The following is a 115,343-nucleotide window of genomic DNA, read 5'->3' as shown; positions in this document are numbered from 1 at the left end:
CGTAATATGCTCAACCGCATGCGTGAGAACGAATGGCTGGTCTGGCAGGCTAAGCGCGGGCGTGGAAACAGTTCATCATTACGATTGCTGGTCACGCCAGACTCGCTTTTTAATCAGAGCGTTAATGAATTACTGGCCCGTCAGGACGTGGGCAAAGTGCTGAAGTTTATCGGCACTGAAAAACATCTGCTGGAAAGGATCATTCAGTACAAATTTGGGGCGTCCGGGGATGGGAGCGAAACCAAGGTTCGCATTCCCTATTATCGTAATCTTGATGAACTGAATCCGTTAAAGCCGCTGCGCCGCACAGAGCGGCACCTGCTGCGTCAGTGTCTTAGCGGATTAGCCCGTTACGATCCAGTACGGATGGAAATTGTTCCTGACCTCGCCCATTACTGGAGCCATAACGCGGATTACACACAATGGGAGTTTTTTTTAAAGCCTACGTCGATGTTTTCCGATGGGACGGCGGTGAAATCCCATGATGTCAAAAAATGCCTGGAGCTGGCGCGAGCTGCACCCTGGTTTATATCGCTATTTCAGCTGATTAACACAATCGAGGTGGAGGGTGATTATCGAATTATGATAAAAAACCATGCGCCAGTTAAACACATGGATTTTTTACTGGCGACGCAGCCTGCTCTGATTTTTGACCGACAGAATGACATAATGAAATGTACCGGACCTTTCTTCGTGGCAAGTAATGAGGAAGGTTTTTTAACGCTGCGGCGCAACCCCCATTATCATCAGGCAAGACCAATGCTCAGTGAAATTGCTATATTTACCTGGGCTCCGAAAAGTATCAGCATGAGCTTTATTCCTGTCCTTCACGATGAAGAAAAGAGTAATGCCGACACCTTCAAAGAGCGCAAGCTTGAACATGGTTGTTGCTTTTTATTGGTTGATAGTCAGGGCGCGTTTGCTTCAGCAGAATCACGCAAATTCATTAACAAAGCGCTACAACCTATTGAAATATTAGACAATAGCGATTTACCGGAAGAATACGGCAATATATTGTCACTGGCACAGGGCATGTTGCCGGAGTGGAATCATAAATGTGTCGATTTTGGCACGATTGCCTCGCCCTATGTCGTTAACCGCAAAATCGTGATCGCCACTTACCAGCAGCCTGAACTGGTAAAATTATCAAATGCCATCGCCATGATCCTTAAGCGGCATAATTACCATGTCGACGTGTTGGCACCGCCCTTTTCCGAATTTTCAACTATGAAAAATATCAGCGCTGATTTATGGCTCACTAATTTTATGGTCGATAATATTTCTTCCCACGCTTTTCTTGACTGGCTTTCTCCGGACCCGGTGTTTAAAAAACTACCGGAGCACTACGCCAGTGCTTATCAACAGCTGCAGGCGGACTTGATGAACGCCGATATTACAGACAATAAAAACGGGATCGAAACGTTTTTTAGCACGTTAACCCACCAGCGATGGCTGATTCCCTTGTTCCACCACTGGCTGGAGCTGAAAAGCGAAAAATCCTTCAGCTGGCGCGATCTCAATACGCTCGGCTGGCCTGATTTCAGTCAGCTATGGTCGGATTAAAACAACAGATCGTCTACGCTTTCGCTATTACATTGCGGGCAGCGAGAATAATTTACTCAATANTAGCCGCACCATCCGCACCGTATTGAGTAATATGTATCGGCGGAATTTGGTAGCCATAAAGTATATTGTCTTTCAGCATCACCTGAACCTGAGATTCAATTAAGGGATACAAACTGCTTAAGGGCCCACCGAGGATGATTTCTTCAGGGTCGAATAAATAGATCAAGTTAAGTAAACCGGCAGATAATGCCTCAGCCCATTTATCGAGAATTTGCGGGAACTGGGGAATCTCCTTGATATTACCGGGGTCAGCCATCCATGCCATCTGCTCCTCGATAGTGGCTTTACCAGGCAACCAGGGGCTAAAGCGCTGATAGCCCGCCAGCATTTCAAATGCCGCTTCTGATGCCTCTGAAACCTTGTCAGACATGATCATATGACCGAATTCACCCGCAAATCCGTGGGCGCCTTTAACGATTTGTCCCTGTTGTATGACGGCACCGCCAAGCCCTTCGGCGAGCAGAATAAGAAGCATATTTTTGACATCGGTTTTATTTAAGCGAGATTGTTCAGCATTGGCAAAAGCGACGGCATCGTTACAGACAATAACCGGCCATACCAGCTCCTGGCGGGCAGAAAGCAGTGTCTGAAGTGGGACATCACGCCAGTGCAGGAAAGGCGCAATAACAACCCGACCTGTTTTATCGATAAGACCCGGCACCGATACGCAGACCCCCTGAAGCTGTTGAGACGATACGCCAGATAACGAGAGCAAACGCGCTGGAAGTTGTGCAATAAGGTCGATCATTTGCAGGAGATCGCTTCTTAATGATTCTATGGGCACTGTTATCCTTTCAATCACCTGCATCCCAAGGCCAATCAAAATACCCGTCAATGCACTGCTGGAAATATCAATACCGATGGCATAAGCTCCCTGAGGATTAATTCGAATACCGGCCCCTGGCCTCCCGGGGCGCCCTTTCTCCATGTGTAAATCCGTTTCCAGTACCAGCCCGGCGGCGATCAGTTCATTGATCGCCCGGCCTACTGTCGCGCGCGTTAAACCCAGTATTCGGGACAGATCGGCACGGGAGAAAATCCCTCCCCGCCTGAGTTGATGGAGGCTACGAACCGTATTGATATTACGAAATGAGTCAGTAGAATCTGGTGTCTGATATAGCAGGGATGATATGCCAGAACTGCGGGTCGCCATGCTATCCGGGTCATTATTTTGCAAAGCTTCTTTTCCCTCCACGGCACCCTGACGTGCCGCTTTGCGCGCCCGATACAAATAACTTTTGAGGGTAGCCAGCGTAATGGGTAATCCATTGTCGCTTAATGCCCGGGCGATATCGGCAATGCTCGTCCCCGCCGCAATGCGTTTTTCAATGTCCGGTAAAAGCGCCCGCAACTGTGCCGATTTTTTTCTGGTTTCGAGTTTCTCAACCGCCGCCTGCAGTTTCTGTTGTTTAGTCATCAGGTTATACCTTTTATTGCATCTTAAATGCATTCCACATGCATTCCTTATGCATATATCAAACTGATTTTAAAGGTTTTTTATGGTTTACTTTTAAGTTGTGTTAGCGTAAAAACAAAATGGCAATGTGATTATACGTATAAGGTTCAAGCGATATACAGCGATTTTTACCGTAACAGCAGCCGATTATTTTCTCCGGGGGGTGCTATGACTCGACCATCAATAACATCACACAAATCAGTAGGTCACCATATATTAGTGATTGATATTGGTGGTACACATGTCAAATTTGGCTACCTGAAACAGGGCCTTCCTTTATCATTCTCACATATCATCGCAACTCTCCAGTTACGTACCAGAGATTCCATATCCTGCCTGGTCAATGAAATAAAACGCGTTATAAGCGAAACAGGAATAACACCTGATGTGATTGTCGTCACCGTACCCGGTTTTCTGGCTAAAGATAGCGATCTTGTTCTGCATCTGCCCAATATCCCTGAAATGTCGGGAATACGGCTAAAGACAGAGCTTGTCAGGCGGCTTAATATTCCCGTCACACTGGAAAGAGATTCTGTTCTGGCGCTAATGGGTGAATGCAGTCATGAGCCGACATTACAGGAACGCCCCGTGCTGGGTATTTTTTTTGGCACAGGGATCGGTGCAGCAATGCTGATTAATGGGCAACCGTTCCGTGGCGATGGCTGGGCTCTGGAAATAGGCCATATGCCGGTTTTTAACGATTCATCTTATGGTGATTCTGGCCGTCAGCTGAATGTCGAAGATTACGCGTCGGGTCGGGCACTGGTCGCCATTGCCGCAAAATACAAACAGCCTGTTGATGACATATTCGCTATCCGTCATAGCGATACCCACTTATCCTCCGAACTTGATGCTTTTATCCATCACCAGGCACAAGTAATAGAAAGCGCCATCGCACTATTGTCCCCGGCGGTGGTGATTCTGGGTGGCGGTGTTGTCTCGATGAAAAATTACCCTACAGAACGGCTGGAATCATTGCTTACCCTGGGTAACCCTTTCGCTGCGGGACATATTTCGCAAGAAATACGGTGGGCGAAACATGGCTGGAAAAGCGTATTGTATGGCGCAGCGATATTCAACAGATAACAGGAGGTATTATGCTTAAAAATATCAATCCTTTATTAGGACCGGAATTACTCTACGTATTGTGTGCAATGGGTCATGGGGAAGATATCGCCATTGTTGACAGAAATTATGCGGCAGCGACAGCCGGTCCTGAAGTGATTCGTTACGAAGGGGTAAATGCACCTGCGTTACTGGATGCTATCCTGACGGTATTTCCGGTTGATAAAAAAGGGGAAGCAGTTGTCAGGATGCAAAAAACCGATCACCCTGATGAAATACTTCCTGTTATGCAAGATTTTATCACTGTATTTGCAAAGCATTATCATGATATTCAGGTTGATTCCCTCACCACTTCGAACTTCAAGTTACGCGCCGCACGATCCGCCGTTATTGTGGTGACCGGGGAAGCGCGCGTATATGGTAATATACTGGTTCGCAAGGGTGTTTTATAAATACCGTCGCAAAAAGCAGGATCCGACATGAACAAAACTGAGATCAACTTACGCTTCCTGGCCGCTTGTGCTACGGCAAGAGAAGCGGGCATGCTTGTCCGGACGCGTTTTCTGGAACGCGATAATGTCCTGAAATTAAAATTCAAAGGCCCGCAGGATTATTTAACGGAAACCGATGGTGAAGTAGAACAACTCATTGCAAGACGTCTGGCAGACGTATTCCCTGATGATGCGTTCTTAGGTGAAGAATATGGCGGTGACATAGATGACAAACTTTGGGTCGTTGATCCTATTGATGGAACCGCAGATTTCGCCAGAGGCGTTCCGTATTTTTGTGTCTCCATTGCCTTTGTCCTGCGTGGGAATACCGAGATTGGGATCGTTTATGACCCCATGGCGGATGAGCTTTTCACCGCCATACGTGGAGGCGGCGCAAGGCTTAATAATCGCCCCATTAAAGTAAGCGAGATCGCTAAAATCGAAGAGTCCGTCATTGAATTAGGCTGGTCTTCGCGGGTGCCTTTTGACGGTTATGCACGAGTCCATGCCAGATTCAACGAACTGGGTGCAAGCGTAAAACGGTGCGGTTCGGGGGCGCTTGGGCTGGTCTACGTCGCCATGGGAAGGCAGGATGCTTACTGTGAATTGCATATCAACGCATGGGATGCAGCAGCGGCTGCCTTGATCGTACAGGAAAGCGGCGGCTGGACTAACCCTTTCCTGACGCCGGAATGTTTACAGCGAGGTAATGAAATCATCGCCTGTACACCGCAGCTACGAAATATCATCGAAGAAAGTATGATGCTGGGGCATTAACGCATAACCGGCGGGATCCTGTATAAGGGCGTTATCTTATGTCAGAAATACACAGCCACGCTTTTTCACTGGCAGGTCGTACTGCCCTGGTCACCGGGGCAAATCGTGGGATCGGCAAAGCATGTGCAATTGCGCTCGGAAAAGCCGGCGCGTCTGTTGCCCTGGCATGCCGGAACCTCTCCGAGGGCAATACGCTGGCCGCAGAGATGCAGCAACAGGGTATCCGAACCTTTGCCGTTGAAATGGACATGTTGTCACTGACTTCTGTTACTGAAGCGATTAGCCAGGTTGCTGCGTTATCCGGTGGGAAGATAGACATACTGGTGAATAATGCCGGACTCAGTCATCCTGCGGCTGCGCTGGAAGTGACCGCTGACGATTTTGATGAAATGTTTTCCCTGAACGTTAAGGGCGCATTTTTTGCCTCTCAAGCCGTTGCCCATATTATGAAGGCACAGGGCGGTGGAACCATTATAAACATTGCTTCCCAGGCAGGTATCGTCGCGTTGCCGGGTGAGCCAGTTTATTGCATGACGAAAGCGGCCATGATCCATATGACCAAATGCCTGGCCGCGGAATGGGCGCAATACCATATCCGGGTAAATGCGGTCGCGCCGACGTTCACGCGCACTGACAGTACGCAGCATTGGCTCAACGATCCGGCAGTATTAGCCTCGTTGATTGGACGCATTCCTCTCGGAAGAGTTGCCGAGACTGAAGATATTGCGGCCCCGGTAGTCTTTCTTTCCTCTCCCGCGTCGGCCATGATCACGGGCGCAGTATTGGCGATAGATGGCGGATGGACTCTTGTCTGAACCTCGAGGAGCGTTCAGGAGCAACAACAAAAAGCCCGCTTAAGTTTCCTTAAGCGGGCTTCTCTGAATCTGGCTCCTCTGACTGGGATCGCCTTAGCCATTAACTGGCTGATCAGTAAGCTAAAGTAAAATTTCTTGGTTGTCAAGACCACCAGAATGACCACCTTTTTACTACTGACTTTTCCTTCCGTCGAGCAAGCCAAGTACAATGAACCAGCATATCATCTATACCATATTTGCCCGCATATCCAGACGTATCTCAGCGGTGAGCTATGAACCAATTCGAAGCAAATCAATCAGCAGCAGACATGAATTTTTAACCATATAAAAATATGAGATTAAGTTTCTGACGTTTGCATAATGTCAGGTAAAATACGCACTTAACTACCATAACGGTTGCGATTGGGCGTAGCATAATAAGTGCCCGTACACTTTTCGAATACAAGCCGTCTCAGCGAGTATTTCACATAGCCCTCTAACGCTGTGTTTGGTGCGTTAATACGTCCATACCCGATTTTCAAAATGCAGTTGTGCCAGAAGGAATTGAAGACATGCAATCCGAACAAAATCACAACATTCGACATCTTCCATTACCACAAAGTGTCAGAGAAGCCATTACCGCAGCAAGAAAACAAGCCGGTACGTTTTACGCTTTTACCGAAGCAGATACACCACTACTGATTCAATCCCAGGATGGTACGGCGAGCGGTAAAAGCTATAACGTTTTCGCTCAATACATCGAAAGCGTAAATCCAGCAATCAACTCTGGCAATAATCATCGTAATCTGGTGTTTATCACACCCTTGAAATCACAAATTGACATCCCGGAACAACTCATCGCTCGCGCCCGAGATAAGAAGATTGAATTGTTACCTTATCTTTCGCAAGGGGATATCGCAGATCTTGGTTTTACGTCATGGGTCAAATCTCCTGAAGGGAAAACACCTACAAACCGGGAACGTTATCGTCGCTGGATCAAGCAAGCCAACGAATTGATGTCGGGTGAAATTCAGCTTATTTTTCAACGCCTGAAAGCGGAAGTTGATGCGCGTAATAGTTTGGAAGTACGTCTGGAAACAGAGATTAAAGTAGGGGCAACGTTTGAACAAAAACGTCTGGAGGATGAGTTACGTCTCAATAGTTTTCATTTAGCAGGTCGCTTACAGGAAGCGACGGTGGCGATGCTTAATGCCTTGAATCAGGATCTGGCGGTTTTACTTGATGGGGAAGCAACTAATCCTCGATATGCACTGGCTACGGAAATGGTTAAACATCTTTTCCCATTTCAGATTGCACTGTATTGCCGATGTATCCTGCTGGCTACAACGAAAAAGTTCGATGGCAGTGTGCTGTTACTGAAACGCGATAAAGAAGGCGACTATCACCGGAGTTCACAACAACTGGACCACGTTCTGGGCCAGAAAAAAAGCCTCAAAGTAAATCCATTAGGCGAGATTGCTAACCAGACTAATCCAAAGCGAATTGATAGCTTAAAAGAGCAATATTGGATAACCGACGAAGACTCACCTTTTGCACAACGTGATATCCGTTTCACATTAGTTCTGGACGAAGAGCACGAAGCCTACCGTATCTTCCAGCAGAATGTTTGCCAGACATTAATGAACGACGATCAGCAGCTTCCTTCGTTACTGGCAATTTTACATCGTGTACTGGAATATGTGGATGAATGTTCTTCAGATGAAAGAGCACCAGGGTATACCCCTCTGAAAAATTATGTCGATGAGATCAACAAAGCCTTATTACAATGTGATTTACGACCTGATTTCGATCTTAAGAAGCTGACCAGACTCTTTAGAAATAGTTTGCTTGATATCGTCGTCGATAGTCGTAATGCTGAGCAGGTTATCGCGTTAATTGGTAATATTTTCAGTTATCAGATTCAGCGATTTTACCGTGAGTCAGATCTTCGTCGTATTCATTTACGTAGTCACGGGCGTCATTCATACACTGAAGTCTATATTTCTGAAGATGACAAAAAAGTTCCAGATGAATTTAACTTATATGAACTGTATCAGACACTGACTGCTCTATTATTAGCCTCTGCCCGGTTGGAAACACCCAAACATGTCTGCGATTTGCTGGCACAGCAGGAGATGGCAAATCAGAATAACCCATTATCAGTTTTCATTCGTAAAGCCCAAAGTATTAAAGGAGATATAGATCATTTATCTTCCAGTGAGCCTCAGAAAGAACAGTTGATAGATGACTTTTTTACCTATTTTCAACCCAAGACATTGTTTTCCCTTTCGCCACGTGAACAGGTAAGAATTGAGGCTGAACAACTGAGGGGTTGGGTATTACTCAAATTTCGGATGGAGTTAATTAAGGAGTTACCCGAAATAGCATTATTACGTGTGCTTTATAATACACGTAATACTATTATTTTACTGTCTGCTACAGCAGGATTTCCTGCAACGTATAATGGGCAATACAGCCGCCCGTTTCTGGATAAATACGCCCGTGACTTGAACTATCGCATTAGGCAGCGGGATGTTGATTCTGCCTCGCCCCTGTCGGCGATCCGTGACAACAGAAACCTTCATCGTCCTGTAGCACTGGAGATATTTGACGATCAGGAACTAGAGTTTTTACCACAAAACGAGGAGCCTGAGTTCAGGAATGCATATCGTTTCTGGCTCAAAATGCTTGAACCATACTCTACAGCAGTTCAGTTTAATCGCTATCATAAACGAGAATTTCATCGCCAGTTACAGTGTATGTTACTTGCAGCTTATGCTGGTCGGCACATTTTATGTATCGGGATCAGTAGCCGTTTTTTTGCGATTATAGGGAATTTTCTTCGTGCCAATAAGTTAAGTTCAAATCCCTATCGTGGGGTTGCCATTCTTGACAATGAAACACGTCGGGGGAATGATTTACCTCGTGTATTTGAAATCACCCCTTTTGCTGAGCGGCATAGATTGCGTGTCGTCATGTTTGATTCAAAACTCAACCGGGAAGATCCGGTAAGAGACTATCTGCAAATTGATCACCAAAATTTAGCAATATGCATGGTTTCCCATTTCCAGGGGGCCGGGACAGGGCTTAATTATTATGTCACTTATCCGGCACCGCCAGAACCCGCAGGAGCAGATTCAGAGCAAATTGACTTTGATGAACTAGCAATGGTCTGCGGTAGCTACTGGAGTCAGATTAATGCAACTCCATCTCGAAACACGCTGGAAAATTATATTACCTTACTCAAGCATTATGCTCATGGAAGTGTGCCTCGTCAGGTTGGTGATTTTGATACGGATCTAGTTGATTCTGATGCGGCCCAATTGCTGAATACTGAACATACCGTCGAGCTTCATAAAATAGCAATGCAAACTATTGGCCGTACAGAACGGCGCGATGCCCAAATGAATGGGATTATTCGTTTACCTTCTGGTGTTCATCATAATGCATTGTGTGTTTTTCGGGATTTGGATCGTCACCCAAATGCACAATCGTTACTTGCTTCCCTGAGTCTGCATAACTACCTATGGTTCAAACGCTCAAAAGAGGATTTATTAAAAGCCAGTTTTTCTTCCGATAGTCAACGTAGCGAATTTGAAAATAAAGTTGCTAAAGCAATAGATATGTATAGCGACTTTGAAGCTGAACTGAAAAATAAAATTCTGCCGCTGGCAAGACAAGGAGATCGAGATGCAATTGAGTTAAATGAAGCATTACGTCACTGGGACAGTTTTACCGATCCTCAGTCATATATAAAGCGTCTTAAACGCAACGCGATTATTAAGAAAAATGCTTACCTTAGCGACTGTGTAAGCCATTTTTATCTGGAGCGTACTGCTGATTGGAAAAATGTAATACTGGCTAAAACCTTAGATGGTTATGGATTAACAGACATTTCAGTTGGAGCAAATCCATACAAACCGGAATATTGTTTACCCCAATATCATGAAGCCATGGCTGAAGAGTCATCCGGAACTGAACAGCGTATTTTTGCGAAGATTCTGGGATTAGATGCCACGCCTTTACAACAATACATTCCCATTCCTTCATTGATGCCACTTCTAATTGGCAATATTGGTGAATGGCAATTACACCTTGTGCTCCAGGAAATGAATATTACGCCCATTCCACCACAAGAGCTATCACACTATCTGGATAGCCATTGTTATGAATTGTTTGATGTGTATTGCATTAACAAGAACCGTATTGTTGCGATCGATGTAAAAAACTGGCGAATGCAAGGAAATAACCGCCAATTAGCAAAAAAAATGCATAATAACTCCTTGGGGAAAGTCAGTGAGTTGCAGAAAATCGTTACAGCAAAAACACAGTTTGATGGTGTTGATGTTGTTTATCTTAATACCCGATATGCTTTAAACAGCCTCAACATTCGTGCCGAACATTCTAACCATAAGGGCGTCTGTTATTATAACCTTTTTAAAAATATTTCATCTTATGAAAAAGTTAATGGCAAAAATCCTTATGACGCAAAAATAAAATCAGAATTAAGAATAAATCAATACTTACTTAATCTTTTAGGAGTGAATTATGACTGATGTAACTGAAAGTCAACAGCATAATGAAACGGATGTTGTGATGGCTGCCGAATGGGGGCTTCAGCCTTCAGATTATGCACCTAAAGCACGAACACAGCTCTTTGATATCCATGATACTGCAGATGTAATGTTGGAAAAACTTCTGCAATTACCCTCGGCAAATGGTTGGGGAATTGATGCAATCTGTATCAACAAGGTAAAAGAATACACAATGAAATGGGATGATTTTTTTATTGAATTGCACAGAGAGATTCAAAATATATTATCCTTAAAACTAGACGTGAAGAATAACAGAGATTTCCAGTATCAAACGTTAAGAAAAGCAAACAGCTATCTTGTGATGTTTCTGTCACCTGATGCCCGTCCGTATCATCAATGGGTTAATGAACTAAAAATTAAGGGCTTTGATCAATATAAAATTGCTCAAACTGTGCTCGGGTTGCGCCTGAAACTACATTTTTTAGAGAATGCCGGGAAGTATTTTGAGGTGAGTCATGGGGCCTATAATAGCGAAGTTTTTCTGGGTGCCGTCGTACAAAAAGAAGAACCAGACAAGAGAGGAAACTATTACGTCGATGCATTGCAAAGTGACCTCTTTTACAGCCCGGATTATGGTGACCTCACCTTTACCCTGAAAGGGATCTGCTTCAGAGCAAAAGCGGAAGAGCTTGGTGTACTCAGCGATTATGGCCGGATTATGATTAAAGGTAAAAAATCATTGCAGTTGCTCGAAAAAGTAGATGGCAGAAAATACCGGAAAATGCCCTATATGCGTTTTGTCAGTAAAACTTATTCTGGCTGCAAAAATCATGCAGAAAATCTGGTTCAGAGCGTGCTCGGTGATATCCTGTCTCAGGCTGACATAACTTTTTCACCACGTGTTTTTTGTGCAACCCACTGTCAGTCAAACTTTTTAACGACCGATGCTAAAATACTTCAGCGTCCGTTAGTTATTATAGATAATATTAATAGTGGAGAAGATCCAGAGGCGCATCAGCGATTTATTCAATATCTGAAAAAAGAATTAGATGCAGTAGATATAATTTCACCTCGGGAACTTATTGATCTTGATAAAGATGTTAACTATCTGGTACTGAATCAGTCCAAAAAAATAAATGGGTCCAGCATTTCCCTTGGTGAAGATACCTTTTTAAACTCTACCTGGCAGGCACTGAATGAGGCAAAAGCAGGTAAAAAAGATCTGTTAGATTATTATTCAAGGCTAAAAGTGGATTTTATCCTTGATTTTGAGAAAAATCATCAGCGAGTCTTTCAGGGATGTAATATTGAAGCCATAGAGCAGAATAAAAAAGATCCTATTACCCAGGTGGTTAAAAAAGTTCTTAATCCTGTGTCGGTCGCTAAGTTGGAAATGATCCGCAGCGAACTCTGGCTAAAAGAAGCTGTGCTGGTGAGAAAGAGACTTACCGGTTTTAGCATTAACGATGGCGAGTATATTCTTGTCTCAATTCGGTGTTCCTCTTCCGGAAACAGAAGAGGGAATGATTTTTATGGCGTTGCTACGCCCGTAATATTCAGTCATGGCGTAATGAACATCGCAGAGCCGAAAATGTATACCGATGAGATCGATTTTCGTAATAATGTTCCAGGGATGAATATCAACTGTATTGATAAATTACGGGATGATAATTTCTATCTTGTTGATACAATAAATCAGGTTGTGATTAAGCGATACAATACTGTTCGTATTCCGAGATTATTAGGTTCTGCAGAGCGTTGTTCTCTTCAGGTAGCAGAAGAGAATCATGATAAAATTAATAAATTTGGTGCAGCGGATAAAACATGTTTGCCTTACTATTTAACGCCAAAACCTAAAAGTCATGCTGTCAGCCAGTATCAACAACTCTTTATTGAAAAACGAGGTAATGAAGCATTACTTTTTTGTACTAAAAGTAACCAGCCCAACCAGATTATGGACAGGGCAACCTTAGTTTATAATCTGGTGGCGACAACATTTGACGGTAAAGAGGCTGATGTGATGACGCAACCAGCAACTGAATTACTGTTGCGAACTTTAACTTACGATACCACCCGTTATAATGAAGTCAGTCAGACATCTCTTCTGGAAAAAATATCGCGTCTGATGCTGCATAACTAATTTTATCAGCGTTTAACGTGGGTTATTCTTGATCAGGCCATGTGCTATGGCCTGATCATTTTTAAGTCTGGTAGTATTGATTCTGTTTGTTCACTGAATCAATTCCGGCAACCTATAAAGCAAACGCCTGGCAGATGGCCAGCCTGCATCCATAAAAATATCCAGACTTTCTATCAAACAGGTGCGTCGATGTTCTTCTTCAAAAATGATTTTATAGTCGGCAAGAAACATCCCCATCATTTTTACCAGTTGTTCCATTCCCATATGTTCATTCTGGAAACCAAACCTTGTTCCGTGACGTAAGGCATGGGCCATCAGATCAAAACATTTTGCAGGATCGACAGGAACAAGCGTTTCAAGCAGTTCCAGAAGGTAGTAAATAGTGTGTGGCGTGCTGCAATCACCAATGCGCCGCATGTGCAGTTCAGTTTCGTTTAGAAATCTCTTAAGTTCTTCTTCTGCTAATGGTTTCTCAGGATTATGTTTCCCTTCACAAACAAAGCGAAGTTGCAGACATGCTCCGTCTATAATTGCAAAACAGCATCTTACGTCTTCCAGTTCGATCTCTGTCAGATCGGTGCGGGGTGAATACTCTTCCAGTTTTTTTCCGGCAGCATCAATAATGCTATAGGCTATATCTAACCCCCGTCGTCTGATTCCAATGTCCTTCGGTGTACTCTGTTCGGCAAAGCCAAGAACGAATCCATCCCTTAATGTAAATAAAATTTGTTTAAGTTCATGACTATAAATAGTGGGATCGACAATCCAGCATTGAAGAATATCATATGCTTCCCTAATTTCATGGACACCCCAGAGAATTGCCAGATCGATGCTAACTATCTTGCGAATACGGTGCTGACGTTCAGGATCGTTACTAAAACGTCTCAGCAGTTTCTGGATAAGACAGAAAGAACGCGTCGGGTCGGTATATAGCAGACGTCTGATTCCATCCCCAACCATATGCTCTATTATGCCGGTATTGATTTCCTGCTCCACGCGTTCATTCAGGTAATGCCATACGCTCTCCGGAGCAATGTCCCACAACCTTAACAGGCGTGTTGATGCCTGAAGACGAACTGCCGGGTGAGGGTCAATCAGCATCCTTTCGATATCAGGTTTCAGTCGGTCATACAGATCGGGACGTAAAGGAATTACATCCAGAAAAATTCGTGCAGCATCAATCCTCGGTGAAGGAGAGCCCCAGCTAACGCTGTTGGCAAAGTTATCCTCGGTATCTTCATTGACAGTTGGAGATATTGCGCGAGAAGTCATATGCAATAAGTCCAAAAAATGAGGGGTCAGTTCATCTACCTGGTTGTCATTGGCAGGTGGTAATAATTTCTGTTCAACAGCCGCAACGCAGGCCCGAACAATAACATCCTCCGCAGTTGTGCGCACATAGGTATGAATATTTACAGCATTGAGTTGTTCACGAAGCGGCTCGAGAATGCCAAAAACATCTTCCAGCGATAATTCAGAGGAGAGTGTATTATTTGTCGTTAACCCCAGTGCAGTTTTCGCTGTTTTAACAGCACTGATAACCATGGCATTGGCTGGCTCATTTTGATCCAGACCTTCTATAAAATCATAAGGTATACCCGTACTAACGTTGATCGGAGAAATATCGAAAAGCCTTTTATTACCTGATATTTCATCATCCCCCTGCGTATTTTTCAGAAAGTTTCGGGCGGCTTCAGTAGAAAGATTATCTGATCCAATCGCGTTGAAAAGGCGATATAACAGTCGTTTCTTTGCTTCTTCCGGGTAAATATAGCCAGAGAAATTATACTGGAATGCTGCATTTTCCAGCATTTGCCGTTCCTCCACTGGACGCCGGGCAATTCCTTTGCTGACCAAATCGATAGCATCTTTACGAGTATCTTCGTTCTGGATAAACGCTTCCTGCGCTGCAATGGGCCAGAGAAAATCAACCAGGCTATCATTACGTTCATTTGCCGCCAGAAAGAGCCTGGCCCAGAAGATTGCCAGTGAGGCTTTTTGACGAATAAGTTCTGCGAGAACTAACACGTCTGGTTCAGTCGCGCTTTTCAAATGCTGAAATAGTTTCTTAACCAGTACTTCTCCGTCATACGCGTGTTCGCCTGTAGGATTGTACGCCCAGATGTGGCTGCGATCGGCCCTAAGAGAGATATCATTCCCGTAAATGGATAAATGCATCACAGGGGAATCAATAGGATGGCGCCGGGCAACGTATCCATTTAAAGCGTTGACGGCAGCATCAACAGCCTGCTCGGGATGTTGTTCGAGAAAATGGGAGAAAAACTCACCGAGTGAATAACGAGCCGATTCATAGTCCTGTCGGGCATTTGATCTCAGCGGCAGAATTCGACTGTTCCCCAGCGTAGTTTCACGTTCTTCGGTGACATCGTAGCGATAGACAAACTCGAATACGCTGGCAACAAACTCAGGAGCACAATCTGCGATTTTCTTTATGTTGTAACAGAGTACGGGAATTTCTTCTGAACCAAAACGCTGGAGACGTTCGATGGAAATAATCTGATCCAGTAAACAACAAGACGCATCAACGTCAGTGTTGATTGTATCTGCAATGAGGGGGATAGCACTTCTGACAAAATAGCCCGGCTCACCCTGCTTAAGGCCATAAGAAAGCACGGCACGGCAGGCTGTACCCAGAATATTGCGTAGATCAGGTTCAGTTACCCGCCTGATAAGCGGATGCAGCAAAAATCGTAACGTCTCCGCGACTTTATTGATGTCAGGCGTTAAAGCCGATACCAGATGTACCCACGGAAGCAGGGCCACTTCTTTTTCATCTTCAAACCGTATTGCCAGCGCGCCGCAGAGATGACTGAGTGTGGAAATAACGTTCTGATCGTCCATTGCCACACGTTTAGCGAGCCAGAGCAGGTCGTTTTGTGCAACAGGATATTCAGCCGCAATCCGGCCTGTTGCACTACGGATAATCGGATCGCCATCGTTATCATTAACCAGATGACTTACCGCTTGCCAGAAACCGTGATGATCCTCGTCATAATGCCAGATTTCCTGAAGCACAAAATCCAGTGCGGGAGAAAGCATCAACCCCTGAGCCTGCTGTTTAGGGAAACGCAAGGTTCCCGCAATGAGCGCGTCAGGATCGAATGAAATTTTTGCCGCAGCATAGTCAAAGAGCAGATGATGACGAAACTGTACCCAGCGATCGTTAGCCTCTCTGACGGCAACGCCTTCACGAGAGAGTGTATCAATCATATCGGCATCTGCGCCCGTCAACAGGGATGGAGCCCTGAGTGAACGTGTGGCAATCATATGATCAACCAGAGCCTTAAGGCACTGTCGGGCGTTCAGCCCATGTTTCTCGACACGATACATCCAGTAGAGTTTTAATAATTCGCTCTGGGATGAAATACGACTCAGATTAATATCCGCATATTGCGAAACCAGGTCAGCCAGCAATCGTGTATTAAACGGTACTTTTGCTAAATCGTGAAGCCTGTCAGAAGCCTGCTCAAGTGCTGCTGTCAGCGCCGAAGATTGTTCCAGTAACTGGCTAAATTCGCTATCTGACCAGCGTGGAATAACAATATGGCGAACCAAAGAAAACTGCGTATCGGCACGTTCCGCTACTGGAGGGTGACCTCTAAACAGATCGCGAAGCTTCACCCCCATACGCAAATCGAAACTGCGAATAGAGGCAATAACATGCCATCGCCCCTTTTGATTCAGTACTTGTTCAATCAGGGGACGAAAAACGGCCTCACCTTTACCCCCACGGATCGCATCCAGGGCATCAATAATCAGCCAGCCGTGAGATGTACCATCCCATGCTTCAAGCACTTCAGTCAGGCAATGATCTAGCCGGAGTTCACGGCTCAGTCCTTCGAGTGACTCAACCGAATAGTGATCAACTGCCAGTTCAAGAACATCGTCCCCACGATTGCGCAGGCTACGGGCCAACGCATTTAGTACGCCGCTTTTACCGGCTCCGGGTTCACCAATAATTAATAGCGAGCCGGACTGCACAGCCTGCTCAACCGCATCTTGGCATTCCCTGCGCAAGGTAACCGGCTGGCCGGAGGGATTATCGATGGTTTCATACTGCTGTAAGACATTGGCAACATGTTGAGAGTGGCGGATAAGTTGATGAATATCCGCCTGATATTGTGGCGGTGCTGCCAGTTTAATCCCTTTTCCTACCAGCATGTTACGTAATAATAATGCATCACAGCCATCGCGTCGGGACATCATCTCCCCACAGGCGGTGACAAGAATACTCAGGGCTGCTGCTGAGTCGGTTTCTCTGGCAAGGCTGCGACTAAGTCGCATCTGAAGTGTTGATGCGATATTTTCAACATCAACAACGTGAACGGCAATCAGACGGGCAAGTTCGGCTAACAGATTTGATGGCCGGGGCTCCGTGGTAATCCGGCCCCACGCGGTGGACACACAATGTTCGAAAATATCAGACGCTGATTTCTGTTTCCTGTTCATAGCTCCGCGGCCCTGCTGGGAAAGATGGCGTAACGCGGCGGAAAGATCGGTCCGAACAGTCGCTGATGCTTTGATGCTTACGGCTAAAATCAGCCGATCTTTCTCCGGCGATAGAGGGCGGTTCCACCCCAGAGAACCATCACCATCCCGACAGGTTAGCCAGTGTCGGACGAACTGTTCAATCGTCCGGTAAAAAGGACTCTTTTCATTATCTGAAAGTGGGACGGTTGTTTTTGCCTGAATTGCGAGAAATCCACCCACAGACGTTGCCACAAGAACATCATCAACTGGCGCTTCAGTTTCGAAGCGAAGCCGGACAGGTGTTGCATCACCCAGTATCAATGAAGGATCCAACGGGTCATTACTCAGGATCTGAGCGGCAAAAAACGCGCCTAATTGTTGTTGAAAGACAATACCGCTGCTGGTTGCCGCGCCACCACCGTTTGAGGGACCGCTCAGATTCGTATCAGACAAGTTCCACCTTCATAGCATGAATTCCGTGTTGGCGCTTATTTTACGGACAGGCGATTGGTAAAACAAAGAGATAAAAATACAGTACCCGGGTAAAACTGTCATTACGGCAATGGCACTTCAAATACGGACTCTTGCCGCCCATCGCCAAACGCAGTATCCTTAATCCGCACCTGCAAATTCAGGTGCCGGGATTGGTCTCTTCGGTGGTGGTTCAATTAATCACTTACTGGAGGTTGCCATTATGGCTACGATCCCCACTCAGACACATCCGTTACTTGTAGTTCCCTTCAATGCCGCTACGGATTTCACCGTCCTTGCCGACCACTGTGAAAACTTCGCTGAAACCCTGATTGAAAGCAATGATCCCACGCTGAAAATGGCGCTCTGCGGCAGACTCAACGCTTGTCTGTCGCTGTTGCAGCCCACGTTGTTAGAACCCGTTCCGCCCCATCTTATTGAAAGCCTGACCGTTGACACCCTTCCTGCCAATTCCCCTCGTTTTGAGCCTGAATGCACAGAGCTTTGTCGCTACTGTCTCTCTCTGACACAGATGCTGGCAGGGCAAGGCTTTTACTCTGAAATGGAGAAACACCTTAGCGGCCTGCTGTATGAACTGATCAACTATTTCGCCGCGAAAATGAAAGCGCCGCGCTGGCTCCGCACTGCTGACGGCGTGAAGTTTATCGACGAGGTGGCCGCATGATGCAGCAGGACTGGCATTCCGCCGACATTATCGCCGGGCTGAAAAAACGTGGCACTTCGCTGTCAGCGCTTTCCCGTCAGGCGGGACTGGCGTCTTCCACGCTGACCAACGCCCTTAACCGCCGCTGGCCCAAAGGCGAAAGGTTGATAGCGGAAGCGTTAGGCATCGCGCCTGAGCAAATCTGGCCTTCGCGCTACCGCTGATATCCCCCCGGCGCAGCCCGGATACGGAAGCTGCGCCGCATTTTGTTTATCCGATCTGTCATAATCCTTTGAATCGCAAAAACAGTTTCCTATTATCAGCCTTTTTTGTTACCCACTAAGCTCCCGCCTGCACGAAATGCTTCATGACCTGAAAGAAGCGCCTGAGGTATCAGGATGGTTGCCCTTTTATCGGCAATGTCGCCTTTGAAAACTGCCGGATCTGTCCTCTGATGGCTTAAGGCTTTCTTCACGCTTTATTACGCTAAGGAAATCACAATGAATCTGATGAATAATTGTGCATCGCCTGAAATTATTCACTGTAAATAATTTTCGTTATTTGCCTATTAATTCGTAATATATTGATAGGTTTTCGCACAAAATTATTCGAGTAGAATAATTTTGTACGCTTTCCGATTAATAACCCAAAAATTGAAGGAAAATCCTTTCAATGCAAAAAGCAGATCCGGATTCAATCAGGATCTGCTTTTTCATTTTTAACAAATTATACTGCTATTGGCTCAGGCTGCCTTATGCTGCCGCGCGTAAATATACGGCGCAACGTATCCCTCGCGGCTCACGTCCAGATAGTCCGACCACCACTGCATCATGGCTTTACGGGCGTCAAGATGCTCGGCGCGATGAATATACGCCGCCCGAACGCTGTTACGCTCCTGATGGCTCATTTGCCGCTCCACCGCATCCCGCGACCAGAGTTCTGATTCAACCAGCGCGCTACAGGCCATTGCCCGGAAGCCGTGTCCGCAAACATCAGTTTTTGTGTCATACCCCATAAGACGCAGCGCCCGGTTGATGGTGTTTTCACTCATCGGTTTATACGGGTTATGGTCGCCGGGAAAGACCAGCTCCAGATGGCCGGAGATTTCTTTTATCTGCTTCAGAATGGCAATTGCCTGTCGGGACAATGGCACAATATGTGGAGTACGCATCTTAGCGCCACGACCTGAAAAACGAACTTTGTCTATCGCATCGCGGGTAGCGGGAATAGTCCAGATTTTATGTCTGAAATCAATCTCGCTCCAGCGGGCAAAGCGCAGTTCGCTGGAACGAATAAACAGGTGGAGTGTCAACACCACCGCCAGCCTTGTTAACTGCCGCCCTTGCTGATAGTCACCGATACGCTCCAGCAGTTCGGGCAACCGTTCCAGCGGCAGGGCAGGATAATGATTTTTAACCGGCGGCGCGGTGACGTCTTCCAGATGCAGCGCCGGATTGTTTTCGGTCAGTCCCTGCTGCACGGCGTAACGCATGATGTTGCAAAGCTGCTGCCGGGTTCGGGACGCGACTTCCAGAAAGCCTTTATCCTCGATAACTTTCAGTAGCGCCGTGAAATGCTGCGTTTTCAGCATCGTGACGGGCAAATGACCAATTGCCGGAAAGATATGATTTTTCATACTGGCAAGGATGCGTTCAGCGTAGTCAACTGACCATTTCTTGTTGGTTTTGTGCCATGCCAGCGCGACAGCTTCAAAGCATTTTTCCGGTGACGCGGCGGCTTTTTCAGTGATGCGTTGTTGTACGGGATTGATATTCTGCGCCAGCAATTTACGGATACCGTCCCGTTGCTGGCGGGCATCGGAAAGCGACACCTGAGGATAGGCACCCAAAGCAATACGGGATTCTTTTCGGTTGAAGCGATATTTGAGATACCAGAGGCGTGAACCGCCCGGATTGACAAGCAGATACAGACCATGAGAATCGGTCAGTTTAAAGGGTTTATCAGAAGGCTTGATACTGCGGATTTTCGCGTCGGACAGGGACATATGGTGGTCACTCCATTATCGAACTGAAATGACCCCAAATCAGACCACCAATTTCGCCGGATGCGGAGGGAAAACCAGATACGCATCGGGAAAGATTTTCACGCTAACTTATTGAAACCTAATCATATAGGAACTTATAAGTACGCCTGAAAACAGGAATCTGGCTCCTCTGACTGGACTCGAACCAGTGACATACGGATTAACAGTCCGCCGTTCTACCGACTGAACTACAGAGGAATCGCGTGAACGGGGCGCATATTAACGATGCGCCCCGGGCTTGTCAAAGTCTGTTTTGCACTAACTCATTCGTTTGCCGATTTATTCTCCACTCCCGGCGTCAGGACTNACGTCAACGAAGTGATCTCGAGGTTAATCCACAGTACAGCAACGGTGGCGGCGCCAATCAGCGGCAGGATCAGGTAGTGCAGCTTCTCCTGCCAGGTTTTATTGCGTCCTTCGCGACGCCAGAAGTGGTTGAACACCGACAGATTAACGAAGGTGAAGGCCACCAGCGCGCCGAAGTTAATCAACGCCGTGGCGGTGACGAGATCGAAGAACAATGCCGACAGCGCCACAATACCCACCATGATCACGTTCAACGCCGGCGTGCGCCACTTCGGATGCACATAGCCAAAGTACTTTTCAGGGAAGACATTATCGCGGCCCATCACGTACAGCAGACGCGACACGCTGGCGTGCGACGCCAGCCCCGACGCCAGCGTATTCACAAACGTAGTGCAGAGGAAAATCGACTGAAACAGCTTGCCACCAACGTACAGCGCAATTTCCGGCAGCGCAGCATCGGGATCTTTAAAGCGGCTGATATCCGGGAAAAACAGCTGCATAAAGAAAGAGGCGGCGATAAAGATCAGCCCGCCATATAACGCGGTGAGAAAAATCGCTTTCGGGATGGTTTTTGCCGCATCCGGCGTCTCTTCCGACAGCGTAGTAACCGCGTCAAAACCCAGGAACGAGAAACAGACGATGGTCGCGCCGGTAATGATCGGGATCAGATGCGCGTTCTCGCTGATAAACGGCTGCAGCGACCACACCGTCCCGACGCCCTCGCCTTTATGCAACCCATCCACCACCAGGTAAATAAAGACCACGATGATGGCAATCTGCACCAGCACAAACAGCGCGTTAAAGTTCGCCACCAGGTTGACGCTCTTCAGGTTGGCGGCAGTGAGAATTGCCACAAACGTCACCACCCACACCCACGGTGGCACGCCAGGGAACAGCGCGGTGAGGTAAATTTTTGCCAGCAACACGTTAATCATTGGCAGGAACAGGTAGTCGAGCAGTGACGACCAGCCAACCATAAAGCCGACGTGCGGGTTAATCGCTTTTTGCGCGTAGGTATAGGCGGACCCCGCCTGCGGGAACTGGCGCACCAGTTTGCCGTAGCTGATGGCGGTAAACAGCACCCCGGCCAGCGCCAGAAGATAAGAGGCCGGAACATGGCCGTCGCTAATGCCCGAAACGATACCGAAGGTATCAAACACAGTCATCGGCGTCAGATAGGCCAGGCCCATCACCACCACTTGCCAGAGCTTGAGGGATTTACGCAGCTGCGGTTTTCCCGCCTGCGGTGAGGCATTCAGAGAGGAATTAGTCGCCATGCCCGTTCCCCCCTTTGCCGACGGAGATTTGCGTTCGTTGTTTCCTTAGTGCAAATCTGCTTAGCAAGGGGGTCAATCGGGTGAGATCGGGGGCAAAAACGCGTTCACGGTGCGGGCGTGGCCCGTACTCACAGCGGCTCAGGCAACCGCCCTCGCCATGCGGGTATTTAAACATCTGCATCATCTCATTTCCTCGTCACAAAATCTGTCGTGTTTCTGAAGACCCGATGCCGCCCGCGCTCCATAACGCGACATACGGGAAATGGCAGGATTTCCTGCAATGTCTGGCTGCCCGGCTCCGCGCAGGCAGCATGATGCTACGGTCTTACACATTCTTTGCCCGGTAATCAGGCGTTTTTCAGCATCCACTCGATTTCGGTATCGGTGATGAGACGCTCAAACTGAATTAACTCATCGTTCTTACACGCATGGTAGACGTGACAAAAACGCTCCCCCAACAGGGCTCGCAGCGCGTCATTTTCTGCGAATTCACACAACGCATCGCTCTGGCGGATCGGGAACGGCAAACCGTCCTGCTCCAGTCCGTTGCCTTCCACCTCAGCCGGCAATGGCAGATCGTTATCCAGACCATGTAAAATGCCCGCAAGCAGGGTGGCCATTACCAGATACGGGTTGGCATCCGCACCGGCCACGCGGTATTCAACACGATGATTATCACGATCGCCGCAGGGGATCCGCAACGCCACCGTACGGTTGTTATGCCCCCATGACGCCTGCGTCGGCACGTACATGCCAGGCTGGAAACGACGGTAGGAATTTACGTTAGGCGCCAACAGTGCCATAGATGCAGGCATCAGGTCTATCATTCCTGCCAGCGCGCGCTTCAGAGTGCTCGAATCTTCGCCATCGGCGTTCGCCAGCACGTTTTCACCTTTATTATTCAGCACGCTGATGTGGATATGCATCCCGCTGCCCGCATGCTCTTCATAGGGTTTCGCCATAAAGGTGGCGTGCATTTTATGCTTCTCGGCCACCAGGCGAACCAGGCGCTTCAGCGCCAGCGCATCGTCGCAGGCATCCAGCACATTATCGGTATGATGAAGATTGATTTCGAACTGCCCCGGCGAAGCTTCAGCGACCGCGCCATCGGCAGGGATAAGCTGCATCCGCGCTAAATCATCAATATCGGTCAGCACATCGGCAAAGTGGTTCAGGTTATCGACGGAATAGACCTGGCTTTGCATATTGCGATCCTCGGTGCCCGGTGCGCACGGCGGCTGGAGATACCCTTCCGCGTCACGCTGCCGATCCAGTAAATAGAACTCCAGCTCTACCGCTACCACGGGGTGCAGACCGCGCTGGCGAAGCTGCTGCCAGAGTCGGTTCAGTACGTTCCGCGGCTCAACGTCAAAGGGAGCGCCATCTTCATCCAGCATGGTCAGCATCATCTGGCCGATAAATTCCGGGTCCGCGGCGGACGGCGTCAGCGTACCCAGCACAGGAACACAGCTACGATCCGGCTCGCCCAGTTCCTGCCCTAGTCCGGCTTCTTCCACAACGTTGCCGAGGATATCCATCGCAAACACCGAGGCGGGGAAATAGCAGCCTTTCTCTAACTTGCGCAGACCTGAAACCGGAATGCGTTTGCCGCGGAAGCAGCCGTTCAGATCGGTTAACAACACATCGACATACTGCGTTTGCGGGTAACGTTCGAGATAGTGTTTTACTTCGCGCGCAAACGCGCTACTTCGTCTCTCTTCAGACTGCTGAACAAAATTCTCAACTTCTACGATATTGGTTTCCATGATTCACCGCCGTTGCTTTGAGGTACGGTCACTGACACAGACCGTTAAATATAATGTCCATTTATCGACTGTGGATGCAATCTAAATGTTTGTCAAATGTTAAATCAAGTTTGCAAACAAGTTAAACCACTGCTAGATTGAGAAAATATTGAACGGAAATTTGCAACAAGGAATCGTTTGGCAATAATTTTTTCCAGAACGTGAGGCCGATCATGGGCAATATATTTGACAAGCCAGTTATTGGTGTTGTGATGTGCAGGAACAGGATCAAGGGTCATGAGACCCAGACTCTGCAAGAGAAGTACCTGAATGCCGTTTTAAACGTGGGAGGATTGCCCGTCGCGTTACCGCACGCGCTGGCGGAACCGGAACTTTTTGCCGCATTGCTGCCGAAACTTGACGGTATTTTCCTGCCGGGCAGCCCGAGCAATGTCCAGCCGCACCTTTATGGTGAAAACGGCGATGAGCCTGACGCCGATCCCGGGCGTGATCAACTGAGCATCGCGTTAATCAACGCCGCGCTCGAAAGGCGCATCCCCCTTTTCGCCATCTGCCGGGGTATGCAGGAAATGGTTGTCGCTACCGGCGGGACTCTGTATCGTCGCCTGTGCGATCACGCACAGTTTCTGGAACACCGCGAAGATGCGGAGCTACCGGTGGAGCAGCAGTACGCACCATCGCATGAAGTCCAGGTACTGGAAGGCGGATTGCTTTCTGCATTGATACCCGGGTGCAGCACGTTTTGGGTTAACTCCTTACACGGCCAGGGAGCAAAAACACTGGGGCCGCAATTGCGTGTTGAAGCGCGCTCGCAGGACGGACTGGTGGAAGCGGTGAGCGTTCACGATCACCCTTACGCGCTGGGCGTGCAGTGGCACCCGGAATGGAACAGTAGCGAATACGCCCTGTCGCGTTTGTTGCTCGAAGGTTTTATTACTGCCTGTCAGAACTATCTCGCTGAAAAGCAGCGACTCTGACCACTACTGTTAAGGAAAAAGCAATTATGAGCGATGACGGCCTGGCTCCGGGGAAACGTCTGGCGGAGATTCGACAACAACTGGGTCTTTCTCAGCGTCGCGCAGCCGAACTGTCTGGATTAACACACAGTGCTATCAGCACCATTGAGCAGGATAAAGTCAGCCCGGCAATCAGCTCGCTCCAGAAGCTGCTGAAAGTCTACGGTCTGTCCCTCTCCGAGTTCTTTGCCGAACCGGAAAAACCGGACGAGCCGCAGGTCGTGATTAATCAGGACGACCTGATCGAAATTGGTAGTCAGGGTGTTTCCATGAAGCTGATTCATAACGGAAATCCTAATCGCACACTGGCCATGATCTTTGAAACGTACCAGCCTGGTACGACGACAGGCGAGCGGATCAAACACCAGGGTGAGGAGATTGGCACAATACTGGAAGGTGAAGTGGTATTGACCATCAACGGTCAGTCATACCACTTAGTTGCGGGACAGAGTTACGCCATTAACACCGGCATTCCTCACAGTTTCAGCAACACTTCGGCAGGCATCTGCCGCATCATCAGCGCCCACACTCCCACCACGTTCTGATTTTTCTGGCCTGACGCTTTCAGGCCTTTATTAAAACAGATTGTCACAGGCGAACCCGCCTGCGGCTCTCTGCGGCCAAATTTTGCCGGAACAATAATTTATCCGATTGAAATAAGAGGTTTTCTATGGATTTCCATCATCTGAATTACTGGCAGGAAAAAGCAAAAAATATCACCCCGGAAAGCCGTTTATTTATTAATGGCTGTTATTGCGAGGCACAGGATAGCAGCACGTTTGCCACGCTGGATCCCGCCGCTCAGCGCCCGCTTACCGAGGTAGCGCGGGGCAAACAAGCCGACGTGGAGATTGCCGTGCGCGGCGCCCGTGAGGTATTTGAACGCGGCGACTGGTCACAGGCGGCACCGGCAAAGCGCAAGGCAGTGCTGAATAAGCTCGCGGATCTTATGGAGCAGCATCACGAGGAGCTGGCGTTACTGGAAACGCTCGATACCGGTAAACCGATTCGCCATAGCCTGCGTGATGATATTCCCGGCGCGGCCCGCGCNGCCGCCATTGTGCCGTGGAATTTTCCGCTGTTGCTGGCTTGCTGGAAGCTCGGCCCGGCGCTGGCGGCGGGCAACAGCGTCATTCTGAAGCCGTCGGAAAAATCTCCGTTGACCGCGCTGCGTCTGGCCGGGCTGGCAAAAGAAGCCGGACTGCCGGACGGCGTGCTTAATGTCATCAGCGGTTACGGTCACGAAGCCGGACAGGCGCTGTCAAAACATCCGGATGTGGACGTGCTCACCTTCACCGGCTCGACCCGCACCGGCAAACAGCTGCTGAAAGACGCNAGAGCGCCAACGTTGTTTTTGCCGATTGTCCGGATCTGGAAAAAGCCGCCGCCACCACCGCCGCGGGGATCTTCTACAACCAGGGCCAGGTGTGCATCGCCGGGACTCGCCTGTTAGTGGAAGAGAGCATCGCCGACCGTTTCCTCGCCCTGCTTCAGCAGCAGGCGAAAAACTGGCAGCCGGGCAACCCGCTCGATCCCGCCTGCACCATGGGCACGTTAATCGATAACGCTCATGCCGACACGGTGCAAAGCTTCATTCGGGATGGAGAAGCCGGTAACACGCTGCTGCTTGACGGGCGCAGCGATGCCCATCCGGCCGCCGTCGGCCCGACCATTTTTGTCGATGTCGATCCCACATCCCACATTTCACGCGACGAAATTTTCGGCCCGGTGCTGGTCGTCAACCGCTTCCGTACAGAAGACGAGGCGCTACAGCTGGCCAATGACAGCGATTACGGACTCGGCGCCGCCGTGTGGACCGGCTCACTTAATCGTGCGCATCGCATGAGTCGCCGCCTGAAAGCGGGTTCTGTGTTTGTGAACAACTATAACGACGGGGATATGACCGTGCCGTTCGGCGGTTACAAACAAAGCGGCAATGGTCGCGATAAGTCATTGCATGCCCTTGAAAAATTTAGCGAACTGAAAACCATCTGGATTGCCCTGGAGCCTTAATCATGACCGAACATACCACAAGCTATTACGCCGCCAGCGCCAATAAATACCAACCATTTCCGACACTTTCTGAATCCATTACCTGCGACGTCTGCGTGGTGGGCGGCGGCTACACGGGGCTCTCCTCTGCCCTGCATCTTGCCGAAATGGNNCTGCCCGCATCGGTTTTGGTGCCAGCGGTCGTAACGGCGGCCAGCTGGTGAACTCCTACAGCCGCGACATCGACGTGATTGAAAATAGCTACGGCCCTGAGGCCGCGCGCATGCTTGGCAGCATGATGTTTGAAGGCGGCGAGATCATTCGCGAGCGCATTAAACGTTATCAGATTGACTGCGATTACCGCCCTGGTGGCCTTTTTGTGGCGCTGAACCATAAGCAACTGGCAACGCTGGAAGAGCAAAAAGAGAACTGGGAGCGCTACGGCAACACGCAACTGGAGCTGCTGGACGCTGATGCAATTGCCAGAGAAGTGGATACCGATCGCTACGTCGGTGCCCTCCTCGACCGTAGCGGCGGGCATATTCATCCGCTGAATCTCGCGATTGGTGAAGCCGACGCGATCCGTCTGAACGGCGGGCGCGTGTACGAACAATCACCGGTGACCAAAATCCAGCACAGCAACCCGGCGGTGATCAGCACCGAAAAAGGCCAGGTCACCGCCCGTTACGTGATCGTCGCCGGTAACGCCTATCTCGGCGACAAAGTCGAACCGGAACTGTCAAAACGCAGCATGCCGTGCGGCACCCAGGTGGTCACTACCGAACCGCTGTCAGCGGAGGTGGCGCAGTCGCTGATCCCGAATAACTACTGTGTGGAAGATTGNNCAACATTTATTACATGCAGGGTTACAGCGGCCACGGCGTGACCTGTACGCACCTGGCCGGTCGGCTGGTTTCAGAAGCATTACGCGGTGATGCGGAGCGTTTCGACGCGTTTGCAAAACTGCCGCATTATCCGTTCCCGGGTGGGCGCAACCTGCGCATTCCGTTTACCGCTATGGGCGCGGCGTATTACAGTCTCCGCGATCGCCTTGGGGTGTGATTTATCGCCCACGCACAGGGTGATCCCCCCTGTGCGTTTTTTTATTGTGACTTAAGTTTTGGATATTTCTGCAACCAGCGTCCGCTGACCATCCGCCAGTAGAAGAGTACGCCACGCACCGCCCAGTCGAGGAACATCCCCAGCCAGACGCCGATAACCCCCATACCGAGCATGATCCCCAGCACATAGCCTGCCACCACGCGGCAGCCCCACATGCTGAACATCGACACCCACATGGCAAAACGCGCATCCCGCGCGCCTTTCAGACCTGACGGTAGCACCCACGATGCTGACCAGATCGGCATAAACGCCGCGTTGAGCCACAGCAGGATGACCACCACCTGTTTAACGTTCGGATCCTGGGTATAAAACGACGCGAACAGCCCGGCAAACGGCGCGGTGCCCCAGGCAATCGCCGTCAGCCCGATAGTCGACAGCCAGAACACGTGGCGCAGCTGGCGCTCCGCCTGACCAATCTGTCCTTTGCCGAGACGCTTGCCGGTGATGATCGTCGATGCAGAACCGAGGGCGTTCCCCGGGAGGTTGATCAGCGACGCCACGGAGAAGGCGATAAAGTTACCCGCGATAACGTCCGTGCCCATTCCGGCGNCACCCCCTCCCCGCCGTTAAACAGCACCGATTCAATGCTGGCGGGGATCCCAATGCCCATGACTTCCCAGATGATGCCGAAATTGAGCGGCTTGAAGTAGCTTCTCAACGGAATGCGCAGTGATTTCACCCCTTTGATCAGCACCAGCACGATGGCGATTGCACCGATATAACGCGAAATGGTTAACCCGAGCCCGGCTCCGACAAACCCCAGCCCTTGCCAGGACATAAAGCCGTAGATCAACCCGCTACTGATGATAATGTTCAGAATGTTCATCCCACCGTTAATCAACAGCGGAATTTTGGTATTGCCTGCCCCGCGCAGCGCGCCGCTGCCAATCAGCGCGATGGCGGCCGCCGGGTAGCTGATCACCGTCAGTTCAAGATAGGTCAGCGCCAGCGCTTTCACCGGCTCGGTCGCGGCTCCGGCAATAACGTCAATAATCTCTTTACCGTAGGCATGGATGACGATCGCCAGCACCACGGAAAACAGTGCCATGATCACCAGCGACTGCCGCGCCGCCGACCTCGCCCGCTTGTGATCGCGCTTGCCGAGGCTGAAGGCCACCACCACTGTCGTACCGAGGTCAATCGCCGCAAAGAACGCCATCACCACCATGTTGAAGCTGTCAGCCAGCCCGACGCCCGCCATGGATTCCGCCCCCAGCCAGCTGACCAGAAACGTACTCAATACGCCCATCAACAGAACACAGGTGTTTTCCAGAAAGATAGGTACAGCAAGAGGGGTGATTTCACGCCAGAAGAGAACCCGATAACTTTTTCGGTTTTTATACCAGGCCGTACGCTCTACGGACTGGCGAAGTGCTGCGGTGACGTTCAAAGGGGACCTTACTGAGAAAGTTGAAACTCCATTTCAAATGATGATGGAGAATACGCAAAGCTGCAAAATTTTTTTCTGCATTAATTGACGGAAATTACAACAAATTGTTGGCAGAAGAAGCAATTGGACACGAATGCGAGAAATGGGGTTTGACAAAGATTTTTTCGCCGCTAAGATAAGCCTCCACACGATTCCTCTGTAGTTCAGTCGGTAGAACGGCGGACTGTTAATCCGTATGTCACTGGTTCGAGTCCAGTCAGAGGAGCCAGATTTTGAAAAGCCTGCTTTCGAGCAGGCTTTTTGCTTTTTCACGCCGTTACAGTACGAAACCGTAGTGCGAGCCATCGGGCAGTTCGACGTCAAAACGCAGCTTGCCGCCCGCAGCTTCAACATAGCGCTTCAGCGTAGACAGTTTCAGGTCGCGCCCCGGTTTTTCCATTCCCGCAATCGTGGGTTGTTTGATGCCCAGCGTCCTGGCCATCTCCACCTGCGTTTTCTGCACTTTCTCACGCAGTTCTGCCAGATGGATATTCAGCAGGATATCATCGGCCAGCGCCTGCGCTTGTGCAACAACCTCAGGTTTTGCATCAGCGAGCATCTGCTCCAGCGTTCTGCCCATTTTGTTACTCCTTTTTGTCTGAATTCATCAGATAGTTCGTGTATTCGCGATCCGCAACCCGCAGCATTTCATCGTAGAATCGCTTCTCGTTACCTGCCTTGTTTCCGGCGCACAGCAAAATGGCGTCACGGAAAGGATCAAAAATAAAAAATGCACGAAGCGGCTCTCCCCGGCTCTGGATTCGTAACTCTTTCATATTGTGAAAGCGAGAACCTTTAACCGTATCCGCATACGGCCGGGACAATTGCGGTCCACTGCCGCGTAAAACCAGCAGCGAGGCCAGAACACTCGCCTGATCGCTATCGCAAAGTGAATCGAACCAAGTATCAAACCTGTTCGTCGTTTTAATCATCCACACGGGATCTCCTTATCAATATAGGTTAAAAACTATATAGGTGTAAAGCGATAACGGAGAGTGTGAGGGAGAAGAACAGCGAGGCACAGACAGGTTATATACGGAACGCGGGGCGTTTTCCGATTTTTCAGTAGATTCGACACGGTAAGTCAGTGTCTTTACGAGCAACGCCGCAAAAGGGAAGAGAGAATCTGCCGAGGTATTACCCCGGCACGAAACACAGCGCTACACTCCCGGCAACACAATATCACTGCCTGCCAGCGTGCCCATCTGGTTGTACATTGCACAGGCGGCATCGACGACAGGCATTGCCAGTGCCGCGCCGCTGCCCTCTCCCAGCCGCATATCCATATTCAGGTACGGTTCAAGCTGGAGCGCGTTCAGCGCCACGCGGGTGCCTTTTTCGGCAGAAACGTGAGACGGAATAAGATAGGGTTTGACCGTCGGGGCGATCTGACAGGCGGCGAGTGCAGAAGCGTATGACAGAAAACCATCCAGAATGACCGGTAAGCCACAGGTGGCGGCACCAAGCATAACACCGGTCATGCCAACGAGATCGAAGCCACCCACTTTTGCCAGCACGTCGATCGCATCGCTGGCATCAGGTTGATTGACGTCAATAGCGCGGCGCACCACATCCACTTTATGCGCCAGCTGGTTTACCGGCAGATTTGCCCCGATGCCGACCACCGCATCCGGTGCGGTTTGTGTGAGGACACTGACGACTGCGGCGGCTGGCGTGGTGTTTGCCATACCCAGTTCGCCAACGCCAAACAGCGTCACGCCTTCAGCAGCAAGCTGGCGAGTGTACTGCATCGAGGCCACCAGCAGCGCGACCGCCTGCTCGCGCGTCATCGCCGCTTCCCGGGCGATGTTTCCGCTGCCTCGCGCGACTTTCATATTGACGACGCCGGCGATCGGATCGGCATCGATACCCACGTCAACCACATGCACCTGAGCGCCCGCCTGCTTCGCCAGCACACAGACGCCGGTATTCTGGCGGATCATATTTTCGGTCTGAATGGCGGTGACGATCTGCGGTGAAATAGTAACGCCTTCATGCCAGACACCATGGTCAGCGCACATGACGACAATCGCTTTATTATCGAGCTGCAACTGACCGCCTAAACCCGGCATGCCCGCCAGCTGCACCGCCAGCGATTCCAGCTTCCCAAGACTGCCGGGTGGTTTCAGCAAACCATCAATATGCTGCTGCGCGTGGATCATCGCGGCCGTATCAGGCAGCGGAATAGTTTCCAGTAACGCGTTAAAATTTTGCATCGTTTGCGTTCCCGGTCACAGCAGCGCCAGCAGAAAAACCACTTCGCCCAGTTCAATTGCCGCACCCAGCGTATCGCCCGTCTGGCCGCCAAGCGTGCGTTTGAGCAGTTTTGCGATCAGGTAGATAACCACGAGGGTGAACAGAAACGCCACCAGACCGTTCATTCCCAGCAGCGCGATCGCCAGCACGGCGGTGATCCCGAGCGTAATCGCTGCCTGCCTGAACGTCACTTTGCCGATAAACAGGTTGCCCATCCCCTCTTCACGCGCATAGCGCTGTCCATACATCAGCAGCACCGAAACACCGCGCCCGGTGGCACAGGAAGCAGCCAACACAGCAGGAAGCCAGACGCCACGCAGCGCCAGTTCACTGACCAGCAACACTTTCGCCAGCAGGACAAAAAAGAGTGCCAGCCCGCCATGCGTGCCGAGACGACTGTCGCGCATGATCTCCAGCATCCGCTCGCGCGGGCGTGACGAAAAGACGCCGTCGCAGGTATCCGCGAGTCCATCCAGATGCAACCCGCCTGTCAGCAGCGCGAGCGCGAGTACCGCAAACATTGCCGCCAGCGGCGTACCGCACCAGGTATGCAGTAGCGCGAACACCAGCCCGCCCAGCGCCCCGAGCAGCAGCCCGACCAGCGGAAATGTCGTGATGCCACGGACATAATCCTGCAGCTCTACACCCTGAGACCAGCGCTGCGGCACAGGCAGACGGCTCATAAAAGAGAGCGTGGCAAAGAAAACCCTGTTCATTTTATTTTGACTCCTATACCTGACACCACCAGCCAGACGTCTTCCGCCGCCTGCGCCAGTTTTTGATTGGCCCGTCCGGCAATATCACGAAAATGTCGCGCCAGCCGGTTCTCCGGCACAATACCCATTCCCACTTCATTTGTGACCAGCACGACCGGTGACGGGCAGTGCTGGCACAACGTAATCAGATGTGATATCTCGTCATCCACCCGTTTTTCCAGCGCGGCATAATCCCAGTTCTCGGGATCGCTTGCGCCGCCTTCAGCAAACAGGATGTTGGTGACCAGCGTCGTAATGCATTCCAGCAGGATCGCCTCGTCGGGGGAATTCTCCGGCGTGATCAGCTGTTCGAGGCGTTGCCAGCGCTCTTCGGTGCGCCAGTGCGCTGGTCGGCTTTGCCGGTGATGGGCAACCCGCGCCGCCATCTCGTCATCAAAGATTTGCGATGTCGCAATATAGAGAACGGAACGGTAGTGGCAAANCTCGGCGTGCCGGCTTTTACCGCTGCGCGCGCCGCCAGTGATAATAATCATGTTGAGGGTTCCTGATGCAAGCATCGTGCGGGTTTGGATAAAATAAGATTCATACAAACATCAGGATTTAAGAGAGAGGGAACGGCGAGAGCCACGCTCTCACCGCCAACCGGTTTATTCGGTTTTCGCTTCAGGCACTTTCACTTCGCCCATGATTTTCAGCTTTTTGGAAATATCACGACGTTCTTTGGACAGCTCGGCATTTTTGATGATGTAGTCATCAACGCGATCTTCATAATCGCTTTTCATGCTGGCGATAATACCCTGAATGGCCTCGACGCTCATGCCTGGCTTGATGTAGTCGCTCAGGTTGTCGAGCAGCAGAACACGTTTCTGGTTGTCACGGATCTTTTTCTCAACGTCCTGGATTTCACGCTGCAATTTGTTTTTGCGTCGGAACAGACGAACAAATTCCAGTACATCCTGAAATGAAGGCTTAGTTGTTTCCATTTTTACACCCCTGCTAATTAAGACTCGGATTCGTTAACACAACCGCTATCGTCTGAGGGATACATTACGTATAGCAATTGCTAATGACAATGGTTTTTGCTTTGGGATCATCATAACCCTAAATGCCGCTGAATCGAAACAACCTGACATCAAACCCTCGCCCGTCTGTCTTTTATTTGCGCAATGCGCGGCAGATCAGATGGGAAAGCAACTCCAGCTGGCGCGCCAGCTCCATGCTGAGCCACACATAGCCGTGAATCGGCGTTTCTGACAGGTTTTCACTGTGGTATTCCTGCATCAGCTGTCGCAATTCGGCGGCGATTTCACTTAATCTTTCACTATTAGCCAGTATCGGCTGTGGATTGCCTTCGTACAAGGCGTGGGCGATGGTCAGCAGCGTTTGCTGGGTCATCTGCTGGGTCTCACGCAGCGTCCGGGCATTGAGCATCACAAAATGGCTTTCGCGCGATGCCCAGTGCGCGTTGACCTGCAGCTCCAGCATGCAGACCAGATTGCGGCTAACGGTTTGAATGCCTTCGAAAATGGATTTCTGAATGCGCGTTTCTTTGCTGGCGGGAGTGATCAGCCCACGCATTTTAACCACGTCACTGAGCATTTTCTGCAGATGCGTATCAAGACGCGGGCGTTCGAGCAAATTGGGCGAGGTTCCCGTCTGGTAGAGGCGGTTGTAGAGGGTGACAAAGTGCGCCATCTGAATGCGCCAGTGCAGAAACGCGCGCTGCGGCCAGATGCCGGTAAACAGCATCGCCAGCAGCGAGCCAAATATCACATCACCGCTTCGCCACAGCGCAGTAGTCAGATCCCCCGGCGGCGCGCCAACCACCACCGCCAGCGTGATGCCAATCAGCAGTGCCTGATACGGTTTCTTGCCCAGCGCCAGCCAGCCGCAGAGAAACATCGCGATGGCGCACCAGACAAGCATCAACGGCAGTGAAATAAGTTCGAGCTTAAGCGCCACCAGCCCCAGCACGGCGCCCAGTATTGTGCCGCCAATGCGTTGATACGCACGGGGAACCACGTTTCCCCAGAATGAAATAGGCCCCATCACCACGACAAGTGTGATCAGGGGCCACGTCCCTTCCGGAATATCAAACACCCGGACCAGCAAAAAGGTCAGAATAAATGCCAGCGCTATCCGCACACCGTGAACCACACGGTAGTGGCGATACAAGCGTATTTCAAAAGGACTTAGTGATTTATCTGCACGCACACCCGCTCTCCGGCAACGCCGTAAAGCACAATTGTAACGGGTTTTCTGCCGATCGCATCACGCTACTGTCATCATCCCGAATTTCCGCGCTTTTTACTTACGCTCGACCGCGACGTACATGTCGATATCCCAGTAGCCGTCAGTCGCGCCATCGTTCAGGTAAACCTCAAAGGTGGGTTTCTGCGCGAACTGCCAGGTCGCATCCTGCTGCAGGCTGTCGAAGAACTGATACCACGGCGTGGCGAAATCAAAATTTTCGACCCGCGCGCGGGCAACGGCATAATCTCCGCCCTCCACGGTGGTCAGCATCACGCCTTCGCTGTTCGCCGGGATCTGAAAACCCTCCGGTACAGTCACCGCGGTGTCGCAGCGCAGCTTTTCTGCCGGGGTGATATCCGGGTTATCGTAGTACACGGCAATCCATTCCAGCGGCTGAATCTGTTTGCCATCCACCCACGCCATGAGCTGTTCAAATCCCTGTTTGACCTGTTGATCCCAAGGCCCGACCAAATGAAACCCGGCAATCGTGCGCGTGTTTTCCTGCCTGATGCTGTATTCCATGCTGCCTCCATTATTGATGATTTACTGTATAAATATACATATAAAACTAGCAGAGGAGAGGATCATAGTATGTGCGAGAATTCACAAAATTACGCTTTATGATGCAGCCAGTCGCTGAAGCGCGAGAACAAACCGCCTTTCTCCACCCGTTCCAGCGTGACCAGCGGCATATGCGCGATGACCTTGTCGCGATCGAGAAGCTCAATCTCGCCGATCCGTTTGCTGGCCGCCAGCGGCGCCTCCAGCGATTTCTGATCCAGCACGTATTTTGCTTTGATATGCGGGATCTCCGCTTTCGGCAGGGTGAGCCAGAAATCCTGAGCGGTTCCCACTGCGATGGTCTCTTTGTCTCCGTACCAGATGCGCTCGGTGCCGACCTGTTTACCCTGTTGCAGAATTTGCACCGTATCGAAATTCTGCTGGCCCCACTGCAACAGCTTGCGGGCTTCGACTTCGCGCCCTTTCATACTGTCCGCGCCCATGATGACGGCGATCAAACGACGTTTGCCATCCACCGCCGAAGCAATCAGGTTAAACCCCGCGCCAGAGGTGTGGCCGGTTTTCAGACCATCGACGTTCAGCGTTTTGTCCCACAGCAGGCCGTTACGGTTCTGCTGGGTGATACCATTCCAGGTCAGGCTCTTCTCGCTGTACATGTGATAGAACTCAGGCTCACCGTGAATAATGGCCCGCGAGAGCACCGCCAGATCGTAAGCAGAGCTGTGCTGGCCCGGCGCGTCCAGACCGTGAACGGTTTCAAAATGGGTATCTTTGAGCCCAAGTTTTGCCACATAGTCGTTCATCATTGCCACAAACTGCGGCTGCCCACCGGCGACGTAATCCGCCAGCGCCACGCAGGCGTCGTTACCGGAATCGACGATCAGGCCGCGGCTTAAATCGCGCACCGTCAGGCGATCGCCCGCTTTCAGGAACATCAGCGATGAACCATCAAACACCGGGTTTCCCTTTGCCCATGCGTCGCGGCCCACGGTAACCATGTCGTCTGCGCTAATACGATGGCTGTCGATGGCGCGATCCACCACATAGCCGGTCATCAGCTTGGTGAGACTGGCGGGGTTGCGCTGCTGATGTTCATTGCCGGAGGTTAAAATCTGGCCAGTGGTGTAATCCATCAGAACCCAGGAGCCCGCCTTTATCGTCGGCGGTGCGGGGGAAAACTCAATCGCGTCGGCGGCCAGAGCCGATGAAATACTCATCGCGAGTAAAGATGCAGCAATAAACAAACGGCGTTTCAACAGCATATCCTCAAGAACGTGATAAAAATCGCTGTTCTTTTTACGGAAGTTCGCGTCTCAGCGCCCGGCAAAATTGCAAAGAAATGTGACAGCCTCGCTTTCGTCACTCTTCATTCTGTGCTGATGCACGAGAAAGCACGGCTTTTTATTCGGATGTCAGGCCACAATCGTTTACCATAACCCCATCATATTCAAACAGGATGGAGCTTCGGGTGTCTGATTCAGCAACGCGGCCAACTTTTCTCTTCCACGACTACGAAACCTTTGGCACCAGCCCCTCGCTGGACAGGCCCGCGCAGTTCGCGGCGATCCGTACCGATGCGGATTTCAACATTATCGGCGAGCCGGAGGTCTTTTACTGCAAGCCTGCCGATGACTATCTGCCGCAACCCGAAGCGGTATTAATTACCGGCATCACCCCGCAGGAAGCGCGGGCGAAAGGCGACAACGAGGCCGCGTTTGCCCGACGCATTCAGGACATTTTTACCGTGCCCAAAACCTGCGTGGTGGGTTACAACAACGTCCGCTTTGATGATGAAGTGACGCGGAATATTTTCTACCGCAACTTCTACGATCCTTACGCCTGGAGCTGGCAGAACGAGAACTCGCGCTGGGATTTGCTCGACGTCATGCGTGCCTGCTACGCGCTGCGCCCGGAAGGCATTAACTGGCCGGATAACGACGACGGCTTGCCGAGCTTCCGCCTTGAGCATCTGACCAAAGCCAACGGGATTGAACACAGCAACGCCCACGACGCGATGGCCGATGTGTACGCCACCATCGCCATGGCGAAGCTGGTGAAAAGCCAGCAGCCGCGCCTGTTTGACTATCTCTATAGCCACCGCAGCAAACAGAAACTCGCCCCACTGATTGACGTGCCGCAGATGAAACCGCTGGTGCACGTTTCCGGCATGTTTGGCGCCTGGCGTGGCAATACCAGTTGGGTGGCGCCGCTCGCCTGGCACCCGGACAACCGCAACGCGGTGATTATGGTTGATCTTGCAGGGGATATCTCTCCGCTGCTGGAGCTGGATGCCAACACCCTGCGCGAGCGGCTTTATACCGCCAAAGCGGATCTCGGCGATAACGTCCCGGTACCGGTGAAACTGGTACACCTGAATAAATGCCCGATACTGGCGCAGGCCAATACGCTGCGCCCGGAAGACGCTGACCGTCTGGGGATCAACCGTCAGCACTGTCTCGATAACCTCAACGTGCTGCGTGAAAACCCGCAGGTGCGCGATAAGGTCGTGGCGATCTTTGCCGAAGCCGAACCCTTTGTTCCGTCGGATAACGTTGACGCGCAGTTGTATAACGGTTTTTTCAGCGATGCTGATCGCGCCGCGATGAAAATCGTGCTGGAGACGGAACCGCGTAATCTGCCCGCGCTGGACATTACGTTTGCTGATCCGCGAATCGAACGCCTGCTGTTTAACTATCGCGCCCGTAATTTCCCCGGAACGCTGGATGACGCCGAGCAGCAGCGCTGGTTACAGCATCGCCGCAACGTCTTTACGCCGGAGTTTCTGCAGGCCTACGCCCAGGAGCTGGAAATGTTATACGGTCAGTACGAAGGGGACAGTGAAAAGCTGGGGCTGCTTAAGGCGCTGTATCAGTACGCGCAGGACATCGTCTGAAACGGCCTCCCGCGAGCGGCGGGAGGCGTGATAATCAGGCTTTCTGAACGGTAATGCTCCAGGCCGCGTCACCCACCTGCTGGTAATCGGTGATGGCATGGCCCTCTTCCGCCGCCCACTGCGGAATGGCTTCCGTCGCCTGGGTGCAATCGAATTCAATAACCAGTTCATCGCCGCTGGCCATTTCCGCCAGCGCCGCTTTTGCTTCAATCAATGGGAACGGGCAAACCTGCGTCACCACGTCCAGTTTTTTTACTGCCATAACCACTCCTGCTTTTCAGTTACGCCACGGCGGAGGCGAGTTTCGCCTTGCGCTGCGGACGGACATACAACATCCACGACGCGGTCCATACGCCGAGGATCATAAATACCAGACCAATCCAGCCCTGCCAGGTCATCNCCCCCCCCCCTGCCATGCTGGCGCCGAAGCCCATCAGCAGACCACCGAATCCACTGCGCAGCGTGGTGGCAGCATCAGCCGCGCGCACACGAAACTCACGGCTGGCTTTCGCGGCAATGAACGAACCGAGGAAAATACCGAGCACCAGGAAAACACCCCAGTTGAGGAACTTGCTGTCGCCCGCCACCAGGAACTGCAGAATGTTTGCAGTGGGCGATGTGATGCCGAGACCGAACATGCGACCGGTGGCTTCGCTCAGCGGCCAGGCCAGCAATGCGATCAGGCCTATCAGCACCGCAGTGACAAACGGATGCCAGCGCTTTTCAAACAGAATATGCGCCAGGCCGGTACGACGCGGCGGCAACGTAGCGACTTTCNCTCTTCCCCCCCCAGCCACAGCGTGACCGCCAGCAGTGCCGCGATCAGCGGCCAGACGGAAATATTGAGCGTATCGGCAATGCCGTTGTGCTCCGTGCTGTAGGTTTTGAGGATCTGGTTAATCCCTGCCGCGTGCGGCGAACGCATGATGGCGCTCATCACCATATAGGTGAACAGGGCAATCCAGCTGCCGATAAGTCCTTCCCCGGCGCGATACCAGGTGCCGGTGGCACAGCCGCCGGCGTAGACAATGCCGAGGCCGAAAATAAAGCCGCCGACGGTGGTGCCGAGCCACGGAAACGCGCCTGCGTCATAGCTCACCACGCCTGCCTGAATCAGGGCAAAGACACCGAGGCTCTGAATGGAGATGGCAATCAGCAGCGCATAGAACATGCGGTTGTTTTTGGCGATGTACATATCGCGGAAGCCGCCGGTAAGGCAAAAGCGCCCGCGCTGCATGACGAAGCCCAGCAACGCGCCGCACACCAGCCCGCTTAGAATCATTGAGAACATTAATACTTAACCTGTTAATTAATTATCAGGAAATTATTCCTGACCCATCCCCCAGGAACCAATAACCAAAGTTTCTAACATAGAGCGTTTGGTTATGGATACGCGCAAAAAAAAACCGGAGACAGTTCAAGTGTCTCCGGTTTTCTATCGATCAGCGCGTTAATTACGCGATGTCTTCATACTGCGGTACCGGGTTGCGGAAGCTTTTGGTCACACAGGCCAGATACACCAGACCGATACCGGCCCAGATCAGGCCCAGCACCATCGAGCTCTCTTCCAGGTTAATCCACAGCGCACCCACGGTCAGCGCGCCACACACCGGCAGCACCAGGTAGTTGAAGTGGTCTTTCAGCGTCTTGTTGCGCTTCTCACGGATCCAGAACTGCGAGATCACCGAGAGGTTAACGAAGGTGAAGGCCACCAGCGCACCGAAGTTGATCAGCGCCGTCGCGGTCACCAGGTCAAAGTTAATCGCCAGCAGCGCAATTGCGCCCACCAGCAGCACGTTCCATGCCGGAGTACGCCATTTAGGGTGAATGTAGCCGAAGAAGCGGGTCGGGAAGACGCCGTCGCGGNNGCGGGAAACGCCCGCATGTGCCGCCATACCGGATGCCAGTACGGTCACGCTGGAGAAAATCAGCACGCCCCACTGGAAGGTTTTGCCTGCCACGTACAGCATGATTTCCGGCTGTGACGCGTCCGGCTCTTTAAAGCGGGAGATATCCGGGAAGTACAGTTGCAGGAAGTAAGAGGCCCCGATGAACACCAGACCGCCAATCAGCGCCGTCAGGAAAATCGCTTTCGGGATCACGCGCTCGGCATCTTTGGTTTCTTCAGACAGCGAAGAGATGCCGTCAAAGCCGAGGAACGAGAAGCACAGGATCGTCGCACCGGTGATCATCGGCACCACGTGTGCGCCTTCAGACCAGAACGGACGCGTGCTGGTCAGCGTACCGGCACCTTCGCCATGGGAGACACCGTAGATAATCAGGCCCACAATCACCGCCACAATCCCCATCTGCAGAATAACAATCAGGGTGTTGAAGTTGGCAACGGTCTTGATGCTGCGCAGGTTAGAGATGGTCATAAAGGCCACCAGCGCCACCACGAAGAGCCACGACGGTACGGAAGGCACCAGTGCTTCGAAGTAAATTTTCGCCAGCAGAATGTTGATCATCGGCATGAACAGGTAGTCCAGCAGCGACGACCAGCCCACCATAAAGCCCACGGTCGGGCTGATGGATTTCTGAGCGTAGGTATACGCCGAGCCAGCAGACGGGAAACGGCGAACCAGTTTACCGTAGCTCAGCGCAGTAAAGAGAATTGCGATCAGCGCGAAGGCATAAGCCGTCGCAACGTGACCGTCAGTGAGGCCTGACACGATACCAAATGTATCGAACAGCGTCATCGGTTGCATATAGGCAAGACCCATCATGACAACCGGAACCAGCGTAAGCGTTTTACGTAATTCCACGCGAGAGGTGTTTGGAGTAACGTTATGCGACATGGTCATCCCCCTTTACGGCGAATGCCGTCGCGTAAGCAAAAAATTGCCCCATTGTTCTGGAATCCTCAGCGACAACAACTGTCGGTTTTTGGTAAGTATCTATCCGGTACGAAGCCCGGCCTCTTGGTTTTAAATGACGAAACGCGATGCAAAAAAATAACCGACGAGTTAAAAAAACGTCGGTTAGTCTCTGATTTTGCAGGCGGCGTATTGTGCCCTCAACATTTACTAAAAACAAGAGAATGCGAGCGCCGTCAAAGAAAACTTTTCAATAACTGCTTGATTTTTAAACGCGCTGTTTCTGATAGACCGCCGCAATGGCACTATTTGCTAAAATAGCCTGCCGCCACCACGCGCTGGCGAGCCCGGCGGTCTGTTCATTCCAGCCGATCCACACCGGGTCAACTGCCGAAAACGACGCGACTTTTTTCTCTGTCAGCGCCCCGCTGTCGAGAAAACGTTGTGCCATATAACGTGGCACAAAACCACACCCCAGGCCGCTGATTTGCAATTCCAGTTTAGTCTTGAAATCAAAAACGGTGATGGCGTCCTGATCTTCCAGTAACTGGCGGAATGCCGGATATTCAGGCGAGGAGTTGTCACCCACCACGATGGCACGATAACGCTTAATGGTTCGACGGCTGAGCGGTTCGTTTTCCTGCGCCAGCGGATGATGCGGCGCAACAACGAAAACCTGCTCCAGCTCGCCCAGCGCTTCGAATGCAAACCCGCTCTGCGGCGGCGGATCGCGCAGCGCCCCGACGACAATGTCGGCCCGACCGCGGATCAGCGCGTCCCACGAGCTGCCCAGCACACCATTGATGAATTTTAGCCGGGTAACGCTGTGGCGCTGGTAGAAGGTTTCAATCAGCGGTGCCAGCAGGGAAAACGGAAAGGTGTCGTCAACGCCGATAATCAGCTCGTTTTCCCAGCCTTCGTTAAGTTTGATGGCCTGCTGCTCCAGCTCGCGGACGCTGTGCAGCACTTCACGCCCTTTTTCCAGCAGCAGTTTGCCGGTGCGGGTGAAGGTGGCGCGGTGGCCGCTGCGGTCGAGCAGTTGAATGTTGAGATCGCTTTCCAGCTTATGAACGGTATAGCTGAGCGCCGAGGGCGTCTTGTAGAGCTTTGCCGATGCCGCAGCAAAGCTCCCCTCTTTTTCAAGCGCATCAAGAATGATGAGGACATCCAGCAGTGGCNATGGACCCGCCGGTACGTCACTCCATCGGCATTACCAGCGGGTCAGGGTACTGATATTCAAAACCGAGTTCATTGCAAATCCGGCTGCCATCGATAATTTTCCCTTTCTCTTTGCTGTCTCCGGCAACGAAGGAAGGCGGCTCCAGCCCCAGTTCCCTCGCCATTTGCGGATAAAACACCGCACGCGAAGGATGTTTCGGTGCACATATATTATAGATGTGTCCCCCCTTCGGAGCCTGTAAGAGCAGCGTAATCACGGAAATCACATCCTCCAGATGCACCAGGTTGACGCCATGCTCGCCGTCCGGCGCCTGTTTGCCAGCGAAGAACCGCCCCGGGTGCCGCCCCGGCCCCACCAGCCCGGCCAGTCGCAGAATATCAACCGATGTGCCCNGCCCGGCAAATGGTGCAGCCAGTCTTCCAGCTCTTTCAGCACCCGACCGCTGGCGGTCACCGGCTCGCGTGGGGTGTTTTCTTTAATCGTCCCGCTGGCATTGCCGTACACCGACGTAGAACTGGTGAAGATGATCCGCGGAATGTGGTACGCCAGCGCGGAGTCGACGATCTCCTGCACCGCCTGCAGATAGAACTCCTCACCCGGACCGCTGCGCCGCGCCGGCAGCGTGATCACCAACGCATCCACATTCATTAACGCATCCAGATCTTCCGTTTCGCAGACCAGCTGAGGCTCCAGCCGTAAAGGATAGCTGTCGATTCCGCACATCCTTGCCGCCTCCACGCCATCCTGGGTGGTTTTACTGCCCGTGACCTGCCAGCCGTGCGCGGTTAATGACAGCGCCAGCGGCATCCCCAACCACCCTAATCCGACAATCGCGACTTTTTTCATGCGTTATCTCCTGACTCATTCGGTCTCCTCCATTAAGGCTACGCCAGCCCACCGGAACTGACAATTCATAGCATCAATATGAATTCAATAATGGATGGAAAAAAGCCCTTGCTTTAGAGGACAAAAGTGGTTTAGGTTAAAAGGCATAGAGTGAATAAGCATTCAATGAGAATTTTATGAGCGTTCAATTTAAACACCACCATCATCACCATCATCCTGACTAGTCTTTCAGGCGATGTGTGCTGGAAGACATTCAGATCTTCCAGTGGTGCATGAACGCAAGAGAGAGCCCCCGGAAGATCATCTTCCGGGGGCTTTTTTTTGGTTCGCTTTCAGACAGGTATACAGAGGAAATAACAATGTCAGACAACAGCCGTTTACGCATAGCTATTCAGAAATCAGGGCGCCTGAGCGACGACTCACGCGAATTACTGGCCCGCTGCGGCATAAAAATTAATCTTCACACCCAGCGTCTGATTGCGCTGGCCGAAAATATGCCCATCGATATTCTGCGCGTACGCGACGATGACATCCCCGGTCTGGTGATGGACGGCGTGGTTGACCTCGGCATTATTGGCGAGAACGTGCTGGAAGAAGAGCNNAGGCATCTCGTTTAAATCCTGTCTGTTAAACGGCTCGGTAGAAGTCGCGCCGCGTGCCGGTCTGGCGGATGCCATCTGCGACCTGGTTTCTACCGGGGCGACGCTGGAAGCCAACGGCCTGCGTGAAGTGGAAGTGATTTACCGCTCGAAAGCCTGCCTCATCCAGCGCGACGGCGAAATGGAAGACGCGAAACAGCAGCTGATCGACAAGCTCCTGACCCGCATTCAGGGCGTGATTCAGGCGCGCGAATCCAAATACATCATGCTGCACGCGCCCACCGAGCGTCTCGACGAAGTCATCGCCCTGCTGCCAGGTGCCGAACGCCCGACGATTCTGCCGCTGGCCGGCGATCAGCAGCGCGTGGCGATGCACATGGTCAGCACCGAAACCCTGTTCTGGGAGACGATGGAAAAACTGAAAGTGCTTGGTGCCAGCTCGATTCTGGTACTGCCGATTGAGAAGATGATGGAGTGACTGCCATGAGCTTCAACACGATTATCGACTGGAACCAGTGCAGCCCCGAACAACAGCGTCAACTGCTGATGCGCCCGGCGATGTCTGCGTCAGACGCCATCACCCGTAGCGTGGTGGAGATTCTGGAGAATGTGAAAACACGTGGTGATGATGCGCTGCGTGAATACAGCGCCCNCGCCCGCTTTGATAAACCCGACGTTGCGTCGCTGAAGGTGACGCCTGACGCAATGGCGGCGGCGGGCGAACGTCTGAGCGATGAACTGAAGCAGGCCATGGCGGTCGCGGTGAAAAATATCGATACCTTCCACACGGCGCAACAGCTGCAGATCATCGATGTGGAAACGCTGCCCGGCGTGCGCTGCCAGCAGATGACGCGCCCGCTGGCGTCCGTTGGGTTGTACATTCCTGGCGGCTCGGCGCCGCTGTTTTCCACGGTGCTGATGCTCGCCACCCCGGCGCGTATCGCCGGATGCAAACGCGTGGTGCTCTGCTCGCCGCCGCCGATTGCCGATGAAATTCTCTACGCCGCGCAGCTCTGCGGGGTGCAGGAGGTGTTTAACGTCGGTGGCGCGCAGGCCATCGCCGCGCTGGCGTTTGGCACCGAAACCGTGCCTGCGGTCGATAAAATTTTTGGCCCGGGCAACGCGTATGTGACGGAAGCCAAGCGTCAGGTGAGCCAGCGTCTCGACGGCGCAGCCATCGACATGCCAGCCGGTCCGTCGGAAGTGCTGGTGATTGCCGACAGCGGCGCAACGCCAGATTTTGTGGCGTCGGATCNNTGACTGCCCTGCCGCGTGCGGAAACGGCCCGTCAGGCGCTCTCTGCCAGCCGTTTGATTGTGGCGAAAGATATCGCCCAGTGTGTGGCGATATCCAATCAGTACGGCCCGGAACATTTGATCATCCAGACCCGCAACGCGCGTGAGCTGGTTGACGGTATCACCAGCGCCGGGTCGGTGTTCCTTGGCGACTGGTCGCCGGAATCGGCGGGCGACTATGCCTCCGGCACCAACCACGTGTTGCCGACCTATGGTTACACCGCGACCTGTTCGAGCCTTGGCCTCGCCGATTTCCAGAAGCGCATGACCGTGCAGGAGCTCTCCCACGACGGTTTCGCGAGCCTCGCCAGCACCATTGAAATTCTGGCGGCGGCCGAGCGTCTGACTGCCCACAAAAACGCCGTGACGCTGCGTGTTGCAGCCCTCAAGGAGCAAGCATGAGCATTGAAGAATTAGCCCGCGAGAACGTCCGCAATCTGACGCCGTATCAGTCGGCCCGCCGTCTTGGCGGTAAAGGCGACGTCTGGCTGAACGCCAACGAGTTTCCCACCGCGGTGCCGTTTGGCCTGACACAACAAACGCTGAACCGTTATCCGGAATGCCAGCCGAAAGCGGTGATCGACAACTACGCCCGCTACGCCGGACTAAAACCGGAACAGGTGCTGGTCAGCCGCGGCGCGGACGAAGGTATCGAACTGTTAATTCGCGCGTTTTGCGAGCCAGGTAAAGACGCCATTCTGTTCTGCCCGCCGACCTACGGCATGTACAGCGTCAGCGCGGAGACCTTCGGCGTTGAGTCTCGTACCGTTCAGGCCAAAGAAGGCTGGCAGCTCGATTTACCGGCTATTGCGGAAAAACTGGATGGCGTGAAAGTGGTGTACGTCTGCAGCCCGAACAACCCGACCGGGCAGGTCATCAACCCGCAGGACATGCGCGACCTGCTGGAAATGACGCGCGGTAAAGCGCTGGTGGTCGCCGACGAAGCCTATATTGAATTTTGCCCGCAGGCGACGCTGGCGGGCTGGATCGCCGACTATCCGCACCTCGTGGTGCTGCGCACGCTGTCGAAAGCCTTTGCCCTCGCCGGACTGCGCTGCGGTTTTACCCTCGCCAGCGAAGAGGTGATCGCCCTGCTGATGAAAGTCATCGCCCCCTACCCGCTCTCCACGCCGGTGGCGGACATCGCGGCACAGGCACTGAGCCAGGACGGCATCGTCGCCATGCGCCAGCGGGTGGCGCAGATCATCGACGAGCGCCAGTATCTGATCGGCCAGTTGCGCGACATCCCCTGCGTTGAGCAGGTTTTCGATTCAGAAACCAACTACATTCTGGTGCGCATCACCGCCTCCAGCGCAGTCTTTAAATCCNNCAGACCCGACACCCGACATTAAGCGGCTGTTTGCGGATAACCATCGGTACCCGCGACGAAAGCCTGCGCGTGATTGATGCCTTGAGAGCGGAGAGCGTATGACCCAGAAGTTTCTCTTTATTGACCGTGACGGCACGCTGATTGCCGAGCCACCGAGTGATTTTCAGGTCGATCGGTTCGACAAGCTGGCGTTTGAGCCGGACGTCATCCCGACACTGCTCGCATTGCAGAAAGCGGGCTTTAAGCTGGTGATGATCACCAATCAGGATGGCCTGGGCACGGACAGCTTCCCGCAGGCGGATTTTGACGGCCCGCATAACCTGATGATGCAGATCCTTACCTCACAGGGCGTGGTGTTTGATGACGTGCTGATCTGCCCGCACTTACCTGCGGACAACTGCGACTGCCGCAAGCCGAAAACGCAGATGGTCACCCGCTGGCTGGACGCGGGCGTGATGGACACCGCCAACAGCTATGTGATTGGCGACCGTGCCACCGATGTGACGCTGGCGGACAACATGGGCATCACCGGCCTGCTCTACAACCGCGACACGCTGAACTGGCAGGCGATTGGCAGCCAGTTGACGAAGCGTGATCGCTACGCGCACGTTGAACGCGTCACCCGCGAGACGCAAATTGACGTCAAGGTATGGCTGGATCGCGAAGGCGGCAGCAAAATTAACACCGGCGTCGGTTTCTTCGACCACATGCTCGACCAGATTGCCACCCACGGCGGATTCCGCCTTGAGATTGCAGTGAAAGGCGATCTTTACATCGACGATCACCACACGGTGGAAGACACCGGTCTGGCGCTCGGTGAAGCGCTGANTTTTGCCCTGCCGATGGACGAGTGCCTGGCGCGCTGCGCGCTGGATATTTCCGGTCGTCCGCACCTCGAATACCGCGCGGAATTCACCTATCAGCGCGTGGGCGATTTGAGCACTGAAATGATCGAGCACTTTTTCCGCTCGCTCTCCTACACCATGGGCGTGACGCTGCACCTGAAAACCAAAGGCAAGAATGATCACCACCGCGTGGAAAGCCTGTTCAAAGCCTTCGGACGCACCCTGCGCCAGGCCATTCGCGTTGAGGGCGACGCGTTACCGTCATCCAAAGGAGTGCTGTGATGAACGTGGNNACCTGAATTCGGTGAAATCAGCCATCAGCCGTCACGGCTACGAGCCGGTGGTCAGCCGTGTCCCGGAGATCGTCCTGCGCGCCGATAAACTGTTTCTGCCTGGCGTCGGCACCGCGCAGGCGGCGATGGACCAGTTGCGCGAGCGGGAACTTATCGAACTGATCAAAGCCTGCACCCAGCCGGTGCTGGGAATTTGCCTCGGCATGCAGCTGCTCGGTCGTCGCAGCGAAGAGACGCGTGGCGTCGATATGCTCGGCATTATCGACCAGGACGTGCCGAAAATGATCGACCGCGGTCTGCCGCTGCCGCATATGGGCTGGAACCGCGTCTATGCGAAGGCCGGTAATCCGCTGTTCCGTAATATCGAGGATGGCGCGTACTTCTACTTTGTCCACAGCTACGCGATGGCGGTGAATCCGTACACCATCGCCCGCTGTGAGTATGGCGATGCCTTCACGGCGGCGGTGCAGAAAGATAACTTCTTTGGCGTCCAGTTCCACCCTGAACGTTCGGGTAAAGCGGGCGCTCAGCTGCTGAAAAACTTTCTGGAGATGTGATGATCATTCCTGCTTTAGATTTAATTGACGGTACGGTGGTGCGTCTCCATCAGGGCGATTACGGCCAGCAGCGCGACTACGGCACCGATCCACTGCCGCGTTTGCAGGACTATGCGGCGCAGGGTGCTGAGGTGCTGCACCTGGTTGACCTCACCGGCGCGAAAGATCCGGCGAAACGGCAGATCCCGCTGATTAAAACGCTGGTGGCGGGCGTTGCTGTCCCGGTGCAGGTCGGCGGCGGCGTTCGTACCGAAGATGACGTCGCGGCCCTGCTGGACGCGGGCGTGTCGCGCGTGGTGATTGGCTCGACGGCGGTGAAATCCCCGGAGATCGTGAAGGGCTGGTTTACTCGCTTCGGCGCGGAAAAACTGGTGCTGGCGCTGGACGTGCGCATCGACGAACACGGCAACAAACAGGTCGCCGTCAGCGGCTGGCAGGAGAATTCCGGCGTAACGCTGGAAGCGCTGGTAGACACGTATCTGCCGGTTGGCCTGAAACATGTGCTGTGCACCGATATCTCCCGCGACGGCACGCTGGCAGGCTCAAACGTCTCGCTGTANNCCGTTATCCGCAGGTGGCGTTTCAGTCGTCCGGCGGGATCGGCGGCCTGGAGGATATCGCCGCCCTGCGCGGTACTGGCGTGCGCGGCGTGATTGTGGGTCGCGCGCTGCTGGAAGGTAAATTTAACGTCACGGAGGCAATTCAATGCTGGCAAAACGGATAATCCCCTGTCTTGACGTGCGTGACGGGCAAGTGGTGAAAGGCGTTCAGTTCCGTAACCACGAAATCATCGGCGACATTGTGCCGCTGGCGCAGCGCTACGCGGCAGAAGGCGCCGACGAGCTGGTGTTTTATGATATTACCGCCTCCAGCGATGGCCGGGTGGTCGATAAAAGCTGGGTGGCGCGGGTGGCGGAAGTCATCGACATTCCGTTTTGCGTCGCGGGTGGCATTAAATCGACGGAGGATGCGGCGAAAATTCTGTCGTTTGGCGCGGATAAAATCTCGGTCAACTCCCCTGCTCTCGCCGACCCGGAACTGATTACCCGTCTGGCGGATCGCTTTGGCGTGCAGTGCATTGTGGTGGGGATTGATACCTGGTTTGATGCCGACAGCGGCAAATATCACGTCAATCAATATACCGGCGATGAATCCCGCACCCGCGTGACGCAATGGGAAACGCTGGATTGGGTGCAGGAAGTGCAACGGCGCGGCGCCGGGGAAATCGTCCTCAACATGATGAACCAGGACGGCGTGCGTAACGGTTACGACCTTGAGCAGCTGAAAAAGGTGCGTGAGGTGTGCCATGTGCCGCTGATCGCCTCCGGCGGCGCGGGCACGATGGAACATTTTCTCGATGCGTTCCGCGTGGCGAACGTTGACGGCGCGCTGGCCGCTTCCGTGTTCCATAAGCAAATCATTAATATTGGTGAATTAAAAACGTACCTGGCAGCACAGGGCGTGGAGATCAGGGTATGTTAACTGAACAACTGGACTGGCAAAAAACCGACGGACTGATGCCCGCCATTATTCAACACGCAGTATCCGGCGAAGTGCTGATGCTGGGCTATATGAATCAGGAAGCGCTGGCGAAAACGCAGGAGACCGGTAAAGTCACTTTTTTCTCCCGCACCAAACAACGCCTGTGGACCAAAGGAGAAACCTCCGGCAACGTGCTGAACGTGGTCAGCATCGCGCCGGACTGCGATAACGACACGCTGCTGGTACTGGCGAACCCGGTTGGNCCCAAACCCGCCGATCCGGCCAGCTCCTACACCGCGAAACTGTATGCCAGTGGAACCAAGCGTATCGCGCAGAAAGTGGGTGAAGAAGGCGTTGAAACCGCGCTGGCAGCGACGGTACACGATCGTTTCGAGCTGACTAACGAAGCGTCGGATTTGATGTATCACCTGCTGGTACTGCTGCAGGATCAGGATCTGGATTTAACTGCCGTAATTGAAAATCTGCGAACGCGGCATAAATAGTGGGAAGTGAAACGGGCATTGCTGCCCGTTTTTTTATCTCAGTTACTGCTTCGGTCGATAGCTGCGTATCGCATTGCGCCCCAGCACCACACCTGCACCAATCATTCCCCCCAGCAGAACCGCCAGCACCAGCGTCAACGCGCGTTTCGGGCTGTCTCGACGAATCGGCAGATCAGGTTTCATGACGTAGCGATAAGCATGAATAGTGGTCGGATCGATTTTCAGGTTCTGAATATCCAGCAACGTCTGTTTCGTTTGATAGTAAGCCGGTGAGAATACCAGCGGGCGCGTGGACTCATTCTGAATCATTGAGTTCAGCGCATCGCTTCCCAGCAGGAACATCGTATCCTGTGTCACATCCTGCGTCTGTTGCACCTGCGGCTTGGTGATGTTGGCCTGCTCAGCAAATTTCAACGCTTCCTGAATCTGCTTAATGCGCAGATCTTTCTGCTCCTGGGCAACAGTTTCTTGCGTTTTAAGGGAATCACTCAGGGTGTCGATTTGCAACTTGATGTTGTCATTCAGGTCAACATCAAGCTCTTTTGCAATCTGCTCATCAACAAACTGAATATACTTAGCCAGCTGTTGCTGCGCCGCTTCGGCGGTTTGCCCTTCGTAGGTCACCTGTAAAGGAACTTTTTCCGTTTTCACAATCGGTTCGACAGTGAGCTTTTCCGGTTGTTCCTGGTTATTCAGCGATTCAGACAACGCAGAAAGCGACGAATTAAAGCGATCGATAACGCGTTCCTGTACATCCGATACTTTTGGCGCAGACATGCCATAAATAATATTTAACGCATTGCTGTAAGTGGCGATTTGCGCGGTATCAGGCTGAGTGATTACGGCTGTGGATGTCCATTTTTCCTTCGCCACAAACAGGTATCCGGTGGCGAGAAGAATTGCAATGATAACGCAGGCTCCGATCGTGACTTTTCCACGCCAGAGTTGTACCACTAAGTCAATTAAATCAATCTGTTCGGAATCGACACGGCGTGCGTCCGACCCATTATAGTTATCTTGTGTCATATGGACCTTATATAGGACAAAGATGGAATACCCACAAAGTGATTTAGTTTACGGATTAACCTGCCGATTACTATCAGAATTTATCCTGATTTTCGAGGAATTTACCTGTTTCGGTGGCTATGCTAATTGTAGATTATGATTATCTTTTTTCACCTTCGGCGGGTATTATTTTGCCTTTCGTTATAGCTGAAGGTGCGAGTGCCTTCCTGAACGCGTGTATTGAGGAATGCTATGAAATATCTGGTAACAGGAGCCGCCGGTTTTATCGGTTTTCACGTCAGCGGGCGATTGCTGAACGCAGGACATCAGGTGGTGGGAATCGATAATCTCAATGACTATTATGATGTCAGTCTGAAGCAGGCGCGTCTCGACAGACTCGTCTCTCCGCTGTTCAGCTTTCATAAAATTGATCTGGCGGACCGCGCCGCCATGGAAGCCCTGTTCGCCAGCGAGAAGTTTGATCGCGTTATTCACCTGGCCGCGCAAGCCGGTGTGCGTTATTCGCTGGAGAATCCGCATGCCTATGCTGAGTCAAACCTGATCGGGCATCTGAACATCCTCGAAGGCTGCCGCCATAACCGCGTTCAGCATCTGCTGTATGCCTCGTCCAGCTCGGTCTATGGCCTGAACCGCAAAATGCCATTCTCGACAGATGACTCCGTTGATCACCCGGTATCGCTGTATGCGGCGACCAAAAAAGCCAACGAGCTGATGTCGCATACCTACTCTCACCTTTACGGTCTTCCCACTACGGGCTTACGTTTTTTCACCGTTTACGGACCGTGGGGACGCCCCGATATGGCGCTGTTTAAATTCACCAAAGCGATGATTGAAGGCAAAAGCATTGATGTTTACAACTACGGTAAGATGAAGCGCGACTTCACCTATATCGATGACATCGCCGAAGCCATTATTCGTCTGCAGGATGTGATTCCTGAAGCCAACCCGGAATGGACCGTCGAGACGGGATCGCCGGCAACCAGCTCCGCCCCTTACCGCGTTTATAATATCGGTAACAGCTCGCCGGTCGAATTGATGGACTACATCACTGCGCTGGAAGAGGCGTTAGGCATCGAAGCAGTCAAGAATATGATGCCGATTCAGCCAGGCGACGTTCTGAACACCAGCGCCGATACCAAAGCGCTGTATGAGGTGATTGGCTTTAAGCCGCAGACATCTGTGAAAGACGGGGTGAAAAACTTCGTGGACTGGTATCGCGAATTCTACAAGGTGTGATTTCGTTAACCCCCGGACGCCGGGGGTTAAATACATTGAAAGGATTAATCGTTGCCAAACAGATCGCGGGTGTACACTTTATCCGCCACGTCTGCCAGCTCTTCTGCCATACGGTTGGAAACAATCACATCTGCTTCTTTCTTGAACGCGTCGAGATCACGCACCACGCGGGAACGGAAGAACTCATCTTCTTTCATCACCGGCTCATAGACGATGACCTCGACCCCTTTGGCCTTGATACGCTTCATGATCCCCTGGATGGAAGAGGCACGGAAGTTATCGGAACCGCTCTTCATGATCAGGCGATACACCCCCACGACCTTCGGCTTACGCGCCAGAATAGAGTCAGCGATAAAATCTTTACGCGTACGGTTAGCATCAACGATTGCCGAAATCAGATTGTTCGGCACCTGGTCATAGTTAGCCAGCAGCTGTTTGGTGTCTTTCGGCAGGCAATAACCACCGTAGCCGAATGACGGGTTGTTGTAGTGATTGCCGATGCGCGGATCCAGACATACGCCTTCGATAATCTGGCGAGAGTTCAGCCCCAGGCTTTCCGCGTAGCTGTCCAGCTCGTTGAAGTAGGCAACGCGCATCGCCAGATACGTGTTAGCAAACAGTTTGATGGCTTCCGCTTCGGTGGAATCGGTAAACAGCGTCGGGATATCTTTTTTAATCGCCCCTTCCTGCAACAGCGCGGCAAAACGCTCAGCACGTTCGGACCGTTCACCGATGACGATACGTGACGGATGCAGGTTGTCATACAGCGCGCGCCCCTCACGCAGGAATTCCGGCGAGAAAAGGACGTTGTCGATACCGTACTGTTCTTTAATTGAGTTGGTGAACCCCACCGGAATGGTGGATTTAATCACCATCACCGCCTTCGGGTTGATCTCGATAACATCGCGGATCACCGCTTCTACGGAAGACGTATTGAAGTAGTTCGTTTTCGGATCGTAATCGGTCGGGGTGGCGATAATCACATAGTCGGCATTGCGATATGCGTCGTGCTTATCGGTCGTCGCACGGAAATTCAGCGGTTTATTAGAGAGGTAATCTTCGATTTCTTTATCGAAGATAGGGGATTGTTTCTGATTCAACATATCCACCTTGGCCTGCACGATATCCAGCGCCACGACTTCATGGTGTTGTGCGATCAGGATGCCGTTTGACAAGCCAACGTAACCAGTACCGGAAATTGTTATTTTCATTCGATTGCAACTTATGTGAGGTTAACCGTGGCGACGGCGCGTTTGCCGTCACGATAATCAAGGACTGAGTGGGGTTTTACCTCTTCCGTCAACGCACTGTCAAGGCGCTGAATCCCTTATCAGACAAGACATTGAGCCGCGGTTGACAGATCGGGTGACGAGAAAAGTCAGCGATAGCAGGCATAAAAAAGCCCGAAGACAAGCTTCGGGCTTCATGTCGCACTAAGGCTAAATCAGATTAATCCAGCCACTCGGTGTGGAACACACCGTCTTTATCGGTACGTTTGTATGTGTGAGCACCGAAGTAGTCACGCTGCGCCTGAATCAGGTTCGCAGGCAGTACCGCAGAGCGGTAGCTGTCATAGTAGGCAACCGCGGCGGAGAACGTCGGCACCGGAATACCGTTTTGTACGGCGTACGCTACGACATCACGCAGTGCCTGCTGGTAATCATCAGCGACTTTCTTGAAGTACGGCGCTAACAACAGGTTAGCAATACCTTTGTTCTCAGCATAGGCATCGGTGATTTTCTGCAGGAACTGGGCACGAATGATGCAACCTGCACGGAAAATTTTCGCGATTTCGCCGTAGTTGAGGTTCCAGTTGTGCTCATCAGACGCGGCACGCAGCTGAGAGAAGCCCTGCGCGTAGGAGACGATTTTACCGAGGTACAGCGCACGACGCACTTTCTCAACGAACTCAGCTTTGTCGCCGGCCGGTTTGGCCTGCGGGCCAGACAGCACTTTTGAAGCCGCAACACGTTGCGTTTTCAGGGAAGAGATGTAACGTGCAAAGACGGATTCGGTAATCAGCGACAGCGGCTCGCCGAGATCCAGCGAGCTCTGGCTGGTCCATTTACCGGTACCTTTGTTCGCGGCTTCATCGAGGATCACATCGACCAGGTATTTACCCTCTTCATCTTTCTTGGTGAAGATGTCTTTGGTGATGTCGATGAGGTAGCTGTTCAGCTCGCCTTCGTTCCACTCGGTGAAGACTTTCGCCAGCTCTTCGTTGGAAAGGTTCAGACCGCCTTTCAGCAGCGAATAGGCTTCAGCAATCAGTTGCATGTCGCCGTATTCGATACCGTTGTGAACCATTTTCACATAGTGACCCGCACCGTCCGGACCGATATAGGTCACGCAAGGCTCACCATCTTCTGCCACAGCAGCGATTTTGGTCAGNATCGGCGCAACCAGCTCATACGCTTCTTTCTGACCACCCGGCATAATGGATGGCCCCTTCAGAGCGCCCTCTTCACCGCCGGACACGCCGGTACCGATAAAGTTAAAGCCATCTTCAGACAGCTCACGGTTACGACGAATGGTGTCCTGGAAGAAGGTGTTGCCACCATCAATGATGATGTCGCCTTTATCAAGATACGGTTTCAGGGAATCAATAGCAGCATCAGTACCCGCACCGGCTTTCACCATCAGCAGGATGCGACGCGGGGTTTCGAGAGACTCAACGAACTCCTGAACGGAGTAATAAGGAACCAGTTTTTTGCCCGGATTTTCGGCAACAACTTCTTCAGTTTTTTCGCGGGAGCGGTTGAAAATAGAGACGGTATAACCACGGCTCTCAATGTTGAGCGCCAGGTTGCGCCCCATCACCGCCATACCAACGACGCCGATCTGCTGTTTGGACATTACAAAACTCCTGTCAGGTGTGGTCACCGCGACGCGTGCGCGGCTTGAAATGTGGCTTAGATGTTAACTCAGGAAATGCTTACACTGGTAGCGGAAGATGCGTTTCTGGCAGGCTAAACAAACGACTTTGCAAAGGAGGGGTCAAATGGTCCTTCTTTCACTTCCATCATAAGCGCTCGTGGGGACAGGCATTCGACACTATGTATATCTCCCGGCGCAAATTCTACAATGCTTATTCCTGTATCTTCCCCAGCGATGAATCGCTTAACGACCTCTCCACTGTCGTCATGGAGGCAGACTTGAAGTTGACCTTGCATAACAATGAACATTTCCCATTGATGTGAAAGTTCATGATAATGAGGTTCAACATAACTACCCTTGACCAGAGCGATAAGCAACCTTTGCACTTTATCCTGATGCGAGCTATGCAGTAAAAGATGTGAACGCAAACGCTGAGATTGCTCAGCTTGTTCATATAGTGCTTCAAGCTGATCGCTATCAATTAACCGCATTGTATGCCTCCAGCCTCATTTCTATCGTTTGCGCTGCGGACTCAACTGAGAACTGTTCTTTCAGTAAGTCATTTGCGCCTTTACCCAATTTGTGGCGCAAATCAATATCCTGAAGCATTAATTGTGCAGAATGAAAAAGTTTATCATCCTCGCCATTAATATGGATAAACCCTGCTTTATTCTGATTGACGATGTCGAGCAAATCATTACCGACATTCACACTACCCAATATGGGTATTGACTGCACCATGTAACCTAATAACTTACCAGGGAAATTGTGGGAACAATGTCTGGCTGATAGTGAAAATAGACCTATATCCATTTCCGATAAGATAAACTTAAATTCATCTTGATTAACAGAAGGTAAATAAGTGAAATTAGTCAATGCCCATTCAGTCGCTAACTCATTGATTAACTCGACTTCATCACCCTGGCCAATAAACAGGAAATGAGCTTGTGGATACTCCATCATGCTTCGTGCAAGGCGCATCAAATTCGCCATATCCTGGGCATGACCGATATTCCCGCCATAAAAGAAAATCACTTTATCTTCGAGACCCAGACGCTTGCGCAGTGGCAAATAATCCTGGGGCGGAACCGTTGGTGTCAGTGACGCCCAGTTACGCAAAACCTCGCATGGGTACCCCTTATTTGTTATCCGGAATACTTCAAGATTTTTCTCGGACATTAGTCCGATACGGCTTGCCTGACGATAAGATAATTTCTCGAAAAGTCGAAAATACCGTTCAATGGGGGAACCCGCTTTTAACATGCCAGCATCAACAACCCATTGTGGAAACATGTCTCTCAAAATAAGATACGCAGGACAGTTACAACGAGCCTTAATTTTCTTGACTAAATGCCCCCAAAAGATCGAAGGGGAATAATAGATCACACCATCAAAAGTATCTTTCGTTATGTGATTTTTAAAAGATTTCCAGGCACGAAAGGACAAAAGGGTTTCATTAATAGCGCGCTGGGTTTTACTCACATCCTTGAGCGCTCCACTTTTAAAACGCCACGTTTTGATCCCCTGAAAAATGTCTAATGACACATTTTCCTGAAGAGTCGTATCAGGGGTAATTACAGTAACATCGTGTCCTCGAAGAACAAATTCCTGAGCTAATTCGTGAAACATTTTTGCCGCAATACGCGTACTGCCAGGCAGATAATCATCTATAATTAGAGCAAGTTTCATCAATATTCTTTCCAGACGACTCTCTTAACGTAATCTGTATAAGAGTGAACGATTCTGACAACTTTATCTGACACATTTGGCATGCTGTAATCACTAACCTGACGAAGTAGACGCGTCTCTCCGCGTGGTTGCGTTGTCAGAATATCTAACGCCTGAAGTACGCGTTCGCATTCCAGACCCACCATCATTACTGATGCTTCTTCAAATCCTTCAGGACGTTCATGCGCTTCCCTAATATTTACAGCAGGAAAATTCATGATTGAAGACTCTTCTGTTATCGTGCCACTATCCGACAGCACAGCACGTGAGTTCTTCTGCAGATGATTGTAATCATGGAAACCTAGCGGTTTCAGTAGTTTGATATTTTGATGGAATGTAATTCCTTGCTCATTAATACGATTACGTGTGCGTGGATGAGTTGAAACAATGACCGGCAAGTTATATTTTTCAGCAATAGTATTTAAAATAGTAGCAAGCTTGATGAGTTGCTTTGGAGAATCGACATTCTCTTCACGATGCGCACTGACGACAAAAAACTCACCAGGGCGTAAGTTCAAACGAGACAATACGTCTGAGCTATCAATTTGATGCATATAGTATGAAAGGACCTCAAACATAGGACTACCAGTTTTGATAATCCGGTCTGCAGGGATACCTTCAGCTAGCAAATATTCACGTGCAATATCGCTATAGGTCATATTGATATCTGCCGTATGATCAACGATGCGCCGGTTAGTTTCCTCAGGTACACGCTGATCAAAACAACGGTTGCCCGCTTCCATATGAAAGATGGGTATTTTCCGCCGCTTCGCAGGTATAGCAGAAATGCACGAGTTAGTATCGCCCAAAACCAGCATGGCTTCAGGCTTCTCATTTTCTAACACTTCGTCAACTTTAATGATGACCTGGCCAATCGTCTCAGCTGCGTTTTTACCAGCAGCATTTAAAAAATAATCGGGCTTGCGGACACCGAGGTCGTTAAAGAAAACCTCATTCAATTCGTAATCATAGTTTTGACCAGTATGGACAAGGATATGCTCACAGTGTTCATCAAGTTTAGCCAAAACGCGTGACAAACGGATAATTTCAGGACGTGTCCCAACGACGGACATAATTTTAAGTTTCTTCATTATAGTGGTCTCGCAATCGTATCAGGCTCATCACGATTAAAAATTTCGTTTGCCCAAAGCATTACTATTAATTCATCATTTCCAATGTTCGTGACATCATGAGTCCAACCAGGGACCGTCTCAACAATCCTGAATTCTTCAGAAGAGACATTCAGCTCATAACGCTCACCTGTAATCATATGCTCAAATTTGAAGCATGCCTGTCCACGGATAACAAGAAACTTCTCATTTTTAGTATGGTGATAATGTCCACCACGAGTGATCCCTGGATGCGCAGTGAAAAATGAAAACTGCCCCGCTGAGGGCGTTTTTAGCATTTCACAAAAAATCCCTCGGGCATCACTGTAAGAAGGAACGGTATAGGAGAACTTGTCTACCGGCAGATAACTTAGCCACGTAGAATACAGCGCTCGAATAAATCCGGTTCCTACCTCCTCCGTGATAAGAGTAGAACGACTGGCCTTAAAACGATAAATTAGCTCCGCAACTTGCCCTACAGTTGTTGTATAAATGGGAGAAACTGTCTTATATCCACTTTCAATAATCCCTGTAAGAAGTTTTATCGCATCCTTGCACACATCATCAATATAAACCAGATTAACTACCGATGATGGATCATTGATCGTAATATCAATATCATTAGCGATATTATGGCAGAACGTTGCAATAAAAGAGTTATAGTTAGGTTTACACCATTTACCGAAAACGTTTGGATATCGATAAATAAAATATTCTGCTCCACTTTCAGCAGCATATCTTTCTATTTGTTTCTCTGCTACAGCTTTACTCTGACCATAGACATTATCTAATTCAGCCTGTATCGAGGAGCTGATCATAATAGGTATTTTTTTATGTTTCGCCAACAGAAAATCTACAATCTGCTTGGTGAGATTACTGTTCCCTTCAGTAAACTCTTCAATGTTTTTAGGGCGATTGATGCCAGCAAGATGATAAACAAAATCTGCCTCTTGCAGTCCAGTTTCAAGTTCGCTCAAACTGGAATCACGCTCGATCTTAACAAGGTCAGTATACCCTGCTTCCTGAAGTCGTAAGCATAAGTTACGACCAATAAAACCATCAGCTCCAGTAATCAGGATTTTCATATTATGAATCCAGGTCGTAACTTTCGCCTGCACGCAGTGCTCGAATAAATGGAAGCTTAAGAAGCATCCTTTTCATCCCTTCTACATCCAGTCGTTGTGTATTGTGGGAGTTGTAATCTTCAACTTCAGAAATACGACGATCTCCTTGCTCTACATATTTCCCATAGTTTAGATCGCGCAAATCTGGTGGAACGCGATAATAATCGCCCATATCAACTGCAGCGATCATTTCTTCACGACTTAATAATGCTTCGTAAAGCTTCTCTCCATGACGCGTACCGATAACATTAATCGGGTGTTCTGGCACGTTTAACAGTTCTTTCAGTGCGATTGCAAGCGTTTCGATAGTAGCTGCGGGGGCTTTCTGAACGAAAATATCTCCATTATTGCCATGTTCAAATGCATACAGAACCAGGTCAACGGCATCTTCAAGTGTCATCATAAAGCGGGTCATATTTGGATCAGTTATTGTTAACGCCTTACCTGCTTTAATCAGATCAACAAATAATGGAATGACTGAACCACGAGATGCCATAACATTGCCATAGCGAGTACCACAAATTACTGTTTTACTGCTATTGACGTTACGGGATTTTGCGACCATCACCTTCTCCATCATTGCCTTAGAAATGCCCATGGCATTGATTGGATAAACAGCTTTGTCAGTACTTAAGCAAACAACACGTTTAACTTCATTTGCAATTGCAGCCTCCAGCACATTTTCAGTGCCCAGAACATTCGTTTTAACAGCTTCCATCGGATGGAACTCACAGGAGGGAACTTGCTTAAGGGCAGCAGCATGGTAGATGAAGTCAACGCCACGGCTGGCATTGAGGACGCTCGAGTAATCACGAACGTCACCAATATAAAATTTCAACTTTGGATTATTGTATTTTTTTCGCATGTCATCTTGCTTTTTTTCGTCACGCGAAAAGATACGAATTTCTGCAATATTCGTATCCAGGAAGCGTTTCAAAACCGCATTCCCAAAAGAGCCAGTCCCACCAGTTATTAATAATGTTTTATTTTCAAACATATTGCACCCTAATATCAGAAGAATAATTTGAAGATTTAGCCGTTATCTAAGATGAGCTAGCAACTCAATATATTTGCCTGCTCTTTCTTGGGCTGTTAAGAATGAATTACCGTGTGCAAAAGCGCTTTCAGTGAAACTTTGCTTTTCTGTTGTTGATAACATTGATGCTTCCTTTATTTTATTACATATATCATCAACATCACAAGGATCAAAATAAAATGCATGTTTATCACAGACAGCTCTAGAAAAATCACGATCTGAGGTAATCACCATTTTTTTCATAAATAATGCTTCGAGATATGAAGCACTAAAACATTCAAGTAATGTTGGTAAAAACATCGCATCACATGCATTATAAAGCGGAGGGCACTGGTTGTTATTAACTCTACCTATAGTTATAATTCTTTCTTTTTTTTCCTCGGTCAATTCCTCTTTGAAAGATTCAGGTAAAGTTGTAATGAATTTAAACTTCCGTGGTAGCTTATCGAGTAATCGAATGATTACTTTCATATTTTTATGAGGGTAATCATGAGTAATCGTAAGAAGCCAAAAATCGTCTTTATTTTTTATCGGAAGTTTATCTAAAATAGAATTATCATATAACGCAGGATATCTGAAGTTGTCATTTAAAGTATTTGAAATTGTAAAAACTCGTTGATTATCAAAATGCAATAAAGATTGCACTTTTTCGGAGACTGCCTTGCTTTCAGTAATTATATAATCTGCATTTTTTTTATAAAAATACGGTTGTAAGTATTTTAAAAGAAGGAATTTTATTTTTTCTTTCAAATTTAAAATAGCATATAAATTATGATTTGCAAAAATTAACCAAGGAAGTGCAAACCCAACTATATGTTTTACATTTTTGGGAGACCAATAACTAGGGCCAAATATTGTTAAAACAATTTTGATATTGTTCTCTTTGACAATCTCATCTAATTTTTTTCGATCAGCAAAATTAAATAGTTTTGAAGGGGATTGATTAATTATAATGCATTTGACTCTAGTATCTATTGAAAGTTGGTCATAAACCACCGGGGATACTACGGCTTTAAACTCAAAAAGACTTTTAGTGAACTCATTTAGAAGAGATACAGCAACCTGCACTCCTCCACCAACGTATAAGTTACTTGCGTTAATAAGGATCATGTTTTTATCAAAGGTAAATTTGTTAGGTGCGGTTGTAATAAAAAATTCCCAATAGACTGTTTTTCTTTTATGAAAGATAACTCAGACAATCCCTTTTAAGATAATGCGTTACTTAGGGAAGCGCTAAAATTCACATATTATTGTCACAAGTATTTTTCTCAATACATACACGCGGATTAACGGTAAGAACACAATTGCGCAAAATAATAAAAACTATAATATAAGCCGCCATTATTACTAACTCTCCAAAAAAATAATTTCCAAAAAAAAGAAATACTATTGCTTTCATAAAACATGCAATCAGAACAAAATATTTTATATTGTTTACACTCTTGTTATATAGACTTTGTATCAAAACACCTATAATTAATGGATAGATAATAACACCCGCCAGACCTAAATCATTGTAGAAATAATAAAGAAAAGTTTTAGCATTAAAGAATAGCGTATAATAGTCAGTTAAGCCAAAGGTGTTTTTATCATAATAATCACTGAAAAATGGCTTTAGGAAGAATCTCAACGATCCCCATATATATGTTGGCTCAAAATTCGAAGTAATAAGCGCATTCAGATTTTGAAAATTCATTGCTATATAAGTATAGATCTGACTCAAAACCATGCTCTGCGCCCCTTCACCGAATTGGGTTGAAACACGGCTTACTCCAGATATTCTCAAAGTCCCCATATAGAAAAATAGAGAAAAAAACAAACACACAATTATCAATTGTCTCAGTCTAACGCTAATTCTTTTAGAAATTAACAAAAGGTAAATAAACCCTAAAGCAAATGCGAGAAACTCGCCTCTGGAGACCTTATAAACCAGTGTTGTTATGATGCAAAAAATAATATATCCTACCAGGACAAATTTTCTTATTGCCGGAACTTTAACTGAATATTTAAGTTCAAATACGCACAATAGCGCTAGAAATGGAATTGAAACATCTGCAAAGTTGATAATTGGAACCGCATCAGGTACAGATTCTTTTAGGTCAACGGTGGTGCCAAATAGCAAAGGCGGTGTAAGTAACGCATTTTGAAATCTAACCGTGAAAGCTATAAATGATAATAAAGCAAAGAAATTGAAAAGATAGCGATAAGAGTTTGTAAAATTATATCTCTGGAATATAAATATATTTTTATCAATCTTTTTTGAAAAAACAAAGGGAATAGAAAAGAAAAAACCTCCAAAGAAAATTGCAATGTTTGTATTGAGACTCAAAGTGACCTGCAGATACGGATCAAATAAAGTCTCTACATTAGAAAGAGATGCGGCAAGAAACCACAGCAAGACCCCTATTCCTAATGGATGAAGAAGATCATGGCTTTTGGCATAAATGATCACATAAAAACAGAATGCCAAAAGCAGAAAAATGACACTTATCATAATAGTTCTACTCTAGTTAGTCTGCTCACCATTCATGCTCTTTCGTTTATTGAGAAGAATGCACAATAAATAACCCATAAAAATAAACCAGCCAGTTGCTAATTTTGCATAAAGATAATAATTTAAATTATCTTTAATATTACTGAAAAATAGAATTGAATAATAAATTAGCAAACTAATAAAGAGACATCCACTAACATAAACCATTTGTTTTCTGAGATCTAATCCATTCATTACATGGTAATAAATGGATGTAAAGGCAAATGGTATAACAGCAAAAGTGGCAAGATGAATTTGAGGTATAAGCATTTCATATGAAGTAAAGTTAATTATGAAATATTCCATCACTAGATTTGCACATAATACTCCAGCAACTGTAATACCTACTATAATAAAACTTTCTTTAAGGAAGAAAATCTTTCCACTCTGACAAGTTTGCTTGACGACTTTTACAAACAGAAGTTCAGCGCAAGTTGATGGAATAACCATGAGGGCACTGAAAGCGAATGTAATAATACTATACTTGCCTAATATATCTCTACCCGCAGAGTAATCAATAAAGAAGCGGTCCATGACAAGATATAGAAAAATAAAAATAGAATTCGCAAATAGCCAAGCTGATGATGAACTAATACTTTTCAAGGAATCAACAACAGCCGCAATACTAATATCTGAAAAAAGTTTTCTTTCTTTATATAAAAGATGCAGTATAGAAGCTGTATAGCATAATAGTGTTGAAAATAAATAACTGTACCAGTTATGATTAATTAAGTATATAGTTAAAGGCGCTAATATCGGAATAAACTGGCATCGAAAAACCAGCATTAGCATCTCATTAATGCGATTACATGCTCTGTAATAACATTTGATAATATTTACAAGAGAAATTCCAATACCACAAAGGGTGAGCACCACAACTGTTATATCTCCTTTACTTGAGATGCTCGAAATTATGAAAATAATGCATGCAGACAAAAATGTAAATATCAGAACAGATGCAACCATGATTACTCGTTCACGATCTTCTGTTACAGGAATATATCTATCAAGTGAAAACCGCGTCCCGAGATGCGCATAATCGACTAATTGCTGCCAGGTTTTTGCTAATGACAGACTTCCCATATGCCAAGAACTAAGGTAGCGCATAAATAATAAATTAAGTGCAATATTAATAAATTGTATAGCATAGTTTAGTACAAGGTAGACAAGACTCTTTTTAAACATAGTTTTGTATCGCGTGCGCTTTTACTTCGTTATAAAATGAATCCTTCATTTCTTTACCCGCCTCTATATTTCCTACTACTTCGGCAAATTTACTTTCGAAAACATCTGCATAATTTTCATTTGGCATTATATGTTGGGCGGGTAAGATGTCTGAGTGCCGACGACTAAGTGAAACCATATATAGCAGTACAACAGCCTTATTTATTATTTGTTCATCTAACTTCCCGAGCAGGTGGCATTTGCCTAACAATTCAAAATATTCTTCCTTTGTATTAGGTTCTGAAGTGATCCCAAAACCAGAATAATATCCTCGCCCAGCAGTAATAGCAGGTATTCCAAGGCAGCTAAACTCTAACCCTGCTGTTCCTTTCGCCGTAACAATACAATCAGCAAAGTCAGCAATAGAATTAGTATTGAAATCAGAAGGAGTAATGTAAATATTGCCAAACCTATTGCGCTCTATCATTTCTTCTACACCTCCCTTCTCATTCCACATATATGAACTTGGATGAGGTTTAACAAAACAATTTATTGAATCGCAAGAATTTAGATAGCGTAACGTTTGTTCAAGAAAATCATAATAATCTGAGAATAAAAGACCTTCTCCAACATGAGGTGCATCAGAAAAGGCATGAGACATGACAACAACATTTTTTTTACCTTTAGACAGGTTCGGGTATTTCTCCTTGAGTTCATCGAAATCATATTTCTTTTTACCGACGAAGGCATTTTTAACGTCAATTTGGTCAACAGAGCCCTCAAATCTTGAGAAGAAATAAGCTTTTGCATTTACTATGAAATTTGCAGAAGCAAGGTTTCTTTGAAATTCTGCCAATGACGGTTTAAGAAAATGTTCTTTAATATTTGCATCAACTCCATAACATTTATACGCATAGATATCTTTTAAAAATATAACGCTCTTTCTGTGTTTTTTTATTTGTCTGGGTAATAATCCAAACTCAGCATAAACATTATGACTTGTAACAAGATACCTTGGTCTAAATTTTTTTATCATATATTCATTATTATGAAACGCTAAGAAAGCTCTAAATATTAATCTGAAATGGCTAAAATTAATTTTCCTAATTGTATAAGTATTTGGCTTATATCTGATCAATGTATCATAAATAAGATCACCAATTTCTATATTTTTATATACTAGATCAATAAGTTGCTTACCATCTTTGCATGTCACCATTGTATGGACAGTAGCATATAATGCTGGCAAAACTATGGTCGGATTTAGATATCCAGACCACCACATATAGAATTTATTTATATTAAATGAGCGATATATCTGCGAGGTACTATTGGCTTTTTCATAGAAACCACGAAGATATACTACAGAGCGGTAGCCAGTCACCTCTTCAATTGCTTTCGCAATCCTAGCCTTATCAATAATACTCGCCGGACAGATGATCTGACCTTCAACTAAAATATAATTACTTGTGCTTTCTTTATTTAAATTTTCCTTCCGCCAGAATTTCCTGTTAAGTTCGATAAATTTTTTTTCTATGTCAGTTTGCTTTTGTGGAAATAAATAGCCAAGCACATTTCTTACTTTACTTAACATGTTGTTTCTCGTTTTTCCAGCCTTTCATTAATTCCGTTCGGATATCAGCAAAAAAATTTTTACTAATATTTATGTTATTGATCAAAAGCAACTTTATATTAATTACAAACTGAACCCATCATCAACAATAATATTTTGCCCAGTTACATATTTTGAGTCATCTGAAAGTAAGAAAATAATACTTCCTAATATCTCTTTCACATCAAGCATTCCTGCACCATTTGTTTGAGCTTTATATGCATTCAGGAATGCATCAGGTTGATGATCGAAAATCCCTCCAGGACTCACGGCATTTATTTTGAATCGACTATCATTAACGTAGGTAACGATATATTTATTTAAATGCAATAAAGCAGATTTTATAGCTGCATATTCTACAGGCATTGTCATTTTAGTATTTGCATAAATCTCAAATCTTGGCGCTACCACTCCATAAATAGATGATATATTGACTAGAGAAAATGGATTCTGGTACCTTTGGAAATATAAAGCACATTGTTGTGAAAAAAGAAAAGAGCTACCCAAATGCAGAGAAAGGTTCTCATTGAAACTTTCGAGCGTTACATCGTAAAAGTGCGCGCCATATGTTTTGTTTCTCGGATATGCTGCATTAACTGCACCATCAAGTTCAGGTGTAATTGCAAGTATATTCTGTACAGGTTCAAGGCTGGTGACGTCAAGGTGGTGGAGCTCATAACCGGTGGCTATTTTCAACTCCTGAAATTTTTCTTGCGAAGACACCGGATCAAAGTCCCCAGCAATAACATAACCACCTTCATCGATGATTTTTTTTACAAGTTGCGCCCCCAACAATCCGCCAGCACCGGCAACAAGTATCTTTTTCCCTTTCAGGCTACCACTCATGATGAGCCTCCTTCAATAAAATCTCAGCCATATAAAAATCAAATATATCATCAATATCAACAGCACGTTCTTTGGGAACAATAATACTTGTGACTTTACCGGAGAATAAGCCATAGTTATTTAATATAAATTGCGATGTTGTAGCATATACAACTGTTGTTATGTCATACACTGCAGGAGCATCTTGTCGACGGATAACTTGCCTTGATGGTTCATTAACAAGCTTAACATATCCGGCCTCATCAAATTTTACCATATTGAAGAAAGGGCTACGGCTTGCCGGCGTGACAGAAATACATATATCAGCCTCAGCCTGGATACGTTTAGAAATTGCATTCTCGACATCTTCCACGCTGCGAAGAGGGCTGGTTGCTGGCAAACTAACAAAACCGTCAAAATGCCCTTCTGCTTTTTCGACCCATTCGATAGCATGCCGCCACGCCAGCCATTCAGGGCTGGTATCCCCCGCAAGTTCTGCGGGTCTACGGATCACTGTCGCTCCATTTTTTTCCGCAACATTCGCTATAGCATCATCGTCTGTTGAAACATAAACCCCAGCGATGGATGGACATTTTTTTGCAATTTCAATGGAATATTGTAGAAGCGGCTTATTACCCAACGGCTTGATATTTTTCCCAGGTAAGCCTTTTGAACCTCCCCGAGCAAATATAAATGCATTTATTTTCATTACTTAGTTCCGTAAAATTGACTTACATTCTTAATTTTATCTATTAAGCCAACTATTTTTGCTGATGACTCTAATGATACACATTGGTTTTTGCGTCTGCAGATTTTTTCAGCGAAATCCTTTAGCATATCAAGATACATTCCATTTTTGTTCCATTCCGGGTCGCTATATATAATTCTGGTGCTTTCACCAGAATAAAATATGATCTCGTTACGAACCAAATCCCATACAACCCTACCCTTACTGCCGATGATATGACATTGTCTCCATGGTTTCTTTTGCAAAAAATCCAAATGAATATTGACGATGGAACCTTTCGAATTGGCTGCCATAATATCAGCTATCGATTCAACATCCATCTCAAGCTCATCAGAGCTTCTCAAAACAGAGCTGATCAAGTCCAACTCACCAAACAACCATTGTGCATAGTCCAATTCATGACTGAGTTCGAGCAAAGCGCCACCACCAAGCTTTTTACTCGCTGACACACTTTCTTTGTACGATTTTGATGGTCTCCAGTCAGGAAGATACTGCCCAATATCAATATTTACATTATAGACAACACCAGCATCCTCATTCGCAAGCATCTCTTTGAGGATCCGTGCTGATGGGAGATAGCGCAAACAATAGCCAACGGCTAAAGGAGTATCGTACTTTGATGCTATCTCCATTAACTCAGCGGCTTCTTCAGCAGTAGCCGTTACAGGTTTTTCGATTAATGTTGGAATTCCAGCTTCTATTAGCTGTTTGCTATGCTTTAAATGAAATGATGAAGGCGAAGCAACAATTGCCATATCAACCTTTTCAGCAGCGACTGCCGCTATGTTGGGCAGATAGCCATCGCAGTCACTAACGAGCTCATCAAGTACTCGTTCACTTGCTGATAATGCATAAATCTGAGCTTTCGGGTGGAGTATTCTAATATTTCGACGGTGACGCGTTGCTATATTACCAAGCCCGATAACCGCTATTTTTTGCATTTTATTCAAGCCCCAAAGAATGAATATCAGCTTGTGCTCTTTTAAAATCATCCATTCTACCAATATCCAACCAATATTCATGAATTGGGAACATCAGCACATCTTTATTTTTACTCATGAACTGCTCGAGCAGTGTCGGCATGTCAATTCGAAGATTTTTAGGAACTGATTTAAAAATAGCTGGAGACACCACATATATTCCTGCATTCACAAAGAAATGATGGACTGGTTTTTCCACCATGCTGACAATTTTGTTCCCTTCTCCAGTTATTACACCATAAGGAATTTGATAATCATATTCTCTTACGCAGATTGTCGCATCAGCATTATTTTCGTTATGAAATGCCAGCAAACGCTGAAAATCAATATTCGTCAGAACATCACCATTGATCATAATAAGAGGCAATGCTTCCGACAAGGTTTCTGGGAGTAGGCCTAGCGCTCCACCTGTACCCAATGGGGTCTCTTCATGAATGTATGTAATTTTCGCATTAAACGCAGAACCATCACCAAAATGTTGGTGTATCACTTCGGGCAAAAAATGAGTCGAAATATAAAAGTTAGTAAACCCTGCTTTTATGAAACTTCTCACAACAGTTTCGAGAATAGGTTTGTCCCCAACTTTTAGCATTGGCTTTGGACAATTATCGGTTAAAGGTTTTAGTCGAGTACCAAAACCTCCAGCCATGATAAAGACAGGATTATCATATTTTGCTTTCGCTATCACGCTGGAGATAGTTTCAAGGCCAACAATAATTCCATTATCAACAATTGGAATGGATAAGATCCCATTGGCTGACATAATATTCGTAAGCTCTTTTTTTGAAACGCCAGAAACTGCTGTAATAGGACGGTCATTCATTACATACCGCACTTCTGCTGTAAGTGGTAAATTTTTCAGCAGACCTCTACGGATATCTCCATCAGTAATGACACCTAGTAACCGGTTGTCGGCATTGACAACCAGAGCAACTCTCAATGCTTCTTTATTAATAATTTCCAGTGCTTCGAGAATTGAGCTATCAGGCGAAATTAATACATTTTTCCATTGCTGAGTCATTTTATACCTTCTGCCGTGTTACCTGATTACAGCCCGTGCTGCATATACTTTTTGATTCGGAAGTATATTTTCTGTCACCAATGCATTCGCCATGATAGCAGAACCAGCACCCAGTTTTATATTCTGAATTACCGTGGCACCAGCACCAATAAACACATTTGCATCAGTTCTACATTGCCCACAAACTACTGCCCCTGGCGACACAAAATTATACTCGCCAAGTTTAACGTCATGCTCGATAACTGCTCGAGTGTTAATCACTGAATGAGATTGAATAACCGCACCCGGCTGAACAATGGCACCATGGAAGATCTGCACACCTTCGCTCAGTATCGCATATGGAGAAACATAGGCTGTATCAGCGACAAGCGTTTCGAATGTATAGCCTCTGTTTTTAAAGAACTCATTCACCTTCATTCTGACGGCGGAACCAGGCAATGCGCCAATGCCATTAATTAGAACAACGTCTTCCTGCTTAAATAATGAGATATCTGCATCATGCTGCAAAATATCAATATCTTTAAAAACCTTTCGACCACTGACATCATCAGGGCTTATAATTGCAGCAATCTCGCGCTTTTGTTGCTTGAGAATGTCAACAATGACGCTGGCATGACCGCCACCGCCAATGACAACGATCGGTTTTATCGACGAACGGTTATTCACCGATTAATTCCCCTGCCTTGTAACCTCGGCTGGCTGTTTTGCCTTGTATTTCCCAGTAAAAATAGGGAGACATACCAGTTCCAGGTCGTTTGATTGCAATATTTTCAGAAGTAAATGTCTCACCTGGCGCGATTGGCTTCGCAGCTACAAGACTCTTTCTTGCAACGCTTTTGTTCTTAATTTCTGAAACAGTCGGTGCTTTAAGCGGATGACCTAAAGCTTTTTCTACCTGGCGAATAGCAGTCACCATTGCACCTAATTCGTGAGGCTCTAAAGATGCCTTATGATCGGGACCTTCCATGGTCTTATCGAGTGTAAAATGTTTCTCGATCACAACGGCACCTCGTGCAACGGCAGCAACGGGTATCGTGATACCTTCACTATGATCAGAATAGCCTGCTGGCAAGCTGAAGGCCTGGCGTAGTGTATCCATTGCTCGAAGGTTGATTTCGCCTAAAGGCGCAGGGTATTCGGTCGTACAATGCAATATGACAACTTTTTCTTGCAGTGCCTTTTGCCCCTCTTCTGATGCATAAGCCTGTTGAAATGCTTCTGTACCAGGTACCGCTCCTTCTGATGCAATATATCCAAATGCGATGACACCAAGCGCAGCCTCAATTTCTGATAGCGTGGCCATCCCTGTAGAAACAATGATATCGCATCCCGTGCGTGCGTGTTCGAGCACTAACGGAGCATTAGTTAGCTCGCCAGAAGGGAGTTTTAATCTCTTGATACCCAGGTCATTAACAAGGAACGCCAGGCTTTCAGAATCAAAAGCTGTAGAGAGAAACTCAATTCCCAAGCGATTGCAGTGTTCAATTAGCTTGTGATGCGCGTCCCAGGAAAGTTCAAGACGACTGAGCATATCAAGTTGTGATTCCTGCTTTTTAGTATTAGCAACCTGATACTCCGCCTGTGCAGCATCTGCTGTCACCAGGTTCTTAGCTTTGAATGTTTGAAATTTGACAATATCCGCACCTGCTTTCCAGGCTGCATCCACGAGTTCGAAAGCTAATTTTTCGTCGCCGTTGTGGTTCACTCCGGCTTCAGCAATGATAAGCGTCATATAGTTCACTTGATGTCGTAAAAAACCTTGCCTGGGATGAATTGCATTGTCTTGATCATTTCAATGATCCTTGAACTCGCATCCCCTTGTCCGTAGGGATTAACAATTTCTTCGTTTTTCATTTTATAACTACGTGAAACCGCAGTTTTTAACGTCTCTACAATCGATTGCTTCGTAGCATTACAATTCAGTACGCTTTTGGCTGCCAGTCGGCCTTTCTGGCGTTCGCCAATATTCACCGTCGGAACATCAAATGCTGGCACTTCAATAATTCCACTTGATGAATTACCTACGACCGCGGCTGCATGCCTGACAGCACTGAGATAACGTGCATGTCCAAGCGATGGAATTGCGAACACACGACCCGGCTGTTTTGCAGCATAAGACTCCAGTAGCGGAATAATTATCCTGCCGCCATCATCTGCATTCGGGTATGTCAGAATTATCTGATATTGTGGAAATTCATCCAGCGCTTCCAGCAGACATTTAAAGCTCGCTTCTGCAGGTTCAATTCCCAATGTCACCGGGTGATACGTTACAAGGAAATAGGGTTTCGCAAGAGGAAATTCCAATGTCGCAGACAATTCTTCAACAGACATAAATTTTCCTCGCTTAAGATGATCCAGCCCAATGGCTCCCACATTTTCTACACGAGACGGGTCTTCACCTAACTGGATCACACGCCTTTTATATTCTTCTGTTGAAGTACCGTGAAGGTAACTTAATTTTGTAATCGCATGCCTTATTGCATCATCGTAAGCGCCTTCAGTGATTTCACCGCCATGAAGATGGAAAACAGGTATGCGCAGAATCATCGCCGTTTGCGCAGCAGCAAGCGCTTCGAAGCGATCGCCGAGTATCACTAACACATCAGGCTGCAATCTTGACAGGGCGTCCGCAAAACCTAATACACCCAGCCCTATACTTTTAGCAGTACCGACAGGCGTATCGGAAGAAAGCAGAATTTCAATTTTCTCATTGATAGAAAACCCATCTTTCTCTATTTGCTGCCAGGTGTTACCAAACTCTGGAGAGAGATGCATGCCGCTGACCAGGAGCTGAAGTTCCAATTCCGGATCATTTTGAACGTCTTTTAGCAACCAATAGAGCAAACCATACTCGGCTCGTGTCCCGGTGAAAACCGCAACTTTACGCGTTACTGGTTTCATGAAAGCCATTCCACAGGCGAGCTAGGAAGATTGACCAGATGAGCTTCAATTCGTTCGGACTGTTTGAGGTCATCCCGCATTGCTCGCTCAAACATTGGTAAACGATGCATGAGCTTCCAGATTGGCCGCACCATCACCTTCGCTTCATTCATTTGTGCCAGGATTGCATCGCGAGAGTCCAGGTTTTCACAAATAACCGCATTGAGCCAGTAATTTGACTTCGCATATTCAGGCTCTTTTACGAATTTAAACTCCGAACCTGCAAAGAAGGCTTCATAGCGCTCTGCCAGAACACGTTTCTGCTCAAGAAACATGCCAAGTTGCTCCATTTGCCCGCAACCCAGCGCCGCGTTCAAATTCGGCATACGATAGTTAAAACCCGGTTCATCATGGTAAAACTCGTATGGATGCGGCACCTTGGCAGTGGTAGTCACATGTTTCGCACGTACACCTGTTTCTGGTGTACGACAAAAGACCATGCCGCCGCCGCCTGTCGTAATGATTTTATTGCCGTTAAAACTTAGCGCACCATATTCACCCAGCGTACCGGTATGCTTGCCCTTATAGAACGATCCCAGGCTTTCAGCCGCATCTTCAACAAGCACGATGTGCCATTTCTTACATACTGCAATGAGTTCATCCAGTTCAACCGGATGGCCAAAAGTATGCATAGGCACAGCAGCACGGACTACCTGCCGTGTTTTACGATGAACACAACCGTGTTCTGTCAATTCAGTATTTTCAGTAAGCCAGTTATCCAGCGCGACAGGGCAAAGGCCGAGGCTGACAGGAGAAACATCTGTGAACACTGGCTCCGCTCCGAGGTGATACAGAGCATTACAGGTAGCAACAAAGGTCAGCGCCTGAGTGACAACCAGATCGCCTCGTTTGACGCCTGCAAGGTAAAGCGCTGCACTAAGCGCTGCGGTGCCATTTACCGTGGCAACGGCTCTTGCCGTGCCCGTGTAGGCTTCCATCTTGCGTTCAAAATCGTCAACATATTTACCGACACTCGAAACAAAGGTACTTTCTAATGTGTCCAGTACATATGCTTTTTCATTGCCACTAAAAACAGGCGCATGCAAAGGAATAAATTCATCCGTTTTGTATACGTCGCGAACAAAATCTATAATAGAAGTGATATTCATTCGAGATGCCTTGCTTACATTTTGCTATCGAGGTATTTGCCTGTTTCTTTATGTCCAAAATCCGGGATCATTTCAAAAAACAGTTTTACAATATCGTCTTTATTCCATTCCAGCGATGCTTGCATAGCTTCAATTCGTTCTTCAAAATGAGCTAAAAGTGCCGGATCAAATAGTGGGTCATTTTTTATGATTCCCAGGTTAATAAAGCGCTCCATATCCAGCGTTTCTTTATCAGTGAAAAACTCTTCGAAATCTTTTTCACCGGTTGTATCACTCGATGTAAATAAACACGGCCATTTACCTTGTGATGGCAATGTTTTCGCCAGCTCGCGGGCTTCATCTTCTGTCTCGCAGAGATGAGGCTCATAACCACGCTGCTTGAGATACAGTACCGCTATATCCGCGAAAGAGATTAAATGTAGGGCTTCGCTTAGCTTAGGAAAAAAGATATCTCGGTTATCACCAAAAATACAGGACATAAGGCATAATTCGCCTGACTCTTGCGGCGTGACGAAATAACGTTTAATGTCATTTGGCGCTACAATAGGTTGTTTTTTTAATAAACGTTGATTAAACCCATGAAGCAAGGAACCATCCGAAAAAGCCACATTGGCAAAGCGAGCTGTTGAAATTTTTATTTCTTGACTTCTGCGCATCAAAAACATTTCCATAATTCTCTTTGATGCACCCATCATATTAACCGGGTTTGCTGCCTTATCTGTCGACACGCAAAAGAACTTTTTAACGCCAGCCGCAATAGACTGTTGGATGGTCTTTTCCGTGTTTAGTATATTTACTTCAATCATACGCATTAAAGTAAATGGATCTTTCTCACTGCGTACATGTTTTAGTGCCGAAAGATTCAGCACGTAGTCATACTGTCCGTCAGCTTTAATGAAAGCGTCGTACTCGATCGATCCAATATCAAGCGCAAACGTCTGGAAATCACCATCAATATAACCGAATGAACTTCTGATATCACGAACCAATTCAACCATGTTGTTTTCACTTATATCAGCAACATGTAATTTTTTAGGATTTCGCTTAAAGATCTCTTTTGTCACCGCCTGTCCAATAGAACCTGCCCCACCTAAAACCAAAAAGCGCGAATCAGAAACTATTTTCTTTAACTCTTCTTCTTTCGCTAAGACATCATTAGTAAACAGCGCCTGCTTACGTCCGATTAAAGATAATATTTCGCTCATTGAAAAACCTGTTTATAATTGAAGAATAGAATGATCATTTATGGTATGAGATATTACATTATTATTATCTTTTCGGTTTAATCTCATTTACCAGCAATGACCTGAAGGGTTCATCAGAACTCGCGCTACAGATATGGGAAAATACGGACGCTACCGCCCCTGGCTCAACAGCTACCAGTGCACTGCACGCAAATCCATTTTTACTGCTCAGATATTACTCATCCCTTCGTTTGCGCAAAGCCGCCAGCCAATCGAAGCGATTATTGTGTGCTTAAACTAAACTCAAAACAATAGGGGATCAGGCTCATTACTTCTGATAACTGCAATACACACAGATGTAATCCCTTGTTTCCAATGCAAAAACGGCAGCGGTCATTATGGTTTGCTTCAGCTTACCATAATCCCTCTGCCGTTTAATCTTAGCATCAACAATTCCTGTTAATGTCGTAAGTGGCCTACTCCGCCAGCAACTTCTCAATGCCTTTACGGAACTTCGCCCCTTCCTTCAGGTTACGCAGCCCGTACTGTACGAACGCCTGCATGTAGCCCAGTTTCTTACCACAATCATAAGACTGACCCGTCATCAGCATCGCATCAACCGGCTGTTTTTTCGACAGTGAAGCGATAGCATCCGTCAACTGAATACGGCCCCAGGCACCGGGTTCAGTGCGTTCCAGTTCGGCCCAGATATCAGCAGAAAGGACATAACGGCCCACGGCCATCAGGTCAGAATCCAGCGTTTGCGGCTCATCCGGCTTTTCAACAAACTCAACGATACGGCTGACTTTGCCTTCGATTTCCAGCGGATCTTTGGTCTGAATCACGGAATATTCGTTGAGGTCTCTTGGCATGTGTTTCGCCAGTACCTGGCTGCGGCCAGTCTCTTCAAAGCGTGCCACCATCGCCGCCAGGTTGTAGCGCAGCGGGTCGGCAGTGGCTTCGTCAATGATGATGTCCGGAAGGACGACAACAATCGGGTTATTGCCGACAACCGGGTGCGCGCACAGAATGGAGTGCCCCAGGCCCAGCGGTTGCCCCTGGCGGACGTTCATGATCGTCACGCCCGGCGGGCAGATAGATTGTACTTCAGCGAGCAACTGGCGCTTAACGCGCTGCTCAAGCAGTGATTCAAGTTCATAAGAGGTGTCGAAGTGGTTCTCAACCGCGTTTTTAGACGCGTGAGTGACCAGAACGATTTCTTTGATCCCTGCAGCAACAATTTCGTCGACGATGTATTGAATCATCGGCTTGTCAACGATCGGCAGCATCTCTTTTGGAATGGCTTTAGTGGCTGGCAGCATATGCATGCCCAGACCCGCTACCGGAATTACTGCTTTCAAATTCATCATCGCATGTCCACCTGTAAATGGTTGAATAATTATAGTCTTTAAAGCTGGTTAATCCAGTATGATTTTTTCTATTCTACCTCTAAGAAAAAGGCTTATTCTTTAGCGCTAATCTGAGAAACAGCCTGGACATCCAGGAATGTTCGGAAATCACTTCCCGGGCAGTGCAAAATTCAATCTATCCACATTCACCACATGCTGATCCACCCGGTCGATATCCACCGAACGCTGCCCTTTTTCGTTAACCNTGCCGCGCACGTCTTTGCGCATGTCGAAATTGATCTTCAGCGCCGGGCCGCGCGCGGCGTCCTGCATAACGTTGATATTGCGCATAAAGATATGCTGCGGTTTATTGTGCAACTCAAGCGAGGCCCGCTTCATATCAAGGTTGGTGATGGAGACGAACGACTGAGCATTTCCGGAGGAGATCTGGATCCCGCGAACTTTATATGCCAGCTGGCGGTTATCCATCTGGATATTATTCAGGCGAAAATTCTGCGGAATTGAAAGATAATTCCCTTTGATAACGCCATAACCAATTAGCATTCCGGCGCTGTTGACCATATCAACATTATCAATCACGAAATTATCACAGCCATAAATCGCCACCGTGGCATTATCGATCCCCGCCTGTTTGCTGAACTCCGGCAGGATATTCTTCGCTTTCACATTACGGATAATAAAGTGTTTGCCATTTTCTACGTGCACCAGCTGGCGGCAGTTGCTACCGGTAATATTGGCAACCACGAAGTTTTTTACCGCCTGGTGTTCCGGGTAAGCATTGTCGTAGGTGCTGCCCGCCAGACCAATCCCGATGCCCCAGTTGATCTTGCCGTTGGTGCAGTTGATGTTGTCGATAACATGATCTGAAATGAGGATGTTCTTATCGTTAATCGCGACATTCCATTCGATGGCATCCCCCTGCAGGTCACTGAAGCGGCAGTTGGTAATTTTTACGCCGTCCAGCTGGTTGTGAAACCCCTGTCGCAGAATGGCGTAATTGGCTTTGGTCACGGTCAGGTTGTCGATGGTCAGGTTGCGCATCACAGCTGGCTTTTTCCCGCCAATGTAAATCTGCATCACCGGGCCGTAGCCGCTCATCGCCAGGCCCTGAATCGTACAGTCAGAGCCACGCACGTCGAGGGCGATATTATAGAGGCTTCCACCTGCTTTACCGATAATTTTGCAGTCATCCTGCAGGGCAAAGCGCCCTCGCCCGTTGCCTTTCAGCGCACCCAGTACCTGTAGTGTTTTGCCCGGCGGCATGATGATGCCGGTATTAATGTTTTCGCACACCACCCCGGCCGGGACGACTACCACATCCGCCTTGTCAAACGCGTCTCTGAACGCGCGGATCCAGTCATTGTTGGAGACGTAATCACGAATATCCACGGACGCACTACGGCTGATGGCGCGCGCGGCAGGAGCATGGAGTAACGGGAGAGCGGCAAGGGCGGAGCCTGCCGAGAGAAAACGACGGCGGGAGAGTGTGAGTCTGTTGTCGGGCATAGTTCCTCTCTGATATGCACCAGCCCGCCAGGCGGGCTGGTTTTAAAGCGCGTACAGCAGGCTCGCCAGCTGTTGGTTAATCACCTGCTGATTAAATTCAGTTTCGACTTTCTGGCGGGCGCGTTGCACTACCGGTTGCAGGGCGTCTGGGTCGATGGCGCAGAAATCGCGCAGCCGCTCGGCCAGCGCGCTGGCATCGTTTTCCGGCACCAGCCAGCCGGATTCGTTAGCATCAATCAGCTCAGGAATGCCGCTGTGGATCGTTGATACTACCGGAATGCCCACCGCCATCGCTTCCATCAGCGCAACGGGAATACCTTCCATGTCACCATCCGCGCCAGTGACTGACGGCAGCAGGAACACGTCAGCCTCGTCCAGCATCGCTTTGACTTCATGGCTCGGCTTAAAGCCCGGCATCTCAACGACGTCTTCCAGTTGATACTGCTCGATCAGCGTCCGCAGGCGGCGTTCCCAGGGGCCAATACCCAGAATGCGATAGTGAAAATTAACGCCCTGCTCTTTCAGCTGGCGGCAGGCTTCAATCGCCACGTGCAGCCCTTTTTTCTCAGTCAGGCGGGCAACGGAGATGATCTGCAGGGTCTCGCCAGGGGTTTTCAGCGGACGCAGCGCAAAGCGGTCCATATCTACGCCCATCCGCGAGACGGCGATTTTTTTCGCCGGGCAGCCCATGGTCTGCAGGCGATGCGACCAGAGATCGCTGATTGGCAGCATCAGGTCACCACGGCGAAACAACTGCTGATATTCCGGCGTGTAGTGGTTAAGCACTTCGCGGCTGGAAATATCGATACCGTGAAAGACGGTGGCGATTTTGCCCTGAATGACGCCGAGTTCACGCAGTTTGGCGGCGGTAACGCCCGCCGGGCCAAAGTGGGCGATAAACACATCGGCACGAACGGGCTCCGGCATCATGCCGCAAATGGCGGAGAGGATCAGGTTACGCGCCTCGTCGCCATATTGCCGCACGTTCAGCGCTTTCCAGGTGGCCGGGCGCGTCAGGCCGCGCACGGTGTGCAGTGCGCGATATTTCAGCTTCGCCGTTCTGCCTTCCGGTTCATCCAGCAGCCAGCGGGTTTTCTCCGCCAGTTGATATCGGGTGTAGGCCGCATGCGTATTCGTCAGATCCCCTTTCTGCAGTGCGACAATCTCCACCTCATAACCCATCTCGATAAACGCGACGATCTGGTTGAGGACGAAGGTCTCCGAAGAGAGTGGAAATTTCAGTAAGAAGAACCCGACCTTCATTTCACCTCCCCGATTCGCGCCAGTACCGACTGCACCATCTTCATGCCAGCTTCACGCTCAGCGGTCACCGCCTGCGCCAGCCGTGCATTGATCGCCGGAAGCTGGCCCAGCGTATCGCCGACCATCGCGCCCAGGCTGCCATCCAGCAGGTGGCGAATATCCATCGCCATTTCCGGCATGCCCAGTTGCTGCATAATGCCCGCCGATTTGTGCTCATAGTTAATCGCAATGGCTGGCGTGCCAAAGTTCATCGAGATAATCGCCGAGTGCAGGCGCGTGCCGACGGTCAGCTCGCTGGCACCGAGGATTTTGCCCATCTCCAGATCGTTCAGCTCATCCATCACCACGTGATACTGCGACGGCTCGCGCAGGTGTTTGCGCAGATTCAGCGCCACCATGCGGTCATCTTTGTTATAGCTGTCGATGCCGGTACAGGTCGACAGCGCCACCACCTGATAGCCGTCGTCGATAATGCGGTTCACCACCTCAGCGAACGCTTTTTCATACGCGTCCTGGGTGGTGCCGAGGCGTTTATCGAACGGTGCCAGTTCGCGTAACGTCACCGCGACTGTTTTCTTCTGCGCAATCATCTGCAACCAGTGTTGCACCGCGTAGCTGGCGACGAAATCCGGCTCATGGTGATCCACCAGCCAGGCGGTATCGACGCCCTGCTCCACTCTGGAGGTGTCAATGTCGCTGCGTTTCATCATATTGAGGCTGACGGATTCACGCAGGATCAGCGCATCGCAGTGACCAAAAACGTAATTCGCCAGCTGGTTAAACTGTGGCTGCTGGAACGGCCCGACGCTATGGCCAATCATGTACAGCGGCTTTTTCGCCATGAACGTACAGAGCGCATGCTCGAACTGCGGCACGCCGTATAAATCGACGAAAAACGAGCCGCCCACCTGAATGATGGCGTCATAACCGGACAACAGACGGACAAAATCAGTAAAGCCCTGGGCGATGGCGATATTGCGCAGCTTGCCGCTGTCGGTGACCCGCGAAAGCAGGACCTGGTGCTGGTAGCGGCGGCGGAGCATTTTTTTCACCCGCCCCATCACCCCGGCGGCGTTGTTGTGCTGTTTCATCTGCGAATAGAGCGGATCGCCCATCACTGGCCGGTCGAGTAACCAGGACGAACTCACCGGGTAACGGCTCATCACGTCCACATCCGCATCAGGCTCGAGCGTGTTAATCGCATCGAGCAACCCACGAAGAATGGCGCTATCACCACGGTTGCCGCAGGTGTGGTTGCCAAGAATCAGTAATTTCATAGTGACCTCTGAAAAGGGGGTTCTTTTCACCCTGCGCGCAGCAGAGTTTTCATTTTTTCGTTGCGGCACAACTGGCGTTTCATTTCCACCACCAGCGCATTACGCGACAGCACTATCANAAACCGGCAGCCACAGGCTCAGGATGTACTCGCGATAGCTGGAGCCAAGCACCGGTTTGATCATCACGAAATAGCTGAGCACGGTGTTGATGATTTGCACCAGCAGGAAACCGAGCGTCACGCCCAGTGCCCCGGCAAGATGACCGCCAATGATGATGGCAGGAATAAACAGGAACGTTTTAAAGACGTTGAATTTGAAGCTGATATCGACCCGCGCTTTCGCCATCAGCAGCGAGCCAATCGGATTACCCACCGAGCGCAGCAGCCCGACGATGCACAGCAGTTGCAGAATGGGGATGATGCCAGCCCACTTTTCGCCAAACACCAGCGGCACAAAATTATTGCTGACCACCATCAGTCCCAGCAGCGCCGGGAAATTAATAATCCCCACCACTGACAGCAGCTTGTAAAAGTTCACCCGCAGCTTTTCAGTGTCNTCGGCGGCACCACCGCCACGTTGTAGGCGAGGTTGTATCCCCCCGCCACGCTGGCACCAAGAATACGCGCCAGCACCAGCGTCGAGAGGTTGGTATTCACATAGTTGATGATGCTGTCCGCCGTCAGCCACGCGCCAAAGCGCAGGTTAGACGAGACCGACGCCAGCGAAAAATGCAGTCCCGGGCGGTAGATCTTGCGTCCGAACCAGCCGAACAGCAGCGTACGCACGGCGCTGTTCACCAGATACCCCAGAATGGCGGTCATCGCCACCGGCCAGAAGTGCGCGGTGATGACCGTAAAGGTAAACCCCGCCAGCACGGCGGAGGTTTCGATCATGCCAATTTTGTTGAACTCCAGCTCTTTTTGCATCAGCGCGCGGAACTGCTGCCCGTGCGGAATGACCACAAACGCGAACGACAGCGTGCGCATCAGCGGCGCCAGGTCCGGGTTATTCAGCACGTCGGCGATCAGGTCGCTCAGCAAAAAGACGGCAATACAGACCACAATCCCCAGCCCGACGTTCAGCCAGTAGAGCGTGGTGAGTTCCAGGTGGCTGATCTCTTTGCGCTGGATAATGGAGTTGGCGATGCCAAAATCAGACAGCGTATCGGCCAGCGCGATGATCACCAGCGACACCGTCAGCAGACCGAACTGGTGATTGTCGATGATCCGCGCCAGTACGGTCATCTGCACCAGCCCGAGGCCGATAATAACGATGGTCGCCATCGCCGACCATTTCGCGCCGCTGATGGTTTTTTCTCTCAGGCTCATTGCCGCTACCTCAATACGCCGCTTTGTTGACAAAGCCTTTGAACACCGTCAGAAAAACAATTTTGATGTCGAACCAGAGGCTCCATTCGCGGATGTACTCGAGATCGAACTCAATGCGTTTTTCCATTTTTTCCAGCGTGTCGGTCTCGCCGCGCCAGCCGTTGATTTGTGCCCAGCCGGTGATACCTGGTTTAACCTTGTGACGCAGCATGTAGCCGACAATCAGCTGACGATACTGTTCGTTATGCGCCACCGCGTGCGGACGCGGACCGACAATCGACATGCCGCCGGTCAGCACGTTGATGAACTGCGGCAGCTCGTCGAGCGAGGTGCGGCGCAGAAAGTTGCCCACTTTGGTGACGCGCGGATCGTTCTGCGTCGCCTGGGTCACCACCTTGTCGTTCTCCATCACCCGCATCGAACGGAATTTCCACACCATGATCGGCTTACCGTCCATCCCGTAGCGGGTCTGGCGGAAAATGACCGGGCCAGGCGAACTCAGCTTCACGGCGAGGGCAATCGCGCACAGTACCGGGGAAATGAGCAGCAAAATAAACGCCGCCAGGACGATATCTTCCAGGCGCTTCAGCACGCGGTTGGTGCCCGACAGCGGCGTGTCATACAGCGGCACCACCGGTACGCCGTTCACCTCTTCCACGCGGGAGTGAAGAATGTTGAAGGTAAAGACATCCGGGATCAGGATCACCGAACAAGTGGTGTCGGCGAGGTCGCGGACCAGTTTTTTGATGCAGGCTTCGTCGCCCATCGACATGGCGATATAGACGTTGTGGATCTTGCCCGCGCGGGCATCGTCGATCAGTTGCTGATTGTTTCCGGCCCAGTCGGCGCCCACGCCGCCTGGTTTCGGATCGTGATAGGTGCCGATCACTTCATAGCCCAGCCACGGCTGGTTGCGAAAGCTGTCGAGCAGCGCCTGCCCGACCGGTAAATCACCGGCCACCGCCACGCGGCGGGTGTTGTAGCCCTGATTGCGCAGCCAGCCTGCGCCCGAACGGATAAACGCCCGGCTGACCACCATGCCGGTGGTGCTGAGTAAATACCACGACAGCCAGATGCCGAAGCTGTTGTTGAAATCATCGTTGAACGCCAGCAGCCCGGCGCTGAACACCAGACTCAGCGTCCAGTTTTGCAGCAGTAACAGCAGTTCGGTTGAAATACGTACGCCACGCCATGAGCGGTAGAAATCGGTCATGCCGCCGATCATCTGGAACACGACCAGGGTAATCAGAGCCATCAGCAAATGCAGATACAGAAAGGGCAGTGCCGCTCCCTTACAGACCACCCACAGGCCACCGACCATGATGGTGATATCAGAGAATCGCTGCACCATTGAGATTAACGATGCATTCGTTTTGGCTCGCTCGCGCTTTCTTAGAGTCGTCATCGTTGTTCCTGTTCAGAGACTCCCCTCCCTTCCGGGAGGGGAAGGATTTACTGTTTCAACAGCGCCAGAATGTCCTTCGTTCGCGCTTCCATCAGCGCCGGATTGCCGCGTGATTCCACGTTCAGCCGCACCACCGGTTCGGTGTTCGAAGAACGCAGGTTGAAACGCCAGTCGGCATACGCCACGCTGATGCCATCGGTACGGTCAATCTCCAGCGCATCCTGAGCAAAGTGTTGTTCGACCCGGGCAATCGCCGCCGCCGGTTCTGCCAGCGTGCTGTTGATTTCGCCGCTCGCCGGGAACGCTGCCATGCGGTCGCGCACCAGCTCGCCGAGGGTCTGGCCCTTCAGGCACAGCAGCTCGGTCACCAGCAGCCACGGGATCATCCCGCTGTCGCAGTAGGCGAAATCACGGAAATAGTGATGGGCGCTCATTTCGCCGCCGTAGATGGCGTCTTCCTGGCGCATGCGCTCTTTGATAAACGCGTGTCCGGTTTTGGACATCACCGGCGTGCCGCCCGCGGCGCTCACTACGTCCACGGTGTTCCAGGACAGGCGCGGGTCATGAATGATTTTCGCGCCTGGGTTTTTCTCGAGGAACGCTTCTGCCAGCAGGCCAACAATGTAATAGCCCTCAATGAACTGGCCTTTTTCGTCGAACAGGAAACAGCGGTCAAAATCGCCGTCAAAGGCAATGCCCATGTCTGCGCCATGTTCAATGACCGCGTTGCGGGTGTCGGCGCGGCACTCCGGCAGCAGCGGGTTCGGAATACCGTTAGGGAAATTGCCGTCCGGGGTGTTGTGAACCTTGATGAAGGTCACCGGTACGTTGTGGGATTTGAAGCGGGCTTCCAGCGCGTCAATCACCGGGCCTGCCGCGCCGTTGCCGGAATTAATGACCAGCTTCAGCGGTGTCAGGTTTTTGGGGTTGATGTAGCCGAGCAGGTGGTCAATGTAGGCATCACGCAGGTCGATTTTCTGATAGCTGCCGCGTTTTGCCTCATCCACCGGCGGGAAGTCGTTGGCTTCCGCCAGGCGCTGCACGTCACGCAGTCCGGTATCGCCGCTGATCGGGCGCGCGCCTTCACGCACCAGCTTCATGCCGTTATAGTCCATCGGGTTATGGCTGGCGGTCACTTCAATGCCGCCGTCCACGCCCAGGTGGAACGTGGCGAAATAAATTTCTTCGGTGCCGGACAGGCCGATGTCCAGCACGTCAACGCCCGCATCGCGCAGGCCTTTTGCCAGCGCCAGCTTCAGCGTTTCGCTGGTCAGGCGCACATCGCCGCCAAGGACAATGGTTTTCGGTTTCAGGTATTCGCCATACGCGCGGCCAATGCGCCACGCGATATCTTCATTCAGCTCTTCACCCAGCTTGCCGCGAATATCGTAGGCTTTAAAACAGGTCAATTTTGTCATGGTTTTACCCTTTTTCAGGCAACAGTGAGCCCTGACCCTCGCAGGTCATTTTTTATTGAGTTGTTTTCATCGCCGGAGGGCGATACGCCAGCAGGCGCTACACGCGTCCGTACCGATCCGCAAATCGCACCACGTCATCCTCTTCGAGGTAGGCGCCGGAGCGGACTTCAATCAGGTCGAGCGGGATCTTCCCGGGGTTTTCCAGACAGTGGGTCGCACCGAGCGGGATGTAGACCGACTCGTTTTCTCCCAACAATTTGATTTCATTATTGATAGTGACTTTGGCGGTACCGGCCACCACAATCCAGTGCTCCGCACGGTGGTGATGCATCTGCAACGAGAGTCCCTCGCCCGGCTTAACGGTAATACGCTTCACCTGATAGCGATCGCCGGAATCAATGGAGTCGTATTTGCCCCACGGCCGGTACACTTCACGATGAATATGGTGCTCGTGGCGACCATCAGCTTTGATCTGCTCGACCACCTTTTTCACGTCCTGCACCGCATTGCGATCGGCGATCAGCACTGCGTCTTTAGTCTGCACCACAACCAGATCTTTCACGCCGACGGTGGTCACCAGGCCCGATTCCGCGTACACATAGCTGTTTTCGGTTTTATGGCTGATCACGTCGCCGTGATGAACGNCTTCGGCGGTATGGGCGCTGATTTCCCACAACGAGGACCACGAGCCGACATCGCTCCAGCCTGCGTCCATCGGCATCACTACCGCGTCCGCCGTGCGTTCCATCACCGCATAGTCGATGGACTCTTCCGGGCAGGCGAGAAACGCCGCTTCTTCGACACGAATAAAATCGAGATCCGGGTCCGTCACGTTCATGGCGTTTTCGCAGGCCTCAAGAATATCCGGCCGATATTTTTTCAGCTCTTCGAGGTAGCGACCGGCGCGGAACAGGAACATGCCGCTGTTCCAGTAGTATTCGCCGCTGGACACATAGGCCTGGGCGGTTTCCAGATTTGGTTTTTCGACGAACTGCGCCACATCAAACGCCACGGGGTTTTAGCCGTAGCCGGTTTCCGGCAGATCCGGCACGATGCCGAAGGTCACCAGCTTGCCGCTTTCGGCGTAGGGCATGGCGTCGCGAACCGCGGCACGGAAGGCGTCTTCGTTCTGAATGACGTGATCCGCCGCCAGCACCAGCATCAGCGGATCGTTATCCGGGCAGCTGCGTTTTGCCGCCAGTGCCGCCAGAGCAATCGCCGGGGCGGTGTTGCGCCCTGCCGGTTCAAGAATAATGTTTTCGGTCAGCTTGTTGAGCTGACGCAGTTGCTCGGCGACGATAAAACGGTGCTGCTCGTTGCAGATCACCACCGGACTTTCGCACTCCACGCCGTTCAGACGGTTAATCGTCGCCTGCAGCATGGTCAGTTNNGGGATAAAGCACACGGGACAGCGGCCACAAACGGCTGCCGGAGCCACCGGCCATCACGACGGGAAATAACTGTGACTGACTCATTGTTTAACCCCGAATATCAGCAATAAATTGGCTCAGCACGTTCTCTTTTTCGAGCGTGCGCTCAGCGTACTCGTGCGCTAACCGGTTTTCTTTCGGCAGCGCCAGCGCGCTTTCAATTCCTGTCACCAGCGCCGGAACGGACTCCGGCTCGACGCAAATCGCGATCCCTGGTATGGCGCTGCACAGTTGCCCCAGTTCGGTTTCCGCCTCGGCGGTGATCACCGCGTTGCCGCCGACCGCGAGAATATTCGTCAGCTTCGACGGCAGCACCGCATCGGCGGCACCGCGTTTCTGGATAACCAGATGGCAATCGCCCATTTTCAACAGCGCAGGCAGCACGTCATAAGGCTGCAGCGGGAAAAAGCGGATGTTGCTTAAGCCGCGCTCGGCCGCCAGTTTTTCCAGACGCGCTTTTCCGCCGCCCTGCCCGACAATCACGAACAGCCACGGCTGGTGTTGCAGTTGCGAAGCGGCGTCAATGACGCTCTCCAGCCCCTGCTTTTCCCCGATATTGCCGGAATAGAGAATGATTTTTTTATCGGCGGGTAATCCCAGGTGTTGGCGCAATTCCGCCACCTGCTCCACGCTGACGTCGCGAAAGCGCGCCACTTCGGACCAGTTGGGGAAGAAAATGACTTTCTCCGCAGGAACGCCTTTCTCCTGCGCTTTGTTCATCATCGAACGGGAAATGGTGGAAACGTTGTCGACGTTGTGCAGGCCGCTGCGCTCAAAAGCGCTGGCGAGCTTCGCCACGTTGCCGCCGTTGCCCTTCCCGGCCATCCCGAGGCCGAGCATGGCGTCAACTTCGTAATCCTGAATATGCAGCAGGGTGCGCGCGCCGGAGAGTTTCGCCAGCAGACGCATGCCTGGCGTGCAGAACAGCGTCGGCACCACGCCGATGATGCGGTCCGGCTTCCAGCGGCGCTGGGCCATCAGCGGGAAAAAGCTGCTCAGCGCAAAGCTGCCGAGGTGTAATAATCGTTTCAGCGTTGAGGGCTGTTTCGGCACATACAGCGGGCAGCGCCAGACGGTGGCGTCGCCCTCTTCCCGGCGGTAACGCCAGGCGGAATAACGCTCGCCGACTTTCCATTCCGGGTAGTACGGCGGCGCGGTGATCACCCTTACTTCATGACCCTGACGGGCCATCCACTCGACCATTTCCCCGGTGTATTTACCGATACCGGTCAGCTCGGGAGCGTAATTAATGCCGTAGACCAGAATCTTCATAGTCCCGGCACCTCAGCGCGTTTCTCGACGAGGAAATAGGCGCGGCTGTTGTCGTGGACGTTATCGGCGGCCAGCAGTTCCGCTGACGTCAGCCAGCGGTAGTCGTTATGCTGTTCGACCGGTAAGGTCAGCGCGTCGGCGTCCACCTTCAGGCGGAAACCCAGCACCACATAATGGGTGGTGAAATCGGTGCCGGAAAANCGGGCGCAGGCCGAGTTCCGCTTCGGTCAGACGGGCAAAGGCGTCAGCGAGCGTCTCGTCCTTCTGCACGCGCCCGCCCGGCACGAACCAGTAGCCCTGCGCCGGACGGTTATTGCGTTTCCCGAGCAGAAATTCCCCACGCGCGTTTTCGACGATCAAATCAATAGAGATGAGCGGCGTTGAACGCACCACGGTGGCAAAATCTTCGTGCTTAAGAAACATGGTTACCCCCGGAAACGCTGCTGGTTTTCGAGGAACCACTGGTACGTACTGGCCAGCCCTGCCTCAAGTGTGATTTCGTGATACCAGCCGAGCTGGTGCAGACGCGACACGTCCAGCAGCTTGCGCGGCGTGCCGTCCGGTTTCGAGGCGTCGAACACAATACGGCCTTTGTAGCCGACCACTTTGGCGATGGTCTGCGCCAGCTCGCGGATGGTGCAATCAACGCCGGTCCCGACGTTAATGTGCGACAGCATCGGCTGGGTATTCTCTTTCCACACGTCGCTGTCGAGATCCATTACGTGGATGCTCGCCGCCGCCATGTCGTCAACATGGAGGAATTCACGCATCGGCGTGCCGCTGCCCCACACCACCACGTCAGGCGCATTTTCCTGAGTGGCTTCGTGGAAGCGGCGCAGCAGCGCCGGGATCACGTGCGAGTTGTTCGGGTGGAAGTTATCGTTCGGCCCGTACAGGTTGGTCGGCATCACCGAACGGTAATCGCGACCGTACTGGCGGTTGTAAGACTCGCACAGCTTGATCCCGGCGATTTTGGCAATCGCATAGGGTTCGTTGGTCGCTTCCAGCGTGCCCTGCAGCAGCTCGCTTTCCGGGATCGGCTGTTTCGCCAGTTTCGGATAGATGCAGGAAGAGCCGAGGAACAACAGCTTGTCCACGTTGTGCGTATGCGCAGCGTGAATGATGTTGCTCTCAATCATCATGTTTTCGTAGATGAAATCCGCCGGGTAGGTATTGTTGGCAACAATACCACCCACTTTTGCCGCCGCCAGATACACCTGGTCAATGCGTTCCGCTTCAAAGAACGCATTCACCTCTTTGCTGTCGAGCAGGTTGAGTTCGTCGCGGNNAGAACCAGTTCCACGTCGTCGCGCTGCTCAAGCTGTCGGGCGATGGCCGAGCCCACCATTCCCCGGTGGCCCGCCACAAAAATACGTTTTCTGGTCATGAATCAGGACTCCAGCGCGATGGCAACCTCGTAGCCGTGGGATTTGAGCAGGGAATGTTTCTTCGCCGCTTCCAGATCTTTTGCCACCATTTCAGAAACCATTTCCTGCAGCGTGGTTTCCGGTTTCCAGCCCAGGGTCTCGTGCGCTTTGGTCGGGTCGCCGAGCAGGGTTTCCACTTCCGCCGGACGGAAGTAACGCGGGTCAACGGCAACAATCACATCACCCGGTTGCACACCCGGTGCGTCGTGACCGGTCACGGACACCACGATCCCTTTTTCTTCCACGCCGGTGCCTTCAAAGCGCAGTTTGATGCCAAGCTGAGCGGCCGCCATTTCCACGAACTGACGCACGGAATACTGCACGCCAGTGGCGATCACGAAGTCTTCTGGTTTGTCCTGCTGCAGCATCATCCACTGCATTTTGACGTAGTCTTTGGCATGGCCCCAGTCACGCAGGGAATCCATGTTGCCGAGGTACAGGCATTTCTCCAGGCCCTGGGCGATGTTGGCGATCGCGCGGGTGATTTTGCGGGTCACGAAGGTTTCGCCACGGCGCGGGGATTCATGGTTGAACAGAATGCCGTTGCAGGCGTACATGCCGTAGGATTCACGGTAGTTAACGGTGATCCAGTAGGCGTACAGTTTCGCCACCGCATACGGCGAGCGCGGGTAGAATGGGGTGGTCTCTTTCTGCGGGATCTCCTGCACCAGGCCGTACAGCTCAGACGTTGACGCCTGATAGAAGCGGGTTTTCTTTTCCAGGCCGAGGAAGCGGATGGCTTCCAGCAGACGCAGGGTACCCATCGCATCCACGTCGGCGGTGTATTCCGGGGATTCAAACGAGACCGCAACGTGGCTCATGGCGCCCAGGTTGTACACTTCGTCCGGCTGCACTTCCTGCAGGATGCGGGTCAGGTTGGAGGTATCCGTCAGGTCGCCGTAATGCAGGTGGAATTTCGGGTTGCTGGTATGCGGATCCTGATAAATGTGATCAACGCGTTCAGTGTTGAATGATGAAGCACGACGTTTAATCCCATGAACTTCATACCCTTTTTCCAGCAGCAGTTCTGCCAGATAAGAACCATCCTGTCCGGTTACGCCGGTGATGAGAGCGACTTTTGACATTTTATTTCCTCTAGAATTATCAGGGTTGAGTTGTTACCACGCGTTCGCGCGTCACCACTGCAGGGTTGCCCCGGCAAATCGCATTTGACGGAAGCGATTTAAATACGCTGCTGCGTGCGCCAACGACGGTGCCATCACCAATCGTCACGCCCGGGGCGACAAACACATCTGTCGCCAGCCAGCATTTTTCGCCAATCACGACAGGCGTCGCGTTAATATCAAAATGCGCGCTGGAATAATCGTGACTGCCGGTACACAAATAACATTTCTGCGAGATGACAGAATTAGCACCAATCGTAATCTCGCCAAGGGTATATAACACCGCGTCATCGCCGACCCAGGCATAATCACCGAGGGTTAATTTCCACGGATAGGTGATTTTTACCGACGGACGAATAACTACGTTTTTTCCGATTTTCGCGCCAAATAAACGGAGCAGAAAAGCACGCCAGCGGTAAAGTATTTGCGGTGACCAGGCAAATAACGTTGCCTGAACCGCCCACCACAGTTGCACCTTAATACCATTCCCGCCCCGAAACCCTTTCGGTACGGAGAAACCGCTTAATTCTTGCATAAGCTTTCCTGATATTTATGCTTTGTTATATAAAGCTTTGGTTTTACCGGTGGTACGTAACCGCATAAAATAAGACAATTCTGCCCAGAAGCCTGGCACGCGCAATATTTTGCGCTGCACGTTTTTTGCATCCTGGCATAATTCAAGATTATTCGAGGTTGACACACCGCCCATCGAGAATTCGGACACCAGTCCTTTCACACGCTTAAACGGGTAACCCGCTTTATACATCCGGGCCGCTAACGCGTAATCCGATGAAACACGGTATTGCAGATCGTAGGGGTGATTTTTCAGTCCCGTTACCGGGAAAAAGATGGCCTGATGGCTGGCCGGCAGGCTGTGATAAATATACCAGCCCGGTTTCGCGCCGCGACGAATTTTGTTGCCGTCGCCGAAATCCAGCAGCGCATCGCCGATATACATCGCATTGTCTTTTTTGTTTGCCAGCTGGCGAACGAAATGCGCAATATCCTGATGAAAAACATCGCCGGAATTGAGGAAGATGGCGAACTTACCCTGCGCCATGGCGATGCCCTTGTTCATGGCATCATACAGGCCGTTATCACGTTCGCTGACGAAGCGTAAGTTGTACTCACCGTTAAGGTTTTCCAGATATTCTGCGGTGCCGTCGGTCGAGCCGCCATCCACCACAATCCATTCGAAATCGAGGTCGGTTTCGCGCGCCAGATGCGCCAGTGACGCTTTCGTTTTCACGACTCCGTCATAATTGCGAAACGCCACGGTAATAATGCTCAGCAGCATATTCGTTCCCACCTCATACTTTGTGCACAATATTCAACGCCTTGCGCAGAATAAACGGACACACAATTAAAAACGCATATTCCGGGCTAAATATCGAGCCGGTAAAAAACAGCGATACTGGTGTAAAAAGATACAGCTGCACGCCAAAATTCTGGTTATTGCCAAAGGCGTTAATCGTCATTTTTGCAATCTTTACCAGATACCATGCTGTCAGTAATACCGCGAACCAGGAAAAATAGATAATTAACAGATACAACCCATTATCTATTGTTTTACCGACATCAGCACCGTTAAAGATTCCGAATGATGCAACATATTCGTAAAGCGACCCAAAACGCACCACGCCATCAATATGGGTCAGAGAATAACCCACCATCACCAGCGGACCGATAATTCGGTAGTAGGATGATGAACCTTCCGTGCCCAAATCGCCGAGTCGTGTTGAAATATAGGGGAAAGCGAAAATTACCCCCAGCAAAAAAACGGCTAATGAGATAATCGCCAGCGGCAATTTCTTGCGAATCGCCTCTTTATTTAAATACTGGAAGGCCCACTCCAGCAGGTAAAACAGGATAAAAGTCATCACTCCGGAAAACGATCCTGAAAGAACAATCCCTGCGAGAATCATAGCATCGGTCTTTGGGGTTTTGATACCAAACTGTTTGATACTGAGCCAAATTGAGATTAGTGCCAGAGCAAAAAATGCCGGTTCGAAATAAAGCGCGGTGGTTCGCTTACCACCAAATTTGATAAAGTTCAGAACATAGCTGTTACTGTAAATAAGATATTTCGAAATCGACTCCATTAAACTGCTGCCGCCGCTGAGAATGATCTGCGCCATTTCCGCCGCCGCCAGCATCACCACCAGCCCGACCACCACATAGAAGAAACGCAAAATTTTGCGGTAGTTGTGCGGCGAGATGGTTTTGAAGCGGATACTCCATACCATGCCGATGATGATCACAATGTAGATGAACAACATCGTCGAGGTGACGTATTTGCTGGCATCCAGCGACTGACCGAACAGGTAGTTGAAGGCGGTCAGTCCGGCGCCGACGCCCAGCGCAATCATCAGTTTTTTCAGATTGAGGCGTTCGACATACAGCAACAGCAGCACCGGCAGGAACGTCACAATAGTGATCGGAAAACTTTCCCCCAACTGCGCCAGCTTAACGTTAACCAGCAGATAGATTAACGGCAGCAGCAGATAGCTACAGACTCTGATAGAACGAGACATATTCCTCCAGCATCTGTTGTCCACTGTAGGCCTTGCGGCTGCGGTCGCGAAACGCCTGCAGCGAATCGCCAAACACCGCCTGCGCCAGTTCCGCTTTCGGCAGCGTCACCAGTTGCAGTACTTCATCGCTGCCAAACGTCCGGCCGCCCGATTTCTGCAGCACTTCCTGCGCCGCCTCGCTGTGCGTGGCGATCACCGGCACGCCAATCGACAGCGCTTCGCAGAGAATTAACGGGTAGTTATCGACGCGGGAGCTGAACAGCAGCGCGTCGAGCTGGTTCAGTTCATTCATTAACTGGCGCTTGTCGGTGAGAAAACCGTGGTTAATAACGTTCTTGCCTTCAAACGGCGAAAATTTGCCGAAGGTATGGACTTCCACCGCCTCGCCGAGCGCAATAATGTCGCGCACCAGTTGCTGATTGGTTTTACCGTCGTAACGCAGATCGTGCGCCACCACCGCAATTTTCGGTTTGCCCGCGGTAGCGGTCAGCGGCGTCAGTTCGGCCAGAATCGCTTCGGTCGCCACGTCGATGCCGTTGTTGATGATCCGGCAGCGCCCGTCGCCGTACAGGCTGTTAAAGGCGTCGGCGACGTGCTGGCTGGGAGAGATAAACTGGCAGCCGAGCGCCAGCATGTCACGAAACCGCTGGCGTTTGCCTTCCACCAGCTGATGCGCGCGGTCAACGTTTACCGGCGGATANNTTGCTCAGCGTCGGGCATTTCTGGCAGCCGGTTTTCCAGCCATCGCAGCCGTCAAGAAACGCGCAGCGCCCGGTCACGCTCCAGTGGTCGTGCAGCGTCCAGACGAACGTGACGTCATTTTTATGCGCTTTCACTTTCTGGCAAAAGCTGACCACGTCGTCGAAGTTCAGCCAGTAGCTGTGCAGCACATGAAAATGCAGCACCACCGGCCCGCTTGTGCGCGTCACGGTGCGATAAAGATTGTTGAGATTGCCGAACAGGTCGCGGTTGAACAGACGAAACAGCGCCAGGTTGGCGATGGAGGTCGCGCGCGCCGTCTGTTTGATCACCTGCGGATAATTATCATGGCTGACGCTTTTCTTGCCGCCTTTGCCGTAACCATAAACAAACTGTGAATGCAGCCCTTTTTGCAGCGCGCGCTGGTGCAAATCCAGCGCCACGCCCGCCGCCCCGCCTTCCGCGAGACGTACGTTAAACTGTAAAATATTCATTTAATGACCTTCACTCGCGCTTTTTCGCCCACCACCAGCGCGTTGTCCGGCACGTCGTCCAGCACCACGCTGCCCGCACCGACGGTGACGTTATTGCCAATGGCGATCGCGCCGAGAATGATGACGTTAGCGCCCAGCTCGACGCCGTTGCCGATCACCGGGCAGGCCAGGCTGTCCGCGCCACGGTTGCCAATAGTGACGCCGTGGCGAATGGTAAAGTCGTCGCCCGCGACCACGTTTTTATTAATGACCACGGCATAACCATGATGAATGGTGAAGCGACGGCCAATGGTCGCGGCGGCCTGAATTTCATAGCCAAACAGGCATTCGGTGATGAGTCGGTACAGCACCAGTACCGGCGCGGCCCACAGATTGTTAAGCACGTTTTTCTTGCGCCACACCGAACAGAAATGCGCCACCCGATAGGCCAGCACCATGCAGCAGGGGCGCAAACTCCAGCTGTTTGCGCGACAGTCTTCCAGTAGCATTATTTCCCCCGCAGCCCGTCAGCCAGACGTTTGCCGTTACGCAGTGAAAAGAGCGTCAACAACGTGCGCCACTTCATGCGCTTGTTGCGGATCTGATAGAGCGTAAACAGTTGATACTTTTTGCTGGCACGATCGAATTTATCTTTGTGCTTGCGATAGAAATGGAAATAGCCGGAAAACTTCTTCGGTGAGGAAGTGATCTGCATTTCGCCGTGGTTGATGTGCAGGATCTGCGTCGCCTCTTCCACTTTCCACGGTTCGCCGTAGGCCACCACCATGCGCAGGAAAATATCGTAATCCTGCGCGGCTTTCAGTTGCGTATCGAACAGCGACTCTTTGAAGCGCCACGCCCAGCTGAACACCTGATTGCCAATGATGTTGCGCTTGTAGAACAGCTTGCGGGAGTACGGCGATTTCGGGTACAGCGGCAGGCTGGCCGGTTGCGAATAGACTTCGCCTTCGCAGACGTAATCATCGGCATATAAAAAGGCGTGGGTCGTCAGTTGATGCTTGTGTTCAAGAAAAACCGACAGCCGGTTTGGCGTCCACTCATCATCATCATCGATGCCGGTGATGAATTGCCCTTTGGCCTGCAAAATCGCCTGATTGCGTACCGCGCAGGCGCCGGAGTTGAACGCGTTGCGGGTGTAGTTGACGCGTGGATCGTTCAGTTCCGCGACGAACTGCTCCAGTTGTTCAAACGAGGCGGAGCAGTCATCGACAATTATCAGTTCCCAGTGCGGATAATCCTGACGGAGAACAGATTTGATAGCGCGAATGGCCAGCTGTTGCCGGTTCCATGTTGGCATATAGACAGAAATAAGCGGACGATGATTGGTCATTATGTTCCCCGGTAGGTATCTGACCCCTCGCCCCTGCCCTCGTCCTCAGAGGCGAGGGTCAGGGAGAGGGGAAAACTTATTTGTTGTCAGACTTATATTCGTACTCGTAGTAACCGTAATCCTGATAGCCCGTGGCCCGCCGGAAAATGGAGTTGAGGATCACCCCGCGCACTTCAATGCCGTTCTGTTCGAAGCGGCCGAGGCTGGTTTCCACTTCTTTCAGCGTGTTAACCGCATAACGCGCCACCATCAGCGTGGTACCGGCCAGGCGACCCACTACTGCGGCATCGGTCACCGCCAGAATCGGCGGGGTATCAATCAGCACCAGGTCATAGTTAGCGCTGGCCCACTGAACCAGCTCGGCAAAGCGCTCGCTCATCAGCAGTTCAGACGGGTTCGGCGGCACCTGACCGCGCGGCACCAGGTCAAAATTGTTGATGGCGGTCTTTTTGGCGCTGTTAACGATGTCTGCTTTGCCCACCAGAATCTCCGACAGACCGTTGACGTTAGTCGTGCCGAGCAGTTCGTGGGTGTAGCCTTTGCGCATATCGCAGTCGATCAGCAGCACACGCTTATTGGTCTGGCTGATGACCGCCGCCAGGTTGGCGCAGACAAAGGTTTTACCGATTGACGGGCTGACCCCGGTCAGCATCAGCACGTTATTTTTCGCCTGCATCATGGCGAAGTGCAGGCTGGTGCGAAGGCTGCGAATCGCCTCAATCGCGAGATCCGTCGGGTTGCCCACCGCCAGCAGTTGGCTCTGCTTGTAGCGCTTGACGCCGCGAATCGTTTTGACGCTGTCATGCGACTTCTGCCATTCCGACAGCGGGATGCTGGCGTACACGCTGATCCCCTGTTCTTCCAGCGCCTGCGGGCTTTCGATACCGCGGTTGAGCAGCGAGCGCAGCAGCACACCGACGATGGACAGCATCAGACCGAGGATCAGACCGCCGAGAATAATCAGCGCCTTCTTCGGCTTCAGCACGCCCGGCTGGGTGATGGCATGGTCGACGATACGCACATCGCCCACGGTGCTCGCTTCCTGAATTTTCAGCTCCTGCTGTTTGTTCAGCAGTTGCATGTATACCTGCTGGCCCGACTCCACGTCGCGCGTCAGACGCACAATTTCCTGCTGTGTTTTCGGCATCGCCGTCACGCGCTGATTCAGGTTAGCCTTCTCTTCTTCCAGCGCCTGACGTTTTTCCAGCAGCGTCCGGTAAGCCGGGTGACGTTTGGTGTAGAGTTTGGAGATCTCCGCCTCTTTGAAGGTCAGTTCGTTCAGTTGCGCGTCGATGTTTACCATCGAGTCGAGCACCGATTTCGCTTCCAGCGGCAGGTCAACAGAGTCTTTTTCCTGTCGGTAGGCGTTGAGTTTGTTCTCTGCGACGTCAAGATGGCTACGCACTTCCGGCAACTGGCGGGCAAGGAACGCCAGGCTTTTACCCGCTTCTTCCGACTTGCGCTCGACGTTCTGCTCAAGGTAATTGCGGGTGATATTGTCGAGAATCGTGCGGATCTGATCGCGATTTTCACCGGTAAAAGTCAGGCTCAGCACGCCGGTGTCTTTCCCGGTTTCGGTGACCGTCAGGTTGTTCTGCAGCGTGTTGATCATCCCCAGCGTGGAGAATTTGGTGACGGTAAATTCGCCGCCGGTTTCGGCATTAATGCCGCTCACCAGCAGCGTGACGCCGTCTTTACTCAGCGGCTGTCCCACCTCGCCGCGGGCGCTGAAGCCCCCGTCGCTGGTCAGTTGATACTGTTTTGGCCCCAGCACTTCCAGCGTGAACACCTGCTCTTTCATGCTGGCGGGCAGCGTGAAGGTCTCGACATGAACGGTGTCGTTCTGCCGCCCCATCAGGCGATCCCAGCCCGCACCGAAAATCGGGAAGGTGTTTTTGGTGACGCTGATGTCGAGGTTTAAATCGTCAACCGTTTTGCCCAGCACCAGGCGCGAGCGAATCAACTGGATCTCGGCTTCCGAGGCGGGCGGTTTGCTGTTGAGCGCAGAGTTAATGTCCTGCACCAGCGAGCTGCCGGCGTTCTGTTCTATCTGCACCAGCGCATCGGCGCTGTAGATAGGCGTGGCGAACAGCGTATAAATCACCGCCGCCAGACCAAACAGCGCGGTCGTTCCCAGAACCCACCATTTTGCCTCAATGACCGTGCCTATCAGGCGACCGATATCAATTTCATCATTGCCCGAGGCCTGTGGGGCAGAGTGTTTTACTTTTTCTGTCATTGTTATCCCTGCTGAGCTTTGAGTGCCTGTGCCCACTGTCGGGCAGACTGATCGAGTAAGGAGTAAACCGCTTCGAAAGCGTCACGACTCTTGCGATACGGATCGGGGATTTCGCGTTCATCATCCCAGTGACCGAACAGCATCACTTTGCCGCGCATCTCCGGGGCCATGTCGCACAGGCGCGTAATGTGCCTTTTTTCCATCGCCAGGATCAGGTCATAATCCCGACACATGCGCCCGGAAATCTGTCGCGCGCAGTGCCCTTCCAGCGAAATGTTATGCGCGGCGGCGACGCTCGCGGCTGAATCGTCAGCCCCCTTCCCCACCAGCGCCCCCAGACCCGCCGACTCGACGGTCAGCGCGGGGTGGTAGGTTTTCAGCAGACGTTCCGCCGTCGGGGAACGGCAGATGTTCCCCACACAAACGACCAGTATTTTGTTAAACATGCGCATTACCACGTATGGATGTCTTTTGCTGTATCCGTCATGTAGCGAACGCCACTGATGGTTGGCAGCAACTGGTTGATCAGACGGTTCCAGCGGGCAACCGGTGCGGTGGTGACGTACACCACGTCGTACGGCTGCAACACGAAGTTGGTGGCCATGACGAGGGAGGTCGCATCGGACATATCGAGCTGGTACACGTTGGCAATCTTGCCGTTTTTGTCCTGCTGCAGCGGACGGATCACGAAGATGCCGCTGGCGTTGGACGTCGTCATATCGATGCCTTCCGCCTGGCCCAGCGCTTCGGTCAGCGTCATGCCGCTGAAGTCCATTTTGAGGGTGCTCTGTTTCTTCACTTCACCCATCACGAAGACTTTCAGATCGTCGTTACGCGGTACGAACAGAATGTCGCCCGGATAGAGCAGACGGTTCTGGCTGAGGTCGCCGTTTTGCATCAGCGCCTGCAGCGAAATACGCTGTTCGCGACCGTTGTGGGTCAGCACCACGTTGCGCCAGTCTGCCTCTTCCGTCAGTCCCCCGGCGGCGTTGATGGCATCCAGGACGGTGAGCGGCACGTTGGTAATCGCCTGCTGCCCGGATTTGTTCACCTGCCCGGAAACGTAGGCTTTCTGCGACCGGAAGGCGGCGACGTTGACGTCAACCTGCGGGTCGTTGATATAGGCCGCGAGGCGCGAGGTCACCTGCGAGCGAATTTCGGCGAGGGTTTTGCCGGCGACCTGCACTTTGCCGACGTACGGATAGAAAATCGACCCGTCAGGCTGGACCCAGTTACCGGTGTCGCTCGAGCTGCGGTACTGGCCCGCCGGTGTAGTCAGTTCCGGGTGATCCCAGACCGTGACGTTAAGGACATCGCCCGGCCCTACCCGATACTGGTAATTGTTTAACTCCTGATCCAGCGACATATTGGGTTGCGCCACGTTTGGTCGTGGGCGTAATTGATCAATCAGTCGCGGGGTCAGCGGATAAACATTCACCATTCGGTCAATGTCAAAATCAGCATCTTGCTGTTTGATCACATCTTTACCGAAGGTAGACATATTGCTGCCGGGAAGGACAGTACAACCACTCATGAAGGTTACCGACACCAATAATGGCATCAATTTTAGTTTGGATTTCATCATTGATTATTTATCACTTTGGCAGAAAATTATCCTGTGCGAATAAAATATAACGCTCTTCTTCCCATTCTTTGTTGAAGCAGAATGCATTTAATCGAAACGCAATATAATTGGTATCTATCCTAAAAAAGAGGTTATTTACTCGCAGGCTATTGACAGAATAATCGAAGCAGGTTGTCACGCCTTCAGGCACGCTACCGCCCTTGGCTTTCAGTTACCAATCCACTGTTGAATCAAATAATTGCAAGATATCACCCTGCCTCACAGGGTTCACCAGAGAATATTTTCACGGCATAAAGAGAAGGCTTTTTTTCACTCTCACAGAGTATCAATGAAAGCGAAAAAACATATTACTCACGATATGCTGGAAGAATTGTTGCAGCTAAGCCAATATCAGGCAAGGTAACATCCTCCCTAAATGTGGTTTTTAAGATTAATATTAAGCGCTCAATTTTATACTTTTAGGATTTTATTTATATTGACAATTTGGTAGTGTTCTTTTCCTCTAAGAACAATTCCGATTAACAATACAAAAAGGTGATAATAAATACCTGAAACAATAAGGTTATATTGGTACTGGCAGATCTTGTTTATTGAGATAAATCTCAGGTAAAGATTGCATTTTAAGTCTGCTTTATCCATGATCTCCTTGTGTCATTTTTTTTACGCTACGAAAGGTATTAATCCGTATATGGAATGGATCGCCGATCCCTCAATCTGGGCCGGTCTGGTGACGCTGATTGTCATTGAACTGGTATTGGGTATTGATAACCTGGTGTTTATCGCCATCCTCGCTGAAAAGCTTCCGCCCGAGCAGCGCGATCGCGCGCGCGTGACGGGGCTGATTCTGGCGATGCTGATGCGTTTACTGTTGCTTGCTTCTATCTCCTGGCTGGTGACCCTCACCCAACCGTTGTTCAGCATTCGCGATTTGAGCTTCAGCGCCCGCGACCTGATCATGCTCTTTGGCGGCCTCTTCTTATTGTTTAAAGCCACCGTAGAATTAAATGAAAGGCTGGAAGGCAAAGACAGCGAGAACCCGACGCAGCGGCGCGGGGCAAAATTCTGGGCGGTGGTCACGCAAATCGTGGTGCTGGATGCGGTCTTCTCGCTGGATTCCGTGATCACCGCGGTCGGGATGGTCGATCATCTGGCGGTGATGATGGCCGCGGTGATTATCGCCATCAGCCTGATGCTGCTGGCCAGCAAACCCCTCACCCGTTTCGTCAACAACCACCCGACCATCGTCATTCTGTGTCTCAGCTTCCTGCTGATGATTGGCTTCAGCCTGGTCGCCGACGGCTTTGGGTTCCATATTCCGAAAGGCTATCTGTACGCAGCAATTGGTTTCTCGGTGATGATCGAAGCCCTGAACCAGCTGGCGATATTCAACCGTCGCCGTTTCCTGTCAGCGAATCAGTCATTGCGTGCACGCACCACGGAAGCGGTGATGCGCCTGCTAAGTGGCCAGAAAGAAGATGCGGAACTGGATGCTGAGACGGCCTCGCTGATTGCCGACCACAACGACAGCCAGCTGTTTAACTCGCAGGAGCGGCTGATGATTGAGCGCGTGCTGAATCTCAACCAGCGCACTGTCAGCAGCATCATGACCTCGCGCCATGATATCGAGCATATCGATCTCAATGCGCCGGAAGCAGAGGTCCGCGACTTGCTGGAGAAAAACCAGCACACTCGCCTGGTGGTCACCAGCAACGACGATGACGAAGATCTGCTGGGCGTGGTGCATATCATCGACCTGTTACAGCAGTCGCTGCGCGGTGAGCCGCTCAACCTGCGCGTACTGATCCGTCAGCCACTGGTGTTCCCGGAGACGCTGCCGCTGCTGCCCGCGCTGGAGCAGTTCCGCAACGCGCGCACCCACTTTGCGTTTGTGGTCGATGAGTTTGGTTCGGTGGAAGGGATTGTCACGCTCAGTGACGTCACGGAGACCATCGCCGGGAATCTGCCTAACGAAGCCGTTGAGATCGACGCCCGTCATGATATTCAGAAAAACGCCGATGGCAGCTGGACCGCGAACGGCCACATGCCGCTGGAAGATCTGGTGCAGTTTGTGCCGATCCCGCTGGATGAGAAGCGCGAATACCACACCATTGCCGGTTTGCTGATGGAGCATCTGCAGCGGGTGCCGCAGTCAGGGGAAGAGGTGAAGGTGGCTGGCTTTACGCTGAAAACGCTCGACGTGGAAAACCACCGCGTGCAGCGGGTGCAGATTTTCCCGCCGGAAGATCTCTCAGATTACGAAGTCTGAAAGCCACCGGGCGGCTTAGCGTCGCCCGGTATGCATCACAGTTTGTCGAGCAGCTTTTTCACGTCTTTGCCGCTCTGGCTCTCTTTGTTCTTATCCGCCCAGTCGTTCAGTCGGCGCTTCATCTCATCCTGCAACTGCTTACGCAGCACCTGATCAACCTGAAGACTGTAGTTCAGCGTCTGCCACGGGCCATACACGCGCAGCGGGATGGCGGTCTGCTTCAGCATCTCCACCAACTTGCTGTCGCCTTTCCAGCCTTCGGTGACGCGAACATTAAAGCGCATGTCGCCCTGCTCTTTCACCAGATCCAGCGAACCCTGCCCGGTCAGCGCCAGCAGCGCGGACTGCCCGTCCATGTTGCTGAGCGTCAGCACACCGTTGTTGAGTTGCAGATCGGTGGCGAGCTTATCCAGCCGGGTCGCCGTCTCGTAGTTTTCCTTCGCCTGCACATTGGCGCTGCGCTCGACCGCCTGCTGCACCAGTTGCTGGAAGTTCAGGCCTTCCGCGCGGGTGTTGAGCATCTCAACGTGGCCTTCACCCTGCCAGTTACGGCGGAAATCGTCAGCATCAATTTTGCTGCCGCTGAAATCGCCCGCCAGGGTCATGGTGCCGGTCAGTTGAATGGGGTAATCAAACGCTTTCAGAATGGTGCTAATCTCAACGTTGTCGAGCTTCGGCTGAAACTCGGCCTGCACCTCGTTCTGACGCGCATCAAGCATGCCGGGTAGAGAGATTTGCCCGTCGCCGAGCCGCCCCTGCAGTTCTGCAATGGTCAGCAAACCAGACTGGTTGCTGAGGAAGCCGCTCACCTGGCTGAAAGTCATGCCGCGCCACAGGATCTGATTCGCTTTCAGTTTAATGGCGGCGGTAAGGCCCCGCAGACCGCTGTAATCCGGCTGTGGATTGCCGTCGGCGATCACCGGCCGCTGCTTAACCGGGCTTTGCCCCTGTTGATTGACGCTGTTGTTCGTTGCCGCACTGGCTGGCGTAAGAAGGTTATCGAGATTCAGCTTGTCGAACTGCAGATCCAGCGCCCATTCCGGGCGGTCTGCCAGCACCACGTGCGCTTCGCCAGTCACGGCGCTGTCATTCGCGGCCAGATTCAGTTTGCTGAAACCGAGGGTTTTGCTCTCTTCCTGCCAGCTTGCCAGCAGGCTTCCCTGACCGGTAATGCCCTGCGAGGGGAGATCGGCGCCCTGCAATTGCCAGTTAAGCTGGGTCAGATTTGCCGACAGCGTGTGAGGATAATCGCTGCCGTCGATATCAGCCGTGAAGGAGAGCGCCAGGTCACGCTGATCGCGATTGACCCGACCGGCGAATTCCATGGTGCCTTTATGGTGCTCGTCCTGCTCCATCTGCAAACGGATGTCGCGCACGGTCACCAGTTCGTCGCTGTCGTGCTGGAACACCAGCACGCTGTCCGCCACTTTCAGCTTCGCAATATCAAACGACCAGCCGCGATCTTCCGCCACTTCCGGCAGCGTATTCTCTTTCGGCACCACCGGCGCGTCCTGCCCGCGCACCGCTTCGGTCTGCGGCGTCAGCTGGATCACCGCACCTTTCAGCATCACCTGCCGCACCTGCAACTGGTGCGAGAGCAGCGGAAGCAGCGCCACATCTAAACGCATGTTGTCCGCGCGCACCAGCGGCTCGCTGGCACCGGGGGCAGTCAGCGACATTCTGCCGGAGAGAATACTGAGCTGCGGCCAGACGTGCCAGCGCAGCGCCCCGTCAAGCTGCAGCTGATAGCCGCTTCGCGTTTCGACCTGCCGCACCATATATGCGCGGAAATCGTTAGGATTGACCAACAGCACCAACGCAGAGAGCCCGGCGATAATCACCACCAGTAAAATCATCAGCGTCGTCAGAAGTCGTCTCATGGCACCCTCAATACAACTGAGCGAACTCAGTCCTTATCAATACGGCTGGCAACAGCACCCTGCTGATCGCGATATTTCGCATCTTCACGACGGTTATACGGACGTGCCGCCGGGCCGGAAAGCGGCTCAAAACTCAACGCGCCGATCAACATCCCCGGACGCAGCGCCAGCGGCAGCTTACCGGAGTTGTAGAATTCCAGCACGATGCAGCCTGACCAGCCCGGATCGATGCGATGCGCGGTGACGTGAACCATCAACCCGAGGCGTGCCAGCGAGGAGCGCCCGTCCAGCCAGCCGACCAGATCGGCGGGCAACGTGACGGATTCATAGGTGACCGCCAGCGCCAGTTCGCCAGGGTGAAGATAAAATGCATCGCCCTCAGCCAGCACAATCTCTTCGCTCATCACGCGATCCAGCGCCGCGCTCACTTCGGCTTTCGGCCCGCTCAGGTCGATAAACGCCGCCGTATGACCACTAAACGTGCGGAACTTATTGCCAAGACGGACATCCACCGTTGCGCCGTTGATACGCTCAACGGGCGGACGCGGGGTAATCGACAGGCGGCCTTCGTCCAGCCAGGCTTCTATATCTCGGTCACACAGACGCATGCGCATTCTCCTTTCGTGCATCGCGCCCTTATCATTTCAGGACATAAGGGCTAAACAGATTCTCTCTGAACGTTACACAATTCACGGGGTTTATTCAAAAAACTGGCTAATTTTCGCCTTCAGGATATCAATGGCAATGCGGTTTTTACCGCCGCGCGGCACAATGATATCGGCATATTGCTTTGACGGTTCAATAAACTGCAGGAACATCGGCCGCACCGTTTTCTGGTACTGCGCCATCACCGAGTCCATCGAACGCCCGCGCTCGTTCACGTCGCGACGAATGCGGCGCATCAGGCAGATATCAAGCGGGGTATCAACAAAAATAGAGAAATTCATCTCTTCACGCAGTCGCGCATCGGTTAACAGCAGAATACCTTCGAGAATAATGACTTTTTTCGGTTCGACGTGGACGGTATCTTCAGTTCGGGTGTGTTCAACATAGCTGTAAACCGGGAGTTCGATGGGATTGCCGCGTTTGAGCATTTGCAGATGCTGGAACAGCAGATTGTGATCCATCGCGTTCGGATGGTCGTAGTTGGTTTTGACGCGTTCTTCCATCGACAGATGACTTTGATCTTTGTAATAGCTGTCTTCAGGAATGACGCCAATGTGCTCATCACCAACCTGTTCACGTAATTCGCGGTAAAGCGTACTGGCAATAAGACTTTTTCCGGATGCCGATGCGCCTGCGATACCTACGATGACGCACTGATGAGACTTATCAGTCATAAATTTTTGCGACCTGATTAACCTGGAGTTTGGGAAGGGCGACGCCGGAGCGTCAAACGCGGCAATTATAGGGATTTCAACGCGCCGATACCAGTCATGCGTGCGGATCTGCCAAAGCAAATACAGAAACGCGCCATATCCGCCTTAGTGCAAATTTTTATGGCTACTTTTAAAGCAGTATCGGCAGTTTTCAACCATTCTAAGTAATTAATATCCCGATGAAGTCAAAATATGAACAAGCGCAATAGGAATTGTAAATTGTTTGTACTAGCATAACTTCAGATAATCTATCAGACGTCCGGGCTTGCTCCTGGCGGGAAAGCTACGCGGATTAATGCAGTAATGAAGAAACCATACCAGCGTGTATTCGTCACTCCAGCTCATCCTCTGCTGCACTTTGTCAGTCTGGGGCTGGTGACGTTCATCTTTACGCTTTTTTCGCTTGAGCTGACCCGTTTTGGCACCCTCCTCGCGCCGCTGTGGTTCCCGACATCGATCATGATGGTAGCGTTTTATCGTCATGCCGCAAAATTCTGGCTGACGATTGCTATCGTCTGCTCTGTCAGCAATGTTGCCGCCTCGCTGGTGCTGTTCCCCACCTCGGCCATGAATCTCGGCTATGTGGCGATTAACATTGCCGAAGCGCTGCTCGGCGCGCTGCTGTTGCGTAAGCTTCTGCCGAACTACAACCCGCTGCAGAATCTGAACGACTGGGCACGGCTGGCCATCGGTAGCGCGGTGGTTCCGCCTCTGTTTGGCGCACTGTTGGTCTGGCTGCTGATCCCCGGCGAAAAACCCCTGCAGACGCTGATCGTCTGGGTGCTGTCAGAAGCCATTGGCGCGCTGGCGCTGGTGCCGTTGGGGCTGCTGTTTAAATCACACTATCTGTTACGCCACCGTAACCCGCGCCTGCTGCTGGAGACGCTGCTCATCCTCGCCGTGACGCTGGCGCTCAGCGCGGCGATGCACTGGCTGCCGTGGCCGTTCACCTGCGTGATTGTGCTGTTGATGTGGAGCGCAATCCGCCTGCCGCGCATCGAAGCCTTCATGATTTTTCTGCTGACGGTGATGATGGTCTCGCTGATAATGGCCGCCGATCCCGATATCATCACCGCCCCCCACACTTACGCGCTGAATAATGCGGCATGGCTGCCGTTCCTGATGATCCTGTTGCCCGCCAACGTGATGACGATGGTGATGTACGCCTTTCGCGCCGAGCGTAAGCACATCACCGAAAGCGAAGCGCGTTTCCGTAATGCGATGGAATATTCGGCGATCGGCATGGCGCTGGTCGGTACCGAAGGCCAGTGGCTGCAGGCCAACAAAGCGCTGTGCCAGTTCCTCGGCTACAGTCAGGACGAACTGCAGGCGCTGACCTTTCAACAACTGACCTGGCCTGAAGATCTGCACAGCGATCTTGTGCAACTGGACTTGCTGGTGAAAGGCGACATCAACAGCTACTCGATGGAAAAACGCTACTACAACCGCAAAGGCGACGTGGTGTGGGCGCTGCTGGCCGTGTCGCTGGTGCGGCACGCCGACGGCTCACCGCTCTATTTCATTGCCCAGATTGAAGATATTAACGATCTCAAGCACACCGAGTGGGTAAACAAACGGCTGATGGAGCGCATCACGCTTGCCAACGAAGCCGGGGGTATCGGCATCTGGGAGTGGGAGCTGGAGCCGGACGTGATCAGTTGGGACAAACGTATGTTTGAGATGTACGACGTACCGTCACACCTCAAACCCACCTGGCAGATGTGGTACAGCTGCGTGGTGGAAGAGGATCGCGAGCACGCCGAACAGACTGTCCGCAACGCCCTGCGCGCCCGCGCGCCGTTCAAGCTGGAGTTCCGCATTCAGGTGAAAGATGGTATCCGCCATATCCGCTCGCTGGCCAACCGCGTGCTGAATAAAAATGGCGAAGTGGAGCGCCTGCTCGGCATTAATATGGATATGACCGAGGTGAAACAGCTGAACGAAGCGCTGTTCCAGGAAAAAGAGCGTCTGCATATCACTCTTGATTCCATCGGCGAAGCGGTGCTCTGTACCGATATCCATATGAACGTCACCTTTATGAACCCGGTGGCGGAAAACATGAGCGGCTGGACACAGGATCAGGCGCTGAAACAGCCGCTGCTCAACGTGCTGCACATTACCTTTGGCGACAACGGCCCGCTGATGGAAAACATCTACAGCGGCGATTTCTCACGTTCCAATATGGAACAGGATCTGGTGCTGCACAGCCGTCATGGCGGCAGCTACGATATTCACTACAGCATCACGCCACTCAGTACGCTGGACGGTCATAATATTGGCACCGTGCTGGTTATTCAGGATGTGACCGAGTCGCGCAAAATGCTGCGTCAACTGAGTTACAGCGCCTCCCATGATGCGCTGACCCAGCTCGGCAACCGTGTCAGCTTTGAAAATCACCTCAAACGCCTGCTGCACAACGTGCACGAAACCCACCAGACACATGCGCTGGTGTTTATCGATCTCGATCGCTTTAAAGCGGTGAACGACACCGCCGGACATGCGGCAGGGGATGCGCTGCTGCGCGAACTGTCGGCGCTGATGCTCAGCATGCTGCGCACCAGCGATATTCTGGCGCGCCTGGGCGGCGATGAATTTGGACTGTTGCTGTCGGACTGTAATATTGAGAGCGCCCGCTACATCGCCACGCGCATTATTACGGCTATCAATGATTACCACTTCCACTGGGAAGATCGCACGCACCGCGTCGGCGCCAGCGCCGGGATCACGCTGATTGATGAGAGCAACAGCGTCGCCTCCGAGGTGATGTCGCAGGCCGATATTGCCTGTTATACCTCCAAAAACGGCGGGCGCGGCATGGTGACGGTGTATGAGCCACAGCAGGAAAACCAGCCCGCGCGCAGCACCCTGTCGCAGGATGAGAAGTGGCGGATCATTAAAGAGAATCATCTGGTGTTTATGGCGCGCAGCGTCGCTTCACCGCGCATTCCGGAAGCCAGCCACTTCTGGCTGCTGTCGCTACGTTTGTGGACCAGCGAAGGTGAAATGCTGGAAGAGAAAGCGTTTCGCAACAGCCTGTCCGAAAGCGAACTGTTACGCGCGCTGGATCGCCGGTTGCTCAGCGAATTTTTCCAGCACTGGGCGCAGAAGGTGGCGGCAAAAGGCATTAGCGTTACGCTGCCGTTATCCTCCACCAGCCTGACCAGCACGTCGTTAATTGACGAACTGCTCGGTCAACTGACGGAAAGCCAGATACCTGCACGTCTGCTGCATTTTGTGATCAGCAGCGACTGCCTGCTCAGTGAGGATCGGGTGATGGCGCAGAGTATTCTGCGGTTACGTCAGGTGGGATGTAAACTTATTCTTAGCCATCCGGGTCAGGATCTGGAGGTATTCAATCGTCTGACACCGGACAGCGCCGACTACATCATGCTCGACCCCGATACGGTGGTTAACGTCCATCTCAACCTGATGGATGAAATGATGGCGACCATCGTGCACGGTCACGCGCACCGGTTGGGAATGAAAACCATCGCCGGGCCGACCCACGAATCACTGGTGATGGACACGCTGTCGGGCATCGGCATTGATATGATTTACGGTGACACTATCTCACAAAACCAGCCGCTCGAGCTGGTGTTGCACAGCAGTTATTTCGCCATTAACTGATGTCCGGCGCCCAGTCGTCGGTGTACCAGATATGCAGCAGCGCGTACGAGCGCCACGGCTGCCAGCGCTCGGCATAGCGGCGGATCTGCGCCGGCGTCATGCCGGGAAAGCGCTGCTTAATCAAATAATCATCGGGCAGGAACACGTCTTTCGCCTGCCAGCCACGCAGGGCAAAATAGTTCGCCGTCCAGCGCCCGATGCCGGGAAACGCCTGCAAAGACTTCATTCCCTGCTCAATATTCTCGGGTGCCATCAGCGGCAGTTCACCACCCAGTGTCGCCTTCGCCAGATGAATCAGCGCTTCAGCACGTTTCAGCGGCATACCGAGGGATTTCAGGTGCAACGGATCGGCCTGCGCCAGCTGTTGCGGCGTCGGGAAACAATAAAACCCTGGCGCGCTTTCCAGCGGCTCGCCACAGGCATGCACCACTTTTGAGGTCAGCTTCGCCGCCATGGTCACACTCACCAGTTGCCCCAGAATGGCGCGAATGCCCTGCTCAAACGCATCCAGCGAGCCGGGCAGACGCAGCCCCGGACGCGGTTCGCCAAGCGGTCCCAGCGCATTCAATACCAGTTGCGGATCGCAGTTCAAATCCAGCAACCGTTCGATGCGCGCAAGGCAGTCGTCGGCCACCGGCAGGAGACCCTCGCTCAGCGTCACCCGCAGCGTCCGGGTATGTTCGTCCGGCTCCAGCACCATCAGCCCCCGATGCCCGTCTAAAGCAAAACTGCGGGTATATCGCCCTTCACTGAACACCTCGACACCCTCAACGGCACGCATCTCTAAAAAACCAAACATCCATGCCCAGTCATATGGCGGTAGCCAGCGCAGTGTATACATAACGTCTCCTTTATCAGAGGCTAAAGCATATACGTCACAACAACTTAACGCCTTGCATTTATATTCCAGTTGTCGTTGCCGCCACATTCCGCTAAAGTCGCCCCCCTTTCTTCACTGGCATGGGGATAAGTTACGTGTTTATTGGTTTCGATTACGGCACCGCAAACTGTTCGGTGGCGGTCATGAAGGATGATACGCCGCGGCTGCTCACCATGGAAAATGGCAGTACTCTGCTGCCATCGATGCTCTGCGCCCCCACGCGCGAAGCGGTGAGCGAATGGCTGTACCGCCATCATGATGTGCCCTTAATTGGCGATGAAACCCAGGCGCTGCTGCGCCGGGCGATCAGTTTCAATCGCGACGAAGACATTGAGGTGTTGCAAAACAGCGTGCAATTCGGCCTCGCCTCGCTGAAACAGTATATGGACGATCCCGAAGAAGTNNCGTTAAATCGCCAAAATCCTTCCTCGGCGCCAGTGGCCTGAAGCCGCAGCAGGTAGCCCTGTTTGAGGATCTGGTCTGCGCGATGATGCTGCATATTAAACAGCAGGCGCAGTCACAGTTGCCGGAAAACATCGATCAGGCGGTAATTGGCCGTCCGATTAACTTTCAGGGGCTGGGCGGTGAAGAGGCCAACCAGCAGGCGCAGGGGATCCTCGAACGTGCGGCAAAACGCGCCGGTTTTCGCGACGTCATCTTTCAGTACGAGCCGGTCGCCGCCGGGCTTGATTTCGAAGCCACGCTGACGGAAGAAAAACGCGTACTGGTAGTGGATATTGGCGGCGGAACCACCGACTGTTCGCTGTTGCTNNGCGGCTGCCGCATCGGCGGTAACGACCTGGATATCGCGCTGGCGTTTAAATGCCTGATGCCGCTGCTGGGCATGGGCGGCGAAACGGAGAAAGGCATCGCGTTACCGGTGCTGCCCTGGTGGAACGCGGTGGCGATCAACGACGTTCCGGCACAAAGCGATTTCTACAGCAGCGCCAACGGCCGTGCGCTGCGGGATATGGTCCGCGACGCGCGCGACGCCGAAAAAGTCGCCCTGCTGCTGAAAGTCTGGCAACAGCGTCTGAGCTACCGTCTGGTACGCAGCGCCGAAGAGAGCAAAATCGCCCTCTCCGATCGTCAGGATATCACCACCACCCTGCCGTTTATCAGTGACTCGCTGGCCACGGAAATCGACCAGTTCGGTCTGGAAGCGGCGCTGAATCAGCCGCTGGCGCGGATACTGGAGCAGGTTCAGTTAGCGCTTGATAACGGCAACGTACGCCCGGACGTCATCTACCTGACTGGCGGTAGCGCACGTTCGCCGCTGATCCGCAAGGCGCTGAGCGAACAGCTTCCCGGCATTCCGGTTGCCGGGGGCGATGACTTCGGCTCGGTAACCGCCGGACTGGCACGTTGGGCGCAAGTCATCTTTGCCTGATTTCGCGATCCGCCTCGGGAAAGCGGGGATTGACTCCGCTGCGCATTCGTCTTAACGTGAAGGGATAAGGGAAAGGGAGGAGTATCCTCCCCCTGGTGTCTTAGTAAGCTGCGAAACTTACCACTAAGAGTATCACCAGTATGATGACCAACTTCATCATATGCCCTTTCCTTCTAAAGGCCCCTTCCTCGGGAGGGGCTTTCCCGTNNTCAGCCTGCCCTCCCTGCCGGTACGCACTTTAGCGCGCATCGCGAGTTTCCTGCTCAGCTTTCCTTCCGCCTTGCGAGGCGCCTCGTAAAACGCTGATAGTTACCGCTTCTCAGACGAATCCTGACGGTGTTTCATATTTCCTCCATTTTTCCGATGAGCGCGGTGACTAAACTAGTATCATCTCCGACACGTTTCAGGATGAGAGTCGATAANCATCACCGCGGCAAACACCGTTACCGTTCGCAGCCGCGTGGAGGGTCAGTTGCTGGCTATCCACTTCCAGGAGGGGCAGCAGGTGAAAGCCGGTGATCTGCTGGCGGAAATCGACCCCAGTCAGTTCAAAGTGGCGCTGGCGCAGGCGCAGGGTCAACTGGCGAAAGACACGGCGACGCTGGCCAATGCGCGTCGCGACCTGGCGCGTTATCAACAACTGGTAAAAACCAATCTCGTCTCCCGTCAGGAACTCGACACCCAGCAGTCGCTGGTCAGCGAAAGCCAGGGCACCGTGAAGGCTGATGAGGCCAGCGTCGCCAGCGCGCAGCTGCAACTCGACTGGACGCGCATCACCGCGCCAATTGACGGTCGCGTCGGCTTAAAACAGGTGGATATCGGCAACCAGATCTCCACCGGCGATACCAACGGCATTGTGGTGCTGACCCAGACGCACCCTATCGATCTGGTCTTTACCTTGCCGGAGAACGATATTTCCACCATCGTGCAGGCGCAAAAAGCCGGAAAAAACCTGACGGTGGAAGCGTGGGATCGCACCAATAAACAGAAGCTGAGCGCGGGCACGTTGCTGAGCCTCGACAACCAGATTGACGCCACCACCGGTACCATCAAGCTGAAGGCGCGTTTTAACAACGAAGACGATGCGCTGTTTCCCAATCAGTTCGTCAACGCGCGAATGCTGGTGGATACCGAACAGAACGCCGTGGTGATCCCAACTGCGGCGCTGCAGATGGGCAACGACGGTCACTTTGTCTGGGTACTCAACTCGGACAATAAAGTCAGCAAGCACAACGTCACGCCAGGTATTCAGGACAGCCAGCAAGTGGTTATCAGCGCCGGATTGTCGGCGGGCGACCGCGTGGTCACCGACGGTATCGATCGACTGACGGAAGGCGCGAAAGTGGAAGTGGTGGAAGCGCACAGCGCTACCGCGGCGCCGGCGGAAAAACCGACCGCGCGTGATTATGGTCAGCAAGGAGCACGCTCCTGATGCAGGTATTACCGCCGAGCAGTACGGGCGGCCCGTCCCGCCTGTTTATTATGCGNGCCTCCCGCTCCCTGCCGGTCTCCGCCCTGCCGGAAGTCGATTACCCGACGATTCAGGTGGTTACGCTTTACCCTGGTGCCAGCCCGGATGTGGTCACCTCGGCGATCACCGCACCGCTTGAACGCCAGTTCGGGCAGATGTCCGGTCTCAAACAAATGTCGTCGCAAAGCTCCGGCGGTGCGTCGGTAGTCACGCTGCAGTTCCAGTTGACGCTGCCGCTGGACGTCGCCGAACAGGAAGTACAGGCGGCCATCAACGCGGCTACGAATCTGCTACCGAGCGATTTGCCCAACCCGCCGGTGTACAGCAAAGTCAACCCGGCGGATCCGCCGATCATGAATGGTCGAAACCCGCGTCGCACAGAAAATTTCGCAGGTCAACGGCGTCGGTCTGGTCACCATTGCGGGCGGTCAGCGCCCGGCGGTGCGGGTGAAGCTTAACGCGCAGGCCATTGCCGCGCTGGGGCTGACCAGTGAAACTGTACGCACGGCTATCACCAGCGCTAACGTCAACTCGGCGAAGGGGAGTCTCGACGGCCCGGCACGCGCGGTCACGCTGTCGGCGAACGACCAAATGCAGTCCGCCGAAGAGTATCGCCAGTTAATCATTGCCTATCAGAACGGTGCCGCCATTCGCCTGGGTGATGTGGCGACCGTCGAGCAAGGGGCGGAAAACAGCTGGCTGGGCGCGTGGGCCAACAAAGAACAGGCGATCGTGATGAACGTTCAGCGCCAGCCGGGCGCCAACATCATCGATACCGCCGACAGCATCCGCCAGATGCTGCCGCAGCTTACCGAAAGCCTGCCAAAATCGGTGCAGGTGAAAGTGCTGTCCGACCGCACCACCAACATTCGCGCCTCGGTCAGCGACACGCAGTTTGAACTGATGCTGGCTATCGCGCTAGTGGTGATGATTATCTACCTGTTCCTGCGCAACGTACCCGCCACCATTATTCCCGGCGTCGCGGTGCCGCTGTCGTTGGTCGGGACGTTTGCCGTCATGGTGTTTCTTGATTTCTCGATCAATAACCTGACGCTAATGGCGCTCACCATCGCCACCGGGTTTGTTGTCGATGACGCCATCGTGGTGATTGAAAACATCTCGCGCTATATCGAAAAAGGCGAAAAACCGCTGGCGGCGGCGCTGAAAGGCGCCGGGGAAATCGGCTTCACCATCATCTCCCTGACCTTCTCGCTGATTGCTGTACTGATTCCATTGCTGTTTATGGGTGATATCGTCGGCCGCCTGTTCCGCGAATTTGCCGTCACCCTGGCGGTGGCGATCCTCATCTCTGCCATCGTCTCGCTGACGCTGACGCCGATGATGTGCGCGCGCATGCTGAGCCATGAATCGCTGCGCAAACAAAACCGCTTCTCACGCGCCAGCGAACGTTTCTTTGACAACGTGATTGCCGGATATGGCCGCTGGCTGGCGAAAGTGCTGAACCATCCGTGGCTGACGCTCGGCGTGGCGCTGGCGACGCTGGCGCTCTCTATTTTGCTGTGGATTTTTATCCCGAAAGGTTTTTTCCCTGTACAGGACAACGGCATTATTCAGGGCACGTTGCAGGCACCGCAGTCGGTTTCCTTCGCCAGTATGGCGCAGCGCCAGCAGCAGGCGGCGGATAAAATTCTTCAGGACCCGGCGGTTGAAAGCATGACCACCTTTGTCGGCGTCGACGGCACCAACCCGGCGCTGAACAGCGCGCGTCTGCAGATTAACCTCAAGCCGCTGGACCAGCGCGACGACCGCGTGCAAACGGTGATCCGCCGTCTGCAACGCGATATCGACGGCATTCCGGGTATCGACCTCTACCTGCAACCGACGCAGGATTTAACCATCGACACCACCGTCAGCCGCACCCAGTACCAGTTTACGTTGCAGGCGAACTCGCTGGATGCGCTCAGCACCTGGGTGCCGCAACAAGGGGCTGGCGGCGTACGTTAATGTCGACCGCGACAGCGCCAGCCGCCTCGGCATTTCGATGTCGGATGTCGACAACGCGCTGTACAACGCTTTTGGTCAGCGCCTGATCTCGACGATTTATACCCAGTCTAATCAGTATCGCGTGGTGCTGGAGCACGACACGCGTGAAGCAACGGCGGCGGCAGCGTGCCGCTGACAGCGGTCGCCAATATTGAGCAGCGTTTTACGCCGCTGTCGGTGAACCATCTCGACCAATTCCCGGTCACCACCATTTCGTTCAACGTGGCGCAGGGATCGTCGCTGGGTGATGCGGTCGACGCCATCATGAACGCTNAATCTCCCTGCCGATATTCGCACTGAATTCCAGGGCAGCTCGCTGGCATTCCAGTCAGCGCTCAGCAGCACCGTCTGGCTGGTGATCGCCGCGATTGTGGCGATGTACATCGTGCTCGGCATTCTGTACGAAAGCTTCATTCACCCGATTACCATTCTGTCGACGTTACCCACCGCAGGCGTTGGCGCGCTGCTGGCGCTGCTGATCTCCGGCAGCGAGCTGGACGTGATCGCCATCATCGGCATCATTTTGCTGATCGGCATCGTGAAGAAAAACGCCATCATGATGATCGACTTTGCGCTGGCTGCCGAACGCGAACAGGGCATGGCACCGCGCGAGGCGATTTATCAGGCCTGTCTGCTGCGTTTTCGCCCGATCCTGATGACCACGCTGGCGGCGCTGCTCGGCGCGCTGCCGCTGATGCTAAGTACCGGCGTCGGCGCGGAACTGCGTCGGCCGCTGGGGATCGGCATGGTCGGCGGTTTGCTGGTCAGCCAGGTGTTGACGCTGTTCACCACGCCAGTTATCTACCTGCTGTTTGACCGTCTGTCACTGCACCTGAAAAGCCGCTTCCCGAAACGTGAAGAGGAGGCGTAAATGAAGTTTTTCGCCCTCTTTATTTATCGCCCGGTGGCGACGATTCTCATCTCACTCGCCATCACCCTGTGCGGCATTCTGGGCTTCCGTCTGCTGCCGGTCGCCCCGCTGCCGCAGGTGGATTACCCGGTGATTATGGTCAGCGCGTCGCTGCCCGGAGCCTCGCCGGAAACCATGGCCTCCTCCGTCGCCACGCCGCTGGAACGCTCGTTAGGACGCATCGCCGGGGTCAATGAAATGACCTCCACCAGCTCGCTCGGCAGCACGCGTATTATCCTGCAGTTCGATCTCAGCAAAGACATCAACGGCGCGGCGCGTGAGGTGCAGGCGGCGATTAACGCCTCGCAAAGTCTGCTGCCCACCGGCATGCCGAGCCGTCCGACTTACCGCAAAGCCAACCCGTCCGACGCGCCAATCATGATCCTGACGTTAACGTCAGACACTTATTCGCAGGGCGAGCTGTACGATTTCGCCTCAACACAGNNTGACGTTGACGTCGGCGGCAGTTCGCTGCCCGCCGTGCGGGTCGATCTCAACCCGCAGGCGCTGTTTAATCAGGGCGTCTCACTGGATGATGTACGCAGCGCCATCAGCAATGCCAACGTACGTAAACCGCAAGGAGCGATTGAGGACGCCAGCCACCGCTGGCAGCTCGCCACCAACGACGAGTTAAAAACCGCCGACGAGTACAAGCCGATCATCGTGCATTATAACAACGGCGCGGCGGTGCGGCTGGGCGATGTGGCAACGGTCAGCGATTCGGTGCAGGACGTGCGCAACGCCGGGATGACCAACGCGAAACCAGCCATTCTGCTGATGATCCGCAAGCTGCCTGAAGCCAACATCATTCAGACCGTCGATGCGATCCGTGCCCGATTGCCGGAACTCAAAGAGACCATTCCTGCGGCGATTGATCTGCAAATTGCCCAGGATCGCTCCCCGACGATTCGCGCCTCGCTGGAAGAGGTCGAGCAGACGCTGGTGATCTCCGTGGCGCTGGTGATCCTGGTGGTTTTCCTCTTTTTACGCTCTGGCCGCGCGACGCTGATTCCGGCGGTGGCAGTGCCCGTTTCGCTAATTGGCACCTTTGCCGCGATGTACCTGTGCGGTTTCAGCCTGAATAATCTGTCATTAATGGCGTTGACCATCGCCACCGGTTTTGTGGTCGATGACGCTATCGTAGTACTGGAGAATATTTCGCGGCACCTGGAGGCGGGCATGAAACCGTTGCAGGCGGCGCTTCAGGGCAGCCGGGAAGTCGGCTTCACCGTGCTGTCGATGAGCCTGTCGCTGGTGGCGGTTTTTTTACCGCTGCTGCTGATGGGCGAACTGCCTGGCCGGTTGCTGCGCGAGTTTGCCGTGACGCTCTCCGTCGCCATCGGAATTTCACTGGCGGTATCGTTAACCCTGACGCCAATGATGTGCGGCTGGATGCTGAAAAGTCATAAGGCGCGCCAACCGGTGCGCAAACGCGGTTTTGGCCGGGTACTGGTGTCGATGCAACAGGGGTACGGCCGCTCGCTGCGCTGGGTGCTGAACCACACCCGGCTGGTGGGCGTGGTGCTTCTTGGCACCATTGCGCTGAACGTCTGGCTTTATATCTCGATTCCGAAAACGTTCTTTCCGGAACAGGACACCGGCGTGCTGATGGGGGGGATTCAGGCCGATCAGAGCATCTCATTCCAGGCCATGCGCGGCAAGCTGCAGGACTTCATGAAAATCATTCGTGAAGATCCCGCCGTCGATAACGTCACCGGTTTTACCGGCGGGTCGC

83 protein-coding genes, 2 tRNA genes, 18 pseudogenes and 1 other annotated feature (1 of these 104 running past the window's edge) are annotated in these 115,343 nt (G+C 51.4%); of the genes and pseudogenes, 31 read left to right on the top strand and 72 right to left on the bottom strand.

Features of this window, described 5'->3' with window-relative positions; genetic code table 11:
• A protein-coding gene (locus GM30_RS08805) for an SgrR family transcriptional regulator (protein WP_049848305.1) crosses the window boundary here: on the top strand, positions 1–1,563 show its 3' portion. Its footprint begins 117 nt before the window's first position; 1,563 of the gene's 1,680 nt are visible here — the last part of the coding sequence; its start codon lies beyond the left edge, outside the window; the stop codon is at positions 1,561–1,563.
• Between the two features lie 52 nt (positions 1,564–1,615).
• Here the strand turns inward: GM30_RS08805 and GM30_RS08800 are convergent, their stop codons facing one another.
• Complete coding sequence (locus GM30_RS08800; protein WP_476690762.1) at positions 1,616–2,554, bottom strand: ROK family protein; 939 nt, start codon at positions 2,552–2,554, stop codon at positions 1,616–1,618.
• A 696-nt stretch (positions 2,555–3,250) separates the two neighbouring features.
• On the opposite strand from GM30_RS08800, the gene GM30_RS08795 reads away from it, so the two are divergent.
• The 4 genes from GM30_RS08795 to GM30_RS08780 are packed head-to-tail and all read left to right on the top strand — an operon-like array spanning position 3,251 to position 6,230.
• Positions 3,251–4,168, top strand: a complete 918-nt coding sequence (locus GM30_RS08795; protein WP_049848303.1) for an ROK family protein — start codon at positions 3,251–3,253, stop codon at positions 4,166–4,168.
• Positions 4,169–4,179: 11 nt separating this feature from the next.
• Positions 4,180–4,599 (top strand): RbsD/FucU family protein, encoded by a 420-nt coding sequence (locus GM30_RS08790; protein ID WP_049848302.1) that lies wholly within the window; start codon positions 4,180–4,182, stop codon positions 4,597–4,599.
• 27 nt (positions 4,600–4,626) lie between these two features.
• Positions 4,627–5,415, top strand: a complete 789-nt coding sequence (locus GM30_RS08785) for an inositol monophosphatase family protein (protein ID WP_049848301.1) — start codon at positions 4,627–4,629, stop codon at positions 5,413–5,415.
• Positions 5,416–5,453: 38 nt separating this feature from the next.
• Complete coding sequence (locus tag GM30_RS08780) at positions 5,454–6,230, top strand: SDR family NAD(P)-dependent oxidoreductase (protein ID WP_049848300.1); 777 nt, start codon at positions 5,454–5,456, stop codon at positions 6,228–6,230.
• Positions 6,231–6,244: 14 nt separating this feature from the next.
• Here the strand turns inward: GM30_RS08780 and GM30_RS27130 are convergent, their stop codons facing one another.
• A complete protein-coding gene (locus GM30_RS27130) occupies positions 6,245–6,439 on the bottom strand; it encodes a hypothetical protein (RefSeq protein ID WP_155483951.1) in 195 nt (64 codons plus the stop codon).
• Between the two features lie 342 nt (positions 6,440–6,781).
• On the opposite strand from GM30_RS27130, the gene GM30_RS08775 reads away from it, so the two are divergent.
• Complete coding sequence (locus tag GM30_RS08775) at positions 6,782–10,765, top strand: hypothetical protein (RefSeq protein ID WP_049848299.1); 3,984 nt, start codon at positions 6,782–6,784, stop codon at positions 10,763–10,765.
• Entirely contained in the window at positions 10,758–12,884 is a 2,127-nt protein-coding gene (locus tag GM30_RS08770; protein ID WP_049848298.1) for a hypothetical protein, read from the top strand. Before GM30_RS08775 ends, GM30_RS08770 begins: the two co-directional genes overlap by 8 nt.
• A gap of 90 nt (positions 12,885–12,974) precedes the next feature.
• On the opposite strand, the gene GM30_RS08765 is transcribed toward GM30_RS08770, so the two are convergent.
• Complete coding sequence (locus GM30_RS08765; protein WP_049848297.1) at positions 12,975–17,828, bottom strand: NACHT domain-containing protein; 4,854 nt, start codon at positions 17,826–17,828, stop codon at positions 12,975–12,977.
• A 241-nt stretch (positions 17,829–18,069) separates the two neighbouring features.
• Here GM30_RS08765 and GM30_RS08760 point away from each other — a divergent pair, with 241 nt between their 5' ends.
• Entirely contained in the window at positions 18,070–18,531 is a 462-nt protein-coding gene (locus GM30_RS08760; RefSeq protein WP_049848296.1) for a hypothetical protein, read from the top strand.
• On the top strand, positions 18,528–18,734 hold the full coding sequence (locus GM30_RS08755) for a helix-turn-helix domain-containing protein (RefSeq protein WP_049848295.1): 207 nt from the start codon (positions 18,528–18,530) through the stop codon (positions 18,732–18,734). Before GM30_RS08760 ends, GM30_RS08755 begins: the two co-directional genes overlap by 4 nt.
• A 518-nt stretch (positions 18,735–19,252) precedes the next feature.
• Here GM30_RS08755 and GM30_RS08750 read toward each other — a convergent pair.
• The 5 genes from GM30_RS08750 to GM30_RS08735 all read right to left on the bottom strand — a co-directional run bounded on the left by GM30_RS08750 (position 19,253) and on the right by GM30_RS08735 (position 23,903).
• A complete protein-coding gene (locus GM30_RS08750) occupies positions 19,253–20,515 on the bottom strand; it encodes a tyrosine-type recombinase/integrase (protein WP_049848294.1) in 1,263 nt (420 codons plus the stop codon).
• A gap of 161 nt (positions 20,516–20,676) precedes the next feature.
• Positions 20,677–20,752 (bottom strand) — tRNA-Asn (locus tag GM30_RS08745).
• Positions 20,753–20,817: 65 nt separating this feature from the next.
• A complete protein-coding gene (locus GM30_RS08740; protein WP_049848293.1) occupies positions 20,818–22,137 on the bottom strand; it encodes an APC family permease in 1,320 nt (439 codons plus the stop codon).
• Positions 22,127–22,312, bottom strand: coding sequence for a hypothetical protein (locus GM30_RS27855; protein WP_420340993.1), 186 nt, complete (start codon positions 22,310–22,312; stop codon positions 22,127–22,129). Before GM30_RS27855 ends, GM30_RS08740 begins: the two co-directional genes overlap by 11 nt.
• A 172-nt stretch (positions 22,313–22,484) precedes the next feature.
• Positions 22,485–23,903 (bottom strand): glutamine synthetase family protein, encoded by a 1,419-nt coding sequence (locus tag GM30_RS08735; protein WP_049848292.1) that lies wholly within the window; start codon positions 23,901–23,903, stop codon positions 22,485–22,487.
• 212 nt (positions 23,904–24,115) lie between these two features.
• Between GM30_RS08735 and puuD the strand changes: the two genes are divergently transcribed.
• The 4 genes and pseudogenes from puuD to GM30_RS08715 all read left to right on the top strand — a co-directional run bounded on the left by puuD (position 24,116) and on the right by GM30_RS08715 (position 27,973).
• Positions 24,116–24,880 carry a gamma-glutamyl-gamma-aminobutyrate hydrolase gene (gene puuD / locus GM30_RS08730; RefSeq protein WP_049848291.1) on the top strand — a complete coding sequence of 255 codons (765 nt, stop codon included), beginning with the start codon at positions 24,116–24,118 and terminating at the stop codon, positions 24,878–24,880.
• 26 nt (positions 24,881–24,906) lie between these two features.
• Complete coding sequence (gene puuR, locus GM30_RS08725) at positions 24,907–25,464, top strand: HTH-type transcriptional regulator PuuR (RefSeq protein WP_049848290.1); 558 nt, start codon at positions 24,907–24,909, stop codon at positions 25,462–25,464.
• 125 nt (positions 25,465–25,589) lie between these two features.
• Positions 25,590–26,932: pseudogene (locus GM30_RS08720) on the top strand (aldehyde dehydrogenase family protein).
• Positions 26,933–26,934: 2 nt separating this feature from the next.
• Positions 26,935–27,973: pseudogene (locus tag GM30_RS08715) on the top strand (NAD(P)/FAD-dependent oxidoreductase).
• Between the two features lie 41 nt (positions 27,974–28,014).
• Here GM30_RS08715 and GM30_RS08710 read toward each other — a convergent pair.
• Together GM30_RS08710 and GM30_RS27850 are read right to left on the bottom strand one after the other, a co-directional pair.
• A pseudogene (locus GM30_RS08710) lies at positions 28,015–29,423 on the bottom strand (EmmdR/YeeO family multidrug/toxin efflux MATE transporter).
• Between the two features lie 94 nt (positions 29,424–29,517).
• Positions 29,518–29,610: a DUF5951 family protein gene (locus GM30_RS27850; RefSeq protein WP_420340992.1), complete on the bottom strand. Its 93-nt coding sequence runs from the start codon at positions 29,608–29,610 to the stop codon at positions 29,518–29,520.
• 5 nt (positions 29,611–29,615) lie between these two features.
• Between GM30_RS27850 and GM30_RS08705 the strand changes: the two genes are divergently transcribed.
• Positions 29,616–29,691 (top strand) — tRNA-Asn (locus GM30_RS08705).
• A gap of 48 nt (positions 29,692–29,739) precedes the next feature.
• Here GM30_RS08705 and GM30_RS08700 read toward each other — a convergent pair.
• The 9 genes from GM30_RS08700 to dacD all read right to left on the bottom strand — a co-directional run bounded on the left by GM30_RS08700 (position 29,740) and on the right by dacD (position 36,471).
• The gene (locus GM30_RS08700) at positions 29,740–30,042 is read right to left on the bottom strand and encodes a helix-turn-helix domain-containing protein (RefSeq protein ID WP_049848289.1); all 303 of its coding nucleotides are present in this window, start codon (positions 30,040–30,042) and stop codon (positions 29,740–29,742) included.
• Between the two features lie 4 nt (positions 30,043–30,046).
• Complete coding sequence (locus GM30_RS08695; RefSeq protein ID WP_049848288.1) at positions 30,047–30,400, bottom strand: type II toxin-antitoxin system RelE/ParE family toxin; 354 nt, start codon at positions 30,398–30,400, stop codon at positions 30,047–30,049.
• Positions 30,401–30,622: 222 nt separating this feature from the next.
• On the bottom strand, positions 30,623–31,678 hold the full coding sequence (gene cobT / locus GM30_RS08690; protein WP_049848287.1) for a nicotinate-nucleotide--dimethylbenzimidazole phosphoribosyltransferase: 1,056 nt from the start codon (positions 31,676–31,678) through the stop codon (positions 30,623–30,625).
• Positions 31,679–31,693: 15 nt separating this feature from the next.
• Complete coding sequence (gene cobS / locus GM30_RS08685) at positions 31,694–32,434, bottom strand: adenosylcobinamide-GDP ribazoletransferase (RefSeq protein ID WP_049848286.1); 741 nt, start codon at positions 32,432–32,434, stop codon at positions 31,694–31,696.
• Entirely contained in the window at positions 32,431–32,967 is a 537-nt protein-coding gene (cobU, locus tag GM30_RS08680; RefSeq protein WP_049848285.1) for a bifunctional adenosylcobinamide kinase/adenosylcobinamide-phosphate guanylyltransferase, read from the bottom strand. The genes cobS and cobU overlap by 4 nt, the downstream gene beginning before the upstream one ends.
• Positions 32,968–33,081: 114 nt before the next feature.
• Positions 33,082–33,417, bottom strand: coding sequence for a DUF496 family protein (locus GM30_RS08675; RefSeq protein ID WP_049848284.1), 336 nt, complete (start codon positions 33,415–33,417; stop codon positions 33,082–33,084).
• A 172-nt stretch (positions 33,418–33,589) separates the two neighbouring features.
• Entirely contained in the window at positions 33,590–34,648 is a 1,059-nt protein-coding gene (locus GM30_RS08670) for an FUSC family protein (RefSeq protein ID WP_049848283.1), read from the bottom strand.
• A 93-nt stretch (positions 34,649–34,741) separates the two neighbouring features.
• A complete protein-coding gene (sbmC, locus tag GM30_RS08665) occupies positions 34,742–35,209 on the bottom strand; it encodes a DNA gyrase inhibitor SbmC (RefSeq protein ID WP_049848282.1) in 468 nt (155 codons plus the stop codon).
• 89 nt (positions 35,210–35,298) lie between these two features.
• A complete protein-coding gene (dacD, locus tag GM30_RS08660; RefSeq protein ID WP_155483950.1) occupies positions 35,299–36,471 on the bottom strand; it encodes a serine-type D-Ala-D-Ala carboxypeptidase DacD in 1,173 nt (390 codons plus the stop codon).
• 194 nt (positions 36,472–36,665) lie between these two features.
• Between dacD and sbcB the strand changes: the two genes are divergently transcribed.
• Positions 36,666–38,102, top strand: a complete 1,437-nt coding sequence (gene sbcB / locus GM30_RS08655) for an exodeoxyribonuclease I (protein ID WP_193391774.1) — start codon at positions 36,666–36,668, stop codon at positions 38,100–38,102.
• 34 nt (positions 38,103–38,136) lie between these two features.
• Here sbcB and tsuB read toward each other — a convergent pair whose 3' ends face one another.
• The 6 genes and pseudogenes from tsuB to GM30_RS08630 all read right to left on the bottom strand — a co-directional run bounded on the left by tsuB (position 38,137) and on the right by GM30_RS08630 (position 42,944).
• Positions 38,137–38,364: a thiosulfate utilization sulfurtransferase TsuB/YeeD gene (gene tsuB, locus GM30_RS08650; RefSeq protein WP_049848280.1), complete on the bottom strand. Its 228-nt coding sequence runs from the start codon at positions 38,362–38,364 to the stop codon at positions 38,137–38,139.
• Between the two features lie 19 nt (positions 38,365–38,383).
• Positions 38,384–39,393, bottom strand: a pseudogene (locus tag GM30_RS08645) (YeeE/YedE thiosulfate transporter family protein).
• 163 nt (positions 39,394–39,556) lie between these two features.
• A complete protein-coding gene (locus GM30_RS08640) occupies positions 39,557–40,900 on the bottom strand; it encodes an APC family permease (protein WP_049848279.1) in 1,344 nt (447 codons plus the stop codon).
• The gene (yoeI, locus tag GM30_RS27845) at positions 40,890–40,952 is read right to left on the bottom strand and encodes a membrane protein YoeI (RefSeq protein ID WP_407830030.1); all 63 of its coding nucleotides are present in this window, start codon (positions 40,950–40,952) and stop codon (positions 40,890–40,892) included. Before yoeI ends, GM30_RS08640 begins: the two co-directional genes overlap by 11 nt.
• 176 nt (positions 40,953–41,128) lie before the next feature.
• A pseudogene (locus GM30_RS08635) lies at positions 41,129–42,092 on the bottom strand (LysR family transcriptional regulator).
• Between the two features lie 22 nt (positions 42,093–42,114).
• Positions 42,115–42,944 (bottom strand): annotated as a pseudogene (locus GM30_RS08630) (SDR family oxidoreductase).
• A gap of 176 nt (positions 42,945–43,120) precedes the next feature.
• On the opposite strand from GM30_RS08630, the gene hisL reads away from it, so the two are divergent.
• The 9 genes and pseudogenes from hisL (at position 43,121) to hisE (ending at position 49,848) form a co-directional block, all read left to right on the top strand.
• Positions 43,121–43,168 (top strand): his operon leader peptide, encoded by a 48-nt coding sequence (hisL, locus tag GM30_RS27575; RefSeq protein ID WP_124965863.1) that lies wholly within the window; start codon positions 43,121–43,123, stop codon positions 43,166–43,168.
• Positions 43,144–43,267: a sequence feature (His leader region), on the top strand. Its footprint overlaps the gene before it by 25 nt.
• 36 nt (positions 43,268–43,303) lie before the next feature.
• A pseudogene (hisG, locus tag GM30_RS08625) lies at positions 43,304–44,021 on the top strand (ATP phosphoribosyltransferase).
• A 5-nt stretch (positions 44,022–44,026) separates the two neighbouring features.
• Positions 44,027–45,240, top strand: a pseudogene (gene hisD / locus GM30_RS08620) (histidinol dehydrogenase).
• Positions 45,237–46,270, top strand: a pseudogene (hisC, locus tag GM30_RS08615) (histidinol-phosphate transaminase). Before hisD ends, hisC begins: the two co-directional pseudogenes overlap by 4 nt.
• Positions 46,267–47,295, top strand: coding sequence for a bifunctional histidinol-phosphatase/imidazoleglycerol-phosphate dehydratase HisB (gene hisB, locus GM30_RS08610; protein ID WP_049848278.1), 1,029 nt, complete (start codon positions 46,267–46,269; stop codon positions 47,293–47,295). The pseudogene hisC and the gene hisB overlap by 4 nt, the downstream one beginning before the upstream one ends.
• Positions 47,296–47,308: 13 nt before the next feature.
• A complete protein-coding gene (hisH, locus tag GM30_RS08605; RefSeq protein ID WP_049848351.1) occupies positions 47,309–47,863 on the top strand; it encodes an imidazole glycerol phosphate synthase subunit HisH in 555 nt (184 codons plus the stop codon).
• Positions 47,863–48,587: pseudogene (gene hisA / locus GM30_RS08600) on the top strand (1-(5-phosphoribosyl)-5-[(5-phosphoribosylamino)methylideneamino]imidazole-4-carboxamide isomerase). The gene hisH and the pseudogene hisA overlap by 1 nt, the downstream one beginning before the upstream one ends.
• Entirely contained in the window at positions 48,569–49,345 is a 777-nt protein-coding gene (gene hisF, locus GM30_RS08595) for an imidazole glycerol phosphate synthase subunit HisF (RefSeq protein WP_049848277.1), read from the top strand. The pseudogene hisA and the gene hisF overlap by 19 nt, the downstream one beginning before the upstream one ends.
• Entirely contained in the window at positions 49,339–49,848 is a 510-nt protein-coding gene (gene hisE / locus GM30_RS08590) for a phosphoribosyl-ATP diphosphatase (protein ID WP_049848276.1), read from the top strand. The genes hisF and hisE overlap by 7 nt, the downstream gene beginning before the upstream one ends.
• Before the next feature lie 42 nt (positions 49,849–49,890).
• Here hisE and wzzB read toward each other — a convergent pair whose 3' ends face one another.
• Positions 49,891–50,874 carry an LPS O-antigen chain length determinant protein WzzB gene (gene wzzB / locus GM30_RS08585; RefSeq protein WP_049848275.1) on the bottom strand — a complete coding sequence of 328 codons (984 nt, stop codon included), beginning with the start codon at positions 50,872–50,874 and terminating at the stop codon, positions 49,891–49,893.
• Between the two features lie 231 nt (positions 50,875–51,105).
• Here wzzB and GM30_RS08580 point away from each other — a divergent pair, with 231 nt between their 5' ends.
• Positions 51,106–52,110: an NAD-dependent epimerase gene (locus tag GM30_RS08580; RefSeq protein WP_049848274.1), complete on the top strand. Its 1,005-nt coding sequence runs from the start codon at positions 51,106–51,108 to the stop codon at positions 52,108–52,110.
• A gap of 44 nt (positions 52,111–52,154) precedes the next feature.
• Here the strand turns inward: GM30_RS08580 and ugd are convergent, their stop codons facing one another.
• From ugd to GM30_RS08375, 41 genes and pseudogenes are all read right to left on the bottom strand, one after another.
• The gene (ugd, locus tag GM30_RS08575) at positions 52,155–53,321 is read right to left on the bottom strand and encodes a UDP-glucose 6-dehydrogenase (RefSeq protein WP_049848273.1); all 1,167 of its coding nucleotides are present in this window, start codon (positions 53,319–53,321) and stop codon (positions 52,155–52,157) included.
• A 238-nt stretch (positions 53,322–53,559) separates the two neighbouring features.
• Positions 53,560–54,966, bottom strand: coding sequence for an NADP-dependent phosphogluconate dehydrogenase (gene gndA, locus GM30_RS08570; protein WP_049848272.1), 1,407 nt, complete (start codon positions 54,964–54,966; stop codon positions 53,560–53,562).
• Between the two features lie 113 nt (positions 54,967–55,079).
• Positions 55,080–55,478, bottom strand: a complete 399-nt coding sequence (locus tag GM30_RS08565; RefSeq protein ID WP_049848271.1) for a WbuC family cupin fold metalloprotein — start codon at positions 55,476–55,478, stop codon at positions 55,080–55,082.
• The gene (locus tag GM30_RS08560) at positions 55,465–56,676 is read right to left on the bottom strand and encodes a glycosyltransferase family 4 protein (RefSeq protein WP_049848270.1); all 1,212 of its coding nucleotides are present in this window, start codon (positions 56,674–56,676) and stop codon (positions 55,465–55,467) included. Before GM30_RS08560 ends, GM30_RS08565 begins: the two co-directional genes overlap by 14 nt.
• The gene (gene wecB / locus GM30_RS08555) at positions 56,676–57,806 is read right to left on the bottom strand and encodes a non-hydrolyzing UDP-N-acetylglucosamine 2-epimerase (protein WP_049848269.1); all 1,131 of its coding nucleotides are present in this window, start codon (positions 57,804–57,806) and stop codon (positions 56,676–56,678) included. Before wecB ends, GM30_RS08560 begins: the two co-directional genes overlap by 1 nt.
• Positions 57,806–58,909, bottom strand: coding sequence for a UDP-2-acetamido-2,6-beta-L-arabino-hexul-4-ose reductase (wbjC, locus tag GM30_RS08550; protein WP_049848268.1), 1,104 nt, complete (start codon positions 58,907–58,909; stop codon positions 57,806–57,808). The genes wecB and wbjC overlap by 1 nt, the downstream gene beginning before the upstream one ends.
• Position 58,910: 1 nt before the next feature.
• The gene (gene fnlA / locus GM30_RS08545; protein WP_049848267.1) at positions 58,911–59,945 is read right to left on the bottom strand and encodes a UDP-N-acetylglucosamine 4,6-dehydratase/5-epimerase; all 1,035 of its coding nucleotides are present in this window, start codon (positions 59,943–59,945) and stop codon (positions 58,911–58,913) included.
• Positions 59,946–59,987: 42 nt separating this feature from the next.
• Positions 59,988–61,094: a glycosyltransferase gene (locus tag GM30_RS08540; RefSeq protein ID WP_049848266.1), complete on the bottom strand. Its 1,107-nt coding sequence runs from the start codon at positions 61,092–61,094 to the stop codon at positions 59,988–59,990.
• Positions 61,095–61,224: 130 nt separating this feature from the next.
• Entirely contained in the window at positions 61,225–62,478 is a 1,254-nt protein-coding gene (locus GM30_RS08535; protein ID WP_049848265.1) for an O-antigen polymerase, read from the bottom strand.
• A 12-nt stretch (positions 62,479–62,490) separates the two neighbouring features.
• Positions 62,491–63,702 carry a polysaccharide biosynthesis protein gene (locus GM30_RS08530; protein WP_049848264.1) on the bottom strand — a complete coding sequence of 404 codons (1,212 nt, stop codon included), beginning with the start codon at positions 63,700–63,702 and terminating at the stop codon, positions 62,491–62,493.
• The gene (locus tag GM30_RS08525; RefSeq protein ID WP_049848263.1) at positions 63,695–65,275 is read right to left on the bottom strand and encodes a capsular polysaccharide export protein, LipB/KpsS family; all 1,581 of its coding nucleotides are present in this window, start codon (positions 65,273–65,275) and stop codon (positions 63,695–63,697) included. Before GM30_RS08525 ends, GM30_RS08530 begins: the two co-directional genes overlap by 8 nt.
• A gap of 102 nt (positions 65,276–65,377) precedes the next feature.
• The gene (locus GM30_RS08520; RefSeq protein ID WP_049848262.1) at positions 65,378–66,139 is read right to left on the bottom strand and encodes an oxidoreductase; all 762 of its coding nucleotides are present in this window, start codon (positions 66,137–66,139) and stop codon (positions 65,378–65,380) included.
• Entirely contained in the window at positions 66,129–66,827 is a 699-nt protein-coding gene (locus GM30_RS08515) for an acylneuraminate cytidylyltransferase family protein (RefSeq protein ID WP_049848261.1), read from the bottom strand. Before GM30_RS08515 ends, GM30_RS08520 begins: the two co-directional genes overlap by 11 nt.
• Positions 66,827–67,888 carry a Gfo/Idh/MocA family protein gene (locus GM30_RS08510; RefSeq protein ID WP_238582623.1) on the bottom strand — a complete coding sequence of 354 codons (1,062 nt, stop codon included), beginning with the start codon at positions 67,886–67,888 and terminating at the stop codon, positions 66,827–66,829. The genes GM30_RS08515 and GM30_RS08510 overlap by 1 nt, the downstream gene beginning before the upstream one ends.
• Positions 67,809–68,867 carry a nucleotidyltransferase family protein gene (locus tag GM30_RS08505; protein WP_049848259.1) on the bottom strand — a complete coding sequence of 353 codons (1,059 nt, stop codon included), beginning with the start codon at positions 68,865–68,867 and terminating at the stop codon, positions 67,809–67,811. The genes GM30_RS08510 and GM30_RS08505 overlap by 80 nt, the downstream gene beginning before the upstream one ends.
• A gap of 18 nt (positions 68,868–68,885) precedes the next feature.
• On the bottom strand, positions 68,886–69,533 hold the full coding sequence (locus tag GM30_RS08500; RefSeq protein ID WP_049848258.1) for a NeuD/PglB/VioB family sugar acetyltransferase: 648 nt from the start codon (positions 69,531–69,533) through the stop codon (positions 68,886–68,888).
• Positions 69,526–70,599 (bottom strand): N-acetylneuraminate synthase, encoded by a 1,074-nt coding sequence (neuB, locus tag GM30_RS08495; protein WP_049848257.1) that lies wholly within the window; start codon positions 70,597–70,599, stop codon positions 69,526–69,528. The genes GM30_RS08500 and neuB overlap by 8 nt, the downstream gene beginning before the upstream one ends.
• A 5-nt stretch (positions 70,600–70,604) precedes the next feature.
• Complete coding sequence (gene neuC / locus GM30_RS08490) at positions 70,605–71,768, bottom strand: UDP-N-acetylglucosamine 2-epimerase (RefSeq protein WP_049848256.1); 1,164 nt, start codon at positions 71,766–71,768, stop codon at positions 70,605–70,607.
• On the bottom strand, positions 71,765–72,916 hold the full coding sequence (locus tag GM30_RS08485) for a LegC family aminotransferase (protein ID WP_049848255.1): 1,152 nt from the start codon (positions 72,914–72,916) through the stop codon (positions 71,765–71,767). The genes neuC and GM30_RS08485 overlap by 4 nt, the downstream gene beginning before the upstream one ends.
• A 14-nt stretch (positions 72,917–72,930) precedes the next feature.
• On the bottom strand, positions 72,931–74,121 hold the full coding sequence (locus GM30_RS08480; RefSeq protein WP_049848254.1) for a UDP-N-acetylglucosamine 4,6-dehydratase: 1,191 nt from the start codon (positions 74,119–74,121) through the stop codon (positions 72,931–72,933).
• Between the two features lie 455 nt (positions 74,122–74,576).
• Positions 74,577–75,470: a UTP--glucose-1-phosphate uridylyltransferase GalF gene (galF, locus tag GM30_RS08475; RefSeq protein ID WP_049848253.1), complete on the bottom strand. Its 894-nt coding sequence runs from the start codon at positions 75,468–75,470 to the stop codon at positions 74,577–74,579.
• A 147-nt stretch (positions 75,471–75,617) separates the two neighbouring features.
• Positions 75,618–76,976: a colanic acid biosynthesis protein WcaM gene (gene wcaM / locus GM30_RS08470; protein ID WP_049848252.1), complete on the bottom strand. Its 1,359-nt coding sequence runs from the start codon at positions 76,974–76,976 to the stop codon at positions 75,618–75,620.
• A 42-nt stretch (positions 76,977–77,018) separates the two neighbouring features.
• Positions 77,019–78,239 carry a colanic acid biosynthesis glycosyltransferase WcaL gene (wcaL, locus tag GM30_RS08465; RefSeq protein ID WP_049848251.1) on the bottom strand — a complete coding sequence of 407 codons (1,221 nt, stop codon included), beginning with the start codon at positions 78,237–78,239 and terminating at the stop codon, positions 77,019–77,021.
• Positions 78,236–79,516 carry a colanic acid biosynthesis pyruvyl transferase WcaK gene (wcaK, locus tag GM30_RS08460; protein ID WP_049848250.1) on the bottom strand — a complete coding sequence of 427 codons (1,281 nt, stop codon included), beginning with the start codon at positions 79,514–79,516 and terminating at the stop codon, positions 78,236–78,238. Before wcaK ends, wcaL begins: the two co-directional genes overlap by 4 nt.
• Positions 79,517–79,542: 26 nt before the next feature.
• A pseudogene (locus tag GM30_RS08455) lies at positions 79,543–80,844 on the bottom strand (MOP flippase family protein).
• Between the two features lie 10 nt (positions 80,845–80,854).
• Positions 80,855–82,249, bottom strand: a complete 1,395-nt coding sequence (gene wcaJ / locus GM30_RS08450) for an undecaprenyl-phosphate glucose phosphotransferase (RefSeq protein WP_049848249.1) — start codon at positions 82,247–82,249, stop codon at positions 80,855–80,857.
• Between the two features lie 47 nt (positions 82,250–82,296).
• On the bottom strand, positions 82,297–83,667 hold the full coding sequence (gene cpsG, locus GM30_RS08445; protein ID WP_049848248.1) for a colanic acid biosynthesis phosphomannomutase CpsG: 1,371 nt from the start codon (positions 83,665–83,667) through the stop codon (positions 82,297–82,299).
• A gap of 97 nt (positions 83,668–83,764) precedes the next feature.
• Positions 83,765–85,142: pseudogene (gene cpsB / locus GM30_RS08440) on the bottom strand (mannose-1-phosphate guanyltransferase).
• A 3-nt stretch (positions 85,143–85,145) separates the two neighbouring features.
• Positions 85,146–86,369, bottom strand: a complete 1,224-nt coding sequence (wcaI, locus tag GM30_RS08435; protein ID WP_049848247.1) for a colanic acid biosynthesis fucosyltransferase WcaI — start codon at positions 86,367–86,369, stop codon at positions 85,146–85,148.
• Positions 86,366–86,792, bottom strand: a pseudogene (locus GM30_RS08430) (NUDIX domain-containing protein). The gene wcaI and the pseudogene GM30_RS08430 overlap by 4 nt, the downstream one beginning before the upstream one ends.
• A gap of 2 nt (positions 86,793–86,794) precedes the next feature.
• Positions 86,795–87,756, bottom strand: a pseudogene (fcl, locus tag GM30_RS08425) (GDP-L-fucose synthase).
• A 3-nt stretch (positions 87,757–87,759) separates the two neighbouring features.
• Positions 87,760–88,881: a GDP-mannose 4,6-dehydratase gene (gene gmd, locus GM30_RS08420; RefSeq protein ID WP_049848246.1), complete on the bottom strand. Its 1,122-nt coding sequence runs from the start codon at positions 88,879–88,881 to the stop codon at positions 87,760–87,762.
• 19 nt (positions 88,882–88,900) lie between these two features.
• Complete coding sequence (gene wcaF, locus GM30_RS08415) at positions 88,901–89,455, bottom strand: colanic acid biosynthesis acetyltransferase WcaF (protein ID WP_049848245.1); 555 nt, start codon at positions 89,453–89,455, stop codon at positions 88,901–88,903.
• A 15-nt stretch (positions 89,456–89,470) separates the two neighbouring features.
• Entirely contained in the window at positions 89,471–90,217 is a 747-nt protein-coding gene (gene wcaE / locus GM30_RS08410; protein ID WP_049848244.1) for a colanic acid biosynthesis glycosyltransferase WcaE, read from the bottom strand.
• 13 nt (positions 90,218–90,230) lie between these two features.
• A complete protein-coding gene (wcaD, locus tag GM30_RS08405; protein WP_049848243.1) occupies positions 90,231–91,454 on the bottom strand; it encodes a colanic acid polymerase WcaD in 1,224 nt (407 codons plus the stop codon).
• Positions 91,429–92,647: pseudogene (gene wcaC / locus GM30_RS08400) on the bottom strand (colanic acid biosynthesis glycosyltransferase WcaC). The gene wcaD and the pseudogene wcaC overlap by 26 nt, the downstream one beginning before the upstream one ends.
• Positions 92,644–93,135: a colanic acid biosynthesis acetyltransferase WcaB gene (gene wcaB / locus GM30_RS08395; protein ID WP_049848242.1), complete on the bottom strand. Its 492-nt coding sequence runs from the start codon at positions 93,133–93,135 to the stop codon at positions 92,644–92,646. The pseudogene wcaC and the gene wcaB overlap by 4 nt, the downstream one beginning before the upstream one ends.
• Positions 93,135–93,977 (bottom strand): colanic acid biosynthesis glycosyltransferase WcaA, encoded by an 843-nt coding sequence (gene wcaA, locus GM30_RS08390; protein WP_049848241.1) that lies wholly within the window; start codon positions 93,975–93,977, stop codon positions 93,135–93,137. The genes wcaB and wcaA overlap by 1 nt, the downstream gene beginning before the upstream one ends.
• Positions 93,978–94,053: 76 nt before the next feature.
• Complete coding sequence (wzc, locus tag GM30_RS08385; RefSeq protein WP_049848240.1) at positions 94,054–96,216, bottom strand: tyrosine-protein kinase Wzc; 2,163 nt, start codon at positions 96,214–96,216, stop codon at positions 94,054–94,056.
• A gap of 2 nt (positions 96,217–96,218) precedes the next feature.
• Positions 96,219–96,662 (bottom strand): low molecular weight protein-tyrosine-phosphatase Wzb, encoded by a 444-nt coding sequence (gene wzb, locus GM30_RS08380; protein ID WP_049848350.1) that lies wholly within the window; start codon positions 96,660–96,662, stop codon positions 96,219–96,221.
• A gap of 5 nt (positions 96,663–96,667) precedes the next feature.
• A complete protein-coding gene (locus GM30_RS08375; protein ID WP_049848239.1) occupies positions 96,668–97,801 on the bottom strand; it encodes a polysaccharide export protein in 1,134 nt (377 codons plus the stop codon).
• 688 nt (positions 97,802–98,489) lie between these two features.
• Between GM30_RS08375 and GM30_RS08365 the strand changes: the two genes are divergently transcribed.
• A complete protein-coding gene (locus GM30_RS08365) occupies positions 98,490–100,067 on the top strand; it encodes a TerC family protein (protein WP_049848349.1) in 1,578 nt (525 codons plus the stop codon).
• A gap of 35 nt (positions 100,068–100,102) precedes the next feature.
• Here GM30_RS08365 and asmA read toward each other — a convergent pair whose 3' ends face one another.
• From asmA to udk, 3 genes are all read right to left on the bottom strand, one after another.
• A complete protein-coding gene (gene asmA, locus GM30_RS08360) occupies positions 100,103–101,947 on the bottom strand; it encodes an outer membrane assembly protein AsmA (RefSeq protein ID WP_049848237.1) in 1,845 nt (614 codons plus the stop codon).
• 26 nt (positions 101,948–101,973) lie between these two features.
• On the bottom strand, positions 101,974–102,555 hold the full coding sequence (gene dcd, locus GM30_RS08355) for a dCTP deaminase (RefSeq protein ID WP_038162824.1): 582 nt from the start codon (positions 102,553–102,555) through the stop codon (positions 101,974–101,976).
• 90 nt (positions 102,556–102,645) lie between these two features.
• A complete protein-coding gene (udk, locus tag GM30_RS08350) occupies positions 102,646–103,287 on the bottom strand; it encodes a uridine kinase (RefSeq protein ID WP_049848236.1) in 642 nt (213 codons plus the stop codon).
• Between the two features lie 342 nt (positions 103,288–103,629).
• Between udk and GM30_RS08345 the strand changes: the two genes are divergently transcribed.
• On the top strand, positions 103,630–106,953 hold the full coding sequence (locus GM30_RS08345; RefSeq protein WP_049848235.1) for a diguanylate cyclase: 3,324 nt from the start codon (positions 103,630–103,632) through the stop codon (positions 106,951–106,953).
• Here GM30_RS08345 and alkA read toward each other — a convergent pair.
• Positions 106,946–107,794, bottom strand: coding sequence for a DNA-3-methyladenine glycosylase 2 (gene alkA / locus GM30_RS08340; RefSeq protein ID WP_049848234.1), 849 nt, complete (start codon positions 107,792–107,794; stop codon positions 106,946–106,948). The genes GM30_RS08345 and alkA overlap by 8 nt on opposite strands.
• A 134-nt stretch (positions 107,795–107,928) precedes the next feature.
• On the opposite strand from alkA, the pseudogene yegD reads away from it, so the two are divergent.
• Positions 107,929–109,223 (top strand): annotated as a pseudogene (gene yegD, locus GM30_RS08335) (molecular chaperone).
• 100 nt (positions 109,224–109,323) lie between these two features.
• On the opposite strand, the gene GM30_RS26060 reads toward yegD, so the two are convergent.
• Entirely contained in the window at positions 109,324–109,383 is a 60-nt protein-coding gene (locus tag GM30_RS26060; protein ID WP_155483954.1) for a type I toxin-antitoxin system Ibs family toxin, read from the bottom strand.
• Between the two features lie 264 nt (positions 109,384–109,647).
• Between GM30_RS26060 and GM30_RS08330 the strand changes: the two are divergent.
• From GM30_RS08330 to GM30_RS08320, 3 genes and pseudogenes are all read left to right on the top strand, one after another.
• Positions 109,648–110,655: pseudogene (locus tag GM30_RS08330) on the top strand (MdtA/MuxA family multidrug efflux RND transporter periplasmic adaptor subunit); the annotation flags it as partial.
• Positions 110,655–113,569: pseudogene (locus GM30_RS25485) on the top strand (MdtB/MuxB family multidrug efflux RND transporter permease subunit). The pseudogenes GM30_RS08330 and GM30_RS25485, both read left to right, overlap by 1 nt.
• A partial coding sequence (locus tag GM30_RS08320) for an efflux RND transporter permease subunit (RefSeq protein WP_155483948.1) occupies positions 113,570–115,343 on the top strand: 1,774 nt, incomplete at its 3' end. It lies immediately after the preceding pseudogene.

The sequence above is a fragment of the Trabulsiella odontotermitis genome (assembly GCF_001188485.1).
In the GTDB taxonomy this organism is placed as follows: Bacteria; Pseudomonadota; Gammaproteobacteria; order Enterobacterales; family Enterobacteriaceae; genus Trabulsiella; species Trabulsiella odontotermitis_A.
This window is presented reverse-complemented; position numbering and strand designations above follow the sequence as displayed.

Excerpts from the sequence above, each read along its gene's own strand:
- hisF (WP_049848277.1), top strand. The coding sequence starts at position 48,569 with ATGCTGGCAAAACGGATAATCCCCTGTCTTGACGTGCGTGACGGGCAA.
- wzc (WP_049848240.1), bottom strand. The coding sequence starts at position 96,216 with ATGACAGAAAAAGTAAAACACTCTGCCCCACAGGCCTCGGGCAATGAT.
- GM30_RS08790 (WP_049848302.1), top strand. The coding sequence starts at position 4,180 with ATGCTTAAAAATATCAATCCTTTATTAGGACCGGAATTACTCTACGTA.
- wzb (WP_049848350.1), bottom strand. The coding sequence starts at position 96,662 with ATGTTTAACAAAATACTGGTCGTTTGTGTGGGGAACATCTGCCGTTCC.
- GM30_RS08365 (WP_049848349.1), top strand. The coding sequence starts at position 98,490 with ATGGAATGGATCGCCGATCCCTCAATCTGGGCCGGTCTGGTGACGCTG.
- GM30_RS08560 (WP_049848270.1), bottom strand. The coding sequence starts at position 56,676 with ATGAAACTTGCTCTAATTATAGATGATTATCTGCCTGGCAGTACGCGT.
- GM30_RS08525 (WP_049848263.1), bottom strand. The coding sequence starts at position 65,275 with ATGTTAAGTAAAGTAAGAAATGTGCTTGGCTATTTATTTCCACAAAAG.
- GM30_RS08345 (WP_049848235.1), top strand. The coding sequence starts at position 103,630 with ATGAAGAAACCATACCAGCGTGTATTCGTCACTCCAGCTCATCCTCTG.
- wecB (WP_049848269.1), bottom strand. The coding sequence starts at position 57,806 with ATGAAGAAACTTAAAATTATGTCCGTCGTTGGGACACGTCCTGAAATT.
- alkA (WP_049848234.1), bottom strand. The coding sequence starts at position 107,794 with ATGTATACACTGCGCTGGCTACCGCCATATGACTGGGCATGGATGTTT.
- wcaF (WP_049848245.1), bottom strand. The coding sequence starts at position 89,455 with ATGCAAGAATTAAGCGGTTTCTCCGTACCGAAAGGGTTTCGGGGCGGG.
- wcaA (WP_049848241.1), bottom strand. The coding sequence starts at position 93,977 with ATGACCAATCATCGTCCGCTTATTTCTGTCTATATGCCAACATGGAAC.
- sbmC (WP_049848282.1), bottom strand. The coding sequence starts at position 35,209 with ATGGAATACAGCATCAGGCAGGAAAACACGCGCACGATTGCCGGGTTT.
- puuR (WP_049848290.1), top strand. The coding sequence starts at position 24,907 with ATGAGCGATGACGGCCTGGCTCCGGGGAAACGTCTGGCGGAGATTCGA.
- GM30_RS08785 (WP_049848301.1), top strand. The coding sequence starts at position 4,627 with ATGAACAAAACTGAGATCAACTTACGCTTCCTGGCCGCTTGTGCTACG.
- GM30_RS08780 (WP_049848300.1), top strand. The coding sequence starts at position 5,454 with ATGTCAGAAATACACAGCCACGCTTTTTCACTGGCAGGTCGTACTGCC.
- GM30_RS08515 (WP_049848261.1), bottom strand. The coding sequence starts at position 66,827 with ATGAAAATAAATGCATTTATATTTGCTCGGGGAGGTTCAAAAGGCTTA.
- GM30_RS08510 (WP_238582623.1), bottom strand. The coding sequence starts at position 67,888 with ATGAATATTGGTTGGATATTGGTAGAATGGATGATTTTAAAAGAGCAC.
- tsuB (WP_049848280.1), bottom strand. The coding sequence starts at position 38,364 with ATGGCAGTAAAAAAACTGGACGTGGTGACGCAGGTTTGCCCGTTCCCA.
- GM30_RS08520 (WP_049848262.1), bottom strand. The coding sequence starts at position 66,139 with ATGAGTGGTAGCCTGAAAGGGAAAAAGATACTTGTTGCCGGTGCTGGC.
- GM30_RS08775 (WP_049848299.1), top strand. The coding sequence starts at position 6,782 with ATGCAATCCGAACAAAATCACAACATTCGACATCTTCCATTACCACAA.
- neuC (WP_049848256.1), bottom strand. The coding sequence starts at position 71,768 with ATGAAACCAGTAACGCGTAAAGTTGCGGTTTTCACCGGGACACGAGCC.
- ugd (WP_049848273.1), bottom strand. The coding sequence starts at position 53,321 with ATGAAAATAACAATTTCCGGTACTGGTTACGTTGGCTTGTCAAACGGC.
- GM30_RS08770 (WP_049848298.1), top strand. The coding sequence starts at position 10,758 with ATGACTGATGTAACTGAAAGTCAACAGCATAATGAAACGGATGTTGTG.
- fnlA (WP_049848267.1), bottom strand. The coding sequence starts at position 59,945 with ATGTTTGAAAATAAAACATTATTAATAACTGGTGGGACTGGCTCTTTT.
- GM30_RS08565 (WP_049848271.1), bottom strand. The coding sequence starts at position 55,478 with ATGCGGTTAATTGATAGCGATCAGCTTGAAGCACTATATGAACAAGCT.
- wbjC (WP_049848268.1), bottom strand. The coding sequence starts at position 58,909 with ATGAAAATCCTGATTACTGGAGCTGATGGTTTTATTGGTCGTAACTTA.
- wcaB (WP_049848242.1), bottom strand. The coding sequence starts at position 93,135 with ATGCTACTGGAAGACTGTCGCGCAAACAGCTGGAGTTTGCGCCCCTGC.
- wcaK (WP_049848250.1), bottom strand. The coding sequence starts at position 79,516 with ATGAAATTACTGATTCTTGGCAACCACACCTGCGGCAACCGTGGTGAT.
- wcaI (WP_049848247.1), bottom strand. The coding sequence starts at position 86,369 with ATGAAGATTCTGGTCTACGGCATTAATTACGCTCCCGAGCTGACCGGT.
- GM30_RS27855 (WP_420340993.1), bottom strand. The coding sequence starts at position 22,312 with ATGTTTAAATACCCGCATGGCGAGGGCGGTTGCCTGAGCCGCTGTGAG.
- galF (WP_049848253.1), bottom strand. The coding sequence starts at position 75,470 with ATGATGAATTTGAAAGCAGTAATTCCGGTAGCGGGTCTGGGCATGCAT.
- dacD (WP_155483950.1), bottom strand. The coding sequence starts at position 36,471 with ATGCTGTTGAAACGCCGTTTGTTTATTGCTGCATCTTTACTCGCGATG.
- GM30_RS08735 (WP_049848292.1), bottom strand. The coding sequence starts at position 23,903 with ATGGAAACCAATATCGTAGAAGTTGAGAATTTTGTTCAGCAGTCTGAA.
- wcaJ (WP_049848249.1), bottom strand. The coding sequence starts at position 82,249 with ATGACGACTCTAAGAAAGCGCGAGCGAGCCAAAACGAATGCATCGTTA.
- GM30_RS08795 (WP_049848303.1), top strand. The coding sequence starts at position 3,251 with ATGACTCGACCATCAATAACATCACACAAATCAGTAGGTCACCATATA.
- GM30_RS08540 (WP_049848266.1), bottom strand. The coding sequence starts at position 61,094 with ATGATCCTTATTAACGCAAGTAACTTATACGTTGGTGGAGGAGTGCAG.
- GM30_RS08580 (WP_049848274.1), top strand. The coding sequence starts at position 51,106 with ATGAAATATCTGGTAACAGGAGCCGCCGGTTTTATCGGTTTTCACGTC.
- cobT (WP_049848287.1), bottom strand. The coding sequence starts at position 31,678 with ATGCAAAATTTTAACGCGTTACTGGAAACTATTCCGCTGCCTGATACG.
- wcaE (WP_049848244.1), bottom strand. The coding sequence starts at position 90,217 with ATGCTGCTGAGCATTATTACCGTGGCGTTTCGCAATTATGACGGAGTC.
- GM30_RS08505 (WP_049848259.1), bottom strand. The coding sequence starts at position 68,867 with ATGACTCAGCAATGGAAAAATGTATTAATTTCGCCTGATAGCTCAATT.
- cobS (WP_049848286.1), bottom strand. The coding sequence starts at position 32,434 with ATGAACAGGGTTTTCTTTGCCACGCTCTCTTTTATGAGCCGTCTGCCT.
- GM30_RS08485 (WP_049848255.1), bottom strand. The coding sequence starts at position 72,916 with ATGAATATCACTTCTATTATAGATTTTGTTCGCGACGTATACAAAACG.
- wcaD (WP_049848243.1), bottom strand. The coding sequence starts at position 91,454 with ATGTCTCGTTCTATCAGAGTCTGTAGCTATCTGCTGCTGCCGTTAATC.
- GM30_RS08375 (WP_049848239.1), bottom strand. The coding sequence starts at position 97,801 with ATGATGAAATCCAAACTAAAATTGATGCCATTATTGGTGTCGGTAACC.
- asmA (WP_049848237.1), bottom strand. The coding sequence starts at position 101,947 with ATGAGACGACTTCTGACGACGCTGATGATTTTACTGGTGGTGATTATC.
- wzzB (WP_049848275.1), bottom strand. The coding sequence starts at position 50,874 with ATGACACAAGATAACTATAATGGGTCGGACGCACGCCGTGTCGATTCC.
- GM30_RS08755 (WP_049848295.1), top strand. The coding sequence starts at position 18,528 with ATGATGCAGCAGGACTGGCATTCCGCCGACATTATCGCCGGGCTGAAA.
- wcaL (WP_049848251.1), bottom strand. The coding sequence starts at position 78,239 with ATGAAGGTCGGGTTCTTCTTACTGAAATTTCCACTCTCTTCGGAGACC.
- GM30_RS08760 (WP_049848296.1), top strand. The coding sequence starts at position 18,070 with ATGGCTACGATCCCCACTCAGACACATCCGTTACTTGTAGTTCCCTTC.
- udk (WP_049848236.1), bottom strand. The coding sequence starts at position 103,287 with ATGACTGATAAGTCTCATCAGTGCGTCATCGTAGGTATCGCAGGCGCA.
- dcd (WP_038162824.1), bottom strand. The coding sequence starts at position 102,555 with ATGCGTCTGTGTGACCGAGATATAGAAGCCTGGCTGGACGAAGGCCGC.
- GM30_RS08700 (WP_049848289.1), bottom strand. The coding sequence starts at position 30,042 with ATGGGCAGAACGCTGGAGCAGATGCTCGCTGATGCAAAACCTGAGGTT.
- neuB (WP_049848257.1), bottom strand. The coding sequence starts at position 70,599 with ATGACGCTTATCATTGCTGAAGCCGGAGTGAACCACAACGGCGACGAA.
- gmd (WP_049848246.1), bottom strand. The coding sequence starts at position 88,881 with ATGTCAAAAGTCGCTCTCATCACCGGCGTAACCGGACAGGATGGTTCT.
- GM30_RS08480 (WP_049848254.1), bottom strand. The coding sequence starts at position 74,121 with ATGAGCGAAATATTATCTTTAATCGGACGTAAGCAGGCGCTGTTTACT.
- GM30_RS08675 (WP_049848284.1), bottom strand. The coding sequence starts at position 33,417 with ATGGAAACAACTAAGCCTTCATTTCAGGATGTACTGGAATTTGTTCGT.
- cpsG (WP_049848248.1), bottom strand. The coding sequence starts at position 83,667 with ATGACAAAATTGACCTGTTTTAAAGCCTACGATATTCGCGGCAAGCTG.
- sbcB (WP_193391774.1), top strand. The coding sequence starts at position 36,666 with ATGGAGCTTCGGGTGTCTGATTCAGCAACGCGGCCAACTTTTCTCTTC.
- GM30_RS08535 (WP_049848265.1), bottom strand. The coding sequence starts at position 62,478 with ATGATAAGTGTCATTTTTCTGCTTTTGGCATTCTGTTTTTATGTGATC.
- puuD (WP_049848291.1), top strand. The coding sequence starts at position 24,116 with ATGGGCAATATATTTGACAAGCCAGTTATTGGTGTTGTGATGTGCAGG.
- GM30_RS08750 (WP_049848294.1), bottom strand. The coding sequence starts at position 20,515 with ATGTCCCTGTCCGACGCGAAAATCCGCAGTATCAAGCCTTCTGATAAA.
- GM30_RS08530 (WP_049848264.1), bottom strand. The coding sequence starts at position 63,702 with ATGTTTAAAAAGAGTCTTGTCTACCTTGTACTAAACTATGCTATACAA.